Origin of the sequence: Sphingomonas citri (assembly GCF_019429485.1) — a bacterium.
Lineage (GTDB): Bacteria > Pseudomonadota > Alphaproteobacteria > Sphingomonadales > Sphingomonadaceae > Sphingomonas > Sphingomonas citri.
Genome location: NZ_JAHXZN010000010.1, coordinates 1 through 112,404 on the forward strand (window position 1 = coordinate 1; position 112,404 = coordinate 112,404).

The following is a 112,404-nucleotide window of genomic DNA, read 5'->3' on the forward strand; positions in this document are numbered from 1 at the left end:
TAGCTCGTCAGGCTCATAACCTGAAGGTCACAGGTTCAAATCCTGTCCCCGCAACCAACCTTCCCCATACCAACACTCCCCCGCAGCTCAAACGCCGGCGGCGGCGCTCGTGTGAGCGCCGCGCCGGCAAGGCGGCGCTGCGAACTGCGCTATGATCCAGAGCTATGACAGGGCCATTGACCCACCCACGCGCTTGGGACGACATCGCTCGACCCGCGGCCTGTCCCGTGGGACCGATCCTTGGCAGCGACGAGCGGGTGTGACGTGAGGGAATGGCGGGTGCCGGAGGCGCTGAGTGGGGCCGGTCGCTTCGAGCGATTGGTCAACTCGGTGCGGGATTATGCGATCTATCTGCTCGACCGCGACGGCCATGTCGCGAGCTGGAACGCGGGCGCCGAGCGCTTCAAGGGCTATGCCGCGGCCGAGATCATCGGCCAGCATTTCTCGCGCTTCTACACGCCCGAGGACCAGGCAGCGGAGCTCCCGCGCCGCGCGCTCGAGGCGGCCGCGACGCAGGGCACGTACGAGGCCGAGGGCTGGCGCGTGCGCAAGGACGGCACGCGCTTCTGGACCAGTGCGGTGATCGACCCGGTGCTCGACGAGAGCGGCGCGCTGATCGGCTTCGCCAAGGTGACCCGCGACATCACGGAACGCCGCGCCGCCGAGCGCGCGCTGCTGGAGAGCGAGCAACGCTTCCGCCTGCTCGTCCAGGGCGTACGGGACTATGCCATCTACCTGCTCGACCCCGCGGGACACGTCACCAACTGGAACCGCGGCGCACAGGCGATCAAGGGCTATAACGCCGAGGAGATCGTCGGGCAGCATTTCTCCACCTTCTACACCGCGGAGGATCGCGCGCGCGGCGAGCCCGCGCGCGCGCTGCGCACCGCGCTGGAGACGGGAAAATATGAGGTCGAGGCGTGGCGCGTGCGCAAGAGCGGCGAGCGGTTCCGCGCCGGCGTGCTGATCGACCCGATCCGCGACGAGAGCGGCACGCTGATCGGCTTCGCCAAGATCACGCGCGATCTCACCGAACGCTGGCAGGTGCAGCAGGAGCTGGAGCGCGCCCGCGAGGCGATGGCGCAGGCGCAGAAGATGGAGGCGGTCGGCCGGCTCACCGGCGGCGTCGCGCACGATTTCAACAACCTGCTCACGATCATCCGCTCCTCCGCCGACCTGCTCAAGCTGCCGACACTCGCCCCGGAGAAGCGCGAGCGGTACGTCGAGGCGATCGCGCAGACGGCCGAGCGTGCCGCCGCGCTCACCTCGCAGCTGCTCGCTTTCTCGCGCCGACAGCCGCTCAAGCCCGAACTCTTCGACGTCAGCGAGCGGCTCGCCGAGATGCGGCAACTGATGCAGACCAGCGTCGGCGGAACCGTTACCCTCAGCGTCGCCAGCCTCGCGGGCGCGATCGTAAACGCTGACCGTAACCAATTCGAGAGCGCCGTGCTCAACCTCGTCATCAACGCGCGCGACGCCATGCCCGCGGGTGGGACGCTCTCGCTGGTGCCGACGATCGTCGACGGCCTACCCGCGGTGCGCGGCCACGGAGGTGCCGCCGGCCGCTTCCTCGCATTGCGCGTCAGCGACACCGGCAGCGGCATCGCGCCCGAGGTGCTCGAGAACATCTTCGAGCCCTTTTTCACGACCAAGGCCGCGAACCAAGGGACCGGACTGGGGCTCAGCCAGGTTCACGGTTTCGCCAAGCAGAGCGGGGGCGAGATCGACGTCCGCAGCGAGCCTGGGATCGGGACCGCCTTCACGCTCTATCTGCCGCTGGTCCGGGGTGCCGGGCCGGTCGTCGCACCACCGCGGCGCGCCCCGACCCGCCCGCTACCGTCGCGTCGGGTCTTGCTGGTGGAGGACAATGAGGCAGTCGGGCAGTTCGCGCGCGGGCTGCTCGAGGAGCTCGGCCAGACCGTCACCTGGGTCTCGAACGGGGAGGCGGCACTCGAGCTGCTCGAGCGCGCCCACGACGAGTTCGACCTCGTGTTCAGCGACGTGATCATGCCGGGCATCGACGGGCTCGAGCTGGCGCGCGCGATCCGCTCGCACTGGCCCGCGCTGCCGGTGGTGCTGACCACCGGCTACAGCCACGCTCTGGTCGCCGAGCAGGACCACGGCTTCGCCCTGTTGCGCAAGCCCTATTCGCTCGGCGGGCTCGCCGACATCCTCGCCTGACGCGTTCGCGCGTTCCGAAGGATTAATCGCTCGTAGCCGTTGACGCTCGCCGACGTGCGGCGCAGCCTTCGCCTTCGTCTCACCACATCGCGACGGGACATGCGCGCGCCACGCTTTCAACGACAGACCGAGCCGCGTCTACAGGCGCGACCGCTTCCCGCTGCGGCACGGCGGAACGCCGCCCTCTGCGCCAGGCCCGACGCAGGGCGCGGCGGGTGATCATCCGCTTCGATCCGTCTCGCGGCGTTGCCCCGGGCGCACCCCGGACGATGATCGTCCGCGCCGGCGAGTGGACGATCGCGATCGTGCGACGCGAGTCGCTGCCCGATCGGCGCGCGGCGCGATGGGTGATCGCCGAGGCCTTCGGCTATCTCGCCGGCGACGAGGGACTCGCCTTCGCCACCTTATTCCACGCGAGATGCTGGTTCATCTGTCGACTCGCGCAATCCGGTCGATCGCTGCTGAGGGGGCAGGCCACCCCATCCTCCAGCTCGACCGGCAATGGAGTGCGCGCGCTGCATTAGCGCGCTCGCGCTGGCGGTCTACCACTTCCGGAGTACCACCCTTAACCAAAGTAGTGGGCCAGATCATCTAGGAAGAGACTTGTCACGCCGAAGAACTAACGTGCGTCGGTAACAAACGCTTATCCATATCGGATGCGTCACGATCTCGGGATTACTCCGCCTGTCCTGAAACGGGTCAATTGTAACTTTGCCGTCGTTCACTTGGCTGCGATCAAATTATATTACGTCGACCAGGGCGCGGCATTACATACAACGATCGTGGGGGCGGTGCGGCAGACACCGGACGATCGGCTCGTGGGGGGAGCAGATGAGCGGACGGATCGGCCTGTTGATTGTATCGCCGAATGAGATCGAGGGCGAAGGACTGCGTCGGTTGCTCGGGGGAGAGCGGTTCGACGTGATCGGTGTGGCACGCAGCTGCGCGGCAGCATGCGATGCCGCCGTACCCGATCTGGTGCTTCTGCGCGCACCGCCGGGCGAGGCCACGGGGATGTGCCGCGACGCGCGCGCGCGCTGGCCGCAGGTCCGCCTCGCGGTGATGGCGCGGGCCTGCGAGAGCGCCGCGGTGGCGGAGGCGATCCAGGCGGGAGCGGACGGCTATCTCAGCATCGAGACCTCGGTCGCGGGGTTGACTGAGATGCTCAAGCTGATCGTGCTGGGCGAGAAGCTGGTGCCCTCGCAGGTGGTCAACGAGCTCGCCTCGCTGCGCCTCGAAGCCGCTACGGTGGAGCCGGAGATCGACCTGGGCGACGTCAACGTGTCCGAGCGCGAGCTCGAGATCCTGCAGGGGCTCATCCAGGGCGAGCCCAACAAGGTGATCTCGCGGCGGCTCTCGATCACCGAGGCGACCGTCAAGGTCCATGTCAAATCGATCCTGCGCAAGCTGCACGTGCTCAATCGCACCCAGGCTGCGGTCTGGGCGCTCAGCCGCGGGCTGGCGCAGCCGAGCGACGGCGCTGTGTCGCCGCGCGTCGCCGCGGCGGCGGAACCGCGCACGCGCGATCGGGCGCCGACACACGAGATGCAGCTCTAAATAGCCGAAGGGGGCTCCGATGCGCGAACTCAGCACGCCCGGCGCGCCGCCGGCGGCGATGCGTCACGGCGAGATCGACTCTGGCGAGAGAAACGGGGGCGCGAGAAACGGCGGCGAGCCGCACTGGGGCGAGCGCGACTGGGCGGACCCCCGCTCGGCCCACCCAGGGACTCGATCGGGGTATCTCAATCTCGCCTCGGTGGTGCGCATACTCTATCGGCGCGCCGCGCTGATCGCGCTGGTGGTGCTGCTCGGCGTGGCGGCGGCGCTGTTCGTCGTTCTGCGGACCACGCCAGTGTACAGCGCGACCGCGACGATCATCGTCAAGCCCGATGACGCCAGCAGCAACGTCGCCGCGCTGCCGACCGCGATCGTGAGTCCCAGCCAGGAGACCGCGATCGAGACCAAGGTCGAACTGCTGCAGTCGCGCAACCTGGCGCGCGAGGTCGCCGCGACGCTGCGCCTGGCGGATGATCCCGAGTTCGCACCGCCGCGTGACGCCCGGCCGGGCCTGCTCGACCGGCTGCTCGGCTGGATCAATCCGCCGACGGTGACCGCCGCGGTTACGCCCAAGACGATCGAGCGCGCGCGCAATGAGGCGGTGGTCGATCGGCTGATCGAGCGGCTCGACGTCAGCCGCGTCGCACGGTCGAGCATGATCAACATCACCGCCTCCTCGGCCGACCCGCGCAAGGCAGCGCTGATCGCCAACCGGGTCGCGGACACCTACATCAAGTCGCAGATGGCCGAGTCGACCGACTCGCGCGTCGCCACGATCGACGATCTCAGCGCGCGACTGGCGCAGTCGCGCGACGCCGCGGTCGCGGCGGATCGCGCGGTCGCCGCCTTCCGCACGTCGCACGGCCTGCTCGTGTCGCAGCCCGAGATCGGCGCCGCGGCGAGCGCGTCGCAGCTCGCCGGGCTGGTCGGCCAAACGCGTGCGGACGGCATCGCGGAGGCGCGCCGCGCCCAGGCGGGCGGCTCCGCCACCTCGCCGCTGCTCGCCGGCCTGCGCGAGCAGGAGGCGACGCTGGCGCGGCGGCAGAGCGAGCTGACCGGCTTCTATGGCCCGGGCTATCCCGAGGTTGCCAAGGTCAACGCCGAGATCGCCGCTCTGCGCACCCGGATCGACCAGGAGAGCGCCAGGATCCGCACCGATCTCGCCGCGCAGGCGGGGGCGAGCCAGGCGCGCGCCGCGGCGATGGCGGCGAGCGCGTCCGGCATCCGCGGCGCCGCGCTGGCGCAGGGCGCCGCCGCGGTGCAGCTGCGCGAGCTGGAGCGCCGCGCGGAGACCGCCAATGCGCTGTACAGCTCGGTCGCGGCGCTGCTGAACGGCAAGCTCAGCCTCGACCCGCAGACTAAAGCGGACATCGCGGTGGTGTCGCGCGCGCCGATCCCCGACTCGCCGAGCTCGCCGCTGCCCAAGCAGGCGCTCGGCATCGCGCTGCTCGCCTCGGCGGCGCTCGGCGCGGTGCTCGCATTGGTGGTCGAGATGATGGACATCAAGCTGCGCACCGCCGAGCAGGTCGAGCGGCTGCTCGGCGTGCGGACACTGGCGATGGTGCCCGACACGCGGCTGGAGGATGGGTCGGGCGCTGCCAGCCACGATCTGGTCAACCAGCGGCCGCGCTCGCGCTTCGCCGAGGCGATGCGCAACCTGCTGATCGAGCTGGAGGGGCGCCGCACCAGCCAGTCGCACGTGGTGGTGATCACCTCGCCGCTGGAGGCGGAGGGCAAGAACACGATCGCCAAGAGCCTGGCTGCCACCGCCACGCGGGTCGACCAGCGCGTCGTGGTGGTCGACTTCGACCTGCGTCGTCCCGAGCTCGCGCTCGGCAGCGCCGCACCCGGCGAGGTGCCGCAGACCGGCGTGGTCGCGTATCTCGCGGGCGACGCCTCGTTCGACCAGCTCAGCGTGTCGCACGAGGGGCAGCCGTTCGCCTCGCTCGGGGCGGGGCAGGCGCCGCTCGACCCCGGCGCGCTGCTGAGCTCGCCGCGGCTGCCGCGCCTGATCGCGCAGCTGCGCGAGCATTACAGCCTCGTCATCCTGAACGCCCCGCCGATCCTGCCGGTGCGCGACGCCAAGATGCTCGCCGACGTGGCCGACTCGACGCTGCTGGTGCTGCGCTGGGGCAAGACCGATCCCGAGGCGGCGCGGGTCGCGGTTCAGGTGTTCGGCCGCTCGATCACCGGCGCGGTGATCAACATGGTCGACGTCGCGGCGCACGCGGGGCGGCGCTACGGCGACATGATCCACCACGTCGCCCGCTCGTCGAGCTACTACGACCGCGCGATGCCGCGGCGAGGCTGGCGTCGCGTCAGCGGCGGCGCGCGCCGGATCGCGGCCAGCGCGGCGACGACGCTGCATCTGAACTGATCGCGGCGCGAGGCGACGCAGCGTTGATTTCGCGTCGGATCGCGCTGGCTCAGAAGCCCTCGGGCAGGTCGATCGCGCCGACCACCTCGCGGTAGCGCGCGATCGCGTAGCGATCGGTCATGCCGGCGATGAAGTCCGCGACGTGGCGCGTGATCCCGGGCTCGTCCTCGGGAAGCCGCGCGCGCCACTCGTCGGGCAGCCGCGCCGGGTCGTCGCGATAGGCGGCGAACAGCCCCGCCACGACCTGCGCGGCGGCGCCCGCCGCGGCGAGCTGCCGCGGGTGATGGTAGAGATTGGCGTACATGAAGCGCTTCAGCTCGCGCTCGGCGCTCGCCATCGCCGGCGAGAAGGCGATCAGCGGCTGGCCCGCGGCGCGTACCTCCTCCACGTCCGTCACGCCGGCAGCGTCGATGCGGCGTCGCGACTCGGCGATCAGATCGTTGACCATCGCGCCGATCTGGCTGCGGATCAGCTCGCCGGCGAGGCGCGCGCGCGGGACATCGGCGAAGCGCCCGGCAACGCGGTTCCACCCCTCGGCGACCAGCGGCACCGCCATGATCTGCTCGAGCGTCAGCAGGCCGGCGCGCAGCCCGTCGTCGATGTCGTGATTGTCATAGGCGATGTCGTCCGCGAGCGCGGCGACCTGCGCCTCGAGCGAGGCATATGTGTCGAGCGCGAGCGCGGCCTCGGCGTCCGCCTCGGCCAGCGCCCAGCCGGGGCGGCGCACCGGGCCGTTGTGCTTGGCCAGTCCTTCGAGCGTCTCCCAGGTGAGATTGAGGCCGGGCCAGCGCGGATAGGGGCGCTCGATCCGCATCAGCGTCCGCAGCGTGTGGCCGTTATGGTCGAAGCCGCCGTGCGCGCGAGTGGCAGCGCGCAACGCGTCCTCGCCGGCGTGGCCGAAGGGCGGGTGGCCGATGTCGTGCGCGAGGCACAACGCCTCGGTGAGATCCTCGTTGAGCCCGAGTGTCCGCGCGATCGTGCGGCCGATCTGCGCCACTTCGAGGCTATGCGTCAGCCGCACGCGGAAATGGTCGCCGTCGGGCGCGAGAAAGACCTGGGTCTTGTGACGCAGTCGGCGAAAGCTGATCGAGTGGATGATGCGATCGCGGTCGCGCTGGAAGGCGTCGCGCGGACCGCGGTCGCCCGCGTCCTCGCGGTGCAGCCGACCGCGGCTGCGCGCCGGGTCCGACGCCCAGGGCGCACGGTGCTGGACTCCGCTCACTGGTCGTCGAGCCGGGATACTTTCTGGCCCGCCTCGCTGGTGAAGGTGAAGGCGGAGAGTCCTTGTTTGGCGAGCGTGTTGACCATCGCGCGCGCCTCGGCCTGGGTCTTGAACGGACCGGTGACGACGCGGTTGGTGGCGCGCAGCGGCGTCGTGTAGGCGCGCTTGCCCGCCAGCGCCGGCGCCTTGCCCTGCGCCGACTTCCACGCCTTGCCGAGATCGCCGGGGTTCGCGCCGCCGGCGACCTGCACCCAGATGCGCGCGGGCTCCTCGCGCTCTGCCTTGGCCCCCTTCGCCGAGACCTTGGAGCCGGTCTTGCGGGTCTTGCCGGCCGGCGCGTCCTCCGCGTCGCTGTCCTTCTTGGCGGCCACCTTCCTGTCGCCCGCCCCTTTCTTGGCGGCTACCTTGGCGGCGGTGCCCTTGGCGGGCGGCTCGTCGTCGGTCGCGGCACGCCCACGCGCGCCCTTCTTGCCGACGGGCGCATCTTCCTCCTCGGCGGCGCGCGACGTGCGCTTGTCCGCGGCGGCGAGCCGCCGGCCGCGCGCCCGCGTCGGCTCGACCGGTTCCTCGGCGGTCACGTCGCGCGTGGTGACGCGCTTCGCCGCGGCGAGCCGCTGGCGCTTCTGCTCGTCGGCGGCCGCGTTGCGCTCGGCCGCCGCCGCCGCCTCGTCGAGCGAGGCACCGGTCGGGGCGGGCGGCGCGGCGACCGCGACGACGCGCTGCGTGCCCGGCATGGGCGACACGCCGAGCTCGGCGCCGGGCACCGAGATGCCCGCGACGATGCGCGCGAGGATCGAGTCCTCGCCCAGACGCGGGGGCGTCGGTCGCGCGGCGGCGATCGCGGGCGCCGGGGTGACAGGGCGGGGCGTGACGGATGAGGGCGGCGGCGTCGGCGTCGGTCGCGGAGATGTCGCAGCCGCGACCTGCACGGCGGCGGTCGGGAGCGAAGTAGAAGTCGGGGCGCTCGGCGTCGGCGTCGCGGCGGCTGTGCCGCTCGGCGCGGGCGCGGCAGGCGTGCGCGTGGTCGGCGCCGCGCTGACACTGGTGAGCGACGCCACCGGCGCGGACGTGGTCGGTGCGCGCGCGACGCTGGCGGGCGCGGCGGAGGCCGGCGGCGTCGTGCGCGCGGCCGCGGTCGACGGTGTCGCGGGCAGGGACGCGGCGGCGACCTGCGGCGGTGGCGTCGGCGTCGGCGTCGCGGGTACCACAGGACGCGCGGCGAACTGCCGGCCGGCGGGCACGGCGCGTGCGGCGAGCTGGCGCTGGCGCTCGGCTTCTTTCAAGCGGCGACGTTGCTCGCCGCGCGACAGCGGCTTCTCCGCGACGGGTGTCGGCGTCACGGCGGCGACCTCGACCCGCCGCGGCGCGTACGGATCGGCGGCGAGCACGGGCAGCGCCGGCACCATGCGCGCGTCGGCGAGCCGCGCCGCCGTGGGCGCCACCTCGCCGAAATGCACCGCGAAGGCGCGATCGGCGGCGTTCAGCGTCGGCAGCCGCTGGAAGAAGGCGGCGAGCCCCTGCGCCATGCCGGGCGGCATCATCCCGGTGGCGATGCGGTTCGCGCCCGAGACGTCGCCGCCCATGGCGAGGATGAAGGCGCGCGCGCGCCACGCGCCGCGGTCGGAGCGGCGCAGCAGTGCGTCGATTTCCGCCAGTGCCTCCTGCTGCCGCCCCGAGATGCCGAGCGACAGCGCGTAGCGGCGGCGTATCTCGTCGAGCTCGTCGCCCTGTGCCCCACCCTGCACCAGCGCCAGCCGATAGTCGCGCTGTGCGCGCTCCTGCTCGCCGATCAGGTCATAGGCGAGCCCGCGATCGTCGGCGTAGCGCGCCATCACCGCGCCGTAGCGTTGCGCCTCGTCGAAATAGCGCAGCGCCTCGCCGGGGCGCTCGCCGTTGACCAGGATGCGGGCGATCCCGCCCTTCACGCGCGCGTTGCGCGGATCGATCGCCTCGGCGCGCTTGTACAGCGCGGCGGCGGCGGTGGCGTCACCGAGCTTGAACGAAAGCTCGCCCGCCTCGACCAGTGCGGAGAGGTCGCGCGGCGACGCTCCGATGCGCCGCACCAGCTCGGCGAGCCGGTCGGCCTCGGGGTTGGCGGCGGGCATGATCGCCTGCGCGCGCGCGTTCGTCGCGGGCACGGCGGTGAGCGCGGCGGCGAGCGCCAGCGGCGCGAGCGCGGCGGCGAGCGTGCGTCCCGGTCGCGGGCGAGGGACGTCGGTCATGCGAACTGTTCTCCCCGCCCGCGATGCGACGGGCGGAATGGCTAAGGCCCGTCGCCGGGCCGGGCCGCCGTCTAGACCGGGTGGCGGCTGAACCGGCAATGTCGCCGCCGGCGGTGCTGCGGTGAAGCGCGCCGACCCGGCGACGAGCCGAGCCGGGCGCGGCGCTTAGATCTTCTCGGCCGCGGCGAGATAGTCCCACATCTGCTTGCTGCCCTCGCTCGTCAGCCGCAGCAGCACGCGGCGGCGGTCGACCGGGTCGGCCTCGCGGCACACCAGCCCGCGTTCGACCAGCATGGTGATCTGGCGCAGCGCGGTGGTGAGGGGCGCCCCCGACGCGACCGCCGCGCTGGTGGTATAGGTCTGGCGGTTGGACAACTCCTGGACGAACAGGTCGAGCATCAGATCGAAGGCGGGCTCGCCGAACATCTCGCCCTGGAAAAAATGCGAGCGCAGCCGCCGCTTGGCGAGGATCCGCTCGGCCGCGACGCGGAGCAGCCGGCGCTGATCCTCGACCCGCGGCGTCTCCAGCACCTCGACCGTGGCGAGCTGGCGCCGCTTGGTACCGGTGTGGAACAGGCTGACGTGGTTGGTCACCCAGATAGCGCTACCGTCGGCGGCGATGTACCGCTTCGTGATCGAATAGGGGTCGCCGCCGGCGAGCAGCGCGTCCGAGCGCTGGCGGTTGACGGTCCGATCGTCCTGGTGCGTGAATTCCAGGACACTGCGACCGACCAGGAGGTCGCGCCCGTAACCGAGCATGGCGACATAATCGTCGTCGGCGTCGACGACTCGCATGTGCTCGTCGACCAGGCAACTCATCAGGCTCCGCGACGCCGCGCGATCCATCGCGTCCATCCCCGTGTTCGTGCCGCGATCGCGGTCTGATGCACATCGCTAACATGAATGATGCGGGAATGGAGCGAAGAAGATTTACTATGGATCAAATTCAGGAGCTTAGCTTATGTTAGCGGCGCTCCCGCGAGGGGCTCATAGCCGTCGCTGCCCGGGGTAGGCGAACAGCAGGTCGGCGTCGTTCGACGCGTGCAGCTGCTCGTGCCCCGTAACGGTGACGCACTCGCCCGCCTTCCATTCGACACCGGCGACCACGCCCTCGCCGCGGATGGGAACGAGCCAGCCGGTCGTGCCCTCGGGCAACGCGATCTCGCGCGCGCCGCCGGTCCAGCGCTCCAGCACGAACTTGGGCCCCTCGACGAGGATGGTGCGCCCTGGCGCGACCTCGCCCGGTGACGGATAATCGACATAAGGCTCGAGGTCGGCGACCGCGACGCCGTCGTCGAGGTGCAGTTCGCGCGGCCGCCCATAATCGAACAGGCGATAGGTGGTGTCGGAGTTCTGCTGCACTTCGATCAGCGTCAGGCCCGCGCCGATGGCGTGGATCACGCCCGAGTGCGAGTAGAAGAAGTCGCCCGCCTTGACCAGCTTCCAGTCGAGCTTGTGCTCGAGGCTGCCGTCCTCGGCGCTGGCGCGCAGTTCCTCGCGCGTGATCGGCTGGAGCGGGCCGAGCGCGATCGTCGAGTCGGGCTCGGCCGCCAGGATCGTCCAGCACTCGTCCTTGCCGCGCGGCAGGCCACGCTTCTGCGCCTCCTCGTCGGAAGGGTGATCCTGCACCGACAATTTCTCGCTGGTGAACAGGTATTTGATCAGCAGCTCCGACTGTTCCGGGTGGGGCGACTGGAACCAGATCTCGCCGATCGGCTCGGCGTCGGGGGCGGGATCGGGGAAGCCGGGGAACAGGTGATGCCGCCCCCAGGGCTTCTCGACGCGCTTGGTGGCGAGCAGGGTGGCGGGCATGCGGACTCCTTGGGTGCGAGCGGATCGAGCGGCGACAACGTGCCGTGCGCGCGGCGCGTTGCGTCCGCGTGAAAGCCGTTGTTCGTCGCGACCTCCTTAAGCTAAGAGCCGGGTCGATGCGTACCCCCCTTTTCCGCTCCCCCTCCGTCCGGCCGCTCGCGCTCGGGCTCGTCGCCGCGCTGGCGCTACCGGTCGCCGGCTGCGCGGGCAAATCCAACCGCGCCGATCTGCCCTATGTCGCGCGCGACGTCGGCACGCTCTACTCGGCCGCCAAGCAGCGGCTCGACCAGGGGCGATACAAGGAGGCGGCGGCGCTGTTCGACGAGGTCGAGCGCCAGCACCCCTATTCCGTCTGGGCGCGCCGCGCGCAGCTGATGGGCGCGTTCAGTTACTATCTCAACCGCGACTACACGCCGGCGATCCAGGGCGCGCAGCGCTTCCTCTCCGTGCACCCCGGCAACCGCGATGCTCCCTACGCTTATTACCTCGTCGCGATGAGCTATTACGAGCAGATCAACGACGTCACGCGTGATCAGAAGATCACCTCGCAGGCGCAGGACGCGCTCGGCGAGCTGACGCGGCGCTATCCCAACACGCGCTACGCCGCCGACGCGCGGCTGAAGATCGACCTGGTGCGTGACCATCTCGCCGGCAAGGAGATGGAGATCGGCCGCTTCTACGAGCGGCGCCGGCAGTGGCTCTCCGCCACGCTGCGCTTCCGCCGCGTCGTCGACGAATATCAGACCACGACGCACGCGCCCGAGGCGCTGATGCGGCTGACCGAGACCTATCTCGCGCTCGGCGTTCGCCCCGAGGCGGAGAAGGCCGCCGCGGTGCTCGGCGCCAATTACCCGGGCAGCGAATGGTATCAGCGCGCCTACAAGCTGATGCGCGAGTATCCTGCCAAGCCGCTGACGCCGCTCGCGCCGGGCGAACTGGTCGTGCCGGTAGCGACCCGGTCGGGCGTGCCGGGCGAGGCGACGGCCGCGCCGCCCAGCGCCGAGGCACCCGCGCCGACGACGCCGACCACCACCGGCGGCGACAATCCCTCCGGCAGCACCGCCCCCGGCGCGGTCACCGACACGCCCGCGACGACGCCGAGCGCGCCGCAATAAGCGGTAATTGCGGAACAGAAGGGGTAAACAGGCGCACGATTCGCCGCTAAGGAGCGCAGGCCGATGCTGACCGCGCTATCCATCCGTGATGTCGTGCTGATCGAGGCGCTCGAGCTGGAGTTCGGCGCCGGCCTCGGCGTGCTCACCGGCGAGACCGGCGCGGGCAAGTCGATCCTGCTCGACGCGCTGGGGCTGGCGCTCGGTCGCCGCGGCGAGAGCGGATTGGTGCGCAGCGGCGCGACTCAGGCAGTGGTGACCGCCAGCTTCGACGCGCCGCCCGCGGTGGCGGCGCTGCTCGCCGACAACGGGCTGGAGCTCGAATCGGGCGAGCCGCTGATCATCCGCCGCATCGTCAAGGCGGACGGCGGCAGTCGCGCCTTCGTCAACGACCAGCCCGCGTCGGCGGCGCTGCTGCGCGAGCTCGGCGCGCTGCTCGTCGAGATCCACGGGCAGCACGACGACCGCGGGCTGCTCGCCGCAGCGGGTCATCGCGCCCTGCTCGACGCCTACGCGCGGGGCAACACCCGTGCGGTGGCCGAGGCGCACGCGGCGTGGCGCGCCGCCGAGCGCGCCCTGGACGAGGCGCGCGACGGCATCGCCGCGGCCCAGCGCGACCGCGAGTGGCTCGAACATTCGGTCGCCGAGCTCGTCTCGCTCGCGCCCGAGCCGGGGGAGGAGGAGACGCTGGCCGAGCGCCGCCGCGCGATGCAGCGCGCCGAGAAGGTGGCGGACGACCTGGGCGCGGTGACCGACCATCTCGACGGCGGTGACGGCGCGCTGACGCATCTGCGCCAGGCCGCGCGCGTGCTGGAGCGGATCGCGGAGGACCATCCTGCGCTGGGCGACGCGCTGGCGGCGGTCGATCGCGCGCTGATCGAGGGCGGCGCGGCCGAGGAGCGGCTGCGCGAGGCCGCCGCAGCGCTTCTGTACGACCCGCGCCAGCTCGAGGACGACGAGGCGCGGCTGTTCGAGCTCCGCGCGATGGCGCGCAAGCATCGCGTCCAGCCCGACGAGCTCGCCGCGCTGGCGGGCGACCTGGCCGCGCAGCTCGAGCGGCTCAATGCCGGGGAGGAAGGACTGAGCGGTCTAGAGCGCGCGGTGGCGACAGCGCGAACGCGCTACGAGGCCGCCGCCGCCGAGCTGACCGCGATGCGTACCGCGGCGGCGACCCGGCTCGATGCCGCGGTGGCCGACGAATTGGCGCCATTGAAGCTCGACGCCGCGCGCTTCCGCACCGTGGTTGCGCCGCTCGCGGAGGCCGACTGGTCGGCGGCGGGACGCGATCGGGTCGAGTTCGAGATCGCGACGAACCCGGGCGCGCCCTTCGCCGCGCTCGCCAAGATCGCTTCCGGCGGCGAGCTGTCGCGCTTCATCCTCGCACTCAAGGTGGCGCTGGCGCAGGAGGGCGGCGCGACCACGATGATCTTCGACGAGATCGATCGCGGGGTCGGCGGCGCGGTGGCGAGCGCGATCGGCGAGCGGCTGGCGCGGCTGGCGCAGGCGACCCAGCTGCTCGTGGTGACGCATAGCCCGCAGGTGGCGGCACGCGGCGCGACGCACTGGCTCATCGCCAAGTCGAGCGACGGGGTGGTGACTCGCACCGGCGTGCGCCCGCTCGACGCTGCCGAGCGTCGCGAGGAGATCGCGCGCATGCTGTCGGGCGCGACGGTCACCGACGAGGCACGCGCCCAGGCGGAGCGGCTGCTCGAGGCGGGGTGAGAGGGGGCGTGCGAGGTAAGCTGATCCTCCCGGCGAGCGGGAAGGATCTGGTCGCTGAGCCACGTTCGGTAGTTCTGATCACGCCTCGCCCCCGAGCCTCACCGCGCCGCTGGCGTGCGCCGCCCACGTGATGGTAGACGCCTCGCATGGGCCACGGTCACCATCACGCGCACGCGCATCACCACCACGATCACGAGTCGCACGGCCACCATCACCACGCCCCGCCGGAGCGCTGGGACCGCGCCTTCGGGATCGGGATCGGGCTCAACTTGGCCTATGTCGTCGCCGAGGGAGCCGTCGGGCTGATCCTGGGGTCGATGGCGCTCCTCGCCGACGCGGGACACAATCTGTCCGACGTGCTCGGCCTCGCGGTGGCCTGGGGCGGCGCGACACTGGCCCGCGCCGCGCCCTCCAAGCGCTTCACCTACGGGCTGAAGGGGTCGACCATCCTCGCCGCGCTCGCCAACGCGCTGCTGCTGCTGGTGGCGATCGGCGCGATCGCGCTGGAGGCGGTGCATCGCTTCGGCGAACCGCAGCCGGTGCCGGGGCTCACCGTCTCAATCGTCGCCGGCGCTGGGATAGCGGTCAACGCGGTCACCGCCTGGCTGTTCGCGCGCGGACGCGAGGGCGACGTCAACATCCGCGGTGCCTATCTCCACATGCTCGCCGACGCGGTGGTGTCGGCGGGCGTGGTCGCGGCCGGCATCGCGCTCTACTTCACGGGCTTCGGCTGGATCGACCCGGCGGTGAGCCTCGTCATCGCCGCGGTGATCTTCTGGCAGACCTGGGGGCTGCTGCGCGAGACGGTGGAGATGGCGCTGGCCGCGGTGCCGCGCGGGATCGACTATGACGGCGTCAGCGCCGCTCTGGCCGGGCTGCCCGGCGTGGCCGCGATCCACGATCTGCATATCTGGCCGATGTCGACGACCGAGCCGAGCCTCACCGCGCATCTCTGCATGCCCGGCGGTCATCCGGGCGACGGCTTCCTCCAGTCCGCGCAGGAGATGCTGCACGCGCGGTTCGGGATCGGCCACGCGACGCTGCAGGTGGAGACCGGCGCGCCGTGCGGGCTGGCCGACGAACGGACCGTGTGAGCGGACCGTGTGAGCGGACGCGGCGCGCTCAGCGGAGAGCACGCCGCGCCGGTGTCGAGATCGACGGCTCGACGGCCGCTCAGCCCGGGAGGGCGAGCGGCGCCGTGGCTCAATTGGCGGCGCCGGCGACGTTGGTCGGCAGCGGCTGCGCGGCGCGGAACGAGACCGGCACGCCGTTCGCCTGGCCCGAGACACGATCGCCGTTCACGACGAGGCGGAAGCGACCGCCGCGGCCGACCTCGCGGCCCTCGATCACGGTGCGCTGCGAGTCGAGCGCGCTGGCCGTGTACACATAGGTGTGGCCGTCGCGGGTGAAGCTGCGCTCGACCGGCGCGGCGGTCGCGGCGGTAGCGGTCAGCGCGGCGGCAGCAGCGGCGAGGATCGTGGCAGTGCGCATGAACGTTGCTCCAGCATAGGGGGCGAGTGCCCGATTGATGCGTCGCAGCATGGATGGTGCACCGCAACATGCGCAATTGAGTGGTTCGCAAACGTGATTGCAGCTAATGCACCCGTCATTGCCGCATCGCCGCACGCGCTTTTGCGTCACCCACGCGCATCGGCTAAGGCGCCGCGCCTATGACGCTCTTCACTCGCTTCGCCGCTCACCTCGACGCTGCGCTCGACGCGCTCACCGCCACCGGCACGCTGCCGGCGGGGCTCGACCGCCGCAACGTCACCGTCGAGCCGCCGCGCGACCCCAGCCACGGCGACCTGGCCACCAACGCCGCGATGGTGCTCGCCAAGCCGGCCGCGACCAACCCGCGCGCGCTCGCCGAGGCCCTGGCGGGCGAGCTGCGCCAGCTGCCCGAGGTGGCCGAGGTGAGCGTCGCCGGCCCGGGCTTCATCAACCTGCGGCTGCACGACGACGTGTGGCGCGGCGAGATCGGTGCGATCCATGCGGCCGGGGCGGACTACGGTCGCTCCTCCGGCGGCGAGGGCGTCACGGTCAACATCGAATACGTTTCGGCCAACCCGACCGGTCCGATGCACATGGGGCATTGCCGCGGCGCCGTGGTGGGTGACGCGCTGGCCAGCCTGCTCGAGTTCGCCGGCAACAAGGTGGTGCGCGAGTACTATGTCAACGACGCGGGCGGGCAGGTCGACGTGCTCGCGCGCTCGGCGCACCTGCGCTACCGCGAGGCGCTGGGCGAGGACGTCGGCGCGGTGCCCGAGGGGCTGTATCCCGGCGACTATCTCATCCCGGTCGGGCGCGCGCTCGCCGAGGAGTTCGGCGACCGTTTCGCCGCCGCGCCCGAGGGCGAGTGGCTCGCGCTGTTTCGCACGCGCGCGGTGGCGGCGATGCTGGTGCTGATCCGCGACGACCTCGCGCTGCTCGGCATCCACCACGACCTGTTCTCGTCGGAGGCGGAGCTGCAGGCGGCGGGCAAGCCCGAGGCGGCCGAGGCGTGGCTGCGCGCGCGCGACCTCGTCTACGACGGCGTGCTCGAGGCGCCTAAGGGCGAGACGCCCGACGACTGGGAGCCGGTCGAGCTGCCGCTGTTCCGCTCGAGCCGGTTCGGGGACGACCAGGACCGGCCGATCAAGAAGTCGAACGGCAGCTGGACCTATTTTGGCGCGGACCTCGCCTATCATTTCCAGAAGGCGCAGGGCGCGGATCAGCTGATCGACATTTGGGGCGCCGACCATGCCGGCACGGTCAAGCGCATCCAGGCCGCGGTCGCGGCGCTGACCGAGGGGAAGACGCGCTTCGACGTCAAGCTGGTGCAGATGGTGCGGCTGCTACGCGGCGGCGAGCCGGTCAAGATGTCGAAGCGCGCGGGCAACTTCGTCACGCTCGCCGATGTGGTGCGCGAGGTCGGCAAGGACGTGGTGCGGTTCACCATGCTGACCCGCCGTTCCGACGCGCAGATGGACTTCGACTTCGCCAAGGTGGTCGAGGCGTCGAAGGAGAATCCCGTGTTCTACGTGCAATATGCGCACGCGCGGGTGCACTCGCTCCATCGCCGCGCGGCCGAGGCGGGGATCAGCGCGGAGGCGGCCGATCTGTCCCGGCTTGATACGGAGGAGCTGGCGCTGGTGAAGCGCGCGGCACAGTTCCCGCGCGTGGTCGAGACCGCGGCGACGGCGCGCGAGCCGCACCGCATCGCCTTTTATCTCTATGATCTGGCAGCGGAGTTCCACGCGCTGTGGAACGTCGGCAACGATCGGCCGGAGCGCCGCTTCCTCGTCCCGGAGGATGCTCAGGTCACCGCCGCGCGCTTGTCCTTGGCCGCCGCGATCGGCCAGATTATCCGCAACGGCCTCGCCATCATGGGCGTGGAGGCGGTCACGGAGATGCACTGATGTCGAGGTCTGGGTCGTTCGCGCCCGGCGACGAGGACCGGCTGCCCTGGCTCGAGACGGTCGAGCCGGACGAGCCCGAGGGCGCCCCGGTGGGCCGTGTGGTGCTGCTCGTGCTGCTCGGACTGGTGGTGCTCGGCGCGGTGCTGTTCGGCCTCTACCATTATCAGCGCGGCGCGGGCGGCGAGGGCGCGCTGATCGTCGCGCCCTCGGGCGACTATAAGGTCCGTCCCGACGAGCCCGGCGGGCTCAAGGTCGAGGGCGAGGGCGACTCGGCGATCGCGGCGAGTGCGGGCAGTAACAGCGCGGCCGCGATCGATCTCTCCGCGGTGCCCGAGGCGCCGATCGCCCGCCCGAGCCCGGCGCCCAGCGCGACGCCGACGCCGGCCGGTGGCGCACCCTCGGTCAGCGCGGCGGTGCCGCAGGCCGCGGCGCCGCTGCGCGCGGCCCGACCCGTCGCCGCGCCTGTGCCGCGCGTGCCGGGCGCGGGGACGGGTGGCGCGCTGGTCCAGCTCGGCGCCTTCCCGACCGAGGCAGCGGCGAACGTCGCCTGGAGCGCGATCGCCAAGCGCTTCGGCTATGTCGCCGCTCTGGGCAAGGTGGTGCAGCCGGCGACGGTGAACGGGCGCAACGTCTACCGATTGCGGGTCAACGCCGGTAGTGCGGGCAACGCGGCGAACCTTTGCGGCCGCCTCAAGGTCGCGGGCGAGGCCTGTTTCGTCACGGGGTGAAAAGCAGCGCTGCGGGGCCTGAGGTGGGGAAGGTCGGCCAGCCGATCTTCAGCAGGCTGTCGTGCGAGATGCGCGGACTGGCCCTCACCTTCTCCGTCATCGCGGACTTGGTCCGGAATCCCCCGGACCGCATATCGTGGAAGCGTTGCTCTCGCGGGAAAGTGTATCCTCGACCAAGTCCGGATGACGGAAGGTTTCTTGGTAGAACCTCGCGCTAAGTTTAGGTGACCATCCTGGCCGGCATCAGCCGGAGGACGTTCCGATCATCGCAGGCCGATCGAGGCAGGTTTCACCTCTTCCCGAACTTGCGCTGCGTCTTGCCGAAGCGTGTCTTGCGCGTCCCCGGCTTGCCCTCGTTCGATCGACCCATCAGCGGCGCCTTGTGCTGCTCCACCGGCAGGCCGAGCTCCTCCTGCTCCAGCTGGCGGATCTCGTCGCGCAGCCGGCCCGCTTCCTCGAACTCGAGGTCCGACGCGGCCTTGCGCATCTTCTTCTCGAGCTCCTCGATATACGCGCGCAGATTGTGGCCGACCATGTGCGGCCGCTCGTCGTCGATCTCGACCGTGACCTGATCCTTCGAGGCGACGTGCGCGATGATGTCGCCGATGTTGCGGCGGATCGTCGTCGGCGTGATGCCGTGCTCGCGGTTGTACGCCTCCTGCTTCTCGCGACGGCGCGCGGTCTCGTTCATCGCGCGCTCCATGCTGCCGGTGATCCGGTCGGCGTAGAGGATCACGCGCCCGTCGACGTTGCGCGCGGCGCGCCCGATCGTCTGGATCAGCGAGGTCTCGGAGCGCAGGAAGCCCTCCTTGTCGGCGTCGAGGATCGCGACCAGCCCGCACTCGGGGATGTCGAGCCCCTCGCGCAGCAGGTTGATGCCGATCAGCACGTCATACACGCCCAGCCGCAGGTCGCGGATCAGCTCGATGCGCTCCAGCGTCTCGACATCCGAGTGCATGTAGCGGACCTTGATTCCCGCCTCGTGCATGTACTCGGTGAGGTCTTCCGCCATCCGCTTGGTCAGCGTGGTGACGAGCGTGCGATAGCCCTTCTCGGTGGTGGCGCGGCACTCGACGATCAGGTCCTGCACCTGCTCCTCGACCGGCCTGATCTCGACCGGCGGGTCGATCAGCCCGGTCGGGCGGATCACCTGCTCGGCGAAGACGCCGCTGGACTGTTCCATCTCCCAGCTGCCCGGCGTCGCCGAGACGCACACCGTCTGCGGGCGCATCGCATCCCACTCGTTGAAGCGAAGCGGGCGGTTGTCGATCGCCGAGGGCAGGCGGAAGCCGTACTCGGCCAGCGTGATCTTGCGGCGATGGTCGCCGCGCGACATGCCGTTGATCTGGCCGATCGTCTGGTGGCTCTCGTCGACGAAGAGCAGGGCATTCTCGGGCAGATATTCGAACAACGTGGGGGGCGGCTCGCCGGGCAGGCGGCCGGTGAGGAAGCGGCTGTAATTCTCGATGCCGTTGCAGCTGCCCGTCGCCGCGATCATCTCAAGGTCGAAGTTGGTGCGCTGCTCCAGCCGCTGGCGCTCGAGCAGCTTGCCCTCGATCTCCAGCTCCTTGAGCCGCTCGCTCAGCTCATGCCGGATCGCCTCCGCCGCCTGCTTCATCGTCGGCCCGGGCGTGACATAGTGCGAGTTGGCGTAGATGCGCACCGTGTTGAGCGACGCGCTCTTCTTGCCGGTCAGCGGATCGAACTCGACGATCTCCTCGATCTCGTCGCCGAAGAAGGACACGCGCCAGGCGCTGTCCTCATAGTGCGACGGGAAGATCTCGAGCGTGTCACCCTTGACTCGGAAGTTGCCGCGCTGGAAGGCGGCGTCATTGCGCTTGTACTGCAGCGCGACCAGCTTGCGCACGATCTCGCGCTGGTCGACGCTCTGGCCCTTCTTGAGGTCGAAGATCATCGCGGAATACGTCTCGACCGAGCCGATGCCGTAGAGGCACGAGACCGAGGCCACGATGATCACGTCGTCGCGTTCGAGCAGCGATCGGGTCGCCGAGTGGCGCATCCGGTCTATCGACTCGTTCACCGAGCTCTCTTTCTCGATGTACGTGTCGGAGCGCGGGACGTACGCCTCGGGCTGGTAATAATCGTAATAGCTGACGAAATATTCGACCGCATTGTCGGGGAAGAAGCTCTTGAACTCGCCGTAGAGCTGCGCGGCGAGGATCTTGTTGGGGGCGAGGATCAGCGCGGGACGCTGCATCTCCTCGATCACCTTGGCCATGGTGAAGGTCTTGCCGGACCCGGTGACGCCGAGCAGCACCTGGTCGCGCTCGCCCGCCTTGGCGGCATCGACCAGCTCGCGGATCGCGGTCGGCTGGTCGCCGGAGGGCTGATACTCGCTGACGAGGGTGAAGCGGCGGCCGCCCTCGACCTTCTGCGGGCGGTTGGGACGGTGCGGGACGAAGTCGGTGCCGGTCTCCGGCTCGGCAAGGGACGTGCGGATCTGGATCGCCATGCCGCTGATATGGGCGCGGGAGGGGGCGGGGGGAAGGGCGGGAGTCTGGATCCTGCCCGCTGCACAGGGAGGAGTCTGCTACCTCTTGCTCACACGTCGGCGTCACGCTACTGCAAGTCAGTCGCAAATCAGAGAGGTGCCGATGTACCGCTTCCTCGACCGGCCGCTCGACCAGCTCGACGAGCATCTCCACTTCCTCGTCAGTGCGATGCGTCACTGGACGCTGGTCACGCGCGCGGGCCGATGCGCCTGCCGCGCGCTCGCCCCGGCGTTCGCCTGGCGCGGGGTCAATGCCGCGCTGCCGGATTTCGCCGCGGCGATGACCGCGTTCGATCGCGAGGGGAAGCGCTGGCTCCGCTTCGGCGCCGCGACCGCGCGCACGGTGAGCGACGACGAGGCGGTGCTGCTCGCGCTGATCGACGCGGCGATGCGCGGCGAGCGCGCCGCGGCGCGGCGGATCGCGGCGACGCTCGTGACCGAGCCCGCGCTGGCGCGTACCGTCACCGCGATGGAGTGGGTGGCGCTGCGATTTCTCCAGGCGCCGCTGGCGCAGCGGGACGGCGCGCCGCGACAAGCCTGAACGCGCGCGCCCCAAGCCGACCTATGGTTGACCCTGCGCGCCACGGGTCATAATGCGCCCCATTCGCACGACATTCCCCGTTCTCAGACCGGATCGCCGATGACCGACCTCCGCGCGCCAGTACTCATCCCCGACTCCACCGCTTTCCACAGCGTGGCGGTCACCTGGGTGCGTCACTGGAACGAGCATCTGTTCAGCTTCGCGGTCGAGCGTCCCGCCTCGTTCCGTTTCCGCTCGGGCGAGTTCGTGATGATCGGCCTGCCCGGCGTCGAGGGCGAGGACGGCAAAGCCGCCAAGCCGGTGATGCGCGCCTATTCGATCGCCAGCCCGGCCTGGGCCGAGGAACTGGAATTCCTCTCGATCAAGGTACCCGAGGGGCCGCTGACCGGGCGGCTGCAGCAGATCGAGACGGGCGACCAGGTCTATCTCGGCAAGAAGCCGACCGGGACGCTGGTGCTCGACGCGCTGCTCGGCGGGCGGCGGCTGTTCCTGCTGTCGACCGGCACCGGGCTGGCGCCGTTCCTCAGCGTGGCGCGCGACCCCGACGTGTACGAGCGCTTCGACGAGGTGGTGGTGGTCCACGGCGTCCGCCGCGTCGACGACCTCGCCTGGCGCGAGATGCTCGAGGCGAAGCTGGCGGAGGATCCGCTGGTGTCGGAGCAGGCGGCGACGCAGTTCCGCTACCTGCCGACCGTCACCCGCGAGGACTTCCCCGTGCAGGCGCGCATTCCCGCGCTGATCGAGGACGGGCGGCTCTTCGACGGGCTCGGCGGCGAGGCCAAGTTCGATCCGGAGAACGATCGCGTGATGCTGTGCGGCTCCACCGCGATGATCCGCGAGGTGGCGGGCATGCTCGAGCAGCGTGGGCTGGTCGAGGGCTCCAACGCCAACCCCGGCCAGTTCGTGATCGAGCGCGCCTTCGTCGACTGAGCGCGGGGCGGCCGGGTCTCAGGACGCGAACGTCCCCTCGTTCCGTCATCCCGGACTTGGTCCGGGATCCACCGTGCCGCGGATCGCCCGCCCATGGGGGCGCGGACGAGTGGACCCCGGCCTTCGCCGGGCTGACGGCAAGAGGAGGAAGGGCCGGCGTCTGGAGCGGCCGGCCAGCCGTCCGCCTGCCACCCCCCACCGCACGCTGGCGACTCCGCCGCGCATCCTCTAGGCTCGTCCGAAAATGGAGGAGAGAGGCGATGGCGACGCTCGCGTCGGTGGACACTTCGGCCTATGCGCCCGGCGAGTGGGAGGCTCGGGTCGATCTCGCCGCCGCCTACCGGCTGGTCGCGCTATACGGCTGGGACGATCTGATCTTCACCCATCTGTCCGCGCGCGTGCCCGGGCCGGATCATCATTTCCTCATCAACCCGTATGACATGATGTTCGAGGAGATCACCGCCTCGACGCTGGTCAAGATCGACGTCGACGGCCAGCCGGTCGGCCGCTCGGACCATCCGGTCAACCCGGCGGGCTTCACCATCCACTCGGCGATCCATATGGCGCGCGACGACGCGCACGCGGTGATGCACCTCCACACCCCGCACGGCCAGGCGGTGTCGGCGATGGCGTGCGGGCTGCTGCCGCACACCCAGACCGCGATGATCGCGAGCCACGACGTCGCCTATCACGACTATGAGGGCATCGCGACCGACCTCGACGAGCGCGAGCGGCTGGTCGCCGACCTCGGTGCCAAGAACGCGATGATCCTGCGCAACCACGGCACGCTGGCGGTGGGCAACTCGGTCGCGGCCTGTTTCCTGCGGCTCTATTTCCTCGAGCGCGCGTGCCAGGCGCAGGTGCATATGCTCGCCGCGGGGCGCGACGGGCTCAACCCGCCGCCCGACGGGGTCGAGGAGAAGGTCGCGCATCAGGCCAGCCCCGCGGGAATGGGGATGGTGGCGCAGGCGCTCGCCTGGCCCGCGCTGCTGCGCAAGCTCGATCGCCTGAGCCCGGGGTACCGTGAGTAGCCGCCTGAGCCGCAAGCGACCCCCCGGCGAAAGCCGGGGTCCAGGTGGGAAGACCATGGTGAGACCCACTCGCGTCTCCCAGCTGGACCCCGGCGTCCGCCGGGGTGGTTAGTGAGGAAGCGGCTTCCTCACACCTCTCCCTCGTCCACGTCGGGCGCCTCGTCCGCCGCCGCGCCGCCGCTCTCCAGCGCCGCCTCGTCGGCGGCGAGCGCGTCGGCGTCGGCCGCGGTGATGCCGAAGCGCGCCGCCACATCCGGAGCGTAGCGCAGCAGGTCGGGGCGCAGCTTGAGAAGGCTGACGTCCTTGGCCTTGCCCTCCATCATCACGTCGAACACCAGCCCCTCCGCGGTGCGCATGAAGGTGGCGAACTCGAACGGGTTGGTGAAGTCGGCGTGCCCGGTCCACACCGGTGGACGCAGCACCGTCTTGATGCGCGCGCCCGCCTTCACCGGTGCCTTGACCAGCTCGCCCTTGCGCACCGTCTTGCCGCTGGCGCGCTGCTTGGCGGTGATCTTCTGCTTCACCTCGCGCATCTCGGTACGCGGCGAGGAGAAGTGGATCTTGGGGCGCACGCCGGTCGGCCAGGTCCTCAGGAAGCGCTCCAGCGTCTCGCGCAGGTCGAGCCCCTCGGGGTTGAGACACCAGAAATGCTGATAGTCGAAGATCAGCCGCACGCCGCAGCGCTCGTGGATCCACAGAGCGTCGGCGGCGGAGAAGCGCAGGTCGTCGTTCTCGAGCACGAGGCGCTGGCGCACGTGCTCCGGGCAGCGTTCCCAGCCGCGCAGCCAGCGCTCGCGGCTGGCGTGATGGTCGTCGTAGACTCCGCCGACGTGCGTCACCATCACCGCCTCCTCGTCCAGCCCCATGCGGTCGAGCATCTCGGCCTGCGACGACAGGTCCCAGATCGACTTGGCGGTGAGGGCGTCGTCGGGGCTGTTGAGCAGCACATATTGTGACGGGTGGAACGACAGGCGGATGCCGAGCGCGCGCGCCTTGGCACCGAAGGCGGCGAGCTCGGCGTCGCTCTCGCGCACCATGTCGTGGAACTGCGGCATGTCCGGGTGCGTGGCGTAGGGGGCCAGATCGGAGGAGAGGCGGTACATGTCGAGCCGCTCGCTGGCGAGATAGTCGAGCACCTTGTCGACCTGTTCGAGCGAGCACTTCAGATGCGGGTTGGCCTGCCAGCGGCGGGTGTCGCCGCTCTTGAGGCCGGGCTTGCCCATCACCTTGACCGGAAAGCCGAGGCGGAGCGGGTGATCAGGAGGCGTGGGCATGGTGGGGTAACGCCGCGAGGCGCGCGGGGGTGCCAAGCCTTCTCCATCACTTGCCGCTCAGGACGGAGCGCCAGCGTCGGCGAGGTTGACGGCGCCGCCCGTTGCGACCAATCGGGCGGCGACCGGCGGACAGCAGGGCCCGAGGCGCGCGGCCGTCGGGTGCGCCGCCGCAACGCGAACGGGACGATGACGATGACGCCTCACCCCTGCCTCCTCGTGGCGGACGAGCGGGAGCGTCGCGCGTGACCGCGCTGCTGCCGGAAGGGCTGCGCGATCGCCTGCCGCCCGTCGCTGACGCGGCCGCTGCGTTGGAGGCGCGCGTGCTCGGTGCGATCCACGCGCACGGCTATGAGCGAGTCGACCCGCCGCTCGCCGAGTTCGCCGAGGGGCTGGGCTCGCGGCTCAAGGCCGGCGCGCTGCAGGACGCGGTGCGCTTCGTCGACCCGGTGTCGCAGCGCACCCTCGCGATCCGGCCGGACCTGACCGCGCAGGTGGCGCGAATCGCGGCAACGAGGATGGGGCATCACCCGCGCCCGGTGCGGCTGAGCTACGCCGGCGCGGTGCTCAAGCTGCGCGCCAGCCAGCTCGCCCCCGCGCGCGAGACGCGTCAGATCGGCGCCGAGCTGTTCGGGCTCGACACCGTGGCGGCGGCGCAGGAGGTGGTCACCGTCGCGATCGAGGCGGTCGCGGCCGCGGGCGTGGCGCGTCCTTCGCTCGACTTCACCTTGCCCGATCTGGTCGACACGCTCGCGGCGGGCGCGCTGCCGGTCGCGCCCGAGAAGCTCGATTCGCTGCGCCAGCGGCTCGACGCCAAGGACGCGGGCGCGGTCGCCGAGCTCGCACCCGATTACCTCCCGCTGGTCGCGGCGGCGGGGCCGTTCGATCAGGCGCTGGCGCGGCTGCGCGACTTCGATCGCGACGGCGCGCTCGCATCGCGGCTGGACGCACTCGCCGCGATCGCGCGCGCGCTGGACGGGCGCGCGGAGCTGACGCTCGACCCGACCGAGCGCCACGGCTTCGAATATCAGACCTGGCTCGGCTTCTCGCTGTTCGCGGGCAGCTCGTCCGCGGAGGTCGGCCGCGGCGGCACTTACACCGTCGTGCACGAGGGCGGTGCGGAGGAGGCGGCGACCGGCTTCTCCCTGTTCGCTGACCGGCTGATCGGCGACGAGCCCGCGGGCGAGCGCCGCCGGCTGTTCCTGCCGTTCGGCACGCCGGCGGCGGCCGCCGCCGCGATGCGCGCACAGGGCTGGGTCACCGTCGCGGCGCTGGAACCGGGCGACACGCCCGAGGCGCAGCTGTGCACGCACCTGTACGCCGAGGGCGAGCCGCGCCCGCTCGGTTGAGCGCGCCATCCGCCGCCGCGGCGGCTCACTCGGCCGCCATCGGTCCCTTGAACAGCAGGCCGAAATAATCACCCTTGTTCCAGCGCGGCCGGTCGGCCGCGCCGGCGATCTCGCGCGCGATGCGATAATTGGCGTCGACGAAGCGGACGCCCTGGTCCCACAGGATCGGCTGCGACAGATCGTCGCACGGCTTGTGGTAGCAATTGCCCATGAAGTCGGCGACCGCGGCCTTGCCCGGCCCCTTCTGCCCAGGCCACAGGAAGACCGAGGGCACGCCCTTCTGCACGAAGCGGAAATGGTCCGAGCGGACGAAAATCGCCTCCTCCGGCATCGGATCGGGCGAGAGGCCGACGCCGATCGCGCCGACCGCGCGCGCGATGATCGGCCCGAGCGACGAGCGGTCGCCGCCGAACGCCACCATGTCCTCGAACCTGTAGGTGAGGATCGGCATGTCGAGGTTCACGTCGGCGACGATGTCGGCGATCGGTACGGTCGGGTGGTTGGTGAAATAGTCGCTGCCGACGAGTCCCTTCTCCTCTGCGGTGACGGCCAGGAACAGCACCGACCGCTTCGGCGGCGGCGCCTGCTTGAAGCGCCTGGCCGCCTCGATCAGGCTGGCGATGCCGATCGCGTCGTCGAGCGCGCCGTTGTAGATCGTGTCACCCTTCACCGCCTTGCCGACGCCGACGTGATCGAGGTGCGCCGACAGCACCACGGTCTCGCGTCCGACGCTCGGGTCGGTGCCGGGGATCATGCCGATGACGTTGCTACTGGGCAGCGCGCGGTACGTGGTGGCGCTCTCCACGGTGAGCGTGCCGGCGGCCGTGACAGGGCGCGCGCGCAGCATCTTCTTCTTGGCCGTGCGCGCCATCGTCGCCCAGTCGCGCGCGAAAAGCTTCGCTGCGCCAGCAGTGGAGAGCGTGCCGAGCAGCGGTACCGAGGGGGTGGCCGTGCTGCCCGTACCGTCGGGCAGCGCCCAGGTCACCCGCTCCGAGTCATAGCCCTTCTTCACCGTGTCGAAGCCGGGCGTGCCGCGCCCCGGCGCGCGCAGGTCGGCGATCGCGACCGCTCCCACCGCGCCGTGCGCCGCGGCGGCGGCGAGCCGCGCGGGCGCGCCGCTCAGCGTCGCCGCGATCTCGCTGGGCAACCCGGTCGGCACACCGCCGACATAGGCGACGATCTTGCCGCGCACGTCCGCGCCGGCGTAATCGTCGATGCCATAGGCGCTCGCCGACAAACCGTAGCCGACATACACGACGGGCGCCGTGACGCGCGTCTGCTTCGCGGCGGGGTTCGCGGCGGGCACATAGTCGGTGCCGAAGGCCAGCTTCTGCGGCTCGCCGGCCGCCGGCGCCCAGCTGAACGCGCCTTGGTCGACGATCTTATAGCCGGTCAGCGGCACCTTCTGAAGATAGCCGCCGTCATCGCCCATGGGCTTGAGCCCGGCGGCGTAGAATTGCGAGGCGACATATTGCGCGGCGATGTCATATTCGCCGCTGCCCGCCTCGCGCCCGCGCATCGCGTCCGAGGCGAGGAACATAACGTGTCCCTTCATCGCCGCCTGATCAGCGGGCAGCGGCGCGGTGAGCGCGGCGTTGCGCGCGGCGATCGTCGGGGCGGGGGCGGGAACCTGCGCCGTGGCGATGGTGGCAGAGGCGAGCAGCAGCGGAGTGACGATACGACGGTACATCGGCGACCTTCGGCAATTGGAAGGAATCGCCGTAGCTTAGCTTTCCACGTCGTGCACCTGCCGAATGGCCCGGTGCGGCGAGGGTATCAGGCGCTTTCCAATGGAACCAGCGCGGCGCCCGATTATAGTCAAGGCCATGGACGCACGCCTCACCGCCGCCGCACCCGTCGTCACCTATCGCCGCGATCATCAGGCGCCCGCCTGGCTCGTGCCCGAGGTCGCGCTCGACTTCGCGCTCGACCCGACGCTCACGCGCGTCCGCACGCGGCTCAGCGTGGAGCGCAACGGCACGCACGACCTGCCGCTGCGGCTCGACGGCGCAGGGCAGGTGCCGCTCTCGGTCACGGTGGACGGCGCGCCGGCCGAGGGCTGGACGATCGAGGACGAGCAGCTCGTCGTACCGCTCACGGGTGACCGCCACGTGATCGAGACCGAGGTGGAGGTTGCGCCCGATCGCAACACCCAGCTGATGGGGCTCTACGCCTCGGGCGGGATCCTGTGCACGCAGTGCGAGGCCGAGGGCTTCCGCCGCATTACCTATTTTCCCGATCGGCCCGACGTGCTCGCCACCTATCGAGTGCGGATGAGCGCCGATCGGCGCCGCTTTCCCGTCTTGCTCGCCAACGGCGACCCCGTCGCGCAGGGGGAGAACGCCGACGGGACGCACTGGGCCGAGTGGCACGATCCTTATCCCAAGCCCTCCTATCTCTTCGCGCTGGTGGCGGGCGACCTGGCGGTGAACCGCGACACGTTCACCACGCGCTCGGGGCGCGAGGTGGCGCTGGGTATCTGGGTGCGTGCCGCGGATCTGCCCAAGACCGCGCACGCGCTCGACGCGCTCAAGCTCTCGATGGCGTGGGACGAGCGAGTGTACGGCCGCGAGTACGACCTCGACGTCTTCAACATCGTCGCAGTCGACGACTTCAACTTCGGCGCTATGGAGAACAAGGGGCTGAACATCTTCAACAGCCGCTATATCCTCGCGGACCCCGACACCGCGACCGATTACGATTATGACGCGATCGCCGCGGTGGTGGCGCACGAATATTTCCACAATTGGTCGGGCAATCGCGTAACCTGCCGCGACTGGTTTCAGCTGAGCCTCAAGGAAGGCTTCACCGTCTATCGCGACCAGTCGTTCAGCGCCGACCAGGGCTCCGCCGCGGTGAAGCGGATCGAGGACGTGCGCGGACTGCGCGCGGCGCAGTTTCCCGAGGACGCCGGCCCGCTCGCGCATCCGGTGCGCCCCGAGAGCTACATCGAGATCAGCAACTTCTACACCGCGACCATCTACAACAAGGGCGCCGAGCTGATCCGCATGATGGCGACGATGCTGGGCGACGCCGCCTTCCGCGCCGGCGCCGACCTCTACTTCGACCGCCACGACGGCACCGCCGCGACCTGTGAGGATTTCGTCCGCTGCATGGAGGAGGCGAGCGGCGTCGACCTCGCGCAGTTCCGCCTGTGGTACAGCCAGGCGGGCACGCCGCGCGTGTCGGCCAGCGTCGAGCACGAGCCCGGCAGCGGCCGCGCGCTGCTCCACCTAGCACAGAAAGTGCCCGATACGCCGGGGCAGAGCGGCAAGGCGCCGCAGGTCCTTCCGCTGCGGGTGCGGCTGTTCGGCAGCGCCACCGGCGCGCCGCTCGGTGTCGAGCGGCTGGTGGTGCTGCGCGACGCGGCGGAGAGCATCGCCTTCGAGGACGTCACCGAGCGGCCCGTGGTCTCGCTCAACCGCGGCTTCTCCGCGCCGGTGATCATCGAGAGCGATCGCACCGCCGCCGACCTCGCCTTCCTCGCGCGCCACGATGATGATCCCTTCGCGCGCTACGAGGCGATGCAGCAGCTGATGCTCGATACCTTGGTCGCGGCGACGGTCGAGGGCGAGGCCGATCATCGCGCCGTGGTCGAGGCGGTGGCGGACACGCTCGACGATCCGGCGCTCGACCGCGCTTTCGTCGCCGAGGCGGTGCTGCTGCCGTCGGAGAATTTCATCGGCGACCAGCTCGCTACGGTCGACCCCGAGGCGGTCTTCACCGCGCGTGAGGCGCTGCGGCGTGCGCTCGCGCGCGCGCTCGACCAGCGCTGGCGCGCCGCCTGCGACCTCGGCGAGCGCGTGCCTTACACTTATACCCCGGCGGCCAAGGGCGCGCGGCGCCTGCGCAACGTCGCGCTCCACTATCTCCAGGCGGGTGGCGCGGCCGACGCGCCGGCGCTGGCCTGGGCGCAGTTCGAGGCGGCGGACAACATGACCGATCGACAGGGCGCGCTCACCGCGCTGGCGAGCGGCCATTCCGACGAGCGCGACGCCGCGCTGGCGGCCTTCTACGCGCGCTATGCCGACAATCCGCTGGTGCTCGACAAATGGTTCCAGACGCAGGCGCTGGCGTCGCGCGATGACACGCCAGCGCTGGTCGCCGAGCTGGCGCGCCATCCCGATTTCTCGCTCGCCAACCCCAACCGCGCGCGCGCGCTGATCGGCGCCTTCGCGGTCAACCAGCGCGCCTTCCACGTGGCGGGAGGGGCAGGCTATCGCTGGCTCGCCGACCAGCTGCTCGCGCTCGATCCGCTCAACCCGCAGACATCGGCGCGGCTGCTGCCCCCGCTCGGCCGCTGGCGCCGCTTCGACCCGGCGCGCGCGGCGCTGATGCGCGCCGAACTGGAGCGGATCGTCGCGACGCCGGGGATCAGCAAGGACTTGTTCGAACAGGCGTCGAAGAGCCTGGAGGGATAGGAGCGGCGTCGACCGCTCGGAGCGCCGGCGCATGTACGATGTGAGCCGGATCACGCACCGACCTCTCGTCCACCACCGTCATCCCTGCGGAGGCAGGGGTTCAGACACGCAGGCCCTCGAAGGAGCCGCGACGACAGCGTGTATGAATCCCCGCCTACGCGGGGATGACGTAGGTGGGAGAAAACGACTCAGGCGAGGGACGAGACAGGAAGAACAGCTCGGACCCCTCAGCCTGAATTGCGCAGCGCCGTCGCGATCGCGTTGATCGACAGCAGGATGCCCTGGCGCACGCGCTCGTCGGCCTCACCCGCGCGATGGCGCTTCATCAGCTCGATCTGCAACAGATTAAGCGGCTCGATATAGGGCAGCCGCAGCCGGATCGAGGCGTCGAGCGCCGGATGCTTCTCGAGCAGGTGCAACTGCGCGGTGACGTCGAGCAGCCCGTCGTGGGTCTGCTGCCAGCCGTCGCGGATGCGCCCGAACACGCGGTCGCGCAGGGCCGCATCCTCGACCAGCCCGGCGTAGCGCTCGGCGATCCCCATGTCCGACTTGGCGAGCACCATCTCCATGTTGGCCAGCGTCGCGGCGAACAGCGGCCAGCCCTGCGCCATCTCGCGCAGCAGCGCGCGGTCCTCGAAGCCGGCGATCGCCTGGCCGACGCCGTACCACCCCGGCAGCATCACACGCGCCTGCGCCCAGCTGAACACCCAGGGGATGGCGCGCAGGTCCTCGATCGCGTCCGACTGCTTGCGGCTGGCGGGGCGGCTGCCGATCTTCAGGCCGGCGATCTCGGCGATGGGCGTCATCTGGCGGAAGAAGGTGCGGAAGCCCTCGGTCTCGTAGACCAGCCCGCGATAGGCGCGAAAGGCGGCGTCGGAGAGCCGGTCCATCGCCGCGGCGAAGCTGGCGTTGTCGCTGTTCGACAGCTGCTCGGGCTCGAGGCTGGCGAGAAGCGTCGCCGAGGCCATCGCCTCCAGGTTGGTCGTGGCGCTCTCGCGCGTCCCGTATTTGCCCGCGATCACCTCGCCCTGCTCAGTGATGCGGATGCGGCCCTGTACCGTGCCCGCGGGCTGCGCGCGGATCGCGGCGAAGCTGGAGCCGCCGCCGCGCCCGACCGCGCCGCCGCGGCCGTGGAAGAGCTGCATGCCGACGCCGGCGGCGTCGAACACCGGCTTCAGCGCGGTCGAGGCGCGCGATAGCTGCCAGGTCGAGGTGAGATAGCCGCCGTCCTTGTTGCTGTCCGAATAGCCGATCATCACTTCCTGGTGACCGCGCGCGCGCGCGATGTCGCGCACCTCGGGGATGGCGAACCACTCGGTCATGATCGAGGGCGCGGCCTCGAGATCCTCGATCGTCTCGAACAACGGCACCGCCATCACCGCGGCGCTGGCGGGCGCGTCGTCGCTGGCGGGGCGGTACAGCCCGACCTCCTTGAGCAGCAGGTGGACCTCGAGCAGGTCGGACACCGATTTGGTCATAGAGACGATATACTGGCGGATGCACGCCGCACCGTAGGTGGCGTGCGCGTCGGCGGCAGCCTGGACGATCGCCAGCTCGGACGCGGTCTCGTCCGAGAACGTCGTGAAGCGGCTGGTCAGCGGGCGCGGCGTGGCCAGCTCCTGGCGCAACAGCATCACGCGCGCGTCCTCGTCGAGCGCGGTGTAGTCGGCGCAGACCCCTGCGCCGCGCAGCATCTCGGCGACGACCTTCTCGTGCACCGCGCTGTTCTGGCGCAGGTCGAGCGTGGCGAGATGGAGGCCGAACACCTCGACTGCGCGGATCAGCCGCCCGATCGCGCCGCCGGTGCCGAGCAGCCCGGCGCCCTCGGCCGAGAGCGGGCGCGCGATCGTCTTGAGGTCGGCACGCAGCGCGGCGGGGTCGGGATAGGGCTCGCCGCGCAGCGTGCCGGGGCGCGGCGCCGGCTCGCCGGTGAGCTTCTGATAGGTGGCCGCCGTCCGCGCGTAGATGCCGCTGATGGCGCGGCGATAGGGTTCGTCGCTACGCGTCTCCGAGGTGTCGCCGCTCGCCTCGGCGAGCGCGAGCACGCCCTCGTCGACCGCGCCGTGGTCGGAGGAAATCGACAGCTCGGCACCCATCGCGTGGAGCTGGTCGAGATAATAGCCCAGTACTGCCCGCGACGCACGCGCGAGCGCGGCGCGCAGGCTGTCCGCGGTGACGAAGGGATTGCCGTCGCGGTCTCCGCCGATCCAGCTGCCCGGGCGCAGGAAGGCGGGCACGCGCGCACCCAGCGCGCGATCCCAGCGCTGATAGAGCGCGGGGATCACGGGGAGAAAGACGTCGCGCAGGTAGCTCAGCGCGGTCTCGACCTCGTCGGTGACGTACAGCCTTTCGCGCCGCAGCACGCGCGTCTGCCACAGCAGCGCGACCTGACGCACGATCGCCTCGTCGACCTGGTCCCCCTCGGGCGTGGTGTCGACCCCGCGGTCGCGCAGCGCCATCAGCTGCGCGATGCGGTTGCGGTGGTCGATCATGCTCTTGCGTCGCACCTCGGTGGGGTGCGCGGTGAGCACCGGCGCGATCAGCGCGCGATCGAGCAGGGCGAGCACCGCGTCGCGGTCGACGCCGGCCCCGGCGAGGCGCTGAAGCGCGGCGGCGACGTCGGCGCCCTCCTCGGCGGCGATCCCCTGGCGGTCCTCGGCGAGATTGGCGAGCATCGAAAACAGCATGAAGCCGCGCACGAAGTCGAGCGTCTCGTCGAGGTCGAGCGCGCCGAGCCCGACGTCGGGCGAGCCCTGGCCGTTGCCGCGGTGGCGCTCGACCGAGGCGGAGCGGATCGCCTCGGTGCGCTCGTAGAGCGTCTCGCCCCCATAAGCGCGGATGACGTCGCCCAGCACGCGGCCGAGATAGCGGACGTCGGGATTGTTGGTGATCGGAGGGAGTGTGGCCATCGCGCGATGCTGCGTCGCGGCAGGCGCGGGGTCAACCGGGTACGGCCATCGTGGAGCTTTGACTGCGATGGCCGCCCCGATCGAACGCCCCACAACAAGCCGATATATGGATTGTCAATTACGCAAGTAATATTAGCGGAGGAAGTGGCCAATTTGAGCCATTCTTGCGCTAGAAAACTTGATCCGTCCAAGTCAGCATGTATGTGCCGACTTCGAGTCGGAGTGGTGTAGGAGAACATTATGGTAGAGTCATTTCTTTTTAGTAAAAATGAGCCAGTTCTTCAGGAGCTAAGCGAAGAAGAAAAGGCTATGGTGGCGGGAGGGGATCCCGACGGTACGATCTACTCAACGCCGACCGGAAATACTGGGACTTGGTACACCCCCAGTGCCGGAGGACGTGGGATCCACAGCGACGACCCCTGATATCCCTTTGGCGGCTCGCTTGCGGGCCGCCCATAGTAATAGGGTACCTTATGGCACTGCTACCATCTGCCGCTATCCTTTTCATGCTCGTGACCAGCGGAGCAGCGCGACCGCTCGCACCTCCCATCGAACCCGCCGATAGCCCGCAGGTCTGTTCCTCTCTCCCCGGCACCGAGGCGCTGGCGGAGAGCGCGCCTCGATTTGTGATCGTCGGTGAGATCCATGGCACTGACCAAGTTCCACGCCTTTTCGGCGACATCGCCTGCGTCGTCGCGAGGCGGCGCTCCGTGATTGTGGCGCTCGAATTCGATGAACGGAGCGACGAGGACGTGGCGCATTTCCTCGCCTCGCCGGGCGACGATGCCGCTGTCTCTCGACTGCTGCGATCGGACATCTGGGCGCGCGACATGGCGGACGGGCGATCGAGCATCGCGATGTTGACGTTGCTGCGCCGCTTGCGCGATTGGCGCGCTGCTGGCCGGGTGGTCGAGGTCCATGGCACCCAGCCACGTGTCAGCGGCCGCCTCGACCAACATTATTATGAGCTGGCGATGGCCGATCGCTGGGCGTCGCTGGCAGACACTCACCCAAACAGTGTCGTGCTGATCCTCGTCGGAAGCCTACACGCGCGCCTCGTACGCCAGCCAGGCATGATGTTCGCCCCCGCCGCGAGTCATCTTCTACCAACAGACGTCGTGTCCCTCCAGTCAGAGCCGGCGACCGGTAGCGCCTGGAATTGTCAGCAAGACGGCTGCGCGCCTCATCCACTCGCAGGTAAAGGCACGCATAAGCCGGCGTATATTCGAGTCCTGCCGACGATCACCGATGGCTTCAACGGCGTCTTCTCCGTGGGGACCAGCCTGACAGCCTCTGCGCCGGCGATTGAGACGGTGGGCGCCCGATAGTGGGACGCCGCCCCCGGCTCCATATTCTAGGCTCGCCGCGTGATCCTCACATCGTACGGGTCGCTGCTGAGTTGCAACACCGAGGCGCGACGTGCCTGGTCTACTCACCGGTGTCGGACCAGGAGGGGGAGCGTCTGCCATCAGCCCGCCTAGTCGATAGACGTGGCTTGTCGGCCTCGGTTCAGCACGAGGACTGGTGGTGGCTCAGGAGCAAACATCGGACGATCCGCTACAGCTCAGCGGACGATCAGCGCCGCAGCTTCGAAGCCACGACGCGGCGCGATGTCGCATTGTCGTTGATCGCCGCCCGCGGTTGCCGCTGTTTCAACAATGAGCAGCGCGGGTTGCCTGACAAGCTGACCCAGCTCGATGTCGCGCGCTCGCTCGGTTGCGCAATCCCGGACACGCTCATATCGTGTGACAAGGCTGAGATCATCGCGTTCATCCAGGCTTTCGGTCGAACGATCGTGAAACCCTTGAGTATCAGCTTCGCCCCGGCTTATGGTAGCGACGACGCGACGCTCATCAGCATCATGGCCAATCTGGTGACGGTCGCGGAGATCTCCGCCGCCAGTGATGAACAAGTGGCAACCTTCCCGGCGATCTACCAAGCGTATGTCGAGAAATCGTACGAGCTGAGGGTCGTTGCGTTCGGCGACGCGTGCCTCGGCTTTCGGATTGACTCGCAAGCGTCGCCTCGGTCTGCGATCGACTGGCGGCGTGCCGAGAGGCTGCCCGGGATTGTCGGCCGTGAGCCTGTCCCGCTCCCGCCGGAGATGCAAGACTTCACCGGCGCCTTCCTGCGCAGGTCTCATCTGCACAGCGGAGTGTTCGATTTCGCGGTGACGCCTGACGGCAAGACGGTCTTCTTCGAGTGCAATCCATCAGGCCAGTGGGCCGATCTGGACGGAACGCATGGTTCGGTGACCCGCCTTTTCGCTGATGGGTTCGAAAGCCTTCTCTCGTCCTGATCTCGGGCCAAAGCCGCGAGGCGCACCGCGTCAATAGCCTAGCACAGCGCCGTCACAGACACGCCTCCAGATACGCCTGGTCGAAGCCGAACTGCTTGGCCTTGTCGAACGTGTAGGGCCGCAGCCCCATCGAGCGATACTCGCCGATGATCTTGCCGTCGGCGCTCTCGTCGAGATACTCGAACTTGAAGAGCTCCTGCGTCACTATCACCGGGCCCTCCATCCCGATCACCTCGGTGATGTTGGTGACGCGGCGCGAGCCGTCGCGCAGGCGCTTGACCTGGATGATCATGTCGACCGAGTCGGCGATCTGGCGGCTGATCGCCTCCTTGGGCACCTTGATGTCCGACATCATCACCATGTTCTCCATGCGCGCCAGCGCCTCGCGCGGGCTGTTGGAGTGGAGCGTGCACATCGACCCGTCGTGGCCGGTGTTCATCGCGGCGAGCATGTCGAAACACTCGCTGCCGCGGATCTCGCCCAGGATGATGCGGTCGGGGCGCATGCGCAGCGCGTTCTTGACGAGGTCGCGGATCGAGATCTCGCCCTGGCCCTCGAGGTTGGCGGGGCGCGTCTCGAGCGGCAGCCAGTGGGGCTGCTGGAGCCGCAGCTCGGCGGCGTCCTCGATCGTCAGCACGCGCTCGCCCGGGTCGATCATCTTCGACAAGGCATTGAGCATCGTCGTCTTGCCCGAGCCGGTGCCGCCCGAGATCACGACGTTGAAGCGGCACGCGCCGGCGATCTTGAGCGCGGTCGCCATCTTCTGCGACATGCTGCCGAAGCCAGCCATCATGTCGAGCGTGATCGGCTTGGCGGAGAACTTGCGGATCGAGATGGCGGTGCCGCGCAGCGAGAGCGGCGGCACGATCACGTTGACGCGGCTGCCGTCCTTGAGGCGCGCGTCGGCGAGCGGCGTGGTCTGGTCGACGCGGCGGCCCACCGAGTTGCAGATGCGCTGCGCGATCTGAAACAGATGCTCCTCGTCGCGGAACTGGATGTTGGCCAGCTCGAGCTTGCCCTTGCGCTCGACGAAGGTCTGGTCGGGACCGTTGACCATGATGTCGCTGATGTCGGCGTCGGCGAGCAGCTCCTCGAGCGGCCCGAGACCGAGCAGCTCGTCGACCAGCACCTTCTCCAGCGCGAACTGCTCGCGGCGGTTGAGCGTCAGCTTGAGCTCGGCGAGCACCTCGCCGATGATCGGCCGGAATTCCTCGGCCAGCTCGTCCTTGCCGAGCGTCGCGGCGGCCTCCGGGTCGACTCGCTCGAGCAGGCGCGGCAGCACCTGTTCCTTGATGCGGTGGATCGAGGCCTCGAAGCCCTCCATCCGGCTCGCGCCGGCGTCGCCGCTGGCGTTCTGCCGGTCGGCGAGTCGCTGCATCGCGTCGACGGTGCCCTGCGGTACCAGCGACGGATCGCCCTCGCCGGGCAGTGCCAGCGCCTCGGTGGCGGGGAACGGCTCGGGCTCGGGGCGCGCGAGCGGGTTGGCCTGCATCGGGCGCGCCACGCCGAAGCCGCCGCGTGCGCCTGTCGTTCCCATCCCGCCGTTGCGGCGTCCGAACGCGTTCATCGACCCGGTCATCCTCGAAAGTCCGGGGATCGAGCTAAGCGACAAGCCTTTATAATCGCCTAACCACGGCCACGACCGGCGCCGGCCGAGCGTGGCCGTATCCCGGCGCAGGCCGGGGCCCAGTCAGAAATACCATCCCGGCGCGTGACGGTCCGATATGGAAGCATGCGGCTCCTCACGTCGCGCTACTGCCAAGCGCGAGGCTCGTTCCGCGCTACTGAGCGTACCTGGCAGGCCGTGCCGCCGTTCACGCACGAGCCACTGCGTTCGCGTACCCATGGATCCCGGCTCGAGGCCGGGATGAGGAGGAGGGAGCGGCGCGGCAGACAACCTAGCTGGAGGTCCTGCTCGCAGGAGTACGAGGATGGGTCAGGCGTCCGCCCGCGCCGCCGCCCGCACCGCCGCGAGGAACAACGCCCGCCGCTGTGTCTCCGGCAGCGCGGCGTCGAGCGGCACCGCTGCTGCTCCGACCCAGCGCAGCATGCGCGACCGCTCGCCGGCGTCGGCCTCCACCAGCGTCGCCGCCGGCAGCAGCGCCGCGAGGGCCTCCACCCCCTCATCGAGCGAGACAAGACACAGCCCGCGCCCGGTCAGCGCCACCAGCAGCGCGCCGAGCGGCGTCGGCACCTCACACCAGGCGACTCGCTCGCCCGCACCCCCGCTCGCCCACGCGGCAGGCGTCATGCCGAGTGCGGCGGCGTCGGCGTAGAAGCGGCTCGGCGCGGCATAGCCAGCGGCGTAGATCGCGGCGGTGACGTTGCGCTCGGCGCGAAGCGCCGCGGCGGCGCGCGCCGCGCGACGGTCACGGGCGTAGGCGGCGGGGGAGAGGCCGGTAGCGCGCGTGAACAAGCGCTGAAAGTGATGCGGCGCGTAGCCGACCGACGCGGCGAGGGCCGCGAGCGACAGGGAACCTTCGTCATCGTCGAGCAACGTGAGCGCACGCCTCACCGCGGTCGCGTCGCGCGTGACGTCGTCGGGCAGGCAGCGGCGGCAGGCGCGATACCCTGCCGCGCGCGCGGCGGCACCGTCGGCCAGGAAGCCGACGTGCTCGCGTCGCGGCCGCCGCGCCGCGCAGCTCGGCCGGCAATAGATGCGGGTCGAGCTGACGGTGACGACGAAGCGGCCGTCATAGGCTCGGTCGCGGCTGACGAAGGCGGCCCAGGCGGCGTCGGGGTCGATGGGGGCGGAGGGGGCGAGTATGGTGCCTGAGATGGCAACGGGATCCGCGTGGTCGACGCCATGCGCCACCCATCCCCCGTCATACCGGACTTTGTCCGGGATCCACCGTGCCGCATACGCGTCGGCGGCGGGGTGCGCGGATGCGTGGATCCCGGACCCAGTCCGGGATGACGGAAGGGCGTGAGGGAGGGGCGCCGTGTCAGTCATCGGCCATCTCGCTTGCCTCGGCGTCGCGGCGGCCTCTGTACGTATCGGCTCGCGACCATCATCCATCGCCTATACGCCACCGCCTCCCTCACCGCATCCCACGGCTTGCGCCCGAACCTTCCCGCCGCCGCGCACACCGTTGATCACGTTCAACACCGCGCCCGAGCGCTCCGGTTGCATCCCCGGCAACCCTTTGCTACGCGCGCCGCTACCCAAGCGAAGGCGCCGCCGCGCGCCACCCGGTCGCATGGGTTCGACACCCTTGGGTTTATGCGAGGAAAGTGGATCGCGTGGAGAGTTCCAGCGGTAATCAGGGCAGCAGCATCCAGGCCAGCCTCGGCGGGCGCTACGCGAGCGCGCTGTTCGATCTGGCGGTGGAGGCCAAGGCGGTCGACCAGGTCGAGCGCAGCCTCGCCGCGGTGCGTGATGCGCTGGCCGAATCGGCCGAGTTCCGCGCGCTGATCGCCTCGCCCGTGGTGGCGCGGCGCGACGCGGTGCGCGCGGTGGTCGCCGCGGCCGACGCGATCGGCGTCGACGCCACCACGCGAAGTTTCCTCGGCGTGCTCGCGGAGAATCGCCGGCTGTCGCAGCTGCCGCAGATCATCCGCGCCTTCCGCACCTTCGCGGCGCGCCACCGCGGCGAGACCACCGCCGAGGTGACCAGCGCGCACCCGCTCACCCCCGAGCAGGTCGACGAGCTCAAGCAGCAGCTGCGCCGTCGCGTCGGCCGCGAGGTGTCGGTCGACCTCGAGGTCGATCCGGCGATCCTCGGCGGGCTCGTCGTCCGCATCGGCTCCCAGATGATCGATTCCTCGATCCGTACCCGTTTGAATGCGCTCGCCAGCGCGATGAAGGGCTAACCACATGGATATCCGCGCCGCAGAAATCTCGAAGGTCATCAAGGACCAGATCGCCAATTTCGGCACCGAGGCCCAGGTGTCCGAGACCGGCCAGGTGCTCAGCGTCGGTGACGGCATCGCGCGCATCTACGGGCTCGACAACGTCCAGGCCGGCGAGATGGTCGAGTTCTCGAACGGCGTGCAGGGCATGGCGCTCAACCTCGAGGCCGACAACGTCGGCGTCGTGATCTTCGGCTCGGACGCGGAGATCAAGGAGGGCGACGTCGTCCGCCGCACCGGCACCATCGTCGACGTGCCGGTGGGCAAGGGCCTGCTCGGCCGCGTGGTCGACGGTCTCGGCAACCCGATCGACGGCAAGGGCCCGATCGTCGCCGAGCAGCGCAGCCGCGTCGAGGTCAAGGCGCCCGGCATCATTCCGCGCAAGTCAGTGCACGAGCCGGTGCAGACCGGGCTCAAGGCGATCGACGCGCTGGTACCGGTCGGCCGCGGCCAGCGCGAGCTGATCATCGGCGACCGCCAGACCGGCAAGTCGGCGATCGCGATCGACACGTTCATCAACCAGAAGACCGCCAACGCGGGCACTGACGAGTCGAAGAAGCTGTACTGCGTCTACGTCGCGGTCGGCCAGAAGCGCTCGACGGTGGCGCAGCTTGTCCGCACGCTGGAGGAGAACGGCGCGATGGACTATTCCATCGTCGTCGCCGCGACCGCCTCGGACCCCGCGCCGCTGCAGTTCCTCGCGCCCTACACCGGCACCGCGATGGGCGAGTATTTCCGTGACAACGGGATGCACGCGGTGATCGTGTTCGACGACCTGTCGAAGCAGGCGGTGGCCTATCGCCAGATGTCGCTGCTGCTGCGCCGTCCGCCGGGCCGCGAGGCCTATCCGGGCGACGTCTTCTATCTCCACTCGCGCCTGCTCGAGCGCGCGGCGAAGATGAACGACGCCAACGGCAACGGCTCGCTCACCGCGCTGCCGATCATCGAGACCCAGGCGGGCGACGTGTCGGCGTACATCCCGACCAACGTGATCTCGATCACCGACGGCCAGATCTTCCTTGAGACCGACCTGTTCTTCGCGGGCATCCGCCCCGCGATCAACGTTGGCCTGTCGGTCAGCCGCGTCGGCGGCGCCGCGCAGACCAAGGCGATGAAGAAGGTGTCGGGCTCGATCAAGCTGGAGCTGGCGCAGTATCGCGAGATGGCCGCGTTCGCGCAGTTCGGCTCGGACCTCGACGCCTCGACGCAGAAGCTGCTCAACCGCGGCGCGCGGCTGACCGAGCTGCTCAAGCAGCCGCAATTCTCGCCGATGCCGTTCGAGGAGCAGACCGCGTCGATCTACGCCGGCACCAACGGCTATCTCGACCAGGTGCCGGTCGCCGACGTGACCCGCTACGAGGCGGCGATGCTGGCCTTCCTGCGCAACGATCACGCCGACGTGCTGAGCGCGATCCGCGACTCGCGCGAGCTGGGCAAGGATACCGAGGGCAAGCTCAAGGGCGCGCTCGACCAGTTCGCGAAGACCTTCGCCTGATCGCTGACACACGCATGACCGTCACCCCGGCGCAGGCCGGGGTCCAGTCCGACGGTGGAAACTGGATCCCGGCCTTCGCCGGGATGACGGCAAGAGGATAGAATGGCGTCACTCAAGGCCCTCAAGATCCGCATCGGCTCGGTCAAGTCGACGCAGAAGATCACCAAGGCGATGAAGATGGTCGCCGCCGCCAAGCTGCGCCGCGCGCAGGAGGCGGCGATCGCCGGCCGCCCCTATGCCGAGCGGCTCGAGGGCGTCGTCGCCAGCCTGGCGCGCAACGTCGGCGTCGGCGCCTCGCCGCTGCTGGCGGGGACGGGCAAGGACCAGGTGCATCTGCTGGTGGTCGCCACCTCCGAGCGTGGCCTCGCGGGCGCGTTCAACACCAACATCGTCCGCGCGGCGCGCCGCAAGGCCGAGGAGCTGGAGGCCGCGGGCAAGACCGTGATCTTCTATCTCGCCGGCAAGAAGGGGCGCGTGCTGCGCCGCTTCTACCCGCAGGCGATCAAGGTCGACCATGATCTCTCGACGGTGAAGACCGTGGCGTTCGACGACGCCAAGGCGATCGCTGACGACCTGATCGCGCGCTACATCGCGGGCGAGTTCGACGTCGCGCATCTGTTCTACGCCAAGTTCCAGTCGGCGCTGGTGCAGCTGCCGACCGGCCAGCAGATCATCCCGGTCGCCATCCCCGACCGCGGGGAGCCGAAGCTGGCCAACGCCGGCGACGCGACGGTGGAATATGAGCCGAGCGAGGAAGCGATCCTCGCCGACCTGCTACCGCGCAACGTCGCGATCCAGATCTTCCGCGCCATGCTGGAGAACGCCGCGTCCGAGCAGGGCAGCCGCATGACCGCGATGGACAATGCCACGCGCAACGCGGGCGACATGATCAAGCGGCTCAGCATCCAGTACAACCGCGCGCGGCAGGCGGCGATCACCACCGAGCTGGTGGAGATCATCTCGGGCGCGGAGGCGTTGTGACCCGGCGGGTGACCCGCAATACCACCTTCAAGGAGCGGCTGTTGGCCGTGACCTTCACCCGCTCCGCGCCTACATCGGGGCAGACGAACCAAGGAAAGATGTGATGGCAACCCTCGCCGAAGACATTCGCCCGACCAGCGGGAGCACCGGATCGGGCAGCAACAACGTCGGCCGCGTCAGCCAGGTGATCGGCGCGGTGGTCGACGTCCATTTCGACAACAACCTGCCCGCGATCCTGTCGGCGCTGGAGACGAGCAACAACGGCCAGCGGCTGGTGCTCGAGGTCGCGCAGCATCTCGGCGAGAACACCGTTCGCACGATCGCGATGGACTCGACCGAGGGGCTGACCCGCGGCCAGACTGTGACCGACACCGGCAGCCAGATCCAGGTGCCGGTCGGCCCGGCGACGCTCGGCCGCATCATGAACGTGGTCGGCGAGCCGATCGACGAGCGCGGCCCGGTGCAGACCGAGCTGCGCGCGCCGATCCACGCCAAGGCCCCCGAGTTCGTCGACCAGTCGACCGAGAGCGCGATCCTTGTCACCGGCATCAAGGTGATCGACCTGCTCGCGCCCTACGCCAAGGGCGGCAAGATTGGCCTGTTCGGCGGCGCCGGCGTCGGCAAGACCGTGCTGATCCAGGAGCTGATCAACAACATCGCCAAGGGCCATGGCGGCACCTCGGTGTTCGCGGGCGTCGGCGAGCGCACCCGCGAGGGCAACGACCTGTACCACGAATTCCTCGACGCGGGCGTGATCGCCAAGGACGCCGAGGGCAATGCGATCAGCGAGGGCTCGAAAGTCGCGCTGGTCTACGGCCAGATGAACGAGCCGCCGGGCGCGCGCGCGCGCGTCGCGCTGTCGGGGCTCGCCATCGCGGAATATTTCCGTGACCAGGAAGGGCAGGACGTGCTGTTCTTCGTCGACAACATCTTCCGCTTCACCCAGGCGGGCGCTGAAGTGTCGGCGTTGCTCGGCCGCATCCCCTCGGCGGTGGGCTATCAGCCGACGCTGTCGACCGATATGGGCGCGCTGCAGGAGCGCATAACCTCGACCAACAAGGGCTCGATCACCTCGGTGCAGGCGGTGTACGTCCCCGCGGACGACCTCACCGACCCGGCGCCGGCGACCTCGTTCGCGCACCTCGACGCCACCACCGTGCTGAGCCGCGCGATCTCGGAGCTGGGCATCTACCCGGCGGTGGACCCGCTCGACTCGACCAGCCGCGTGCTGGAGCCGCGTACCGTCGGCCAGGATCACTACGAGACCGCACGCGCGGTCCAGTCGATCCTGCAGAAGTACAAGTCGTTGCAGGACATCATCGCCATCCTCGGGATGGACGAGCTGTCCGAGGAGGACAAGCTGACGGTCAGCCGCGCGCGCAAGATCCAGCGCTTCCTGTCGCAGCCGTTCCACGTCGCCGAGGTGTTCACCAACATCCCGGGCAAGTTCGTCCAGCTGGACGACACGATCCGCTCGTTCAAGGCGGTCGTTAACGGCGAGTATGACCACTTGCCCGAGGCCGCCTTCTACATGGTGGGCGGCATCGACGAGGCGGTCGCCAAAGCGGAGAAGCTGGCGCAGGACGCCTGATCGACTCGGGGTCGGTGCCCGGCTACTCTAGGGTGGTATGGGCATCGACACGCTCTCGATCGCGAAGGATCTGCGCGCGGCGGCGCTGCCGCAGGACCAGGCCGAGGCCATCGCCGCCGCGATTGGCCGTGCGACGAGCGAGGGCGCGGCGACGAAGAGTGATCTGGATCGTCTGGGTGAGCGGATCGACGCGCGATTCGAGCAGGAGGCCGCCAGGATCGACGCCCGGTTCGATCGAAAGGCGGCCAGGGTCGACGCGCGGTTCGTTCAGGTCGATGCTCGCTTCGATCAGATCGAGGCGCGACTCGAAGAGGCAGACGTCAAGGTCGACGCCCGCTTCGCTCAGTTCGCCACCGATCTCCGTCTGGTCGAGGAGCGTATGTCTGCCCGGATCGAAGCGGCGAAGACGCAGCTGCTGACCTGGCTCGTCGGCGCGATCTTCACCGCCACCGGCGTGCTGATCGCGGTACTGAAGCTGTGATCGACTAGTCCCGCGTCGGCGCCCGTGCGATGTCGCGCGCACGCCTCGGCCTCAATCCTTCCACGCCGTTCAGGATATCGGACCCATGCTGCACTTCGAACTCGTCACTCCCGAACGCCTCGTCCGCTCCGACGAGGTGCATATGGTCACGGTGCCCGGCACCGACGGCGACTTCGCCGTGCTCGAGGGGCACGCGCCCTTCATGTCGACGATCCGCGACGGCGAGGTGCTGGTGCAGAAGGCGCCCGGCGCCGCGCCCGAGTCGATCGCGATCCGCGGCGGCTTCGCCGAGGTCAACGCCAAGGGGCTGACAGTGCTGGCCGAACACGCCGGCTGAGGCCGCTCGAGCTCGCGCATCAGAGGAAGCTGTACGGGTCGACATCGACCGCGACCCGCACCTTCACCGGCCAGTCGAGCGCGCCGAGCCAGTCGCGGATCACGTCCTGCACGTCGAGCGCGCGCCGCGCATGGACCAGCAGGCGGAAGCGGTGGCGCCCGCGCAGCATCGCCAGCGGCGCCGGGGCGGGGCCGTACACCGCCATCCCCTCCACCTCGGGCGCGTGCCGCCCGATCAGCCGCGCCACCTCATGCGCGGCGGCCTGTTCCTCGCTCGACACGATGATCGCGGCATAGCGGCCGTACGGCGGCGCCCCCGCGTCCTGCCGCGCCTCGGTCTCGGCGGCGTAGAAGGCGTCGGCGTCGCCCGTCACAAGTGCCTGCATCACCTGCGCCTTGGGGCTGTGCGTCTGGATGAACACCTGCCCCTTCTTGGCACCGCGACCGGCGCGTCCGGAGACCTGGCGGATCTGCTGGAAGGTGCGTTCGGCCGCGCGCAGGTCGCCGCCGTCGAGCCCGAGGTCGGCGTCGACCACCCCGACCAACGTCAGGTTGGGGAAATGATAGCCCTTGGTCACCAGCTGTGTGCCGACGACGATGTCGATCGCGCCTTCCTCCATCCGCGCGACGAACTCGGCGGCCTTGGCGGGTGACCAGATCGTGTCCGACGTCACCACCGCGGCGCGCGCCTCGGGGAACAGCGCCGCGACCTCGTCCGCGATCCGCTCTACCCCGGGGCCGCAGGCGACCAACGTGTCCTCGTTGCCGCACTCGGGGCAGAGCCGCGGCACCGGCTCGACATGACCGCAATGGTGACAGGCGAGCCGGCGCGTCAGCCGGTGCTCGACCATCCAGGCGGTGCAGTTCGGGCATTGGAAGCGGTGCCCGCAGGTGCGGCACAAGGTCAGCGGCGCGTAGCCGCGCCGGTTGAGGAACAGCAGCGACTGTTCGCCGCGTGCGAGCGTGTCTCGGAGCGCCTCCACCAGCCGCGGGCTGAGCCAGCGGCCGCGCTCGGGCGGCTCCTCGATCAGGTCGATCGCGTCGATCGCGGGCATCTCGGCGACGCCGTAGCGGCCCGGCAGCTTGACTTCGGCATAGGTGCCGAGCGCGACCTGATGGCGCGTCTCGATCGCGGGCGTGGCGGAGGCGAGGATCACCGGACAGCGTTCGAACAGCCCGCGCATCACCGCCACGTCGCGCGCGTGGTAATGGACGCCGTCCTCCTGCTTGAAGCTGGTCTCGTGCGCCTCGTCGACCACGATCAGCCCGAGCTCGGCATAGGGTAGGAACAGGGCCGAGCGCGCCCCCACCGTCACCTTGGCCTCGCCGCTCGCCACCGCGCGCCAGGCGCGCCGCCGCTGGGTCGCGCGCAGCCCCGAGTGCCACGCCACCGGCTCGCAGCCGAAGCGGTCGTGGAAGCGCTTGAGGAAGGGCTCGGTAAGGGCAATCTCGGGGAGCAGCACCAGCACTTGCCGGCCCACGCGCAGCGCCGCCGCGACCGCCTCGAAATAGACCTCGGTCTTGCCCGACCCGGTGACGCCGTCGAGCAGGATCGGCTGGAACGCGGCGGCCGCGACCGCGCCGACCAAGGTCCCCGCCGCCTCGCTCTGCTCCGGCGAGAGTGCGGGCGGTGCGTGGTCGGCGTCGGGGACAGGGTAGGGGCTGTCGATCCCGACCTCGATCGGCTCGATCGCGCCGCTCTTGACCAGCCCGCGGATCACCGCGTCGCTCACCTCGGCGATCGTCGCCAGCTCGCGGATCAATCCCTGGCGCTCGCCGATCCGCTCCAGCGCCTGTGCGCGCTGCGGGGTGAGCCGGTCGGGCACCGCGCCGGTGGCGCGATATTCGACCGCGGAGCGCGCGCCGTCCAGCGCCGCGCTCGACGACAGCGTCATCCGCGCCACCGCCGCCGGTGGCGCGAGATAATAGTCCGCGGTCCACTCGATCAGCCGGCGCAGCGGCGCGCGCAGCGGCGGCACGTCCGCCACCGCGAGCAGGTTGCGCAGGCGATTGTCGCCGACCTCGGCGTCGGACGGCATCCGCTCGGGCTCCCACACCACGCCGAGCAGCTGGCGCGGCCCGAGCGGCGCGACCACGATCGAGCCCGGCTCGACCGCCAGCTCGCGCGGCACGCGATAGTCGAGCGGACCGAGCGCGGAGTTGAGGACGAGGACGCGCGCGCGGGAGGACATGCGCGCCATATGGGGCAGGGCGGAGTCGGCGGGAAGAGCGGTGTGCGACGGGTGGAACCGCCGCCCGCGGGCGGAGCTTAGGCCAGCATGGCGCGCGACGATCACGAAGGGGGAGCGGAAACCGGTGTCGCGCTGATCGTCACGCGCGTGCTCGCCAAGGGAGCGGAGGACGATTTTCGCGCCTGGTCCGAGCGGGTCGATCGCAGCGCCGCGGCGGCACGGGGGCATCGTGGTGGACTGCGACTGGAGCAGACCGGCGGGCTCTTCCACACGCTCCAGCGGTTCACCTCGCATGAGTCGCTGGAGGCTTGGCGGCGCTCGAGTGACTATGCGCGGCTGATGCGCGAGGGTGACCGCTTCTCCACGCCGCGTATCCAGGAGGTGGCAGGCGCTCCCGCTGTGGCACGGCTGCCGAGCGACGGCGACGGGCCCAAGTGGAAGCTCTTCCTGATGAGCTGGCTCGGCGTGCTGCCGCTGGTTCTGCTGTTCAACGGCTTGATCCAGCTGCTGCCGCTGCAGCCGCCCTGGTACCTGCGCGCGCTGCTACAATCCTGCTTCCTCGTCGCGCTGATGACGTGGCTGGTCCGCCCCGCCCTGGCGCGGCGGCTCAAGCCCTGGGCGATGCGTGACAGCGACGGTGACGCGCGCGTCACGAGCGACGACTGAGGTGCCGTCGTGAGTCGCGTCGCGTTAGGAGGCGGGCCGGGACAGAGCGCGTGAGGCGACGGTCCTACCGCCCCTGGACCGTCCGAGCGATAGGACTATCTGCGCGAAGGGCATTCGTCGCGCTCGACCGCCATAGGAGATCGGAATGACAGGGAAGACCGCGATCGTGACGGGGGCTACCTCGGGTATCGGCGCCGCCACCGCGCGCGCACTGGTGGGCGCGGGCTGGCAGGTGATCGCGACCGGGCGCCGCGGCGACCGGCTCGACGCGCTTCGGGCCGAGCTCGGCGACGTGCTGCTCCCCACGGTGTTCGACGTGCGCGACGAGGGCGCGGTCGCTTCGGCGCTGGACGCGCTGCCCGAGCGCTTCCGCGGCATCGACCTGCTCGTCAACAATGCCGGGCTCGCACTGGGAACCGGCCCCGCGCAGCACGCCGATCTGGCGCAGTGGAAGACGATGATCGACACCAACGTCACCGCGCTGGTGGCAATCACGCACCGGCTGTTGCCGGGCCTGATCGAGCGCAAGGGCGCGATCATCAATCTCGGCTCCGTCGCAGGAAGCTACCCCTATCCGGGCGGCAACGTGTACGGCGGCACCAAGGCCTTCGTGCAGCAGCTCACACTGATGCTGCGGTCGGACCTGCACGGTACCGGCGTTCGGGTCAGCGCGATCGATCCCGGCATGGTCGAGACCGAGTTCACTCTCGTGCGCACCGGGGGTAACCAGGCCGCTTCCGACACGCTCTACGCCGGCGCCGAGCCGATGACCGCCGAGGACATCGCCGCGACGGTGCTGTGGATCGCGACGCTGCCGCCGCATCTCAACGTCAACCGGCTCGAGCTCATGCCGGTGAGCCAGTCCTTCGCCGGTTTCCAGGTGGCCCGCAGCGGCTGATCGCCGTCGCGAGCGCCGCTACGCCACCCGGCGCGGCGGCGCGAAGCGGCGCTGGCCGACCCGCGCGCGCTTGGCCTGGTACAGCAGCACGTCGGCGCGGCGGGCCAGGTCGCGCAGCGAGTGGCAGTCGTCGTCGAAGGCGGCGATGCCGACGGAACCCGCGCTCGTCATCGTCACGCCATTGACCTCGACCGCGACCCGCAGCGCCGCCTCGATCCCTTCGCGCAGCGAATCGAGGTCGGCGATCAGCGCCGGGTCCTCGACGATCAGCGCGAACTCGTCGCCGCCAATCCGCGCCGCGAGGGCGCCGCTCAGCCACGGCTCGGACAGCGCCGCGCCGGTCAGCCTCAGCACGTCGTCGCCGGCACCGTGGCCCAGCGTGTCGTTGATCGCCTTGAAGCCGTCGAGGTCGATCAGCACGAGGTGAAGGGGCGAGCGGTCGCGCCGCGCGCGCGCCATCGCATAGTCGAGCGCGCGGTCGAAAGCGGCGCGGTTGGCCAGGCCGGTGAGCACGTCGGTATCGGCCGCATGGCGCAACTGCACTTCGAGCGCGTGGCGCTCGGTGATGTCCTGGAACACGCCGACCATGCCGACGACCCGGCCGTCGACGATCTCGGGATCGCCCATCGAGCGCACCCGTAGCGTGCGGCCGTCGGCGGTGACGAAGTCGCTCTCGAAATCGAAGGGCCGGCCCTCACGGATCGCAGCCTCGATCGTGGCGGCGACGCCCTCACGCACGGCGGCAGGGTAGAAGGTGAGCGCGCGCGATAGATCGGGCTTCTCTCCCAGCGGCAGGCCGTGGATGCGGTAGACGTTGTCCGACCATTCCAGCGACTGGTCCGCGATCGACAGCCGCCACGAGCCGATCATCGCGATCTGCTCGGCCTGGCGGAAGATATGATCCTGTCGCGCGAGCCTCGTGACCAGCAGCTCGCCGGTGGTGGCGATATGGATCGCCTTCAGAGCGGTGCGGCGCGCCTCGAGCAGCGCCTCGGCGAGCGCGGCGAGATGGCGCAGCGCGGCGCGCGCCGCCCCGTCGAGCGTCCGCGGTGCGATGTCGACCGCGCAGATCGTCCCGACGGTGTGCCGCGCGCCGTCCTGGCCGAGCACGTTGACCGGCGCGCCGGCGTAGAAGCGCAGGCCGTTCTCCACCACCAGCGGGCTGGTGCCGAAGCGCGGATCGGCGGCGAGGTCCTCGATCACCACCATGTCGCGCTCGGAGACGGTGCGGTCGCAGAAGGCGATGTCGCGCTGGAGCTCGCGCGTCTCGGTCGGTCGGGCGCTGGCCTTGATCCACAGCCGGTCGCGGTCGACGAGGTTGAGCAGCGCGGTGGGGCAGCCGAGCAACTGTGCCGCGAGCGCCACCAGCGCGTCGAATTCCTTCTCGGGCTCGCTGTCGAGCAGCGCGAGTGCGTTCAGCGCGGCGAGCCGGCTCGACTCGACCGCGGGGGCCATGAGAGAAGAGGAGGGTGCCATCGCCGACCTTATGGTTGCCTCTCGTTAATTTACCTTTTCCACCCGCGCGTAAGCACGCAAAATGCGACGAAAGGAGAAGTTCGACCGCGATGCTGGACGTGCCGCTGACGCTCGCCGACCATTATGCGATCCATCTCGCGCGCGACCGCCGGCGCTCCGAGCACACCGTGCGCGCCTATCGCGCCACCGCGTCGCGACTACTGACCTTCCTGTCCGCGCACTGGGGCGAAGAGGCCGATCGCGCACGGCTGGCGCGGATCGACGCGGCCGACCTGCGCGCCTATCTCGCGCACCGGCGCGGCGCCGGATCAAGCGGCGGCGCCGGCCTGGCCAACGCCTCGGCGGCACGCGAGCTCTCGGCTATTCGCGGCTTCCTCGACTGGGCGGGCGGCACCGGCGCGGCGCCGCGGCTGCGCGGACCGCGCGTGCGCAAGGGCGTCCCGCGGCCGATCGCGCCGCACGAGGCGGTCGCGCTCGCCACCGACGTGGCGGAGGACAGCGACGAACCGTGGGTGGCCGCCCGCGACTGGGCGGTGTTGCTGCTGCTGTACGGCACCGGGCTGCGCATCGGGGAGGCGGTGACGCTGCCGGGCGCGGTACTGCCGCTCGGCGAGACGCTGCGCGTCACCGGTAAGCGCGCCAAGACGCGCGTCGTGCCGCTGCTCGCCGAGGTACGCGCCGCGATCGAGCGCTATGCCGCTTTATGCCCGTGGCCGCTCGCGTCGGGCGAACCGCTGTTTCGCGGGGTGAAAGGCGGCGCGCTCTCGCCCGGCGTGGTGCGGCTCAAGGTGCGCGGCGCGCGCGCGCGGCTGGGGCTGGGCGAGCGCACCACGCCGCACGCGCTGCGCCACAGCTTCGCGACCCATCTGCTCGGCCGCGGCGCCGACCTGCGCGCGCTGCAGGAACTGCTCGGCCATGCCAGCCTGAGCTCGACGCAGGTCTATACCGCGGTCGACGCGGCGCACCTGCTCGACGTCTATCGCGCAGCGCACCCGCGGGGGTAAGGCTAGTTCCTCCTCGTGCCGCGGAGAATATGTCCGCTACTCGGCGCGCGGTGACCAGGTGACGACGCGGTAGACGTAGTAGCCCAGCGCGACCACCGTCAGCACGATCCCGACCGGTCCGACGTAGCGATCGAGCTCGCTGAAGCGGCTGCCCAGATAATAGCCCGCACCCGCCAGCACCGCGTTCCAGATGATGCTGCCCAGGAAGGTCATTACCAGGAAGCGCCATAGCGGCATCGCCGCCATGCCGGCGGGCAGCGAGATCATCGTGCGGAAGGTGGGCATGAAGCGGAACACGAAGATGACCCAGCCGCCGTGGTGATGGAAGAAATGCTGCACGCGCTCGACGTCGCTCCACTCCATCGTCAGCCAGCGGCCGTGGCGCTCGACGAAGGGGCGGAAGCGGGCGTAGCCGACGCGGCGCCCGATGACGTACCAGAAGACGTTGCCCGCGGTGGTGCCGGCGGTGCCCCAGAGCAGCAGCGGCACCGGCTCCATCTGCCCGCGCGCCACCGCGATCCCGCCCAGACCCATGATCACCTCGGACGGGATGGGCGGGACGACATTCTCCAGCGCCATCAGCAGGAAGATCCCGAGATACCCGCCTTTGACGATCCAGCTGACGATGAACTCGGTCACGCCTACGCCAACGGTGCGGTCAGCGCCCGCGTTCCGCGTGGCGGCGCTCGATCGCGTCCCAGATGAGACCGGCGACATCGACGCCGTCGAAACGTTCGATTGCGACGATGCCGGTGGGCGAGGTGACGTTGATCTCGGTCAGCCACTCTCCGCCGATCACGTCGATGCCGACGAAGATCAGCCCGCGCCGCTTCAGCTCCGGCCCGAGCGCGGCGCAGATCTCGCGCTCGCGCGGGGTAAGCTCGGTCTTCTCGGCCGATCCGCCGACCGCGAGGTTGCTTCGGATCTCGCCCGCGCCGGGCAGACGGTTGATCGCGCCCGCCACCTCGCCGTCGACCAGCACGATGCGCTTGTCGCCCTTGGCGACGTCGGGGAGAAAAGCCTGGACCATGTGCGGCTCGCGCCAGGTCTGGTTGAAGACCTCGATCAGCGCGGAGAGGTTCTCGCCCTCCGGACCGACGCGGAAGATCGCCTTGCCGCCGTTGCCGTGGAGCGGCTTGACCACGATCGCGCCGTGCTGGCGGAGGAAGGCGCGCGTTTCCTCGAGCGAGCGGGTGACCAGCGTGGGCGGCATGAAGCGCGCATAATCGAGCACGAACACCTTCTCGGGTGCGTTGCGCACGCTGGCGGGATCGTTGACCACAAGAGTGCGATCGGCGACCCGCTCGAGCAGGTGGGTGGCGGTGATATAACCGAGATCGAACGGCGGGTCCTGGCGCATCAGCACCACGTCGGCCTGGTCGCCGAGGTCGAGCGCGACCGGCTCCCCGAAGCGGAAGTGTTCGCCCGCCACGCGCTGCACCGTCACCGGGTGCGCGCTGGTCCATAGCCTGCCGTCCGACCAGTTGAGCTGGTCGGCGGTGTAGTGGAACAGGCGATGCCCGCGCTGCTGCGCCGACAGCATCAGCGCGAAGGTCGAGTCACCGGCGATGTTGATCTGGTCAAGCGGGTCCATCTGGACCGCGACGGTGAGCGCCATGGACTGTCCCTTTCCGGCAGAGCGATGCGGCGGCAGGTAGGATGGCACAGAGCCAATGTCACGCACGGTCGCGCCGGCTCGGGCGGGCCGACGCCGAGGCTTAGCCGATCCAGGCGTTTTCGATATGGCGCGGGCGCGTACCGGGCGCGAGCAACAGCACGTCGACGCGGATGTCGTCGCCAGGCAGCGTGTAGCGGGGCATCAGCAGCTCGGCCGCGGCGGCCACGCGCGCGAGCCGGCGCTCGTCGATCGCGACGTCGAGCCCGGCGGCGGTCCGCCGCGCCTTCACCTCGACGAAGGCGACCAGCGCACCTCGCCGCACCACCAGATCGACCTCGCCCGCGGGGGTGCGCACACGCCGATCGAGGATCTGCCAGCCCTGCAGCCGCAGCCACCAGGCGGCGAGCCGCTCGCCGCGGCGCCCCGCCGCCTCGGCGTCGCGGCGATCGAGCAGGGAGCGGGGACGACGCATGACCGTGAGGTTGTCCGAGCCGCGATCATGCGGCAAGCACGCGCTGGCCCGGCTCAGCGAGCCGCGTCGCCCTGCCGGTGCAGATAGGCGATCAGGTCCGCGCGATCGAGCGGGTCGCGTACGCCGGGGAAGCGCATCGCGGTGCCGGGCGCGACCGCGGCCGGGTCGGCCAGCCAGGCGTCCATCGCCGCGTCGGTCCACCTGCCTCCGTGTCCGCGCAGGACGGCGGTGTAGCCGAAGCGTGGGCTCACCCCGGCGACGGGCGCGCCCATCACCCCGCGCAGGTTCGGCCCATTGCGGTCGCCCGCGCCCGCGCCGATCGTGTGGCAGGCGGCGCACTGGCCGAACAGCCGCGCGCCGCGGCCCGCGTCGGCGACGGCGAGCCGAGCCGCCAGCGTCGGGTTCGCGCCCAGCGCCCTGCGCCGGGCCGCCACGTCGCCGTCCCCGCACGCGGCGAGCAGCGTCAGCGTCGCGAGGGCGAGCGTGACGCGCCGTGCGCTCACTGGTCGAAGTCGCTCGCGCCGGAGGTCCCGTGCAGGTCGGACCAGAGACCGCGCGTGCCCGCCTCCTGCGCGCGGTTGACGTATTGCGACGCGACGAGCCAGCCCTTGATCGGCCGCAGCGGCAGCAGCGTGCCGAGCGCCATCACCGGCACCGAGGTGACGATATGGACCCAGGCAGGCGGGTCGAACGCGACCTGAAGCCACACGACGAAGGCGGTCAGCGGCAGCGCGATGATGCACAGCGAGAAGAAGGCGGGGCCGTCGTCGGGTGCGGCGAAGCGATAGTCGAGCCCGCAATGATCACAGCGCGACACCACCTTGAGCCAGGAGGCGAACATCTTGCCTTCGCCGCAGCGCGGACAGCGGCCGCGCCAGCCGGAGCGAATGATCCACCAGAAGCGGTCGCGGCCGCTCGGCGCGACGGTAGCAGGGGCGGGGGTGGGAGGCGTCGTTTCCATGCGCGGCGATGTAGGCGCGCCGGCGCGCGGGTTCGATGGGACAGATCGTCCCACCCGCCGCCCTGCGAACGTCACTCCTCGCTCGATCCGGATGAGAAAGGGCGTGGGCACAAGTAGTTGGTACGCCTAGACTGCAGGCGGTACGATGGGAGAGTAGGCGATGGTCGTCCCCAATCTGGCAGCGTTGGTCATCGCCGCGTCGCAGCTTCCCGGCCCGGTGCCGAGCGCGGCGACTGCCCAGTCGGCGCCGGAGGGCACGGCAGCGAGCGTCACCGAGTCCGCGCCCGTACCCGCCGCGGAACAGCGCGTCGGCGACAACGGCGACATCATCGTCGCTGCGCCCACCCGCAAGGTCATCGGGAATCAGGTGCGCGCGGCGACCGGCCCGGTCTCGCAGAACGTGCCGATCGCGCGTTTCCAGGATCCCGTCTGCGTCGCCGTCGGGGGGCTGTCGAGCAAGGTGGCGAGTGAGATCGCGCAGCGCATGCTCGATGACGCCGATCTGGCCGGCATCACGCTCGCCGGCGATCACTGTCGGCCCAACACGATGGTGCTGTTCGTCGACGACGCGCACGCCGAGGTGGCGAAGATGGCGAAGTCCAACCATCGCGCGCTGCTGGGCGTCGGCTTCAACGCGCGGCGCGCCCTGCTCAAGAGCGAGGGGCCAGCGTTCGCGTGGCGGCTCACGGAGGTACGCACGCGCGACGGCGAGACGAGCCTGCCCGGGGACGGGCCGCCGACCTTCCACGTCGCGGTCGCCTCGCGGGTCGTCCAGCCGGTGCGGCAGGACGTGGTCACCGCGGTGCTGATCGTCGAACGCAAGGCGGTTGTGGGCAAGACCTCGCGTCAGCTCGCCGACTACGCCGCGCTCCGCCTCTTTGCCGGCGCGCGCGAGCTGCCCGGCGGAGGGCTCGATACGATGCTGGCGCTGTTCGGCGGCAAGGCCGCCCCGCCCGCGCAGCTCACCGCGTTCGACCGAGGCTATCTGCGCGGCCTGTACACGGGCGGGGCCAACGCCTTCGCCTACACCCAGCGCGGTCGAATGGCCGGGGCGATCGCGCGCGAGAACGAGCCCAGCGCGCCCGCTACCCCTTGAGCGCCAGCGCGCGCGCGTACAGTTCGCGGCGGTCGAGCCCGAGCGCCTTAGCCACCTCGCCCGCCGCCTTCGACGCGGGCAGGCGGGTGAGCGCCTCGGTAAGCGCCGCGTCGGCGTCGTCGGCGCTCGCCGGGGCGGGCGGGGCGGGGGGCGCGACCACGACGACGATCTCGCCCTTCGGCGGCGCCTCGGCGTAGCGCGTCGCGAGCTCGCCGAGCGTGCCGGTCACCGCTTCCTCGAACTTCTTCGTGATCTCGCGGCACACCGCCGCCTCGCGCTCGCCCAGCATCTGCGCCAGCGCGGCGAGGCAGGCGCCCAGCCGCGGCCCCGACTCGTACAGCACCAGCGTGGCGCGCACCGCGGCGACCTCGCGGATCGCCTCGGCGCGCGCCTGCTCCTTGGGGGGCAGGAAGCCGAGGAAGAGGAAGCGGTCGGTCGGCAGCCCGGCCAGCGTCAACGCGGCGACGGCGGCGCAGGCACCCGGGACGGTGACGACGTGGCGCCCGGCCGCGCGCGCCTCGCGCACCAGCTTATAGCCCGGATCGGAGATCAGCGGCGTGCCCGCGTCGGAGACGAGTGCGACCACCTCGCTCGCCATCCGCTCGATCAGGCGCGGGCGCACCTCGGCGGCATTGTGGTCGTGGTAGGGGGTCATCGGCCGCTTGGTGCCGATGTGGCGGAGCAGCCCGGCGGTGACCCGCGAATCCTCCACCGCGATGACGTCGGCGGCGGCGAGCACCTCCGCCGCGCGCGGCGAGAGATCGCCGAGATTGCCGATCGGGGTGGCGACGATGTAGAGCCCAGGCGGTAGAGAGTTCACGGGAGTTGTCATGGCAGAGGCGATCGGGCGGCCGCAATGGTCCAACGCATGGGGCCGATTGGTCGCGGTCACCGGCGCGCTGCTGCTCGCGGCCTGCTCGACGGTGGTGCCGCGCGCTCCCGTCGAGGCGCCGCGCGCGCAGACCCAAGCGCCGCCGCCGCGCGATACCGCGCCCGAGGTGGTCAGCGGCCTGCCGCGTGACACCGAGCGGCACCGCGTCGCGCTGCTGGTGCCGCTGTCGGGCAGCAATGCCGGCGTCGGCCGCAGCCTTGCCAACGCCACCCAGCTCGCGCTGCTCGACACGCGTAACGCGCAGGTGCGAATCACCAGCTACGACACTGCCACCGGCGCGGCGCAGGCCGCCTCGCGCGCGATCGCCGACGGCGCGCAACTGATCCTCGGGCCGCTGCTGGCCGAGGACGTGCGCGCGGTGGCTCCGATCGCGCACGCCGCCAAGGTGCCGGTCCTGTCCTTCTCCAACGACACCGGCGTCGCCGGCAACGGCACATACGTGCTGGGTTATGCGCCGGCGCAGTCGATCGAGCGAGTCGTCGGCTTCGCGCGCGCGCGCGGCATGAACAACTTCGGCGGGCTGGTGCCGAACGCGCTGTACGGCAGCCGCGCCTCCACCGCCTTCCTGCGCGCGGTCGAGCAGGCCGGCGGGCGCGTGGTCTCGCTCCAGACCTATGATCGCGGCTCCGGCGCTCTGAGCTCGGCGGTGCAGCGCATGGCCAAGGACGCGCCGTTCGACGCGATCCTGATCGCGGACAGCGCCGGCTCGGCCACCGCGGCGGTGCCGCTGCTCCGCCGCAACAGCCCCTCGGCGCAGATCCTCGGCACCGAATTGTGGAACGCCGACAAGGGCGCGAGTGCGCCGGCGCTGAGCGGCTCATGGTTCGCCAGCGTGCCCGACGATCTGTATCGCCAATATGCGCGCAACTACCGCACCCGCTTCAACGCCGCGCCGTACCGCCTGTCGAGCCTCGGCTATGATTCGGTGCTGCTGGTGGTGCGGATCGCGCGCGACTGGAAGCCGGGAACGACCTTCCCGGAACCGCGGCTGCGCGACGCGGACGGCTTCGCCGGCATCGACGGCGCGTTCCGCTTCGGCCGCGACGGCGTCGCCGAGCGCGCGCTCGAGGTGAAGGAACTTCGCGCCGGCGGCGCGGTGGCGGTATCGCCCGCGCCGACGGGGTTCGCGGGCAAGTGAGCGCGGCGGGGTCTCGGCGACCCTGCCGCACTCCATAGATCAGCTGGCGAGCGCAGCGCTGAGCTGCGGTCGACGCCGTCGCAACGCGCCGCCCACGAGTCCGAAGCCGACGATCATCATCGCCCAGGTCGCCGGCTCGGGCACGGCGCCGACGCTGCTGACCGGATTGACCTGGTCGACGAAGCGGATGAGGTTGGCGGTCAGCGAATGTTCGTCATCGCTCGCCTCGTTCATCATGAAGTTGACGTCGAAGATCGTCGTCAGCGCACCGGCTCGTGCGTTGGCCAGCTTGCCCTTGCCCCAGGCGACGCCGCTGCCCGTGTCACCGCTGGCGCTGATCCACTGGCCAGTACCGAATCCGTTCAGAAAGCCCGGGGCCTGGTAGTTGATGCTCGTCACCTCGTTGGGTTTGTCGAACGGCGAATAGATGGTCTGCTGCGAGGAGCCCGAGGCACGGCTGAGCGTGCCGCCGCCAGCGTCGGACACGAGCGAGAGGATGCTGTCGTCGCGATCGCCGAAGCTGTCGTTCTCGCCCATGACGAACATGCCGCCGCCGCCCGCGAGAAAGCCGAGATAGCTTTTCCGCACATCATCCGTCAGCGCGCCGCTGTTGTCATAGCGAATGTCCCACACCTCGCTATAATCGGACAGACTGATCGGGATATCGTCGACGACGGTGACCTTGTTGCCGGCACGCTGATGAAGTCTGGAAAGGTGGTCGGTGATCGACGACGTTGTTTGCGCCTCGCTAGCTTTACCAGATCCGTTAATGATCAGTACCTTAGCGGCATAGCTCGGCTCGCTGATCAGCATAAGAGCGAGCGCAGAGATAATACGTTTGATCGACATCAATCGTCCCCATTGTTGAGGACATAGACTTGTCATGCGAGAGGTAACTAGCCAAATGCAGTGTAACTCATCATGGTGGCAAATCTTATGTGAATGTCTTAGGCTTTCTTGTTTAAGAGAAATTTTCGCACCGATCCGCCGTGGTTTGATTTGCCTGCGAGTCACTCAGTATGTTTAGATCGATGAAAGTTGGATGAGGCCAATGCTTCACTTGGAGCGCCCCCGCCGCAGCGTGCTGTTCATGCCAGCGTCGAACGGACGCGCGATCGCCAGAGCGCCTTCTTTGAATTGTGACTCGGTGATCCTCGATCTCGAGGACTCGGTCGCGTCCGAGGCAAAGCTGGCCGCACGCGGCGCGGCACTCGCCGTACTAGCGACCGGCGAGCTGAACGTCTTCGAACGCGTCGTGCGCGTCAACAGCGCCGACACGGCCTGGGGCGCCGACGATCTCGCCGCGCTGCGCGGTGCGCCGCTCGACGCGGTGCTGCTCCCGAAGGTCGACGGTCCCGACACACTCCGCGCCGCGCGCGATGTGCTGGGCGAGGGGCCGGCGCTCTGGGCGATGATCGAGACCTGCGCCGGGGTCGCGGCGCTGCGCTCGATCGCGGCGGCGGCGCGCGAGACCGGGCTCGCCGCGCTGGTACTCGGGCCGAACGACCTCGCGCGCGAGCTACGTTGCACCTCGGGGGAGGATCGCGCGCCGCTGTGGCCGATCCTCACCGAGGTGGTGCTCTCGGCGCGGCTCGCTGGCATCGTCGCGCTCGACGGCGTCACCAACGTGATCGACGATGCGGCCGCGATCGAGCGTGCCTGTGCGCAGGGCGCGCGCTGGGGGTTCGACGGCAAGACGCTGATCCACCCGGCCCAGATCGAGGCCGCCAACGGCGCCTTCGCGCCGTCGGCGGAGGCGGTCGCGCGCGCCGAGCGGATCGTCGCCGCCTTCGCCCTACCGGAGCATGAGGCGCGGGGGGCGATCCGGGTGGAGGGTGAGATGGTGGAGCGGCTTCACCTCGCCGAGGCGGAGCGGCTCATCGCGCTCGACCGCGCGGTTCAGTCGCGGCAGTAACCTTCGCCGGACTTGACGGTGAGGCAATCCCTCTTGCCGTCGAGGTACTTGAGCCCCGTCGCGGCGCCATCGGTCGGGCGCAGCAGTTCGCGTGCGCCCTCGCGCTGGAAGGCGATGCCGTCCGCGGTGACCTCGCCGTCGTACGTGCCCTTGTCATCGAGGCTCCACTGCATCGCCAGCGACACCGCGGTGTCGGCGCCCGCGCGCGGAGAGACGACGAGGTTGAGCCCTTCCACCCCGCGCCAGCGCCCGAGATAATGCGCGCGATCGGCCGAGGCAGCGGCGCTGGCCGTGGGGGAGGGGCTGGCACGGGAGGGGCTGGCCGTGTCAACAACCGGGGCGGCGGTTGCGTTGGCCGCAGCCCCGGTGGCGTCTCCACCTTCGGGCTCCCGCGTCCGGTCGCCGCAACCGGAAAGCAGCAGCAGAACGGCGGTGGTGAGCGCGACGGTCTTCATCCCCGCTCAACTCGCGCGACGCCGCACCGTTCCGGCGCGGCGCGGTTCAGCCTCTCGGCGCGGGCTCGTTGAGCAGCGGGATCAACTCGCGGTTGAGGTCTTCGAGATCCAGCGCGGCGGCCTTGGCATAGCGAACCACGCCGGCGCGATCGATGATGTAGTTGGTCGGCACGGCCGGCATCTCGGCGCTCATGCCCTTGATCCGACGCACCGCTGGGATCGCCATGGCGGCGAACAGCGGCTTGAGCTGGTGGAGCGGCGCGGACCCATCCGTCGCCACCGCGAAGACGCTGAGCCCGTGCTGCCTGGCGCGGCGGAAATAGCCGTCGAGCAGCGGAAGCTCGGCACGACAGGGCACGCACCAGGTCGCCCAGAAGTTGAGCAGCACCACCTCGCCGCGATGCTCGGCCAGCGTGGTCTTGCTGCCATCGACCAGCGTGAGCTCGATCGGCGGTGCCGGCTGCCCGACCTTGAGCTCGCGCGCCGCCGCGGGCGCCGCGATCAGCGCGCTCGCGAGTGCGTATGAGGCGAGGTGTCGCATTGCCGTTCTATTATCCCCTGAGCGAAGATTGATGCGGCGCCGCGGTGGCGGTCAAGCGGGAGACTGGCCCGTCGTGGCGCGATCGACGCCGCGGGGCTGTGCCGGTTGACCTGCCGCCCCCTCGCGGCTACCCGCGCCACCGACATCGCTGAACCACTCGCGCGCCGAGTCCTGTCGAAGGGCGCGCGGGTTCGCCCGGCAGGCGGAGACCTGTATCCATGGCCAACGTAGCAGTCATCGGCGCGCAATGGGGCGACGAGGGCAAGGGCAAGATCGTCGACTGGCTCGCCGAGCGCGCCGACGTCGTCGTGCGCTTCCAGGGCGGACACAACGCCGGGCACACGCTGGTGGTCGGTGAGTCGGTCTACAAGCTCTCGCTGCTGCCCTCGGGGATCGTGCGCGGCACGCCCTCGGTGATCGGCAACGGCGTGGTGCTCGATCCCTGGGCGCTCAAGGCCGAGATCGAGCGGCTAATGGGGCAGGGCGTGGTCGCCACCCCCGAGACGCTGCGGATCGCGGACAACTGCGCGCTGATCCTGCCCTTCCACCGCGACCTCGACGCCCTGCGCGAGGATGCCAGCGGCGCAGGCAAGATCGGCACGACGCGGCGCGGCATCGGCCCGGCCTATGAGGACAAGATCGGGCGCCGCGCGCTGCGCGTCTGCGACCTCGCGCACCTCGACGAACTCGGGCCGCAGCTCGACCGGCTCACCGCTCACCACGACGCGCTGCGCGCCGGCTTCGGCGAGGCGCCGATCGACCGCGACGCGCTCGTCGCCGAGCTGCGCGCCATCGCCGACTTCGTACTTCCCTTTGCCAAGCCGGTGTGGCGCGACCTCAACGCCGCGAAGGAGGCGGGCAAGCGCATCCTGTTCGAGGGCGCGCAGGGCGTGCTGCTCGACATCGACCACGGTACCTACCCGTTCGTCACCTCGTCGAACACGATCGCGGGCACCGCTGCGGGCGGCTCTGGGCTGGGGCCGGCGGCGGTGGGCTTCGTGCTGGGGATCGCCAAGGCCTATACCACGCGCGTCGGCTCCGGGCCGTTTCCGACAGAGCTGGACGACGCCACCGGCGAGCGGCTCGGCACGCGCGGGCACGAGTTCGGCACAGTGACGGGGCGCAAGCGGCGCTGCGGCTGGTTCGACGCGGTGCTGGTGCGCCAGTCGGCGGCGGTGGGCGGGATCACCGGCATCGCGCTGACCAAGATCGACGTGCTCGACGGCCTGGACGAGGTGCGAATCTGCACCGGCTACCGTCTGCGCGACGAGGTGATCGACTATTTCCCGGCGCACGCGGCGGACCAGGCGCTGGTCGAGCCGGTCTACGAGACGATCGAAGGCTGGCGAGAGTCAACCGCGGGCGCGCGGAGCTGGGCGGACCTGCCGGCGCAGGCGATCAAATACATTCGCCGCGTCGAGGAGCTGATCCGCTGCCCCGTTTCACTCGTGTCGACCAGCCCGGAGCGCGAGGACACCATCCTGGTGCGCGACCCGTTCGCCGACTGATCGCGACACGCCCCCGCGCCGTGGCGCGGGGGGGAAGATCGGCGAGGTTATTGCGGCGACTGGGGCGTCGTCGCCATCGGATCGGTGCCCGTCGTGCGCGGGTTGTTCTGTGACGTCGGGTTGACCGTCGGATCCGGGTTCATCGTCTGCGTCGTCGGATCCGGGGTGGCGCTGCCGCCCGGCCGATCCATCGTCGAGCGATTGCGCGACGAGCGGCGCGACTCGCGCGTGGAGCGCGGCGAGGTCGTCGACATCGTGTCCGACTGCGTGCTCTGGGTGGTGGTACCGGTCGAACCGGGCTGCTGCGTCGTGCCCATCGTGCCTTGGTCCATACCGGTGCCCGACTGGCCCATACCGGTGCCCGACTGGCCCATACCGGTGCCCATGCCGCCGCCGGTGCTGCCGCCCGTACCGCCGGTGGTCTGTGCCGAAGCGACGGCGGGCAAAGCGAGTGCGGCCGCGGCCGCGATCACGAGAATGCGCATGAGAACCTCTCCTTGTGTGTGCGGTCCGAACGAAGCGCACGAAGCAGGTGTTCCAGTCATTTCTCGCCTAAATTAACCAACTTATCCGCATTGGGCGCGGTGAAGCAAGGCCTGGTCGGCGAGCACCAGCGCGACCATTGCCTCCACCACGGGCACGCCGCGGATTCCGACACAGGGGTCGTGCCGGCCCTTGGTGGCGATCTCGGTCGCGTCGCCCTCGCGCGTGACGGTCGCGACCGGGGTGAGGATCGAGCTGGTCGGCTTGAAAGCGACGCGCACGCGGATCGGCTGGCCGGTGGCGATCCCGCCCGCGATCCCGCCGGCGTGATTGGCGAGGAAGGCGGGGCCGTCCGCGCCGGGGCGCATCGCGTCGGCATTCTGCTCGCCCGAGAGCGCCGCGGCGGCGAAGCCGTCACCGATCTCCACACCCTTCACCGCGTTGATCGACATGCACGCCGCGGCGAGCTCGCTGTCGAGCTTGGCGTAGAGCGGCGCGCCCCAGCCCGCGGGCACGCCGGTCGCCTCGCACACCACCACCGCGCCGAGCGAGGAACCGGCCTTGCGCGCGGCGTCGACCTTCTCTTCCCAGCGCGCGGCGGCGGCGGGATCGGGACAGAAGAAGGGATTGGCGCCGATCGCAGCGCCGTCGAACGTCGCCGGATCGATCGCGTCGCCGCCGATCGCCTCGACCCAGGCGCGCACGCGCACCTGCGGCACCACCAGCCGCGCCACCGCGCCGGCGGCGACGCGCGCGGCGGTCTCGCGCGCGGACGATCGACCGCCGCCGCGATAGTCGCGGAAGCCGTATTTGGCGTCATAGGCGTAATCGGCGTGGCCGGGTCGATAGGCGAGCGCGACGTCGGAATAATCCTTGGAGCGCTGGTCGACGTTCTCGATCATCAGGCTGATCGGCGTCCCGGTAGTGCGTCCCTCGAACACGCCCGAGAGGATGCGGACCTGGTCGGGCTCGCGCCGCTGCGTGGTGAAGCGCGACTGGCCGGGGCGGCGGCGGTCGAGCCAAGGCTGGATGTCGGCCTCGGCCAGCGCGATCCCCGGCGGGCAGCCGTCCACCACCGCGCCCAGCGCCGGACCGTGGCTCTCGCCCCAGGTGGTGAAGCGGAACACGCGGCCGAAGGTGTTGTAGCTCATGCGGGAGGGTCCGAATGTTGCGAATGTTGAGTCGCTGGCGCGTCCGGACTCAACGTTCGCGGGCGACCAGGATAGGGTACGGTGCGCGCTGTGCCAGAAGCACGCGGTTTAGGACAGGGGGCGGCTCTCGGCGGCTCACCCTCTTTTCGCACCCACCCCGGCGAACGCCGGGATCCAGTTGGGGAGCGTTGGTAAGTCTCACGTCAGCCTTCCCACCGGGACCCGGGCATTCGCCGGGGCGGTGGCGATAGAAGAGAGCGCACTCCCAGCCTACGGCCGCTCACTCTCCGCCGAGCACCGCGAAGGCGTCGGCGTGACGCGCGTCGCCGCGGACGCCGCAGGGCATCAGCCCACCCTGCAGCGGCAGCGCCAGCAGATGCTCGCCGGCATAGGGCGAGACGAAGTTGGCCGCATAATCCTCGTGGAAGCCGAAGCGCCGATAGTAAGCGGCGTCGCCCAGCACGAAGCACAGCACCACGCGCTCGGCCTCGAGCCGCTCGAGCCCGGCCTGGACCAGCGCCTCGCCGACGCCGCGGCGGCGATAGGCGGGCGCCACCGCGAGCGGCGCCAGCGCCACCGCGGGCACAGCGCGATCGTTCACCGTCACCGCCATGCGGCTGAACGCCACCGCGCCGACGATCGCGCCGGTAGCGCCATCGACCGCCGCCATCATCAGCACCATGGCGCCGTCGACGCACAGCCGCCGCACCAGATCGGCCTCGTCGGGGCGCGCGAAACAGGTGCGCAGCAGCGAGTCGATCCCCGCCACGTCCTCGCCGCGCGCGGGGCGGACGATCAGCTCGGCCGGGGCGCCCGTCTCAGGCAAGCGCGATGTCCGGCGCGTCCTCCGCCTTCATGCCGATGACGTTGTAGCCGGCGTCGACATGGTGGATCTCACCGGTGACGCCGCTGGCGAGCGAGCTCAGCAGGTACAGGCCCGCGCCCCCGACCTCGTCGATCGAGACGGTGCGGCGCAGCGGTGCGTTGAGCTCGTTCCACTTGAGGATGTAGTTGAAGTCGCCGATGCCGCGCGCGGCCAGCGTCTGGATCGGCCCCGCCGAGATGGCGTTGATGCGGATGTTCTCGGGCCCGAGATCGACCGCGAGATATTTGACGCTCGTCTCCAGCGCGGCCTTGGCGACACCCATCACGTTATAATGAGGGATCACCTTCTCGGCGCCGTAATAGGTCAGCGTTAGGATCGCGCCGCCGCTGGGCATCATTCGGCGCGCACGCTGCGCCACCGCGACCAGCGAATAGGCCGAGACGTTCATCGTCATCAGGAAATTGTCGAGCGTGGTATCGTAATAGCGCCCGCGCAGCTGCGACTTGTCGGAGAAGCCGATGGCGTGGACGACGAAGTCGATCGTCGGCCATTCCTGCGCCAGCGCGGCGAAGGTGTCGTCCAGCGCGGCCATGTCGGAGACGTCGCAGTCGAACAGCCGCGCGACGCCGAGCTGCTCGGCGAGCGGGCGCACGCGCTTCTCCATCGCCGCGCCCTGGTAGGAGAAGGCCAGCTCGGCGCCGGCCTCACTCAGCTGCTTGGCGATCCCCCAGGCCAGCGACTTGTCGTTGGCGAGCCCCATGATCAGCCCGCGCTTGCCCCCCATCAGTCCGTTCACGAAGCCACCATCATTGTTCATCATTATCGTCGGCCCCCTCTACAACCGCTGCGGGCGGCTCCGCCAGTGCCGCGTTCAGGTGAGCGCCGAACACTAGGCCAAGGCCGATCAGATAGAAGAACAGCAGCATCACCACCACCCCGGCGAGGCTGCCATAGGTGAGATCATAGCCGCCGAGCTGCGACAGCACCCAGGGCAGGCCGGCGGTCATGCTCACCCACCACAATGTCGTGAACAGCGCGCCGGGCCATTTCTTGCTCTCGCTGCGGCGATAGCGGCCGGGGGTGACCGAGTAGAACAGCATGTACAGCGCGCCGAACATCACCGCCGCGGGCACCAGCCGCGCGAGGTTAAGCCACTCGGCGACATGCTGCGCGACCGGCAGCAGTCGGTAGATGAACTGCTCGGCCGCGATCAGCAGACCCTGCACCAAGAAGGAGAAGAGCGCGATCACGATCGAGCCGACGATCGCGAGGCTCAGCCCCAGCCGCGCGCGCCACAGCGACTGCGACGAGCGCGTGCCATAGGCGCGGCGGAAGATGTCGCGGATCGTCTCGGCGAAGCTGCCGACCGTCCACAATCCTACCAACGCGCCGAACCACAGCAGCGAGCCGGTCCGCGCCTGGAGCACGTTGCGGATCGGCTCGCGCAGGATCGCGCCGACGTCGCGCGGCAGCACCGACAGGAAGCTGGCGACCCCGCGCTGCACCTCGTCGGTCTGGCCGAACAGCGAGGCGACCGCAGCGGCGACGATGAAGAAGGGGAATACCGTCATCAGCGCCAGGTAGGCGAGGTTGCCGGCGTGGATGAAGCCGTCGGTGTAGACGCCGACGGCGGCGCGCTTCACCACCGCCCAGCTGTAGCTGCCGGGCCGGACGTGCGCGAGCTGGCGGTCGAGGCGCCGCCGCGCGGCACCGTGATGGCGCGCGCGATCCTCAGGCGTGAGCGTGGGAGGGGCGTCCTTCACCCACATCAGACTCCCATGTTCGCGCGCGGGTTCCCCCCGCCGGTCCAGCCCGCCACGAACGACTTCAGCGCGGCGTCGTCCGCGGGCACGTCGATCACGAGGCGAACGAGCTGGTCGCCCCGACCGCCGGCCTTGCGGTGAAAGCCCTTTCCCTTCAGGCGTAGCGTCTTGCCCGAAGTCGAGCCGGGCGGCACCGTGAGCATCACCGGCTTGTCGACAGTCGGCACCTTGACCGCGCCGCCCTCCACCGCCTCCTTGAGCGAGACGGGCAGGTCGAGCCGGACGTCATCGCCCTCGCGCGTGAAGAAGCGGTGCGGCTGGATCTCGATCGTGACGATCGCGTCGCCGGGGCCGCCGGCACCGGGATCGCCCTTGCCGGAGAGACGCATCTGCGTGCCGGTCTCGACCCCGGCGGGCAGCTTGAGGTCGATCGTCCTGCCGTCGGCCAGGGTGACGCGCTGCGGCGCGAGCGCGGCGGCGTCGGCGAAGGGCACCTGGAGGCGATAGGCGACGTTGCCGCCCTTGGGGGGCGGACCGGCGCTGCGCCGGCCAAAGCCGCTGGCGAAGCCGCCGCCGCCGCCGCCCCGCCCGCCGAACAGACCCTCGAAGATATCGGACATGTCGGGCGCGTCGCCGCCGCCCATGTCGAACTGCTGCGAGCGGAAGCCGCCCGCGCCGCCGGGCCGCGTGCCGCCGGCGCCATAGCCGAAGGGAGCGGTGGGGTTGCCGTCGCCGTCGATCTCGCCGCGGTCGTAGCGCGCGCGCTCGTCCTTGTCGGTCAGCAGGTCATAGGCCGAGGTCACCTGGCCGAACCGCTCCGCCGCCTTGGGATTGCCCTGGTTGCGGTCGGGATGCAGCTCCTTGGCGAGCTTGCGATAGGCTTTCTTGATGTCCGCCTCGCTGGCGCCGCGCGCCACGCCCAGCGTCGCATATGGATCGGCCATGGATTCCCCAAATGGTGTGTTACTCCCCTATGTGGGATAGTCGCGGCACGAGCGCAATCGCCGCGTCGGCGCAAGCGCCCTCGCGCGCGGTGTTGACCCGCCGCGGCGGGCCACCGTAGAAGACGGGCCGGGGCGGTCCGGTCGGGCCGCCCTTGTTCTTTCCGAGGAGAAGGCCCCGTGTCGTCCACCCCTGCGCTGATGCCCGTCTACCCGCGGTGCGGCGTGCGCCCGGTGCGAGGCGAGGGCGTCTATCTCTACGGCGAGGACGGGGAGCAGTATCTCGACTTCGCCAGCGGCATCGCGGTCAACGCGCTCGGCCACGGCCATCCCAAGCTGGTCAAGGCGATCGCGGATCAGGCCGCGACGCTGATGCACACCAGCAACCTCTACGGCAGCCCGCAGGGCGAGCATCTCGCGCAGCGGCTGGTCGACCACACCTTCGCCGACACGGTGTTCTTCACCAACTCGGGCGCCGAGGCGGTGGAGTGCGCGATCAAGACCGCGCGGCGCTATCACTATGCCAACGGCAACCCGCAGCGGCACGACCTGATCACCTTCGACACCGCCTTCCACGGCCGCACGCTCGGCGCGATCTCGGCGACCAACCAGGCCAAGATGCGCGACGGCTTCGAGCCGCTGCTGCCCGGCTTCAAATACGCGACGTTCAACGACCTGGCGGGCGCGCTCGCGCTGATCGACGAGCATACCGCGGGTTTCCTAGTCGAGCCGATCCAGGGCGAGGGCGGCATCCGCCCGGCGTCGGAGGAGTTTCTGCGCGGTCTGCGCGCGGCGTGCGACGAGCACGGGCTGCTGCTGGTGCTCGACGAGGTGCAGGCGGGTTATGGCCGCACCGGCAAGTTCTTCGCGCACGAGCTGTACGGCATCACGCCCGACATCATGGCGGTGGCCAAGGGGATCGGCGGCGGCTTCCCACTCGGCGCCTGTCTCGCCACCGCCGAGGCGGCCAAGGGCATGGTGTTCGGCACGCACGGATCGACCTATGGCGGGAACCCGCTGGCGATGGCGGCGGGCGAGGCGGTGCTCGACGTGATCCTGGAGGAAGGCTTCCTCGATCAGGTGGCGCGGATGGGCGAGCGGTTGCGTGCCTCGCTAGAGCAGCTGATCCCCAACCACGATCATCTGTTCGATCACGTCCGCGGCCACGGGCTGATGCTGGGTATCAAGCTGAAGAGTGACAGCCGCCGCTTCGTCGCGCACTGCCGCGACCATCATGGGCTGCTGCTGGTCGCAGCGGGCGAGAACGTCGTCCGCGTGCTGCCGCCGCTGGTGATCGACGAGAGCCATATCGCCGAGTGCGTCGAGAAGCTGAGCGAGGCCGCGCGGGTCTACGTGCCCGTGGCCGACGAGTGATGTAAGCTCCTCCCCGCTCGCGGGGAGGGGGACCGCCACGCGCCAGCGTGGTGGTGGAGGGGGGTTCCGCGAACGAAAGCGCTGGTGGAGGTTCCTCCATCTGTCGCCGATCGAGCGGCCTCTCCCATACCGCGGAGAAGTGACATGCGCCATTTCCTGAGCCTCAGCGACGCCGGTGGCGACGCGATCGCCGCCATGCTCGCCGACGCGCTCGAGCGCAAACAGGCGCGCGCGGGCTGGCCCAAGGGCCGCGCCGACGCCGACGCGCCGCTCGCCGGCCGCGTGCTGGCCATGATTTTCGAGAAGAACTCGACGCGTACCCGCGTCAGCTTCGACATGGCGATCCGCCAGCTCGGCGGCCAGTCGATCGTGATGGAGGCGGGGCAGATGCAGCTCGGCCGCGGCGAGACGGTGGCGGACACCGCGCGCGTGCTGTCGGGCTATGTCGACGCGATCATGATCCGTACCGACGATCACGCCAAGCTCGAGGAGATGGCGGCACACGCCAGCGTGCCCGTGATCAACGGCCTCACCGATGAGTCGCACCCCTGCCAGATCATGGCCGACCTGCTCACCATCGTGGAGAGCGGGCGCCAGCTGCCGGGGCTCAAGGTCGCGTGGCTGGGCGACGGCAACAACGTGCTCGCCTCGATCGTCGAGGCGGCGGCGCTGCTCCACTTCGACGTGGTTGCGGCGTGCCCGCAGGGGTTCCAGCCCGAGGAGGAGGCGATCGTCCGCGCCTCGGGCCGCGCGCGCGTCGTCGCCGATCCGCGCGAGGCGGTGGCCGACGCCGACGTGGTCGTCACCGACACCTGGATCTCGATGGGCCAGGCGCAGGCCGAGACCAAGCTGCGCGCGATGATGCCCTATCAGGTCGACGCCGCGCTGATGGCGGCGGCCAAGCCGGGCGCCGCCTTCCTCCACTGCCTCCCCGCGCATCGCGGCGAGGAGGTCACGCCCGAGGTGATCGACGGGCCGCAGTCGCTGATCTGGCAGGAGGCGGAGAACCGCCTCCACGCGCAGAAGTCGGTGCTGCGCTGGTGCTTCGGCCAGATCGGTTGATCGGGGCGGCACGGCTTCCCAGATAGAGCAAGATCCACCAACTGCTTGTCCTTCCTCGTCATGCCGGGCTCGACCCGGCATCCATGGTGACGCGCACGCTACCAGCCGGAGCGTTCGCGGAACGATGGACCCCGGAACAGGTCCGGGGTGACAGAGAGGGCAGCTGGTGGCTCTTTGACCCCGCCAGCACGAGGCAGCCTTGACCGATCCGCACGCCCCCGACCTCGACCGCGCACTCGGCTTCACCATTCCCGCGCAGCACGCGCGCGGGCGCGTGGTGCGGCTGGGGCCGACGCTCGACGCGATCCTCGCCGCGCACGCTTATCCACCCGCGATCGAGAAGCTGCTCGCAGAGGCGCTGACGCTCACCGCGCTGATCGGCAGCACGCTTAAGGACCCGCAGGGCCAGCTCACCATGCAGACGCAGACCGAGGCGGGCGTCGTCACCTTGCTGGTGTGCGACTATCGCGGCGGCGAGGTGCGCGGCTACATCCAGTATGACGCCGAACGGCTCACCGACGCGCCCGCCGAGCCGTCGCTGTTCGCGCTCTTCGGCAAGGGGTATCTCGCGATCACCTTCGATCTCGCCACCACCGGCGAGCGCTATCAGGGGATCGTCCCGCTCGACGGCGACACGCTGAGCGAGGCGGCGCAGAGCTATTTCTACCAGTCCGAGCAGATCCCGACGCTGGTGCGCGTCGGCCTGCGCAAGGGCGCCGACGGGCGGTGCGTCGCGGGCGGTCTGCTGCTCCAGCACCTTCCCGAGGGCGAGGAAGGCCGCGAGCGGCTCCACACCAAGCTCGACCATCCCGAGTGGGAGCATGTCGAGGCGCTCGGCCAGACCATGGAGGGCGACGAGCTCGCCGACCCGACCGTGCCGCTCGAGACCTTGGTGTGGCGGCTGTTCAACGAGGAGGCCGAGGTGCGCGTGCTCGCGGGACAGGCGCTGGTGAAGGGCTGCCGCTGCGACGTGGAATATATCCGCTCGGTGCTGGCGCGCTTCCCGCTGGAGGAGCGGCTGGCGATGGCGGACGAGCGCGGCGTGATCGCGGTCGACTGCGCCTTCTGCTCGACCAGCTTCCCGGTGCGCGCGGACGAACTGGTGGGGTGAGGGGGGCGGTGTGCGTGAGCCTCGTGGCGCGGCGCATGCTTCGAGACGGCCTTTCGACAAGCTCAGTGCCTCCTCAGCACGAACGGGGCTGGTGTCCCACTTCGTCCGTGCTCAGGAAGCGCCGAGTTCAGCACGAACGCGGCTTCCTTCTTTATTTCGTTCGCGCTGAGCAGAGGCTGAGCTTGTCGAAGCGTCGCTGCCACGAGAATGACCATCGTTCGAGACCGAGCTTGGGCGTGGCGCCGCACGGACGGTCGGTGGCGCGACATCGATGCACTTCGGCTCCCATTACCGTTAGTCCGATTTTAACCTTCTTCCCCCATAAGCGACCTCGTGCCGTTCATGCGGCACGCTCTCTCCCTAGCTTGACCGCTCAAGCTCCTCACGGGCCGCCCTCGGGCGGCCCTTTTTCTTGCGCTCGCGCGCGCGAGGGCCTAGCTGGCGCCGCATCATGACCCAATTGACCCCCGCCGTCGCGCTCGTCTCGGGCGGGCTCGACTCGCTGGTGTCCGCCGCGCTCGCGCGCGAGGCGGGGCACCCGCTGCTCGCGCTCTCGATCGACTATAACCAACGCCATCAGGTCGAGCTCGCCGCGGCGCGGCGCATCGCTCACGCGCTCGGCGCGGCACGCCACGTCGTGCTGCCGATCGACCTCTCGGCCTTCGGCGGCTCGGCGCTGACCGATCGCGACATCGACGTGCCCAAGGACGGTGTCGACGGCACCATCCCGGTCACCTACGTGCCCGCGCGCAACACGATCTTCCTCAGCCTGGCGCTCGGCTGGGCCGAGGCGGCGGGCGCGCGCGACATCTATCTCGGCGTCAACGCGCTCGATTATTCGGGCTATCCCGACTGCCGCCCCGAGTTCATCGCGGCGTACGAGCGGCTCGCCGAGCTCGCCACCAAGGCGGGCGTCGAAGGCCAGCCGTTCCGCTTCCAGGCGCCGCTCCAGCACATGACCAAGGCCGATATCGTGCGCGAGGGCGCGCGGCTTGGGCTCGACATGGGGATGAGCTGGTCGTGCTACGATCCCGCGCCGGGCGGGCTGCACTGCGGACGCTGCGACAGCTGCCGGCTGCGCCACAAGGGCTTCGTCGAGGCCGGCGTGCCCGACCCGACCGGCTATGCGGTGACCCCGCCGGTCGATTGAGATGAGCTACGCGGTCAAGGAGATGTTCCTGACGCTCCAGGGTGAGGGCGTGCAGGCGGGCCGGCGCGCGGTGTTCGTGCGCTTCGCCGGCTGCAACCTGTGGAGCGGGCGCGAGCAGGACCGCGCTACCGCGGTGTGCCGCTTCTGCGACACCGATTTCGTCGGCGTCGACGGCGCGGGCGGCGGGCGGTTCGCCGACGCCGCGGCGCTGGTAGCGGCGGCGGAGGGCTTCTGGGGTCCGGAGCGCGAGCGGCGCTTCGTGGTGCTGACCGGGGGCGAGCCGATGCTCCAGGTCGACGACGACCTCGTCGACGCGCTCCACGGAGCCGGGTTCGAGATCGCGATCGAGAGCAACGGCACGCTGCCGGTCCATCCCGGAATCGACTGGGTGTGCATCAGCCCCAAGGCCGGCAGCGAGACCGTGCAGCGCTCGGGCGACGAACTCAAGCTGGTGTGGCCGCAGGCCGGGACGGACCTCGACACGGTGGAGGGCTGGGACTTCCGCCACTTCCTGCTCCAGCCGCTCGACGATGCCGCGGGGGAGGCGAACGTCGCGGCGGCGATGGCGCTGGTGATGGAGCGGCCGCGCTGGCGCCTGTCGCTTCAGACGCACAAATTGCTGGGGCTGCGGTAGAGCCTGATCGATCGGTGCTCCTGCGGGCGCTGCTAGGTCGTCACCGAAGTGCCACGCTGGCGATAGCGCGCGTGCGTGCGAGCCGCCGGTGTCGCCGACGACCCGCGCGCCACTAACCGTGGATCAGACCAGGGCCGCCGGCATGTCGCGCCGGCGCGAGCGCATCGCGACGCCGATCATCGCGAAGCCGATCAGCATCATCGCCCAGGTGCCGGGCTCGGGCACCGCACTGAGCACGCCGAACACGTCGGCGGTCGCGCTCTGGCCCTCGCGGACGTGGAACTCGCTCGCCGAGGAGTTGAGGTAGCCGTCGCCGCGAACATTGTCGAAACCGCGCAGCTCGAACTGATAGGCCTGCCCGTCGACCACGAAGTTGTTGATGCTCTGCAGCGAGGGCAGATAGACGTAATCCGCGTTGGCGTCCGCGCTGCCAGTGTTGGGGGTGCTGTACAGGCCGAGCGCGAAGCTCTTCGCCAGCAGCCCGATCGCGGGATTGGTGAAGTTGAGCCCGAGGTTGAGCGTCAGTCCGGTCAGCTCGGTGCCGTCGAGGATCGTGCCGTTATAGTAAGAGATCGAGCCGACCTTGAACTGCTCGCCGAGCAGCGCGGAGAAGGGCGTGTTCGACTGGAAGCTCAGCTCATTCGCCTTGTAGCCGGTCAGGGGCGTGCCCCAGGTAACATGGTCGCTGCCGATGCCGGTGGAGACGCCCGTTCCCGGCTGCGGATCGCTGAAGCTCGCATTGACCGTGCCGGACACCGGATCGGCGGCGGCGAGCGCCGGCGCGGCGGTGGCGGTCGACGTCACCGTGAGCGCGATAGCAAGTACAAGATTTCGCATGCCTTTTCCTCCTGAACCCAAGGGTTGCGCGACGATCCGGTGAGTGTTGAGCGGAGCGTCGAGGACGAAATAACTATAATGCTTCGTTAACGGTAAGGCTCAAGCGAGTCCTGGACCGAGACAGGACGAGGAAAACGAGTATCTTGCTGGTTAAATAGGCGTTTGAATCTCGGCACTTGGAAAGGGGCCGTAATTGATGTGCTCGATTCCTTGATCGCATCCTTTTCGGATGTGAACGTCACCAGCATGTGAGGGTGTTTGGAAAAGCCTTGAAGCGGCAAGATGTTGCGGCGAGACATGTGAGCAGTGGCGGCCAGCCGCCGTGTCGCCGCGCGGCAGCATCTTCGGAATAGCTTTTCTTGTTAGCCGGCGAGCACGTCTTTTTGAAGGCTGCTGACATCACGATGGAGGTACGGCAAGACCCGGTAAGCTGCCGGATGTCGGCCGATGGAAGCCGCTCCGTCAACAGAGATGGCGCGGATGGCAGTCCAGCCTCGATGCGGCGCGCGCTGTCAACGTTTGATCCGTCGACGTCGAAGCATGCGCCGGCATCCGCAGAAGCGCGCTAGCGCTTCGACCGCAGTCGATCATCCGCTCGTCGAGAGGCTGAGCCTGGCCCAGCCTCTCGAGATAAGCTCCGGGCAGAGGAGGGCGCCGGAGCGGCGCCGTCGCGGATCAGCGCGCGGCGTAGACCACCGGGGTCAGCGGCGCGCCGCATTTCTGCTCGACGAACAATCCCTTCTTCCAGCATGCCTCGTCGAAGCGCGGCAGCGTCGCGGGCAGCACCTGGAGCGAGGGGAATTGCTGCTCGCCGTACGGCTTGAGGCTGCTGCGCAACTCGCGCATGCGCGCCATCGCGACGTCGCCGAAGCCGCCGCGCGGCGCGTAGAGTGCGTCGCGGCCGATGCTGGCCGCGGTGGCGCAGAAGTTGAACTGCGCCGCGACCGTGGCGAAGCCGGAATAGGTGCGCGTGCCGAACTGGTCGAGCGCGGTCTGGCCGTCCTTCTTGGTCTTGGCGACGCGGGTGAAGTACTTACCCAGCGTGTCGAACGAATTCTGCAGCTCGACGCGATGGTCGGCCAGGATGGCGTTATAATTCTGGACCGTCAGCAGTGTCGGCTCGAACTGGCATTGCAGCGCGGCGACGTTGAGCGCGGCGCGCATGTTCCACACCACGCCGGCGCGCAACTCGGCGGGCGTGGCACCGGGCAGCGGATGCCCCATGCCGTCCTCATTCCCGATGATCGGTTCGCCACGCAAATCCTTCGATTTGAAGAAGAACTGCGCAGAAGCCGGCGTCGTCGCCAGCACCCCAGCCGCCAGCGCCACCCAGGCTCCGACGATCCCCACCTTCAGCATTCCCCAACACTCCTCGTCACGGCTACGGCCGCGCCGTCCTTTTACGTCAAACCGGGTAAATGGCCCAAGAACATTCTGTCGCGCAAATGATTCATTCCGGCGCGTGGCGTCGCTGCCACGGTGTTGCTTGTTGGCGTCGCGTAACGACAGGCGCCTTCGCAAGACAAAAGAAGAGGCCGCCCGGTTTCCCGCGCGGCCCCGTCAACACAATCGCCGTTGTGCGGCAGATTACATCGCGTTCGACATGTTCGACATCATCATGTCGTTGCCCATGGTGTCGTTCGCCATCATGCCGCCGTTCATCGCGCCGTCGACGGCGGTCATGTTGTCGGTCATGGTGTCCATGCCCTCGGTGGCGTTCATGTCGGTGATCATGGTGTTCTCGCTGGTCTCGGTCTTCGAACCGCACGCCGAGACGGCGAGAGCGGCTGCCGCGAGCGCCGAACCGCCGAGGATCTTGGTGATGACTGCACGCATGAATTTGCTCCCTAGACTGTGGATTTGGCGACCACCCGGCCGTTTTTTATCCCAAACCGGCGTAGACATTAATCGCAGATGACCGCCCTCTCAAGCCTCGTTTTCACCGACGCAAGTCAGGCTTTGCAGAAAGGCGTCGGCGGTTAACGTCAACGCGGCGTCGAAAGTTGCAAATTCGTGCGGTGAACCGAGCGCGGCGGCGCTGGTGACCGGATAGTCGGCGAGACCGCACGGCACGATGCCGCCGAAATGCGCCAGGTCGGGCGCGAGATTGATCGAGAAGCCGTGCAGCGTCACCCAGCGGCGCACGCGGATGCCGATCGCGCCGATCTTGGCCTCGGCGCCGGCGCGATCGCGCGTCCAGATGCCGATCCGGCCGGGCGCGCGAAAGGCGGCGATGCCCAGTTCGGCCAGCGCCGCGATCAGCCAGCCCTCCAGCGCGTGGACGAAGCACCGTACGTCGCGGCCGCGGCGGTTGAGGTCGAGCATGAGGTAGCCGACGCGTTGCCCCGGGCCGTGATAGGTATAGCGCCCGCCGCGCCCCGCCGGCACGACCGGGAAGCGCGGGTCGACCAGCTCGCGCGGGTCGGCGCTGGTGCCGGCGGTGTAGACCGGCGGGTGCTCGAGCAGCCACACCAGCTCGCGCGCCTCGCCGGCGGCGATCGCGGCGGCGCGCGCTTCCATCGCCTGCAGCGCGGCGGCATAGTCGGTGAGCCCCGGCGACACGCGCCACTCCACGTCCTCGATCATCGTCGTGCGCTGCTGCATCCCGGCCAGATGTGCTCCCTCGGCGCGGTTGGCAAGCCGCCGGCGGAGCGCTAGGGTCTGTACTCAATCGCAGCAAGGATCGTGATTGCCGGTGGAAGGCCGCCCACGAGGAGCGCAGCGCAGCCGGGTAGCTGCGCTACCCGCAAGCAAACGACGATGCTGGGCGGCCTTCCACCGGCAACCGCTTCACGGCGGGCGGATTTTGGCGCCATGCGGCGTCGTGCGTCGGTCACGATGCATGAGCAAAGCTCCCTCCTTGCTCCTAGCCTGGCGGCAAAATCCGCTCCGTCACGACCTTGCTGCGATCGAGTACAGACCCTAGGCCGGCGCGGGAAGGGGACGACGCGATGATCAGGATGGCCACGGTGTGGGAGCGCACGGTCGACGTGCTGCGCGGGCGCGCCGCGATCCTCGCCGGCATCGCCTTCGTCACGCTGTTCCTGCCGACGGTGTCGAGCGCGGCGGTGACGAGCTTCGTCGGTGACGTCCAGGCGGCGCGACTGCTGGCGAGCCTGGTCTCGGCGGTGCTGATGCTGTTCGGCATGCTCGCGATCACCGCCGTGGCGAGCGACCCGCGCGTCGATCGCGGCGCGGCCTATCGGCTTGCCGCGAACCGGCTTCCCGCCGCCATCGGCGTCACGCTGGTGCTGGTCATCGCGCTGTCGCTCACCTTCGTGCCGGGCACGCTCGCGCTGATCGCGGCGGGCGCGACCGTCACCGCGACGGGCATGGTCGAGATGCAGCGCGCCGCGGCCGGTCCGCTCGCGCTCTCGGCCGGGCTGATCCTCGTCGCCGCCGCGCTGCTGCTGTGGCTGGGCGCGCGGCTGGCACCGCTGTTCGCGGTGGTGGTCAACGAGCGCCTCGGGCTCGGCGCGATCCGCCGTGCCTTCGCGCTGACGCGCGGTGCCGCGGCGCGGCTGATCGGGGTGCTGATCCTCTACGCCGTGCTGGTGATGGTACTCAGCGTCGCGGTGCGCTCGGTCGTCGGAGTCGTGCTGCGGCTGCTGCTCGACAGCGACGCTGCCGTGCTGTTCGGCACCTCGGTGGCGCTGGCGATCGTCAGCGCGGGCGCCACGGTGGTGCAGAACGCCTTCTACGCGCAATATTACGCCGCTGCGCGCGAGCGCGAAGAGGCGGCGCCGTCCGCATGAGCCTGACCTTCGCCGGACTGCTCTCGGTCGCGTGGCGGCTGTTCCGGCGCGACCGCGCCCTGGTGCTGCGGCTCGCCGCGCTGTTCGTCTTCCTGCCCGCCTTCGCCGCGCTGCTGCTGTGCGACCCGCTGCCACCGCTGCCGCCGGCGCCGCGCGACGAGCTGATGATGCGCGCCTGGCTCGCCGCGGTGGGCGAGTGGGGGCAAGGCAACGCCTTGTTCTACCTGCTCGCGGACCTGCTCGCCTCCTACGGCGTGGCCGCGATCGCGCTGCTGCTGCTCGATCCCGACCGGCTGACGGTGGGGCAGGCGCTCGGCCAAGCACTGGCGCGGCTGTGGTCGTTCGTGCTGGTCAGCGTCGCGGTGGCGGTGCCGGTCGGGCTCGGCCTGTGGCTGCTCGTGCTGCCCGGGCTGTACGTCCAGGCGCGGCTGATCGCGGCGGTGCCCGCCCTGGCGCGGCACCCGGCGCTGCGCGCGGGGCCGGCGCTGCGGCTGAGCTGGAGGCTGACCAAGGGGCAGGATTGGGCGATCACCGGCGCGCTCGTCACGCTGTTCCTGGCGCAATGGGTCGTCGTGTCGCCGCTGCTGAGCGCGGACGAGGCGCTGCGCGCGCCCGGCAGCGGCGACCCGGTGCTGCTCGGGCTGGTGGATGCGCTGCTCGCCGCGGTACCCGCGGCCTATGCGATCGCGGTGCTGCTGATGGGCGTAGTGGTCTATCGCGTCGGGGCGAGCAGGGGCAGCTGAGGTGCGACGTCGGCGGGCAGGGCGCCGGTCACGCGCGGGTCGGTGAAGGTCTCGATCGTGCGACGCACCGGGGTGAAGCCCTGCGCGCGGTAGAAGTTGAGCGCCGAGGGATGGTCGAGCGTGCAGGTGTGGAGCCACACGCGGTTGACGCCCGCGACCCAGGCGCGCGCGAGCGTCTCCGCCATCAGCCAGCGACCGTGACCCTGGCCGGTCAGCTCGGGCACCAGAGCGAAATAGCCGATCTCGCAGGTGCCGGCGGAGCGGAAGTCGAGCTCGACCATGCCGACCTCGACGCCGGCGCGGTCGACCGCGGCGAACACCTGCACCTGCGTGTCGTGAACGATCGCGGTGAGCGCGGCATCGTCCATGACGAGCCGCGAGAACCACAGCCAGCCCGCGCCGACGCGGCGGAATAGCGCGCGATATTTCTCCGGCTCGGGCCGTGCCCAGCGCACCAGCCGCAGCGGCGAGTCGGGCACGGGGCGCAGCGGCGGGCGGCGGCGCATCTCCAGCGAGGTGACCACCGCGGCGATCTGGTCGGCGGGGAGGTGGGTCAGCCCCATGTCGCCACCGGCGGCAGGCTCATCAGGATCGCGTCGACGTTGCCGCCGGTCTTCAGCCCGAACAGCGTGCCGCGATCGTAGACGAGGTTGAACTCGGCGTAGCGCCCGCGCCATTCGCGCTGCTGCGCGACGTCCGCCTCGGCGAAGGGCAGGTGCATCCGCCGCCGCACGATCCGCGGGTACACGTCGAGGAAGGCGCGGCCGACGTCCTGGGTGAACGCGAGGTCGGCGGCGAAGTCCCCCTCCAGATGGTCGTAGAAGATGCCGCCGACGCCGCGGTGGACGCCGCGGTGCGGGATGTAGAAATAGTCGTCCGCCCATTGCTTGAAGCGCGGGTAATGCGCCGGATCGTGGCGGTCGCAGGCATCGCGCAGCGTGGCGTGAAAGTCTTCGGTATCCTCCGCGATGGGCAGCGGCGGGTTGAGATCGGCGCCGCCGCCGAACCAGCGCTTCGTGGTGGCGAGGAACCGCGTGTTCATGTGCACCGCGGGAACGTGCGGGTTGGCCATGTGCGCGACCAGGCTGATGCCCGTGGCGAAGAAGCGCGGGTCCTCGCCCGCGCCGTGGATCGTGCGCGCGAAATCACCCTCGAACGTGCCCCCGACGGTGGAGACGTTGACCCCGACCTTCTCGAACACGCGGCCCTTCATCACGCCGCGCACGCCGCCGCCGCCGGGTTCACCGCTCGGGTCGGCGCGGTCCCAGGCGAGATAGTCGAAGCGCGCGTCGGAGCCGGCCTCGCGCTCGATCGCCTCGAACTCGGCGCAGATCAGGTCGCGCAGCTGCTCGAACCAGGTCCGGGCGGCGGTCTGCTGTTCGTCCAATATCATGGGGATGCTCTCGCCCGGCGAAGCGCGTGCGGTCAATCGGTCAATCTGTCCCACCCGCCGGTCTGGCGCAGCGCCTCGCCGAGGATCAGCGCGCCCGCCATCGCCACGTTGAGCGAGCGCAGCCCGGCGCGCATCGGCACGCGGACGCGCAGGTCGGCGCGGTCATGGACGTGCGCCGGCACCCCGACGCTCTCGCTGCCGAGCAGCAGCGCGTCCTCCGCTTCGAAGCGCGCCTGCGGCAGCGGCACCGCGCCCGCCGTGGTGGCGAGCACGACGCGGCCCTCGACCGTGGCGAGGAAAGCGTCCCAGTCGGCATGACGCCGGACCTGCACGTGCGCGGCATAGTCCATCGCGGCGCGCGCCATCGCGCGCTCGCCCCAGGGAAAGCCCATCGGCTCGATCAGGTCGACCGCGAGGTCGAGGCAGGCGCCGAGCCGCAGCAGCGTGCCGACATTGCCGGCGATATCGGGTTGGAACAGCGCGATCCGCATCGCCGCCGCTCTACGCAGGTTGTTGCGCGACCGCAAAATGGGATTGGCAAAGCGCGGGGCCCGCGGCTATCACCCCGCCAGACCGCCTCGGGGACAGGCAGGTCGCGCGGGGAGGCGGCATGTCGCGACGGCATCGGATCGACCCGGCGGGAGAATGAACGGGTAGAGGTTTGACGCGAATGGCGACGGTCGAGAACAATATCCCGCCGGGCGAGGACCCCGCACCCTATCACGAGCCTGCCCACGATCCGCGTCGCCGCGACTTCATCAACATCGCCGCCGTGTCCTTCGCGGGCGTCGGCGCGGTCGCGATCGTGCTGCCGCTGATCAACCAGATGAACCCCTCGGCCGACGTGCTCGCGCTGTCGACCACCGAGATCGACATCTCCAAGATCGCGCCCGGTCAGGCGATCAAGTCGTCGTTCCGCAAGCAGCCTTTGTTCGTGCGCAATCTCACGCCCAAGGAGATCGGCGAGGCCAACGACGTCGACGTCGGCTCGCTGCGCGACCCGCAGACGCTCGCCGAGCGCACCAAGCCGGGCAAGGAGAACTGGCTGATCACGCTGGGCGTCTGCACCCACCTAGGCTGCGTGCCGCTGGGCGCGGGCGAGGGCGAGAACAAGGGCCCGTTCGGCGGCTATTTCTGCCCCTGCCACGGCTCGGCCTATGATACCGCCGGGCGGATCCGCCAGGGGCCGGCACCGCAGAACCTGCACGTGCCCGATTACACTTTCACGTCCGACACCGTCGTGACGGTCGGCTGAGGGAGAACGAGAGATGAGCTTTCCCTGGGCCAAGCATTACGAGCCGAAGCAGCCGCTGATGCGCTGGCTGGACGAGAAGCTGCCGCTGCCGCGCCTCGTCTACAACGCCATCGGCGCGGGCTATCCGGTGCCGCGCAACCTCAACTACTTTTGGAACTTCGGCGTGCTCGCCGGGGCGGCGCTGGTGATCCAGATCGTCACCGGCGTGGTGCTGGCGATGCATTATGCCGCCAACGGGACGGTCGCGTTCGGCTCGGTCGAGAGCATCATGCGCGACGTCAACGCGGGCTGGTTCCTTCGCTACGCGCACGCGAACGGCGCCTCGATGTTCCTCGCCGTGGTGTACATCCACATCGGCCGCGGGCTGTATTACGGCTCGTACAAGGCGCCGCGCGAGATGGTGTGGCTGCTCGGCGTGGTCATCTTCCTGCTGATGATGGCCACCGCCTTCATGGGCTATGTGCTTCCCTGGGGGCAGATGAGCTTCTGGGGCGCGCAGGTGATCACCGGCTTCTTCTCGGCGATCCCGCTGGTGGGCGACACCATCCGCATCTGGCTGCTGGGCGGCTTCGCGCCCGACAACGCCGCGCTGAACCGCTTCTTCTCGCTCCACTATCTGCTGCCGTTCGTGATCGCGGGCGTGATCATCCTGCACATCTGGGCGCTGCACATCCCGGGGTCGAACAACCCCACCGGCGTGGACGTGAAGGGCGAGCAGGACACGGTGCCGTTCCACCCCTATTACACCGCCAAGGACGGCGTGGGCGTGGCGGTCTTCTTCCTGATCTTCGCCACCTTCGTGTTCTTCTCGCCCAACCTGCTGGGGCATCCGGACAATTACATCGAGGCCAACCCGCTCTCGACGCCGGCGCACATCGTGCCCGAATGGTACTTCCTGCCGTTCTACGCGATCCTGAAGAGCTTCACCGCGGACTTCATCCTGCCGGCGAAGCTGTGGGGCGTGCTGGCGATGTTCGGATCGATCCTGCTGCTGTTCTTCCTGCCCTGGCTGGACAGCTCGCCGGTGCGCTCGGCCAATTATCGGCCGACCTACCGCTGGTTCCTGATCGTGCTGGTGTTCGACGTGCTGGTGCTCGGTTATGTCGGCGGCGCGGAGGCGACCGCACGCAACGTGATGATGGGGCAGATCGCCGCGGCTTATTATTTCGCGCACTTCCTGATCATCCTGCCGCTGGTGTCGGCGGCGGAGCGGCCGCGGCCGCTGCCCAACTCGATCACCGAGGCGGTGCTGGCGAAGCACGGCGGCACCGCGCCCACCAAGACCGCGCTGGCGGGTTGAGAACGAGACGAAGAGGGGATCTGACAGGCAATGGTTCGTCTCATATCACTGGTGATCGGTGCGGGGTTCGTCTTCGTGCTCGCACTGGCGCTGTTCTTCACCGCCAAGGACGCGATCCAGAATCCGGCGCCGCACACCGCCGAGCATGAGTTCCACCTGCATCCGGAGGACATCCACCTGTCCTCCGCGGGCTGGTTCGGCAAGTTCGACCGCCAGCAGGTGCAGCGCGGCTTCCAGGTGTACAAGGAGGTCTGCGCCGCCTGCCACTCGCTGAAGTATGTCGCGTTCCGCGACCTGCAGAAGATCGGCTATTCCGAGGCCGAGGTGAAGGCGATCGCCAACCAGTGGGTGATCGAGCAGCCCAGCGTGAACCCGGAGACGGGCGAGGCGGCGACGCGCAAGAACCTGCCGTCGGATCATTTCCCGTCGCCCTTCGCCAACGAGGTCGCGGCGCGTGCCGCCAACGCCAACGCGCTGCCGCCCGATCTGTCGCTGATGGCCAAGGCCCGCGAGGACGGCAGCAATTACATTCACGCGCTGATCACCGGCTATCGCGACCAGCCGGCCGAGCTGCTCAAGAAGTTCCCCGACGCCAAGACGCCCGAGGGTCTGCACTACAACCCCTATTTCGCGAACCTCAACATCGCGATGCCGCCGCCGCTGACGTCGGACGGGCAGGTGACCTATTCGGACGGCACCAAGGCGACCCGCGACCAGATGGCGCGCGACGTGGCGGCCTTCCTGACCTGGACGGCCGAGCCCAACCTTGAGGCGCGTCACGCCGCCGGGCTGGCGGTGGTGATCTTCCTGATGATCTTCATCTACCTGACCTGGGGCGCGTACCAGAACGTCTGGCGCGAGGTGAAGCACTGAGCCTCACGGGGGCGGGCGCCGCGCCCGTCCCCGTCCGCGCACGCCGTAATCTCCATCGGCCTGGAGGATCTTCGGTAGAAATGCTTGGCCGTTCACAACGCAGATTTGAGCCGCGGCGCGCTGAACCGGCGTAAAGCGATCCCAACGAACGCGCCGCGCGCCAGCGTGCGGACGCGGGTAGAACAGGGATCCTCGCCATGCATCGTCTCGCCGCCAGCCTTCTCGTCACCAGCGCGCTGACCATGGTCGCGCCCGCCGCGCGCGCGCAGGAGCCGCAGCCGCAGGGCGAACTGCCGCAGGCGCAGCCGGCGACCGAGGCGCAGGCCGCGCCGACGCAGGACAGCGCAGCGCCGCCCGCGGAGAGCGACGACATCGTCGTCACCGGCACGCGCGCCGCCGGGCGCACGCGGCTCGACAGCCCTTCTCCCGTCGACGTGCTGAGCGGCGCCAGCCTCCAGCGCCAGGGCACCACCGAGGTGGCGGCGGCGCTTGCCAATGTCGCGCCCTCGGTCAACTTCCCGCGTGCCGCCGCGACCGACGCCACCGACGCGGTGCGCCCCGCGACGCTGCGCGGCCTCTCGCCCGATCAGACTTTGGTGCTGATCAACGGCGTGCGTGGCCACGCCTCGGCGCAGCTCAACACCAACGGCTCGGTCGGACGCGGCTCGTCGGCGGTCGATCTCAACACCATCCCGGTAGCGGCGCTCGACCGCGTCGAGGTGCTGCGTGACGGTGCCGCCGCACAATATGGTTCCGACGCGATCGCGGGCGTGGTCAACCTGCGGCTGCGCGAGGCCCGCTCCGGCGGCGGCGCGACCGTGACCTACGGCTTCTACGACACCCAGGTCGACACCGCACGCGGCAGCCGCCACGTCACCGGCGAGAACAACGTCACCGCCTCCGCGTGGCAGGGGATCGGCTTCGGCAGCGACGGCTTCCTGACGCTCTCGGGCGAGTATAACCGCCGCGAGCCAACCAATCGCGCCGACTTTGACCCGCGCGTCTCGCCCAGCCGGGTCACCGGGCGCTTCGGCGATCCGGCGCTGGAGCAATATACGGTGTTCGCCAACGCGGGCACGTCGCTCACCGACAATTGGAGCCTGTACGGCTGGGTTGGCTATCAGGACCGCGACGTGCGCGGCGCCGCTTTCCCGCGTCTGCCGGGTGTGACCAGCGGCTACAACGTCAACGAGCTGTATCCGAACGGCTTCCTGCCGATCATCAACACCAAGTCGACCGACCTCAACTCGGCGCTGGGCGTGCGTGGCCAGGTAGCGGGATGGAACGTCGATCTGAACGTCAGCTATGGTCGCAACCGGCTGTCGTTCCGTACGCTGGACACCGCCAATTTCGCCGCGGGCAACGCCTCGCCGACGGCGTTCTACGACGGGCGGCTGATCTACGACCAGTGGGTCGCTGGGCTCGACGTCACGCGCAAGTTCGACGTCTTCCAGTCGCTCAACGTCGCCTTCGGGCTCGAGGGCCGGCGCGAGGGTTACAAGATCGAGGCGGGCGAGGCGGCGGGCCAGCCGGTGTCGGGCGTGTCCGCGGGCGCGCAGGGCTTCCCGGCGCTGACCCAGGCCAACGCGCTCGAGCGCTCGCGCCGCAACGGCAGCGCCTATCTCGACGTCGAGGCGCAGCTGACCGACGCGCTGCTGCTCGGTCTCGCCGGGCGCTTCGAGGATTATTCGGACTTCGGCTCGACCGCCAACGGCAAGGCTTCGCTGCGCTACGACATCGCCGAGTGGCTGGCGCTGCGTGGCACGGTCTCGACCGGCTTCCGCGCGCCGTCGCTGCAGCAGCAATATTTCACCTCGACCGCCTCGGTGGTGCAGAACGGGGTGCCCTTCCTCACCGCGACGACGCCCTCGACCAGTGGGCTCGGCACCGCGCTCGGCGGCGTCCCGCTCGACCCGGAGAAGTCGACCAACTTCTCGGCGGGCACGGTGGTCCGCTTCGGCGGCTTCGACCTCTCGGTCGACGGCTATTACATCAAGCTGCGCGACCAGCTGGCCTTGTCCGAGAACATCAACGCCTCGTTCAGTCCCGCGGTCGCTTCGCTGCTGTCGCCCTATGGCGTGACCGCGGCGCGCTTCTTCATCAACGGCGTGCGCTCGACCACCAAGGGGATCGACGCGGTCGCGCATTATCGCCTGCGCACCGAGCGCGCGGGCGCGTTCGACCTCACCGTGGCGGGCAACGTCAACAAGGTGGAGGTGACCGACGTGCCGACCTCGACCGCGGTGCTCGACCCGGCGCCGACCTTGTTCGCGCGCAGCCGCGTGCTGACGGTGGAGCAGGGCACGCCCGGCGAGAAGGTGACGGGCACGATCGACTGGTCGCTCGACCAGGTCGGCGCGCTCGCCCGCGTGACCTATTACGGCGACGTCAACGAGCCAGGGACTACCCCCGCCGCCGACGTGCGCACGGGCCGGCACGCCGTGACCGACCTCGAGCTGCGCTACCAGGCGCTGCCCGGCGGCCAGGTCGCGCTCGGCGTGAGCAACCTGTTCGACGTCTATCCCGATCGCACCATCCCGGCGAACAACGCGACCGGGGTGATCGGCTTCCCTTATTACTCGCCGTTCGGCTTCAACGGGCGCTACCTCTACGTCCGTGCCGGGCTGAGCTGGTGAGCGATTGACCCTCTCCGCGCGAGAACCTACGGGGGCGAATGGCGCCCCCGTAGCTCAGCAGGATAGAGCGACGGTTTCCTAAACCGCAGGTCGTGAGTTCGAATCTCGCCGGGGGCACCAGCGCGTCCGGCGCGCTTGCGCGGTGGCGCCTGCGCTCGCATCATCCTAAAAAAGGGGAGGAAAGCGATGCGCGTGTGGAGACAGGGCCTGGTGATCGTGGCACTGGCCGGCGCCGCGCCCGCCGGGGCGGCGCCCCACGACGCGCCCTTCGCGGTCACGATCGACGTCGATGTCGGGCACGACGAGGGGCCGGTGGCGCAGGAATGGCGCTTCTTCGGCGCCGACGAGCCCAACTATGCGACGATGAAGGACGGTCGCACCACGCTGGCGACACTCGGCGCGCTCGCGCCGGACCGGGTCTATTTTCGCGCGCACAACCTGCTCACCTCGGGCGATGGCACACCGGCGCTCAAATGGGGCTCGACCGGCGTCTATCGCGAGGATGCGCAGGGCCGACCGGTCTATGACTGGACGATCGTCGACCGCATCTTCGACACCTATCGGGCGCGCGGGGTGAAGCCCTACGTCGAGCTCGGCTTCATGCCCGAGGCAATGTCGACCAAGCCACGACCCTACCAGCATGACTGGCGACCGGGCAGCGGCGAGCTGCGCACCGGCTGGGCCTATCCGCCGCGCGACTATGCGCGCTGGGAGGAGCTGATCCACCAGTGGGTGCGTCACTGCGTGGAGCGCTACGGCCGATCCGAGGTGGCGAGCTGGTATTTCGAGACGTGGAACGAGGCCAACCTGCCGCAATATTACTGGGGCGGCACGCGCGAGGAGTTCTTCCGCCTCCACGACGCTGCGGTGCGCGGGGTGCGACGCGCTTTACCAGAGGCACGCGTCGGCGGGCCGGACAGCGCGGGCGCGGGCGACGATTTCCTCGCCGCCTTCATGGCGCACGCGCGTGCCGCGGGCACGCCGACCGACTTCCTGTCGTTTCACGCCAAGGGCCAGCCCAAGGTGATCGAGGGTGCGGGTGGCAGTCACGTCCGCATGGGGCTCAACACGCACCTGAAAGCCGCCGATGACGAGTTCGCCGCGATCGCTGCCGACCCCGTCTTCCGCACCAAGCCGATCGTGATCGGCGAGTCGGATCCGGAGGGCTGCGCCGCCTGTCAGGGGCCGGCGAACGCTTACCGCAACGGCACGATGTATTCGAGCTACACCGCCGCCTCTTTCCCGCGGCTGCGCGCACTGGCGCAGCGGCGCGGGCTCACGTTGGAAGGCGTGCTGACCTGGGCGTTCGAGTTCGAGGATCAGGCGCCGTTCGCCGGCTTCCGCCAGCTCACCTCGGGCGGGATCGACCTGCCGGTGATCAACACCTTCAAGCTCTTCGCCAAGATGGGCGGGCGCTACGTGAGCGCCCGGTCGGATCATCAGGTGCCGCTGGACTCCGCGCTGAACGACGGGGTGCGCGGTGGCGCGGACGTCGGTACCGTCGCGACCCGCGACGGCACCCGCGTGGCGGTGATGGTATGGCATTATCACGACGACGACGTCGCCGGTCCCGCGGCGGCGGTGCGCCTCCGGCTGCGCGACCTGCCGCGCGCTTATGCCGGCGGCGCGACGCTGACGCAGTATCGGATCGACGAGGGTCACGCCAACAGCTTCGCCGCGTGGCAGAAGATGGGCTCGCCGCTGGCGCCGAGCGACGCGCAGCGCAGCGCGCTGAAGCGAGCGGCGGCGCTCGACCCGATCGCGCCGGCGGAGCGCCTGGCTGTGCGGCGGGGTGCGGGCGAGATCGCCTTCACGCTGCCGCGGCAGGGGGTGTCGCTGCTGGTGCTGACGCCCGCCCGGGCGAGTGACGACGCGCGCTGAGGTCGGCCGCGCCACATTGGCGTCTGGTCCCGGCGTGGCTCAGCCCCCCCATGCCGCTTCGCGACACTCCGGACTTGATCCGGAACCGCCGCGAGCGGTGATGTCGGCCCGATCGGCGCGGAGACCCTCGCCCTGAGAAGGATCGTGGCGACGTCCCCGTCATCCCGGACTTGATCCGAATGCATCGCGCCGCGCACGACGATGTCGTTGCTCCTGCGGATCATGGATCACGGCCCAAGGCCGGGATGAGAGGGTTGGGGGGCGCAAACACGATGACGCGACGGTCCCATGAAGGGGAGGGATACGACGCGCTTCCACCCCCGAGACCGCGCGGCCTCAACCCCGCTCAGGCAACTCGCGCACCCAGATGTTGCGGAAGCTGATCGGCTGGCTGGGATCGCCGTGGTCCTGCAGCTTGATCGGCGCCTTGCCGTGCGGCTTGTAGCTGGGCTTGCCGATATAGACCGTGCCGCCGCGCACCTCGGTATGATCCTGCACCAGCACGCCGTTGACGTAGCCGGTGACGAAGGCGGGGCGGGTCACCGCGCCGTCGGCGCCGAAGCGTGGCGCCTCCCAGGTGATGTCGATCGTCTGCCACTCGCCCGGCCGGCGCGCCGGATTGGCGAGCGGAGGGGTCTGCTTGTAGATCGCGCCGAGCTGCCCGTTGACGTAGGTCGGGTTGTTGTAGCTGTCCATGATCTGGAACTCGTAGCCGTCGTCGCCCGGCCCGGTGGAGGCCAGGAACAGCCCGCTGTTGCCGCGCGCCTGTCCCTCGCCGGTGATGTTGGCGGGGATGCGGTATTCGAGGTGCAGCTGGTAGCTTCCGAACGACTGCTTGGTCTGGATGTTGCCGGTGCCCTTCTTCACCGTCACGGCGCCGTCCGCGACGGTCCAGCCGGCGGCGCCGCCCGTCTTCACCGAGGCCCAGCGGTCCAGCCCCTTGCCGTCGAACAGCACCACCGCGTCGGCGGGCGCGGTCCAGCCGGCGAAGGCACCCGGTGCCACTACCGGCACCGCAGGTGACCATTGCTCGGTCGCCTTGGGATCACCCTGCTGGCCCTGCGCCATCACCGCGGACGAGGCGAGCGACAGCCCGACGCCCAGCACGATACCCTTCATAGCTCGCATCCTCTTCGATACTCCCGGTCACAATGCGGTTCGCATCCGCGCCGTTGGTAACGCGTCCGGGCGCAACCTCCTAGTCTCGCCTCGTCGCATCGGCTCGCGCGTGCCGACTGACCGAGATCAGGTTGATTCGGCGCGGCGGAAATCGAGCCTGGTTCGTTCTACCTCTGCCGAGGAGTGTCACCATGATCAATCGCGAAGCTGCCGAGCAGAAGGTGAGGGCGCTACACGCCGAGGAGGAGCGAGAGAAAGCGCTCGCGCGCGGCCTGCCGCCCGGCGACGACCAGGACCGCCACTGGATGCGTGGCGAGCGCCTCTCCGACGAGGCCTGGTCGATCGAGGAGCGCTTTGATCTCGAGCCCTGGCCGAGTGGGCTCTGGCCCGCCTGACCGAGCGCCTCGCCGCTCACCGCACCCTCGCTCGCGCGAGAATGCGGTGAGCAGGCATGTCAGGGGTTGGCCTGACTGGTCTTGATCGTGCCGTTCAGTCCGGCGGGGAAGAAGCCCCCCGACGAGACCGCCGCCTTGTTCTGGTAGACGACGTTCAGCACCTGTGCGGCGTTGCGGCCGAGCACCAGCCCTCCATCGTTGGTCGGCACGAGGTTGGCGGTGGTGGCGTCACCGATGTCCTGGTCGTTCTCGGTGGAGCCGTCGAGGCCGTCGCGCGTGTTCGAGATCTGCGTGATACGGGTATAGATGCTCGGCACCGTCAGGCCGCGGCGCCACAGTTCCGAGCGGATCATGCCGTCGTGATAGCATTCGGTGGCGAGAATCCCCGCCGATGCTTCCAGGAAGGTCTTGTTGCTGATCAGCCGCGCTGCGCCGCGATAGGCCGTCACGCCGACGTCGGTGAGCAGGTAGGAGCCGATCAGGAAGTTCTCGTCGTTGAGGAAGGGATCGAAGATGTCGGTCGCGCCGATCGCCCCGGCGGCTCGCGCGGCGGCAGTGAAGGCGCCGACCGCGGTCGCGCCCGCGATCGTCACGCTCGCGCTGCCCGACAGGTTGATCGCCGGCTGCGCCACCGCGGCGCTGCCGAGATTGGTCCGCAGGAAGCCGATATGGCCGAGCTCGTCGAACGCGATCTCGCGCGCATATTGCTGCACCACCGGATCGGTGAAGGTCACCGCGCGCGCGGCGCCGTCGCCGCTGCCCGTCACCACCGCGCCCTGCGCGCCGGCGCCGGTCTGCAGACTCGCCGCGATGCCCTGGCCCGAGACCGCGTACGAATAGTAATTGCCCTCGAGATATTCCAGCTGAAGCGCGAAATTGAGCACATCGGCGTCGCTCACGGTCGGCGCCGGGGTGGGTGAGGCGGTCGGCGCGGGCTCGTTGTCATCGTCGTCGTCGCAGCCGGACAGCAGGGCAAGGCCGCCGGTCATCGCCGCCGCGCCGCCGCACAGCCGGATGAAGTTGCGACGCGCACGGCGCTGATGCTCGGCGCGCTCCATGAGGTCGAGAAACTCGGTCTGGTCGCTCATCGCCGCCTCCTCAGTTCGCGCCGGAGCGCCGCAGCGCCGCGTTGGGGTTGTTGGTGCCGTTGGGGAAGAAACCGCCCGCCGTGGCGGCCTGGCGGGTGAGATAGGCGATGTTGTGGACCTGCTCGGAAGTGCGGCTGAACACGATGCCGTTCTCGTCCGTCGGCACGATGTTGGCGGCGAGGCCGAACTGGTTCTGCACCGGCGTGACGCCCTGGTCGTCGTCGGCGACGCGTTGCGGCGGACCGGCCGAGACGGCGGTGCCGTCGAGCAGGTCGCGCGCGCCCGAGATCTGCTCGGTGATGGTCCAGACGGCCGGCACGTCGACGCCGCGGCGATAGAGTGCGCCGCGGATGATGCCGGCGTGGAACGCCTCGGCGGCGAGGATGCCGGCGGCGGCGTCGACGATATCGGGATTGCTGAGCAATGGCGACCCGCCCTTGTAGGCGGTGACGCCGACGTCCTCGAAGATATAGGCGGCGATCAGGAAGTTGTCGTCATTGGCGTAAGGGTCGAAGACGCCGCCGCTGGCGCTGAGATCGACCCCGGCGGCGACCGCCGCGGCGGTGAAGACCGTCGCCGACAGGTCGATCGCCGGCTGGGCGACCGCCGCCGATGTCAGCGCCTGGCGCAGCGAGGCGACGTGCGCCACCTCGTCGGCGGCGATCTCGCGCGCGTATTGGATCACGGCGCGGTCGGTCAGGTTGGCCTTGCGCGCGCCGGTCACCGCGCCCTGCGTCTGCGTGCCGGTGAGCTGCGCCGCGGGCAGGCCTTGGCCGCTGTACGCGTAGCTGTAGAACTGCGCCTCGAGATATTCGAGATTGAGCGCGAAGTTGAGGATATCGGTGTCGCTCGGCGCGGTCTGCGCCTCCGCCCGGCCGGCGAGCGCGAGCCCGGCGGTGCCCATCGCGACGCCAGCGATCGCGGTCTTGAAGAAGTCGCGCCGCTGGTGACGACGCTCGACGCGCGCATCCAGGGCATCGATGAGATGCTCACTCCCGGGCATAGATCTCTCTCCTGCCCCGATGATCAGCGAGGCGCCGGGCGCCCGTCGTTCCGACCGCCGACCTCAGATACGAAGCAGGTTAGAAAAGGATGCCCGGCCGCTTGAATGAAAGATCTTGATAACGCTCAAGAATAAGCGCTCAGCCGTCCCCGCGCAGGCGATAGCCGACGCCGAGCTCGTTGGCGATCACGCTGCCCACCTCGCCGGGCGCCTCCAGCTTCTGTCGCAGGTTGCGGATGACGATGCGAAGGTACTCGATCCGCGCGTCCTCATCGCCGCCCCAGGCAGCGGCGAGCACGCGCTGGTGGGTGACGACCTTGCCCAGATGACGCGCCAGCTCCGCCAGCACGTCATATTCCTTGCGGGTGAGATGCACCTCCGCGTCGCCGCGCCGTACCTCGCGACGGTCGAGATCGATGGCGAGGTCGCCGCGGCGGATCTCGCGCGGTGCCGCCGCTCCGGCAGCGCGATGGCGCAGCGCGACTCGAAGACGGGCGAGCAGCTCCTCGCTGTCGAACGGCTTGGTGACATAATCGTCCGCGCCGAGATCGAGCGCGCTGACCTTCTCCTCCACCGCGTCGCGCGCCGAGACGACCAGTACTACCGCGTCGCTGCGATCGCGCAGCAGCGGGATCAGGCTCAGCCCATCGCGGTCGGGCAGGCCCAGGTCGAGCAGCATCGCGTCGGGGTGCGTCGTCGCGCGCTGCTGCAGGGCGTCGCGCGCGTTGCCCGCCTCGACCACGTCATAGCCCGCGCGGGTCAGCGTGTTGCGTAACAGCCGCCGGATCGCGGGCTCGTCGTCGATCACCAGCACGCGCGCCATCACGCCGCCTCGCCGGTCGGCTGGCGCACGATCAGTGCGGGCGGGAAAATCAACGCGAAGGCGGCGCCACGCACGTCCTCGCGGTTGGCGGCGGTGACGGTCATCCCCATCGCCTCGGCGAATGCCTTGACGATCGCCAGCCCGAGGCCGGTGCCCCCGGCGGCGCGGTCGGAGCCCTCGAGCCGGCGGAACGTCTCGAACACCTCGGCCTCGCGCCCGGCAGGCAGCCCGGGTCCCTCGTCCAGCACGGCGAGGCGCAGCTCGCCGAACCGATGTCTTCCCTCGATCACCACCGCGCTGCCCGGGTCACCGTAGCGGCCGGCGTTGTCGAGCAGGTTGAGCAGGCAGTGATGGAGCAGCTGCGGGTCGGCGCGCACCAAGGGCAGATCGGGTGGCACGTCGAGCCGGACGGCATGCCCCTCCAGCGCGCGGCGCGCGTCGTGCGCCGCGCTGGTCACCGCGTCGCTGAGGTCGACCGCGTCGACTCGCAGCCGCAGCGCGCCCGCCTCGACCCGCGCCATGTCGAGCAGATTGGCGACGAAGCGGTTGAGCCGCTCGGCCTCGCTCTCGATCGTGCCGATCAGCTCGGGCGTCGCGCCGTGATGCAGCTGCGCGGCGGCGGCCATCACCGCGGTGAGCGGGGTGCGCAGGTCGTGGCTGACCGAGGAGAGCAGCGCCGCGCGCAGCCGGTCGCGCGTGCGCACCTCCTCGACGTCGCGCATCTCGGTGGCGAGCCGCAGCCGCTCGAGCACCAGCGCGGCCTGGTCGACCAGGCTGGCGAGCAGCGGCAGCTGGTCGGCGCGGACCGGGTCACCGCCGGCGACGCGCGCGACCCCGAGCACCGCCAGCACGCGCTCGCCCGCCTTGAGCGGCACGAAGAGCCATTCCGACGCCGCCAGCGTACCCGAGCCCTTGCCGGCGGTGGCGCCGGTGTCGAACGCCCAGCCCGCGGCGGCGCTGTCCATCGTCTCCAGCCGGTAGCCGGGATCGCTCGCGGCGAGGATGTCGAGCCCCGCCGCGGGCGAGCGGGTGAGCAGCACCACCTGGACGTCGAGCAGCCGGCGTACGTCGTCGCAGATCATCTGCGCGGCGCGGTCACGGTCGGTCACGCCGCTGATCTCGCGCAGGAAGCCGGCAAGCGTGGCGTTGGTGCGCGCGCTCGCCGCGGCGAGATCGGCCTGCGCGCGCACGCGCGCAGCGAGATGGCTGGTCGCCACCGCGACGCCGAGCAGCACGATCGCCGAGATCACGTTCTCGGGGTTGCTGATGCTCAGCGTGCCGACCGGCGGCAGGAAGAAGAAGTTATAGGCCAACGTCGAGGCCACGCCGGCGAAAAGTCCGCAGCGCAGGCCGAAGAGGCTCGCCGCGGCCATCACCGGCAGAAGGTAGAGCAGCGCGATGTTGCCGAAATCGATGACATGCACCAGCGCGCTGCCCGCCGCGGTGACGCCCGCGACCATCGCCGCCGCGCTCGCGTAGCCCGCGGTGGTTCCCGGGGTCGGTACGGCGCGCGCCCGCGGCTCTCGCCCGGCGGCGGCGGGCACGGGGAGGACGTGGACCGTAACGCCGGGCGTGTCGCGGATGAGCCGATCGACCACCGAGCCGTGACGCAGCTCGAACCAGCGCGAGCGCTGCGACTTGCCCATCACCAGCTGGGTCGCGCGCGCGTCGGCGAGGAAGCGCTGGATACCGTCGACCACGTCGGGCGCGGGTACCGTGGCTACCGCCGCGCCCAGCTGCGTCGCGAGCGTCATGGTCGCGGCGAGCCGCTGGTGCTGCGCCGGGGTGAAGCCGGCGGCGCGCGGCGTCTCGATGAACAGCGCGGTCCACGGCCCGCGCAGCCCGTCGGCGACCCGCTTGGCGGCGCGCACCAGCCCGTCGGCGCCGGGCAGCTCGTTGATGGCCACGACGATCCGCTCGCCGCCCGCCCAGGTACCGCCGAGCCCCAGCGCGCGCACGTCGTCGAGCATCTGCGCGTCGACCGCCTGCGCGGCGCGGCGCAGCGCCAGCTCGCGCAGCGCCGACAGGTTCGACTTGGAGAAGAAATGCGACAGCGCGCGCGTCGCCTCCTGTGGCAGGTAGACCTTGCCCGCCTTGAGCCGCTCGATCAGCTCGTCGGGCGGGATATCGACCACCTCGATCTCGGCCGCCTCCAGGATGCGGTCTGGCACGGTCTCGCGCACCCGCACGCGGGTGAAGCTGGCCACGACGTCGTTGAGGCTCTCGACGTGCTGGATGTTGACGGTGCTGTACACGTCGATCGCGGCGGCGAGCAGCTCCTCGACGTCCTGATAGCGTTTGGGATGGCGGCTGCCGGGTGCGTTGCTGTGCGCGAGCTCATCGACCAGCGCGAGGCGCGGCGCGCGCGCGAGCACCGCGTCCAGGTCCATCTCGTGCAGCGTGCGCCCCTCATAGGCGGTGGCGCGGCGCGGCACGACCTCCTGCCCGCGCACCAACGCCTCGGTCTCGACGCGCCCGTGGGTCTCGACCACCGCGACGACGACGTCGACGCCGTCGCGCCGCCGCGCCGCGCCTTCGGACAGCATCTCATAGGTCTTGCCGACCCCGGGTGCGGCGCCGAGGAAGATCTTGAGCCGCCCACGGCCCTCCTGCGCAGCGCGGCGCAGCAGCGCGTCGGGGTCGGGGCGATCGCTGCCCGGCGCCATCAGCCGCGCCTCGCGGACGTGCCAGCGCGGCGCGCCGGGAAGGATGACGACGGCGCGACCTCGTTCATCGCGTTGGAATAGACCAGAATGCGCGGGAGAGGGAGCAGGATCGTCGCGGCGCGATCGTCGAGGGGCAGGGGAGACCTTGCCGCCCGACGCGGTTGCTTCGGAGGCCTGCGCACCGGCACGATCTGGCCAAGACCGCATAGTATTGCCAGGGCGAAAGCGGCCTATTGCATAGCGCCGACATATAGGAACGAGAGTGGCCTTGCCGCCGCGACCGCGACGCGCCACCTCGTGTCGGCGAGCGGCTTGCCAGCCGCCCGCGGGGGACTACACCGTCAACGACAAGAACCGCGGCGCGACCGCGGCCACACAGGGATCGTACATCTTGGCCAGACCTTTTCGCCTGCTGCTCGCCACCCTGCTCTTCGGCACCAGCGGCCTCACCCACGCCCAGTCGGACAAGACCGACAAGACCGTCACCAAGGTCGAGAGCAAGAAGGAGGACGACGCGGTCAAGCTGCCGCCGCTCCCGGCCGACAAGACGATCACGCAGAGCGCGCGGATCAACGGCCGTTCGATCAGCTACAAGGCGACCGTCGGCACGATCGCGGTGCGCGACGACAGCGGCAAGGAGATCGGGCAGGTCGTCTACACCGCCTACGTCGTGCCGGGGCGCGACCCGTCGCGGCCGGTGACCTTCGCCTTCAACGGCGGCCCGGGCGCGGCCTCGGTGTACCTCAACATGGGCGCGGTCGGGCCCAAACGGGTCCAGTTCGGCGCGCAGGGCGATTCACCGTCCGACGCGCCGCTCGCGCGCGACAATCCCAACAGCTGGCTCGATTTCACCGACCTGGTCTTCATCGATCCCATCGGCACCGGTTTCAGCCGCAGCCTGGTCGACGCCGACGCCACCAAGAAGGCCTTCTACGCGAACGATCCCGACATCCGCTATCTGTCCAAGGTCGTCTACGACTGGCTGGTCAAGGAGGAGCGGCTGCGCTCGCCCAAATATGTCATGGGCGAGAGCTACGGCGGCTATCGCGCGCCGCGCATCGCCTATGAACTCCAGTCGCAGATCGGCGTCGGGGTCAACGGGCTGATCATGGTCTCGCCTTATCTCGATCCCGCCTCGGGCGACGACGCCACCGCGCTGTCACCGCTGCCCTGGATGATCGACCTACCCTCGATGGCGGCGGCGAACCTCGAGCGCCAGGGCAAGCTGACCCCCGCCGCCATGGCCGAGGTCGAGGCCTATACCCGCGGCGACTTCGCGCGCGACCTGCTGCGCGGCCGCTCCGACCCGGAGGCGACGGGGCGTATCGTCGGCCGAGTCACCCAGCTAACTGGGCTGGACCCGGCGCTGGTGCAGAAGCTCGGCGGGCGGGTCGACAGCCGCACCTATCTGCGCGAGGTCCACCGCGCCGAGGGGACGATCGGCAGCGTCTACGATTCCAACGTCACCGCCTTCGATCCCTTCCCCTGGTCGGCGCAGCAGCAGTCGAATGATCCGATCCTCGACGCGCTGATCGCGCCGACCACCAGCGCGATGGTCGATTTCGTCACGCGCGAGGTCGGCTGGAAGACCGACGCGCGCTACAACGCCCTTTCGTACAAGGTGAATGAGGCGTGGGACCGGGGCAAGCCGGCGGACACGCCGGTGACCGACCTGCGCAAGGCGATCGCCAACGATCCCAAGATGAAGGTGATGATCGTGCACGGTTGGGACGATCTGTCCTGCCCGTTCTTCGCGTCGCGGCTGATCGTCGACCAGATGCCCGCCTTCGGCGCGGCCGAGCGCGTGCAGCTGCGCGTCTACCCGGGCGGGCACATGTTCTACTCGCGCAACGACAGCGGCGCCTCGTTCAAGGCCGACGCGCTGCGGCTGTACGGGGCGGGGTGAGGAACGGGGCCGAATGAGAGAATTCTGCCGGCGAGCGTATCGTTGCAATGCTGCCGGCGGCCCTCACTCACATCCGTCGTCCCGGACCAAGTCCGGCATGGCGTAGCGGCGGCGCGTTATTCCGGGCGCGGCGCACCAGGCGCTCCGCGCCTCATCGCGATCCTCAGCCGCGCAGCGCCTCGACCCGCCCCATCTCCTCGGGCGGGATCAGCCCCTCGAGCACCGCCCAGAAGCCCGTCACCGCGCCCTGGCCGGCGCGCGAATAGGCCGCCGACAGTTTCTCGCGCAGCGAGTCGTACAGCTCGCTCTCCAGCGCGACGCCCTCCGCGGTGAGCCGCAGCAGCCGCTGGCGGCGGTCGCGCTCGCCCGGGCGGGTCTCGACCATGTTGCGCTCGATCAGCTCGTTGAGCACGCGCCCGAGCGACTGTTTGGTGATCGCGAGCAGCGCCAGCAGCTCGCTCACCGGCATGTCGGGCTTGCGCGCGATGAAATAAAGCGCGCGGTGATGCGCGCGGCCGAGGCCCTGTTTGGCGAGCCCGCGATCGATCGAGCGCGTGATGTGGCTGTTGCCGAAATAGAGCAGCTCGATCCCGCGGCGGATCTCGGTCTCGCGCAGGAAAAGCGGCGAGGCGGATTGGGTTGAGGCAGCCATGTTGACCGGCTTTGCCATCGGCCCTAGGCCACCGCAACCCGGCAATGCGATCTCTTGTCGCGGCGCCCGGCCATCGCCGACCCTGGTCCCTGGGAGCTGATTTCCGTGAACTTCGCGTTCGAGCCGCATCCGTCGCCCGTCCCCGCCAACGAGCGCGCCGCGCGGCTGGTAGACCCGGGCTTCGGCCGCGTGTTCACCGATCACATGGCGATCCTGCATTATTCGGAAGGACGCGGCTGGCACGACGGGCGCATCGGCGAGCGCGTGCCGCTGACGATGGACCCGGCCTCGTCGGTGCTCCACTATGCGCAGGAGATCTTCGAGGGGCTCAAGGCCTATCGGCTTGAGGACGGTGGGCTGGCGCTTTTCCGCCCCGAGGCCAACGCGCGCCGCTTCAATGCCTCGGCGCGGCGCATGGCGATGCCCGAGCTGCCCGAGGCGTTGTTCCTCGAATCGTGCGAGCGGCTGGTGCAGACCGAGCGCGACTGGATGCCCTCGGTCGAGGGCGGCTCGCTGTACCTGCGCCCGTTCATGATCGCCTCGGAAGCGTTCCTCGGCGTCAAGCCGTCGGCCGAGTATCTCTACATGGTGTTGGCCTCGTCGGTCGGCGCCTATTGGAAGGGCGGCGCGCGCGCGGTGTCGCTGTGGGTCAGCCACGAGTACACGCGCGCCGCGCCCGGCGGCACCGGCGCTGCCAAGTGCGGCGGCAACTACGCCACCAGCCTGGTCGCGCAGCAGGAGGCGATCCGCCGCGGCTTCGACCAGGTGGTGTTCCTCGACGCCGCCGAGCGGCGCTGGATCGAGGAACTGGGCGGGATGAACATTTTCTTCGTGTTCGAGGACGGCTCGCTGCAGACGCCGCCGCTGACCGGCACGATCCTGCCCGGGATCACGCGCGACTCGATCCTCCAGCTCGCGCGCGACGAGGGTCTGGTGGTGCGCGAGGAACCCTATGCGATCGAGCAGTGGCGCGCCGATGCGGCGAGCGGGCGGCTGGTGGAGAGCTTCGCCTGCGGCACCGCCGCGGTGGTGACTCCGATCGGCCGCGCCGCCGGGCCGGACTATGAGTTCACCATTGGCAGCGGCGCCACCGGCCAGCTGACCGCGCGCTTCCTCGACCGGCTGAGCGCGGTGCAGCGCGGGCGCGCGCCCGACCCGCACGGCTGGCTGCGACGTATCGGTTGAGTTGTGCGCCGCGCGCGGCTAAGCGCGCGGGCCTGTTGGGGCGTCGCCAAGCGGTAAGGCACCGGTTTTTGGTACCGGCATTCGCAGGTTCGAATCCTGCCGCCCCAGCCAGTCGACCCTTCGTCGCCGCGAGATCCGGCGCCTTCGTGGCGCAGCGTGGTCGGAGACGCGGGACGGCGGCTCCCTCGGGTCAGCATCACCGCGGCGACCCCGGACGGACAGGTCGCGAGACCCCGGATCGCTCCGAGGTCTCGCCATCTCGCGCAGCCGCTCAGCGCGGTGTCGTCGCGGAACCCGTGGGCGGCACGGGCATCGCCGCGTCTGCGGTGGGCGCCGGCACGCTGACCGCGGTCGGCGGTGGAGGCGGCGGCGCGCCCGCACCCGGCGGCGGCGGGGGAGCACCGGCACCCGGCGGCGGCGGCGGGGGAGCACCCGCACCCGGCTGGGGAGGCGGCGGCGCTCCTGCACCCGGCACGGGAGGCGGCGGCGCGCCAGCACCCGGTGGCGGCGGTGCCTTCGCGCCGGGCGGCGGCGGCGGCGGTCCGACCTCGCGCGCACCAGCGCTGTCGACCAGGAAGCGCGCGCGCAGTTGCCCCTCGTCGTAGCGGCCCTGCACCAGCACGGGTGCGCCCGCGCGTGGCGCCGAGTCGCGCCCGGCGTCGACCAGAGCGCGCCCGGTCGAGTCCTCGACGACGAAGCGGTCGCCGTACACCGCGGCGACGCGGCCGCGCACCGTGACGGTGCCGCTCGACTGCGGCAGCTTGGCGACCGCGGTGGGCACCGTCGGCGCCATCTCGACCGCGGGGCGGCTCAGCGCCATCGCGCCGGCGCCACCCGCGGCGCCGAGCGCCAGCAGCGCCCCGCCCGCCAGGGCGATGCGGCGTTGGGCAGTGACATGGGGTAGAAGGGTCATCGATCAGCTCCTCTGCTTGCGATGCATCGTTCTACCGCCGCCGCCCGTCACCCGCGCTGAACCGCGCGGTTCAGTTTCGGTTTAAGCCGGGTGTATAGCGCCGGGTCATGCGTATCCTGCTCGTCGAGGACGACCGTGACCTGGGTCCCCGTATCGCGCGCGCGCTGCGCGAGGAGCGCTGCGCGGTCGACCTCGTCGTCGACGGAGTCGACGCCGCACATCTCGGCGAGACCGAACAATATGACGCAGCGGTGCTCGATCTCGGTCTGCCCGGCATGGACGGCGTCGCGGTGCTGCGCGCCTGGCGTGCGGCCGGGCGCGACCTGCCGGTGCTGGTGCTCACCGCGCGCGACGGCTGGTCCGACAAGGTGGCGGGGTTCAAGGCCGGCGCCGACGACTATCTCGTCAAGCCGTTCCGCGTCGAGGAACTGGTGATGCGGCTGCGCGCGCTGGTGCGCCGTGCCGCCGGGCATGCGCAGCCGCTGCTGCGCGCCGGCCCGCTCTCGTTCGACGCGCCGACCGGCACCTTCGAGCTCGACGGGCTGCCGCTCAAGCTCACCGCGCTGGAATGGCGCGTGCTGTCGCAGCTGATGCTGCGCAAGGGGGCGGTGATCGAGCGGCTCGACCTGCTCGAGAAGGTCTATGAGGGTGACGCCGACACCGACTCGAACAGCCTGGAAGTGATCGTCGGCCGCCTGCGCAAGAAGATCGGCGCCGCGCTGATCGAGACGGTGCGCGGGCGCGGCTATCGGCTGGTGGGCGCGTGAGCGCGCGCGCGCCGCGCTCGATCCAGGCACGCATGCTGATCGTGTCCGCGCTCGCCACGGCGCTCGCGCTCGCGCTCGCCGGGGCGGCGATGGCGGGGCTGCTCGGGCGCTTCGTGGTGGAGGGGCTCGACCGCCGGCTCGACGCCGAGCTGACGCTGCTCGCCAGCGCGATCGACGGTGACGGGCGCGTCGATCGCGCGCGGCTCGAGCGGGTGCGCGGCGCGCTCGACGCCGGTCCCGAATGGCGGTGGCGCATCGCTGGTCCCGACGGCGTGCTCGGCTCGGCCGACTTCCCGCCGCTCGACCCGGCACCACCGGCGGGGCCGATCGCGCCGCAGGGACCGCGCCCGCGCGAGGGCGTAGCCGGAAACGAGGCGGCGGTTCACGCGCGCGAGCTGGTGATCGCGACCAGCCGCGGTGACGTCACGCTCAGCGCGGCCGCGCCGCGCTCGGTGGTGCGGCGCCCGATCGAGGGGGCATTGTGGCCGCTGCTCGGGGCGCTGGCCGTGGTGGCGGCGGTGCTCACCGCGGCGCTGCTGGTGCAGCTGCGCGTCGGGCTGGCGCCGTTGCGCCGGCTGCGCGACCAGGTCGCGGCGATCCGCGGCGGCGCGCGCGCGCGGGTCGAGGAGGACCAGCCCTCCGAGTTGCGCCCGCTCGCGGCCGAGCTGAACGCGCTCGCCGCCGACAATGCCGCCGCGCTCGCCGCGGCGCGCGGTGCCGCGGCCAACCTCGCGCACGCGCTCAAGACACCGGTGGCGGCGCTGGCGCTCGACCTGCGCGACCGGCCCGAGCAGGCGGCGCAGGTCGAGCGGATCGACCGCACCATCCGCCACCATCTCGCGCGCGCGCGCGCCGCCGCGATCGATCGTCGCGCCGCCACGTCGTTGCGCTCTGCGGCCGTGGGGCTCGTCGCCGCGGTCGGCGCGCTGCACCGGGAGGCGCGGATCACGCTCGACGTGCCCGCCGATCTGGTGGTCGCGATCGACCCGCAGGACCTCGACGAGCTGCTCGGCAATCTGCTCGACAATGCCGCGCGTCATGCCGAAGGCCACGTCGTGCTGCGCGCCGCGCGCGACGGGCGCTGGGTCGCGGTGGAGGTGAGCGACGATGGCCCGGGCATCCCCGCGGCCGAGCGCGACCGTGTCGCCCGCCCGGGCACGCGGCTCGACGAGCGCGGCGATGGGCACGGCTTCGGGCTGGCGATCGCGTCTGAACTGGTCACGCTGTATGGCGGCGCGCTGGCGCTGGGGGAGGCGAGCGGCGGTGGGCTGGCGGCGCGGCTGACGCTGCCCTCGGCGTAGACCAGGCTTGCCGCTCGGTGCGCGCGAGCTAAGCTGCTCTGCAAACGAGGTAAAAGGGGAACGCGGGATGGGATGCCGACGGATCGGCCTGGGTGCGCTGGCGCTGCTGGCGAGCGGTACGATGGCGGCGAGCGCGCCGGTGCCCGGCTCCAATCCCCTCTTCCACGACAGGTTCACGGCCGATCCGGCGCCGCTGGTGGTCGGCGACCGACTGTACCTCTACGTCGGGCACGACGAGGCGCAGCGCGACGAGATGTTCAACATGAAGGAGTGGCTGGTCTATTCCACTACCGACATGCGCCACTGGACCGCGCACGGTCCGATCATGAACGTGAAGGATTTTAAATGGGCCAAGCAGGACGCCTGGGCCTCGCAGGCGATCCGCAAGAACGGTCGATACTGGTTCTACGCCGCGGTCGAGCATGACTCGACCCACCCCGGCAAGGCGATCGCGGTGGCGGTGTCGGACAAGCCCACCGGCCCGTTCGTCGACGCCAAGGGCTCAGCGCTGATCACCAACGAGATGACGCCCAAGGGCACGCACAGCTGGGAAGACATCGACCCGACCGTGCTGACCGACGACGACGGCACCACCTGGATCGCCTGGGGCAATCGGCAGTGCTATATCGCTAAGCTGAAGCCCAACATGATCGAGCTCGACGGACCGATCACCGAGATCACGCCGCCGCATTTCGAGGAGGGGCCGTGGCTGCACAAGCGCGGCAAGCTCTATTATCTCACCTACGCCTCACTCGACCGCAGCAAGCACCGTGACGAGAAGGTGTCCTATGCCACCGCGCCGACGATCCGCGGGCCATGGACCTATCGCGGGGAGCTGACCGGTTCGGGCAAGTACAGCTTCACGATCCACCCGGGGATCGTCGAATTCAAGAAGCGCTGGTACCTGTTCCTCCACAACGCGACGCTCGCCATCGGCGACCTCAACGGCGCGATCGGGCGCCGCGCGGTGACCGTGGAATATCTGCGCTACAATCCGGATGGGACCATGCGCCCCGTGGTGCAGACCGAGGCGGGGGTGACCGCGCCGGCGCCGAAGTAAGCGAGCCTCTGCCTTCCGCTCACAGCATCTCGAGCGACACGGCTGTTCTCGGGCGCGGGAAGGCGCGGTCGAGTTCGGTCAGCTCCTCCGGCGTGAGGATCAGGTCCGCCGCCGCGCTATTCTCACGGACGTGCTCGGCGCGCCCGGCCTTGGGGATGACGATCACGCCCTCGCGCGCGAGCAGCCACGCCAGCGCCACCTGCGCGGCGGTGGCCCCGCGTGCCGCGGCGACGCGGGCGAGCGCGGGATGGCCGAGCAGGCGGCCCTGCTCGACCGGACTGTACGCCATCACGAGCATGTCCTGTGCGGCCAGCCACGGCAGCAGGTCGTGCTCGGGCCCGCGCCGGGTCAGATTGTAGAGGATCTGATCGGTCGCGCAGTCGGTGCCACCCGCGGCGACGAGTTCCTCCATGTCGTCGCGGTCGAGGTTGCTGACGCCCCAGCGGAGGATCTTGCCCGCCGCGACCAGCGCGGCCATCGCCTCGATCGTCTCGCCGAGCGGCACGCTGCCGCGCCAGTGCAGCAGGTAAAGGTCGAGCCGGTCGGTGCCGAGCCGCTCGAGGCTCGCCTCGCAGGCGCGGGTCAGTCGCGTGCGGGAGGCGTTCTGCGGATAGGCCTTGCTGACGAGGAAGACGTCGTCGCGCCGCCCCGCGATCGCGGTCCCGACCACCCGTTCGGACTCGCCGTCGGCGTACATCTCGGCGGTGTCGATCAGCGTCATGCCGAGGTCGAGCCCGGTACGCAGCGCGGCGATCTCCTCGCCGCGACTCTCGGCGCGCTCGCCCATCATCCAGCTGCCCTGACCGAGCGCGGGGACTGAGGCGCCGTCGCGCAGCCGGACCGTCCTCACTTGGTGCGTCCGCGCCACAGCGCGACACCCGCCATCGCAGCGAGCGCGATCGCACCGGCGGCAGCGGCCTTGCGCCCGCGATGCGGGTCCCGGCGGTGGCCGTCGGGGCCGCTCGCGCCCGCGGTCGGTTCGTGGATCGCGCCCGGCGTATTCTCGCCGCGCGGCGCACGCGTCGACCAGCTGTCCATGAAGCCGTTCATCACTGCGGCGATCAGATTGGGCGCGGCGAACTGGCCTAGCTTCAGCAACAGTGCGGGCGCGCCTACGACGGTCGTGTCGCGCGGGTGGCGGGCGAGCCGCACCACTGCCTTCGCCACGGTATCGGGGGCGAGCGCGCCGGGCGGCAGCGTCAGTCGCGCGCCCGAGTAGTTGCCGGCATGGTCGATCCCCGGCGTATCGACGAAGGTGGGATAGACGTCGCAGACGTGCACGTCGGGGTGCCGCGACAACTCCCCGCGCAGCGCCTCGCTGAAGCCGCGCAGGCCGAACTTGCTCGCGGCGTAGGCGGCGGCATAGGGCGTCGCTACGAACCCGCCGACCGAGATCATGTTGACCCAGGTGCCGCGATCCTGCGCGAGGAAGATCGGCACCACCGCGTGTGCCTCGTTCATGTGCGAAAGCAGGTTGGCCTGGATCACGCGCGCGTGGTCGGCCAGCGGCACCTCATGGTAGCGGCCGACGACGCCGACGCCGACACAGCTGAACCAAAGGTCGATCGCGCCGAGCAAGGTGTGCGCCTCCTCGGCCAGTGCCTGCACCGCGACGGCATCGGTGACGTCGACCACGCGGGTGTCGGCTCGGCCGCCGGCCGCACGGCAGCGTTCGGCGATGTCGGCGAGCCCGGCCTCGCCACGCGCCGCGAGCACCAGCCGCGCGCCGCGGCGGGCGAAGGCGATCGCGGTGGCGGCACCGATCCCACTCGACGCCCCGGTGATGACCACCCGTGTCGGCTCGCGCTTGCCCACCTGCTGTCTCCCGTCACTCCGCTGGTGGACGAACGGGGGGCGGCGGTGTTCCGGAGGTTGGGAGCGGGGCCGGTGGGGCGGAACGTCGCGGGCCGAGCCGACGACGTGCACACCAGGGCGAGATCGGCGTCATGCTGAACTCGGTTCAGGATGACGCCGCTACGTCAAGATTGGGAGCCGCTCAGAACTCCGACCAGTCGTCCTGCGCCACCGCGACCGCGGCGCTGCCGCGGTTCGCGCGGGCGCCGGCGGCGATGCGGGCGCCCGCGCTCGCGGCGCGAGACTGGAGCTGGTGCACCGGCGAGGTGGCCACCTCCCGCCGCACGGCGGTCGCCTGAGCGGGCCGGTCGCCCAGCCGGAAGCGGCTGACTTGGCGCGCCATGTTCTCCGTCTCCTCGGCCAGGCTGCGCGCTGCGGCAGTCGCCTCCTCGACCATCGCGGCGTTCTGCTGGGTCACGCCATCCATCTCGCTGACCGCGGTGTTGACCTGCTGGAGCCCGGTCGCCTGCTGCTCGGCGGCCGACGCGATGTCCGAGACCAGCGCGCTGATGTCGCCGATGCGCCCGGTGATGCGGCTGAGCGCCTCGCCCGCCTGCGCCACCAGCGTCACGCCGGCATCGACCTGCTCGGTCGAGGCGGTGATCTTGCTCTTCACGTCCTTGGCAGCGTCGGCCGAGCGCTGTGCCAGCGCGCGCACCTCGGAGGCGACCACCGCGAAGCCCTTGCCTGCGTCGCCCGCGCGTGCCGCCTCGACGCCGGCATTGAGCGCGAGCAGGTTGGTCTGGAACGCGATCCCGTCGATCACCGCGATGATCTCGCTGATCTCGTTGGACGAGCGCTCGATCCCGTTCATCGCCTCGACCGCGCGGCGCACCACGTCGCCCGACTGTTCGGCGTCGCGACGCGTTTCGGTCACCACGCCGTTGACCTTGGTGGCGTTGGCGGCGGTGTCGCGCACCGTGGTGGTGATCTCGTGCATCGCCGCCGCGGTCTCTTCCAGGCTGGCGGCCTGCTGCTCGGTACGGCGCGACAGATCGTCCGATGCCTGGCGGATGTCGCTGGCGCCGTTAGTGATTCCCTCGGCGCTGGCGTTGACCGCGGTGAGCGTGCCCGCGACCGACTGCATCGCGTTGTTGAAATCGTCCTTCAGCTTGGCGAACGGACCGGTCAGCTCGGCCTCGATCCGGGCGGTGAGGTCGCCGCGCGCGAGCGAGTCGAGCCCGCTGCCGACGCTGTCGACGATCAGACACGTCTGCTCCTGCTTCGCGCGCTCGGCGGCGACAAGCTGGTCGCGGAACGCCACCATCGAGCCGGCGAGCTCACCCACCTCGTCGCGGCGCGGATCGACCGCGACCTCGGCGTTGAGGTCGCCCGCGCCGAGGCGGCGCATCGTCGCCGTCATCGCGGTCAGCGGCGTGGCGATGCCGCGGATCAGCGAGATCAGCATGAAGACGGTGAGCGCGAGCACCGCGACGGCGATGGCGATCGAGGCATTGCGTGACCAGACATACGTCGCACTCGCGTCGGCCATGTCCTGATCCATCAGCTTGGTCTGGATCGTCTGCATCTGCGCCGCATCGTCGTTACCGCGGTCGAACACCGGCTTGCTGCGGCGGTAGCTCTCGAGCGCCTCTTTGTTGAGGTTCTGGTGCGACAGCTGCATCGTGACGCGCGATTGCGTCATGAAGTCGGCCCAATCCTTGCGGAAGGTGCGGAACGCCGCGATCGCGCTCGGTGCTTGGAGGGTGCGGTCCAGGAAAGCCGCGTTCTTGTCGAGCAGGGCGACCTGTTCCGCGGCCTCCCGCTCGGCCTCCTGGATCTGGCTCGGCTCGTCCGACAGGATGCTGGTCGCCTCGGCGACCCGATAGTCCGAGGTGGCGGTGTTGATCGTCGCGATCGCGATGAGCTTGGCGCGGCGGCTGCCACCCAGCGTCTCGGCGGCATCGTTCAACTTGCTCTGCGCGCTGATCGACATCGCTGCCATGGCGATCAACGCGGCAGCCAGGATGCCGAAAGCGGTGAGCAGCTTGGCGCTGATCTTCATGTTCTTCATGGAACGGACCTCACGATAGTGAGGCCGGTTTAGGGCCGATGCGTTTCTAATCTCTTAGCGTGGATCGCTGTTTAAACCTGGTATTTACGACTAGGTGCGCAGGATGGTTAGCCGATGGTGAAGCGCGCCTCTCGACCTGAACCGACCCGCCCCCGTCAGGGCGGCGGCGCACTCGCGTCGCGAGGCTGAGCGGCGATGACGCGCCTGCGGCACGTGATCGAGCGCCGATCGGCGGCGATGGTTTGGCTGCTGCTGCTCGCCCTCGCGCTGCGGCTGATCGTGCCCGCCGGCTTCATGCCGGCCGCATCGGCGCACGGGATCACGCTAGTCGCCTGTCCCGAGTGGGGCGCGGCGCCGGCCCTGGCGGCGCATCACGCGGCGCACCAGCGCACCGATCACGGTGAGCCCCATCGCCATGCCGAACCGCCCTGCGCCTTCGCCGGCCTGGGCTTGCCCACGCTCGCCGGGGGCGAGCTACCGCCGCTGTCGCCTCCCACCGACGCCGTCTCTCTCGTCGCGACGACGCTCGGCCGCGCGCTGCAACTCGCTGCGACCGATCGCCTCCGCCCGCCGGCTCACGCGCCGCCCGCGCTCGCCTGATCGTCACACCATCATGCCCGGCGCCACGTGACGCGCTGGCCTGTCAGCGGCGGCGTGCCTCGGGCGCGCGAGCGATCGGAATCCATATGTCTCGTCATCTTCTCTCCGCGAGCGCGGTCGCGCTCGCCTGTCTTCCCGCCGTGGCGCGCGCGCAGGACGCGCCCGACCCGGCCGCTACGACCGGTGTCACCATCGGCGAGGTGGTCGTCACCGCGCGATCGATGACGCGCGCCACCAGTGAGGTGCTCACCTCGGTCGACGTACTCGGCGGCGACGTCGCGCAGCGGCAGACCGTCGACAACGCCTGGGAGCTGTTCGCGCGGCTGCCCGGCGTCGTGCTGACCGACTTCGGCCAGGGCACCACTTCGGGCCGCTTCTCGATCCGCGGCTTCAACGGCGAGGGCGAGATCAACGCGGTCAAGCTGCTGATCGACGGCATCCCCTCGAACGACAATGCGGGGCGGATGGACTTCATCGACCTGGTCTCGCCGCTCGCGATCGGCTCGGTCGAGCTGGTGCGCGGCACCTCCGACCCGCGCTGGGGGCTGCACGCCATCGCGGGCAGCGCCAACATCGTCACGCGCAGCGGCGGCACCTATCTCGACACGCGGGTCAGCGCGGGCGGGTTCGGCACGGCCGAGGCGCAGCTCGCCGCCGGCGCCGAGACCGGGCGGCTGACCCAGAATCTCGCGCTCGGCTACCGCCGCTCGGACGGCTATCGCGACCATGCCGGGTTCGACCGGCTGACGCTCTCGGGCAAGTGGCGGCTCGATCTCGGCGACGCGCAGCTCGGTGTGATCGCGCGCCACAGCCGCGCCGCCGCCGACGAGCCGGGCTATCTCACCAACGCCGATGCCTATACCGACCGCCGGCGCTCCTATCCGGTGTCGGCGAGCGACGGCGGCACGCGCGAGCTCGGCCAATATGCGGTGACGCTCGACGCCGCGCCCAGCGAGCACGTCGCGGTGTCGCTGAGCGGTTATGCCAACACGATCGACGACAATCGCTACGTTCGCTTCTCGGCGGGCGTGCCGCAGCAGCAGCGGCTCACCGAGGAACAGCAATATGGCGTCATCAGCGCGCTCCATTGGCACGTCGCGTCGTGGCTGATGGCGGAGGCGGGCGGCGACGTGCAGTGGCAGCACAATGTCAGCCAGCGCTGGACGACGGACAATCGTCGCATCGTCGCCGCGACGCGCGACCAGGACATCGACCTGACCGTCGGCGGCGGTTACATCCAGGCGGTGCTGACGCCGCTGCGCTGGCTACGTGTGACGCCGGCGTGGCGGCTCGACCGGGTGGGCGGCGACTATGTCAACCGGCTCAACGGCCGCGCTTATCCGGTCAACGGTTATGGCACGATCAGCCAGCCCAAGCTGTCGGTCGCGATCGAGCCGGTCGCGGGAGTGACCGCTTATGGCAATTACGGGCGTACCTTCCAGATCGGCGCCGGCACCGGCGCGTTCATCGTGCCGCCGCGCGTGCGCGACGTCGCACCCTCGATCAACGAGGGCTATGAAGCGGGCGTGCGGCTGTCGCGCGGTCGCTGGCTCACCGCGCGCGCGGCGCTGTGGCAGCAGACCGCGAGCGGCGAGCTTCGGCGCCGGCTCAACGATCCCGCGGGCGAGTTCGATAATCTCGGCGCGACGCGGCGGCGCGGCTTCGACCTCGAGGCGAGCGTCCTGCCTGGCGGTGGCTGGTCGGCCTGGGCGAGCTGGTCGCACCAGCGAGCCGTGATCCGCCTGCCTGACCCGGCGACGCCGTCGCAGGCGGGCAACGAGATCGACCATGTCCCGCGCGACGTCTACACCGCCGGGCTGGAATGGGCGCCGCGCGGTGGCCGCTGGCGGGGGTCGCTGTGGGGCAATGGGCAGTCCTCCTACGAGCTCACCCCCGCCAACACGCAGGGGCGCTACGGCCGCTATGTCCAGCTCACCGCGGAGGCGGCCTATCAGCTCACCCGCGCGGTGGAGCTGTCAGTGCAGCTGCGCAACCTCGCGAACGACCGACACGAATATGTCTGGTACGACGGCACGCAGCGGCTCCACGCGCCGGCCGACCCGCGCACGCTCGCTGGGGCAGTGCGGGCGCGGTTCTAGCAGGCGTCTGCGAGCGGTAAGGACGCCGTATGCTGCTCAGGCGTCGGGCAGCGGCGCACCGAGCTGGCGGGCGACGCGCGCCACCTCCTCGTCGCTGGGCGGCTCGGGCAGATCTTCGCTCGGCAGCAGCGCGTCGTCTGGGACGCCGGGCGCGCCGCTCGCGAGCGGCTCGTCGACGGCGCGGTCGTTGGCGCCGGTGGTGATCTTCTCGCTCTCGCTCATCGTTCTCTCCTCGGAACCGCGTCCTCCAACCCGCGAGCGAGGAAATCGCCGCATCCTCAAGGCGATGGAACAAGCGTGCGGCTGATCCACTTGAGTCCGCCGAGCCACAGGAGAGCTGCCATGACCAAGACCCTCAAGGCCGGCGACAAGGTGAAGTGGGACACGCCGCAGGGCCAGACCAGCGGCAAGGTGGTCAAGAAGGAGACCAAGACCACCAAGGCCGGCGGCCACACCGCCAAGGCGAGCAAGGACGACCCGCAATATCGCGTCAAGAGCGACAAGTCGGGCAAGGAAGCGGTGCACAAGCCGGAGGAGTTGAAGAAGGCGTGACAGAGGGGGGGTGGTGAGGTGGCGACTCGGCTGGTGTCGCGCGCCGTTCTCAAATCCTTCTCCGTCATCCCGGCGAAGGCCGGGATCCACCGTCCCGCATACTCACCGGCCCGGGGTGACGGAGAGAGGGAGGATGATGGGACGGGAAGCTGGCGGATCGGGGAGGCTGACGGAGCGCGGCGGATGGAGGGTCGGGGCGACTGATGGAACGGGAAGGATGACGATAAGAGCCGCCGTAACGGGAGGGGTCGGCGGCTCAATCCTCCCTCAATCCTCGGACGTCTCCGCCAGCGCCTTCCGCACCACCGGCGTCACGCGATCGGCGATCCGCGCCACGCCGCGCGCGTTGGGGTGAACGCCGTCGGGCAGCATCAGCGTCCGGTTGCCGAGCACGCCGTCGAGGATGAACGGGTACAGCGGCGCATGGTGCTGCCTCGCCAGTTCCGGATAGATGGCGTTGAACGTTCCCGCATAGTCCGGCCCCAGATTGGGCGGCGCGAGCATGCCCGTCAGCACCACCGGGATGCCCCGCTTCTGCAACTCGTCCAGCATCGCGGCGAGATTGTCGCGCGTTACCTTGGGATCGAGCTGGCGCAGCACGTCGTTGCCGCCGAGCCCCAGTAGCACCAAATCGGGTTTCTTGCCCAGCCGGTCGAGCGTGTAGCCGAGCCGGCGGCGCCCGTCGCCGCTGGTGTCGCCCGAGACGCCCGCGTTGACCAGCCGCGCGTTGATCCCCGCGGCGCGCAGCCGCGCCTGAATCGCGTCGGGCAGGCTCTGCCCGCGGCTCAGCCCGTAGCCGGCGTAGAGACTGTCGCCGAGGGCGAGCACCGTCCGCTCGGGCCCGCTCACCGGCACGGTCGCGACCGGCGCGGGCGCGGCGGCCTCGCCGTCATTGCCGCTGACGCGCGGCCCGTCGGGAGCGCTCTCGTCGCGCGGGGAGCAGCTCGACACCATCAGCGCGGCTTGGAGAAGCGCCGCCGGCGCCGCATATGTCAGGTATGATCGCGTCACTTTCGCCCCGGCTCCGCTGAATGTCGCCGCCGCATATGGTCATCGCCGCGCGCGATGTAAGGCTCACGCTCGGCGGCGCCGAGCCGGTCGAGATCCTGCGCGGGGTCGATCTCGCGGTCGCCGCGGGTGAGAGCGTGGCGCTGCTCGGCGCGTCGGGGTCGGGCAAGTCGTCGCTGATGGCGGTACTCGCCGGACTGGAGCGCGCGACCTCGGGCAGCGTCGAGGTGACCGGGCTCGACTTCGCCGCGCTCGACGAGGACGCATTGGCGGTGGCGCGGCGCGGCCGGATCGGCATCGTGCTCCAGGCCTTCCACCTGTTGCCGACGATGACCGCGCGCGAGAACGTGATGGTGCCACTCGAGCTGCAGGGCGCCGACGACGCGCGCGTCCGCGCCGAGGCCGAGCTGACCGCGGTCGGGCTGGGGCACCGGCTCGACCATTATCCCGCGCAGCTCTCGGGCGGCGAGCAGCAGCGCGTCGCGATCGCGCGCGCGCTGGCGCCGCGTCCCTCGCTCGTCTTCGCCGACGAACCGACCGGCAACCTCGACGCCGCGACCGGCGCGCGCGTCGTCGACCTGCTGTTCGAGCGGCGTCGCGCCACCGATGCCAGCCTCGTCATCATCACGCACGACCCAGCACTCGCAAGGCGCTGCGACCGGATCGTCGAGCTCGCCGACGGGCGGCTGCGATGAGCGGCTGGGCGCTGGCCTGGCGGCTCGCCCGGCGCGAGCTGTCGCTGCGATTCAAGGGCCTGCGTCTGCTGCTGCTGTGCCTCTTCCTCGGCGTCGGCGCGCTCGCCGCGATCGGAAGCCTGACCCAGGCGATCACCGGCGAGCTGGCCGCGCGAGGCCGCGTGCTGCTCGGCGGCGACGTCGAGGTCGCGATCTCGCAGCGGGCGGCCGATCCCGACGAGCGCGCCGCGATCGCGCGGCTCGGGCGCGTGTCCGAGACGGTGCGGATGCAGTCGATGGCGGTCGCGCGCGGCGGGGCCACCGCGCCGGTGCAGCTCAAGGCGGTCGACGCGGCCTATCCGCTCTACGGTCGCCTGACGGTCGTGGGCGGAGGGGCGGTGCGACTCACCGGCGCCGACAACGCCTATGTCGCGCCCGCGCTGGTCGAGCGGCTCGGCCTGCGCGTCGGCGACCCGCTGCGGCTCGGCGCCGCGACGTTCCGCGTCGGCGGCGTGATCGCGGACGAGCCCGACCGGCTCAGCGAAGGCTTCAGCTTCGGTCCGGTCGTGCTGGTGTCGAGCGCCGGGCTGGCGCGCACCGGGCTGGTGCAGCCGGGCAGCCTGTACGAGACCAAATATCGCATCGCGATCGGCGCACGCGATCCCGCGGCGACGGTCGCGGGCTTCGGCAAGCGCTTCGCCGCGGCGGGATGGGAGACGCGCACGCGGGACCGAGCCTCGCCCGGTGCCAGCCGCTTCATCGCGCGCATGGGCGAGTTCCTCACGCTGGTCGGGCTCGCCGCGCTGGTGATCGCGGGGATCGGCGTCGGCAACGGCGTCTCCTCCTATCTCGAGCAGCGGCGTGCCAGCGTGGCGATGCTCAAGGTGCTCGGCGCGACCTCGGCGACGGTGACTCGCGTCTACCTGATCCAGGTGCTCGCGGTGGCGGGGGTGGGAATCGCATCGGGGCTCGTCGCCGGTCTGGTCGCGGTACCGTTGGTGGGCGCGCTCGCCGGCGCGGTGCTGCCGGTCGCGCCGGGCTTCGTGGTGGCGCCGCTGCCGCTCGCGCTGGCGGCGCTGTACGGGCTGCTGATCGCTCTCGCCTTCTGCGCGCCCGCGCTGGTCGCGGCAGGACGCGTGCCCGCCGCGGCGCTGCTGCGCGGCGTCCACGACCGGCGCGTGCGCGGCGGGCGCGTCGCCGCCGCCTGGATGGTCGCGGCGGGCGCCGCGCTTGTCGCGCTGGTGCTGGCGACGAGCGAGCGGCCGCTGTTCGCCGCCGGCTTCCTCGGCGCTGCCGCGGCGACGCTGCTGCTGCTCGTCGCGCTCGGTCACGCGGTGCGCTGGCTCGCGGCGCGCGTGCCGCCGCCGCGCCGCCCGCTGCCGCGGCTGGCGCTCGCCGCGCTTCACCGCCCGGGGGCGAGGACGGTCGCGCTGGTCGTGGCGCTGGGGCTCGGTCTGACGCTGTTCGTGCTGCTCGCGACGATCCGCACCAGCCTTGACGGTAATATCACCCGCAGCGTGCCCGAGCGCGCGCCCGCCCTGTTCGTGCTCGACGTGCCGCCCGAACGCGAGCGCGACTTTAGCGCGACCGTCGTCGCGGCCGAGCCCGGCGCGGTGATCGCGACGGTGCCGCTGATGCGCGGCACGATCACCGGCTATGCCAAGACGCGTGTCGCCGATCTCGCCGAGATCCCCGAGGGCGCCTGGGCGCTGCGCGGCGAGCGCGGGCTGACCTTCGCCGCGGCGCTGCCCGCGGGGAGCACGCTCAGCGCCGGCCGTTGGTGGAGCGCGGCCGAAGCGCGGCGACCGTTGGTCTCGGTGGACGAGCGGCTGGCGCAGTCGCTCGGGCTCAAGCTCGGCGACCCGCTGACGATCTCGGTGCTGGGGCTGGAGCGCACCGCCACGATCGCCTCGTTCCGCCGCATCGCTTGGGACACGCTGGGCTTCAACTTCGTGCTGGTGTTCTCGCCCGGCGCGCTCGCCGACGTGCCGCACAATCTCGCCGCCACGATCGACATGCCCGCGGTGCGCACCGGCGCGGTGACTCGCGCGCTGCTGCCGCGCTTCCCGTCGCTGTCGGTGATCGAGGTGGGCGGCGTGCTCGCGCAAGTGCAGACCGTGGTGCGCCAGATGGCCACCGCGATCGCCGCCGCGGCGGGTGTGGCGGTGCTCGCCGGTGTCGCGGTGCTGGTCGGCGCGATCGCCGCGGCGCGCGCGACGCGGACCTATGACGCGGTGGTGCTCAAGGTGCTCGGCGCGACGCGGCGGCAGGTGCTGGTGATGCAGCTGCTCGAATATGCGCTGCTGGCGCTGGTGGCGGCGGTGGTGGCGCTGCTGCTCGGCGTGGCGGGCGGCTGGTATGTCGTGACCCAGCTGTTCGGCTTCGAGTGGCTGCC

At 70.2% G+C, this 112,404-nt stretch carries 99 protein-coding genes and 2 tRNA genes (1 of these 101 only partly in view); 54 read left to right on the top strand and 47 right to left on the bottom strand.

The features are described from left to right. The first annotated feature begins 264 nt into the window (after nt 1–264). The 4 genes from KZ820_RS18700 (at nt 265) to KZ820_RS18715 (ending at nt 6,115) form a co-directional block, all read left to right on the top strand. Nucleotides 265–2,181, top strand: a complete 1,917-nt coding sequence (locus KZ820_RS18700; RefSeq protein WP_308462282.1) for a hybrid sensor histidine kinase/response regulator — start codon at nt 265–267, stop codon at nt 2,179–2,181. A 215-nt stretch (nt 2,182–2,396) separates the two neighbouring features. Then, entirely contained in the window at nt 2,397–2,705 is a 309-nt protein-coding gene (locus KZ820_RS18705) for a hypothetical protein (protein WP_219750379.1), read from the top strand. 307 nt (nt 2,706–3,012) lie between these two features. Further along, complete coding sequence (locus KZ820_RS18710; RefSeq protein WP_219750380.1) at nt 3,013–3,738, top strand: LuxR C-terminal-related transcriptional regulator; 726 nt, start codon at nt 3,013–3,015, stop codon at nt 3,736–3,738. A 19-nt stretch (nt 3,739–3,757) separates the two neighbouring features. Next, nucleotides 3,758–6,115 carry a GumC family protein gene (locus KZ820_RS18715; protein ID WP_219750381.1) on the top strand — a complete coding sequence of 786 codons (2,358 nt, stop codon included), beginning with the start codon at nt 3,758–3,760 and terminating at the stop codon, nt 6,113–6,115. Between the two features lie 49 nt (nt 6,116–6,164). Here KZ820_RS18715 and KZ820_RS18720 read toward each other — a convergent pair whose 3' ends face one another. The 4 genes from KZ820_RS18720 to KZ820_RS18735 all read right to left on the bottom strand — a co-directional run bounded on the left by KZ820_RS18720 (nt 6,165) and on the right by KZ820_RS18735 (nt 11,371). Next, complete coding sequence (locus KZ820_RS18720; RefSeq protein ID WP_219750382.1) at nt 6,165–7,337, bottom strand: deoxyguanosinetriphosphate triphosphohydrolase; 1,173 nt, start codon at nt 7,335–7,337, stop codon at nt 6,165–6,167. Further along, nucleotides 7,334–9,559 (bottom strand): SPOR domain-containing protein, encoded by a 2,226-nt coding sequence (locus KZ820_RS18725; protein WP_219750383.1) that lies wholly within the window; start codon nt 9,557–9,559, stop codon nt 7,334–7,336. The genes KZ820_RS18720 and KZ820_RS18725 overlap by 4 nt, the downstream gene beginning before the upstream one ends. A 165-nt stretch (nt 9,560–9,724) precedes the next feature. Then, complete coding sequence (locus tag KZ820_RS18730; RefSeq protein ID WP_219750384.1) at nt 9,725–10,414, bottom strand: PAS domain S-box protein; 690 nt, start codon at nt 10,412–10,414, stop codon at nt 9,725–9,727. Between the two features lie 132 nt (nt 10,415–10,546). Next, nucleotides 10,547–11,371 carry a class I mannose-6-phosphate isomerase gene (locus KZ820_RS18735; RefSeq protein WP_219750385.1) on the bottom strand — a complete coding sequence of 275 codons (825 nt, stop codon included), beginning with the start codon at nt 11,369–11,371 and terminating at the stop codon, nt 10,547–10,549. A 116-nt stretch (nt 11,372–11,487) separates the two neighbouring features. Between KZ820_RS18735 and KZ820_RS18740 the strand changes: the two genes are divergently transcribed. The 3 genes from KZ820_RS18740 (at nt 11,488) to KZ820_RS18750 (ending at nt 15,299) form a co-directional block, all read left to right on the top strand. Continuing rightward, nucleotides 11,488–12,486: an outer membrane protein assembly factor BamD gene (locus KZ820_RS18740; protein WP_219750386.1), complete on the top strand. Its 999-nt coding sequence runs from the start codon at nt 11,488–11,490 to the stop codon at nt 12,484–12,486. A gap of 63 nt (nt 12,487–12,549) precedes the next feature. Further along, complete coding sequence (recN, locus tag KZ820_RS18745; protein ID WP_219750387.1) at nt 12,550–14,205, top strand: DNA repair protein RecN; 1,656 nt, start codon at nt 12,550–12,552, stop codon at nt 14,203–14,205. A 146-nt stretch (nt 14,206–14,351) separates the two neighbouring features. Continuing rightward, complete coding sequence (locus KZ820_RS18750; protein WP_219750388.1) at nt 14,352–15,299, top strand: cation diffusion facilitator family transporter; 948 nt, start codon at nt 14,352–14,354, stop codon at nt 15,297–15,299. 109 nt (nt 15,300–15,408) lie between these two features. On the opposite strand, the gene KZ820_RS18755 is transcribed toward KZ820_RS18750, so the two are convergent. Continuing rightward, nucleotides 15,409–15,696 carry a hypothetical protein gene (locus tag KZ820_RS18755; RefSeq protein WP_219750389.1) on the bottom strand — a complete coding sequence of 96 codons (288 nt, stop codon included), beginning with the start codon at nt 15,694–15,696 and terminating at the stop codon, nt 15,409–15,411. Between the two features lie 179 nt (nt 15,697–15,875). On the opposite strand from KZ820_RS18755, the gene argS reads away from it, so the two are divergent. Both argS and KZ820_RS18765 read left to right on the top strand, forming a co-directional pair. Further along, a complete protein-coding gene (argS, locus tag KZ820_RS18760) occupies nt 15,876–17,603 on the top strand; it encodes an arginine--tRNA ligase (RefSeq protein WP_219750390.1) in 1,728 nt (575 codons plus the stop codon). Continuing rightward, nucleotides 17,603–18,331: an SPOR domain-containing protein gene (locus KZ820_RS18765; RefSeq protein WP_219750391.1), complete on the top strand. Its 729-nt coding sequence runs from the start codon at nt 17,603–17,605 to the stop codon at nt 18,329–18,331. The genes argS and KZ820_RS18765 overlap by 1 nt, the downstream gene beginning before the upstream one ends. Before the next feature lie 289 nt (nt 18,332–18,620). Here the strand turns inward: KZ820_RS18765 and uvrB are convergent, their stop codons facing one another. Continuing rightward, nucleotides 18,621–20,804 carry an excinuclease ABC subunit UvrB gene (gene uvrB / locus KZ820_RS18770; RefSeq protein WP_219750392.1) on the bottom strand — a complete coding sequence of 728 codons (2,184 nt, stop codon included), beginning with the start codon at nt 20,802–20,804 and terminating at the stop codon, nt 18,621–18,623. 142 nt (nt 20,805–20,946) lie between these two features. Here uvrB and KZ820_RS18775 point away from each other — a divergent pair, with 142 nt between their 5' ends. The 3 genes from KZ820_RS18775 to KZ820_RS18785 all read left to right on the top strand — a co-directional run bounded on the left by KZ820_RS18775 (nt 20,947) and on the right by KZ820_RS18785 (nt 23,345). After that, nucleotides 20,947–21,384 carry a hypothetical protein gene (locus tag KZ820_RS18775; RefSeq protein ID WP_219750393.1) on the top strand — a complete coding sequence of 146 codons (438 nt, stop codon included), beginning with the start codon at nt 20,947–20,949 and terminating at the stop codon, nt 21,382–21,384. Nucleotides 21,385–21,483: 99 nt separating this feature from the next. After that, complete coding sequence (locus KZ820_RS18780) at nt 21,484–22,314, top strand: ferredoxin--NADP reductase (RefSeq protein WP_219750394.1); 831 nt, start codon at nt 21,484–21,486, stop codon at nt 22,312–22,314. Nucleotides 22,315–22,574: 260 nt separating this feature from the next. Further along, entirely contained in the window at nt 22,575–23,345 is a 771-nt protein-coding gene (locus KZ820_RS18785) for a class II aldolase/adducin family protein (RefSeq protein WP_219750395.1), read from the top strand. Nucleotides 23,346–23,473: 128 nt separating this feature from the next. Here the strand turns inward: KZ820_RS18785 and uvsE are convergent, their stop codons facing one another. Next, nucleotides 23,474–24,619, bottom strand: a complete 1,146-nt coding sequence (gene uvsE, locus KZ820_RS18790; protein WP_219750396.1) for a UV DNA damage repair endonuclease UvsE — start codon at nt 24,617–24,619, stop codon at nt 23,474–23,476. A gap of 242 nt (nt 24,620–24,861) precedes the next feature. Here uvsE and KZ820_RS18795 point away from each other — a divergent pair, with 242 nt between their 5' ends. Continuing rightward, on the top strand, nt 24,862–25,965 hold the full coding sequence (locus KZ820_RS18795; protein WP_219750397.1) for an ATP phosphoribosyltransferase regulatory subunit: 1,104 nt from the start codon (nt 24,862–24,864) through the stop codon (nt 25,963–25,965). A gap of 25 nt (nt 25,966–25,990) precedes the next feature. On the opposite strand, the gene KZ820_RS18800 is transcribed toward KZ820_RS18795, so the two are convergent. Then, nucleotides 25,991–27,655 (bottom strand): M28 family peptidase, encoded by a 1,665-nt coding sequence (locus tag KZ820_RS18800; protein WP_219750398.1) that lies wholly within the window; start codon nt 27,653–27,655, stop codon nt 25,991–25,993. Nucleotides 27,656–27,791: 136 nt separating this feature from the next. Here KZ820_RS18800 and pepN point away from each other — a divergent pair, with 136 nt between their 5' ends. Next, complete coding sequence (pepN, locus tag KZ820_RS18805) at nt 27,792–30,386, top strand: aminopeptidase N (protein ID WP_219750399.1); 2,595 nt, start codon at nt 27,792–27,794, stop codon at nt 30,384–30,386. A gap of 227 nt (nt 30,387–30,613) precedes the next feature. Here pepN and ppc read toward each other — a convergent pair whose 3' ends face one another. Beyond that, the gene (ppc, locus tag KZ820_RS18810) at nt 30,614–33,295 is read right to left on the bottom strand and encodes a phosphoenolpyruvate carboxylase (RefSeq protein WP_219750400.1); all 2,682 of its coding nucleotides are present in this window, start codon (nt 33,293–33,295) and stop codon (nt 30,614–30,616) included. Between the two features lie 473 nt (nt 33,296–33,768). Here ppc and KZ820_RS18815 point away from each other — a divergent pair, with 473 nt between their 5' ends. Together KZ820_RS18815 and KZ820_RS18820 are read left to right on the top strand one after the other, a co-directional pair. Then, the gene (locus KZ820_RS18815; RefSeq protein WP_219750401.1) at nt 33,769–34,623 is read left to right on the top strand and encodes a hypothetical protein; all 855 of its coding nucleotides are present in this window, start codon (nt 33,769–33,771) and stop codon (nt 34,621–34,623) included. A 167-nt stretch (nt 34,624–34,790) separates the two neighbouring features. Next, entirely contained in the window at nt 34,791–35,594 is an 804-nt protein-coding gene (locus tag KZ820_RS18820; RefSeq protein ID WP_219750402.1) for an MvdC/MvdD family ATP grasp protein, read from the top strand. Between the two features lie 52 nt (nt 35,595–35,646). Here the strand turns inward: KZ820_RS18820 and KZ820_RS18825 are convergent, their stop codons facing one another. Both KZ820_RS18825 and KZ820_RS22050 read right to left on the bottom strand, forming a co-directional pair. Continuing rightward, on the bottom strand, nt 35,647–37,161 hold the full coding sequence (locus tag KZ820_RS18825) for a TadA family conjugal transfer-associated ATPase (RefSeq protein WP_219750403.1): 1,515 nt from the start codon (nt 37,159–37,161) through the stop codon (nt 35,647–35,649). Between the two features lie 369 nt (nt 37,162–37,530). Beyond that, nucleotides 37,531–38,409: an Ada metal-binding domain-containing protein gene (locus KZ820_RS22050; protein ID WP_308462283.1), complete on the bottom strand. Its 879-nt coding sequence runs from the start codon at nt 38,407–38,409 to the stop codon at nt 37,531–37,533. A 428-nt stretch (nt 38,410–38,837) separates the two neighbouring features. On the opposite strand from KZ820_RS22050, the gene KZ820_RS18835 reads away from it, so the two are divergent. The 6 genes from KZ820_RS18835 to KZ820_RS18860 all read left to right on the top strand — a co-directional run bounded on the left by KZ820_RS18835 (nt 38,838) and on the right by KZ820_RS18860 (nt 44,331). Beyond that, nucleotides 38,838–39,407 carry a F0F1 ATP synthase subunit delta gene (locus tag KZ820_RS18835; protein ID WP_219750405.1) on the top strand — a complete coding sequence of 190 codons (570 nt, stop codon included), beginning with the start codon at nt 38,838–38,840 and terminating at the stop codon, nt 39,405–39,407. A gap of 4 nt (nt 39,408–39,411) precedes the next feature. Continuing rightward, nucleotides 39,412–40,941: a F0F1 ATP synthase subunit alpha gene (gene atpA / locus KZ820_RS18840; protein ID WP_219750406.1), complete on the top strand. Its 1,530-nt coding sequence runs from the start codon at nt 39,412–39,414 to the stop codon at nt 40,939–40,941. Nucleotides 40,942–41,043: 102 nt separating this feature from the next. Further along, entirely contained in the window at nt 41,044–41,922 is an 879-nt protein-coding gene (locus tag KZ820_RS18845) for a F0F1 ATP synthase subunit gamma (protein ID WP_219750407.1), read from the top strand. 103 nt (nt 41,923–42,025) lie between these two features. Then, entirely contained in the window at nt 42,026–43,513 is a 1,488-nt protein-coding gene (gene atpD, locus KZ820_RS18850) for a F0F1 ATP synthase subunit beta (RefSeq protein ID WP_132911055.1), read from the top strand. A gap of 37 nt (nt 43,514–43,550) precedes the next feature. Next, nucleotides 43,551–43,994: a CCDC90 family protein gene (locus tag KZ820_RS18855; protein ID WP_219750408.1), complete on the top strand. Its 444-nt coding sequence runs from the start codon at nt 43,551–43,553 to the stop codon at nt 43,992–43,994. 85 nt (nt 43,995–44,079) lie between these two features. Further along, on the top strand, nt 44,080–44,331 hold the full coding sequence (locus tag KZ820_RS18860; RefSeq protein ID WP_219750409.1) for an ATP synthase F1 subunit epsilon: 252 nt from the start codon (nt 44,080–44,082) through the stop codon (nt 44,329–44,331). 19 nt (nt 44,332–44,350) lie between these two features. Here KZ820_RS18860 and KZ820_RS18865 read toward each other — a convergent pair whose 3' ends face one another. Next, the gene (locus KZ820_RS18865) at nt 44,351–46,522 is read right to left on the bottom strand and encodes a primosomal protein N' (RefSeq protein ID WP_219750410.1); all 2,172 of its coding nucleotides are present in this window, start codon (nt 46,520–46,522) and stop codon (nt 44,351–44,353) included. Nucleotides 46,523–46,609: 87 nt separating this feature from the next. On the opposite strand from KZ820_RS18865, the gene KZ820_RS18870 reads away from it, so the two are divergent. Beyond that, nucleotides 46,610–47,188 (top strand): putative antibiotic biosynthesis monooxygenase, encoded by a 579-nt coding sequence (locus tag KZ820_RS18870; RefSeq protein WP_219750411.1) that lies wholly within the window; start codon nt 46,610–46,612, stop codon nt 47,186–47,188. A 145-nt stretch (nt 47,189–47,333) separates the two neighbouring features. Continuing rightward, complete coding sequence (locus KZ820_RS18875; protein ID WP_219750412.1) at nt 47,334–48,086, top strand: SDR family NAD(P)-dependent oxidoreductase; 753 nt, start codon at nt 47,334–47,336, stop codon at nt 48,084–48,086. An 18-nt stretch (nt 48,087–48,104) separates the two neighbouring features. Here KZ820_RS18875 and KZ820_RS18880 read toward each other — a convergent pair whose 3' ends face one another. After that, on the bottom strand, nt 48,105–49,541 hold the full coding sequence (locus KZ820_RS18880; protein WP_258048349.1) for a diguanylate cyclase domain-containing protein: 1,437 nt from the start codon (nt 49,539–49,541) through the stop codon (nt 48,105–48,107). A 110-nt stretch (nt 49,542–49,651) separates the two neighbouring features. On the opposite strand from KZ820_RS18880, the gene KZ820_RS18885 reads away from it, so the two are divergent. Further along, the gene (locus tag KZ820_RS18885; RefSeq protein ID WP_219750414.1) at nt 49,652–50,566 is read left to right on the top strand and encodes a tyrosine recombinase XerC; all 915 of its coding nucleotides are present in this window, start codon (nt 49,652–49,654) and stop codon (nt 50,564–50,566) included. A 36-nt stretch (nt 50,567–50,602) separates the two neighbouring features. On the opposite strand, the gene KZ820_RS18890 is transcribed toward KZ820_RS18885, so the two are convergent. The 5 genes from KZ820_RS18890 to KZ820_RS18910 form a co-directional block, all read right to left on the bottom strand. Then, complete coding sequence (locus KZ820_RS18890) at nt 50,603–51,205, bottom strand: DedA family protein (RefSeq protein WP_219750415.1); 603 nt, start codon at nt 51,203–51,205, stop codon at nt 50,603–50,605. Between the two features lie 19 nt (nt 51,206–51,224). Then, nucleotides 51,225–52,184, bottom strand: coding sequence for a glutathione synthase (gshB, locus tag KZ820_RS18895; protein WP_219750416.1), 960 nt, complete (start codon nt 52,182–52,184; stop codon nt 51,225–51,227). Nucleotides 52,185–52,284: 100 nt separating this feature from the next. Next, the gene (locus KZ820_RS18900; protein WP_219750417.1) at nt 52,285–52,656 is read right to left on the bottom strand and encodes a YraN family protein; all 372 of its coding nucleotides are present in this window, start codon (nt 52,654–52,656) and stop codon (nt 52,285–52,287) included. Between the two features lie 53 nt (nt 52,657–52,709). Then, entirely contained in the window at nt 52,710–53,159 is a 450-nt protein-coding gene (locus tag KZ820_RS18905; RefSeq protein WP_219750418.1) for a c-type cytochrome, read from the bottom strand. Further along, entirely contained in the window at nt 53,156–53,617 is a 462-nt protein-coding gene (locus KZ820_RS18910) for a DUF983 domain-containing protein (RefSeq protein WP_219750419.1), read from the bottom strand. Before KZ820_RS18910 ends, KZ820_RS18905 begins: the two co-directional genes overlap by 4 nt. Before the next feature lie 160 nt (nt 53,618–53,777). On the opposite strand from KZ820_RS18910, the gene KZ820_RS18915 reads away from it, so the two are divergent. After that, entirely contained in the window at nt 53,778–54,713 is a 936-nt protein-coding gene (locus tag KZ820_RS18915) for a hypothetical protein (RefSeq protein WP_219750420.1), read from the top strand. Here KZ820_RS18915 and rsmI read toward each other — a convergent pair. Further along, entirely contained in the window at nt 54,703–55,545 is an 843-nt protein-coding gene (rsmI, locus tag KZ820_RS18920) for a 16S rRNA (cytidine(1402)-2'-O)-methyltransferase (RefSeq protein WP_219750421.1), read from the bottom strand. The genes KZ820_RS18915 and rsmI overlap by 11 nt on opposite strands. Here rsmI and KZ820_RS18925 point away from each other — a divergent pair. After that, the gene (locus tag KZ820_RS18925) at nt 55,544–56,743 is read left to right on the top strand and encodes a penicillin-binding protein activator (protein ID WP_219750422.1); all 1,200 of its coding nucleotides are present in this window, start codon (nt 55,544–55,546) and stop codon (nt 56,741–56,743) included. The two genes, rsmI and KZ820_RS18925, sit on opposite strands and share 2 nt — an antisense overlap. Before the next feature lie 39 nt (nt 56,744–56,782). On the opposite strand, the gene KZ820_RS22055 is transcribed toward KZ820_RS18925, so the two are convergent. Continuing rightward, nucleotides 56,783–57,592 (bottom strand): PEPxxWA-CTERM sorting domain-containing protein, encoded by an 810-nt coding sequence (locus KZ820_RS22055; protein WP_258048350.1) that lies wholly within the window; start codon nt 57,590–57,592, stop codon nt 56,783–56,785. 202 nt (nt 57,593–57,794) lie between these two features. Here KZ820_RS22055 and KZ820_RS18935 point away from each other — a divergent pair, with 202 nt between their 5' ends. Continuing rightward, nucleotides 57,795–58,658, top strand: coding sequence for an HpcH/HpaI aldolase/citrate lyase family protein (locus KZ820_RS18935; RefSeq protein ID WP_219750423.1), 864 nt, complete (start codon nt 57,795–57,797; stop codon nt 58,656–58,658). Here the strand turns inward: KZ820_RS18935 and KZ820_RS18940 are convergent. Both KZ820_RS18940 and KZ820_RS18945 read right to left on the bottom strand, forming a co-directional pair. Next, complete coding sequence (locus KZ820_RS18940) at nt 58,643–59,113, bottom strand: hypothetical protein (protein ID WP_219750424.1); 471 nt, start codon at nt 59,111–59,113, stop codon at nt 58,643–58,645. The two genes, KZ820_RS18935 and KZ820_RS18940, sit on opposite strands and share 16 nt — an antisense overlap. 46 nt (nt 59,114–59,159) lie before the next feature. After that, complete coding sequence (locus tag KZ820_RS18945; protein ID WP_219750425.1) at nt 59,160–59,654, bottom strand: TlpA family protein disulfide reductase; 495 nt, start codon at nt 59,652–59,654, stop codon at nt 59,160–59,162. Between the two features lie 218 nt (nt 59,655–59,872). Here KZ820_RS18945 and KZ820_RS18950 point away from each other — a divergent pair, with 218 nt between their 5' ends. Next, on the top strand, nt 59,873–61,162 hold the full coding sequence (locus KZ820_RS18950) for an adenylosuccinate synthase (RefSeq protein ID WP_219750426.1): 1,290 nt from the start codon (nt 59,873–59,875) through the stop codon (nt 61,160–61,162). 47 nt (nt 61,163–61,209) lie between these two features. Here KZ820_RS18950 and KZ820_RS18955 read toward each other — a convergent pair whose 3' ends face one another. From KZ820_RS18955 to KZ820_RS18980, 6 genes are all read right to left on the bottom strand, one after another. Continuing rightward, nucleotides 61,210–61,647, bottom strand: coding sequence for a hypothetical protein (locus KZ820_RS18955; RefSeq protein ID WP_219750427.1), 438 nt, complete (start codon nt 61,645–61,647; stop codon nt 61,210–61,212). A gap of 81 nt (nt 61,648–61,728) precedes the next feature. Further along, the gene (aroC, locus tag KZ820_RS18960) at nt 61,729–62,796 is read right to left on the bottom strand and encodes a chorismate synthase (protein ID WP_219750428.1); all 1,068 of its coding nucleotides are present in this window, start codon (nt 62,794–62,796) and stop codon (nt 61,729–61,731) included. A gap of 280 nt (nt 62,797–63,076) precedes the next feature. Next, entirely contained in the window at nt 63,077–63,622 is a 546-nt protein-coding gene (locus tag KZ820_RS18965) for a GNAT family N-acetyltransferase (protein WP_219750429.1), read from the bottom strand. Further along, nucleotides 63,615–64,406: an enoyl-ACP reductase FabI gene (fabI, locus tag KZ820_RS18970; RefSeq protein WP_219750466.1), complete on the bottom strand. Its 792-nt coding sequence runs from the start codon at nt 64,404–64,406 to the stop codon at nt 63,615–63,617. Before fabI ends, KZ820_RS18965 begins: the two co-directional genes overlap by 8 nt. A 22-nt stretch (nt 64,407–64,428) precedes the next feature. Then, complete coding sequence (locus KZ820_RS18975; protein WP_219750430.1) at nt 64,429–65,391, bottom strand: YihY/virulence factor BrkB family protein; 963 nt, start codon at nt 65,389–65,391, stop codon at nt 64,429–64,431. Continuing rightward, nucleotides 65,391–66,329 carry a DnaJ C-terminal domain-containing protein gene (locus tag KZ820_RS18980; protein WP_219750431.1) on the bottom strand — a complete coding sequence of 313 codons (939 nt, stop codon included), beginning with the start codon at nt 66,327–66,329 and terminating at the stop codon, nt 65,391–65,393. Before KZ820_RS18980 ends, KZ820_RS18975 begins: the two co-directional genes overlap by 1 nt. Nucleotides 66,330–66,506: 177 nt before the next feature. On the opposite strand from KZ820_RS18980, the gene KZ820_RS18985 reads away from it, so the two are divergent. The 5 genes from KZ820_RS18985 (at nt 66,507) to queE (ending at nt 71,657) form a co-directional block, all read left to right on the top strand. Next, a complete protein-coding gene (locus tag KZ820_RS18985) occupies nt 66,507–67,700 on the top strand; it encodes an aspartate aminotransferase family protein (protein WP_219750432.1) in 1,194 nt (397 codons plus the stop codon). 144 nt (nt 67,701–67,844) lie between these two features. Next, nucleotides 67,845–68,762, top strand: a complete 918-nt coding sequence (gene argF / locus KZ820_RS18990; RefSeq protein WP_183919433.1) for an ornithine carbamoyltransferase — start codon at nt 67,845–67,847, stop codon at nt 68,760–68,762. A 199-nt stretch (nt 68,763–68,961) separates the two neighbouring features. Then, a complete protein-coding gene (gene hslO, locus KZ820_RS18995) occupies nt 68,962–69,873 on the top strand; it encodes an Hsp33 family molecular chaperone HslO (RefSeq protein ID WP_219750433.1) in 912 nt (303 codons plus the stop codon). A 451-nt stretch (nt 69,874–70,324) separates the two neighbouring features. Further along, on the top strand, nt 70,325–71,023 hold the full coding sequence (queC, locus tag KZ820_RS19000; RefSeq protein ID WP_219750434.1) for a 7-cyano-7-deazaguanine synthase QueC: 699 nt from the start codon (nt 70,325–70,327) through the stop codon (nt 71,021–71,023). A gap of 1 nt (nt 71,024) precedes the next feature. Further along, complete coding sequence (gene queE / locus KZ820_RS19005) at nt 71,025–71,657, top strand: 7-carboxy-7-deazaguanine synthase (protein ID WP_219750435.1); 633 nt, start codon at nt 71,025–71,027, stop codon at nt 71,655–71,657. Nucleotides 71,658–71,780: 123 nt separating this feature from the next. Here queE and KZ820_RS19010 read toward each other — a convergent pair whose 3' ends face one another. The 4 genes from KZ820_RS19010 to lipB all read right to left on the bottom strand — a co-directional run bounded on the left by KZ820_RS19010 (nt 71,781) and on the right by lipB (nt 75,098). After that, nucleotides 71,781–72,494 carry a choice-of-anchor K domain-containing protein gene (locus tag KZ820_RS19010; protein ID WP_219750436.1) on the bottom strand — a complete coding sequence of 238 codons (714 nt, stop codon included), beginning with the start codon at nt 72,492–72,494 and terminating at the stop codon, nt 71,781–71,783. A gap of 675 nt (nt 72,495–73,169) precedes the next feature. Next, entirely contained in the window at nt 73,170–73,853 is a 684-nt protein-coding gene (locus tag KZ820_RS19015) for a hypothetical protein (protein WP_219750437.1), read from the bottom strand. Between the two features lie 228 nt (nt 73,854–74,081). Continuing rightward, nucleotides 74,082–74,330 (bottom strand): hypothetical protein, encoded by a 249-nt coding sequence (locus KZ820_RS19020; RefSeq protein ID WP_132909422.1) that lies wholly within the window; start codon nt 74,328–74,330, stop codon nt 74,082–74,084. A 90-nt stretch (nt 74,331–74,420) separates the two neighbouring features. After that, the gene (gene lipB / locus KZ820_RS19025; protein WP_258048351.1) at nt 74,421–75,098 is read right to left on the bottom strand and encodes a lipoyl(octanoyl) transferase LipB; all 678 of its coding nucleotides are present in this window, start codon (nt 75,096–75,098) and stop codon (nt 74,421–74,423) included. Between the two features lie 347 nt (nt 75,099–75,445). Here lipB and KZ820_RS19030 point away from each other — a divergent pair, with 347 nt between their 5' ends. Together KZ820_RS19030 and KZ820_RS19035 are read left to right on the top strand one after the other, a co-directional pair. Next, nucleotides 75,446–76,249, top strand: a complete 804-nt coding sequence (locus tag KZ820_RS19030) for a hypothetical protein (RefSeq protein WP_219750438.1) — start codon at nt 75,446–75,448, stop codon at nt 76,247–76,249. After that, the gene (locus KZ820_RS19035) at nt 76,246–76,992 is read left to right on the top strand and encodes a hypothetical protein (RefSeq protein ID WP_219750439.1); all 747 of its coding nucleotides are present in this window, start codon (nt 76,246–76,248) and stop codon (nt 76,990–76,992) included. The genes KZ820_RS19030 and KZ820_RS19035 overlap by 4 nt, the downstream gene beginning before the upstream one ends. Here the strand turns inward: KZ820_RS19035 and KZ820_RS19040 are convergent. From KZ820_RS19040 to KZ820_RS19050, 3 genes are read right to left on the bottom strand one after another with little or no spacing between them, the layout of a single operon-like run. Then, nucleotides 76,962–77,555 carry a GNAT family N-acetyltransferase gene (locus tag KZ820_RS19040; protein ID WP_219750440.1) on the bottom strand — a complete coding sequence of 198 codons (594 nt, stop codon included), beginning with the start codon at nt 77,553–77,555 and terminating at the stop codon, nt 76,962–76,964. The two genes, KZ820_RS19035 and KZ820_RS19040, sit on opposite strands and share 31 nt — an antisense overlap. Next, nucleotides 77,546–78,385, bottom strand: a complete 840-nt coding sequence (gene hemF, locus KZ820_RS19045) for an oxygen-dependent coproporphyrinogen oxidase (RefSeq protein ID WP_219750441.1) — start codon at nt 78,383–78,385, stop codon at nt 77,546–77,548. The genes KZ820_RS19040 and hemF overlap by 10 nt, the downstream gene beginning before the upstream one ends. A gap of 32 nt (nt 78,386–78,417) precedes the next feature. Continuing rightward, entirely contained in the window at nt 78,418–78,876 is a 459-nt protein-coding gene (locus tag KZ820_RS19050) for a tRNA (cytidine(34)-2'-O)-methyltransferase (RefSeq protein WP_219750442.1), read from the bottom strand. 179 nt (nt 78,877–79,055) lie between these two features. Between KZ820_RS19050 and petA the strand changes: the two genes are divergently transcribed. The 6 genes from petA to KZ820_RS19080 all read left to right on the top strand — a co-directional run bounded on the left by petA (nt 79,056) and on the right by KZ820_RS19080 (nt 86,330). Beyond that, nucleotides 79,056–79,640, top strand: a complete 585-nt coding sequence (petA, locus tag KZ820_RS19055; protein WP_219750443.1) for a ubiquinol-cytochrome c reductase iron-sulfur subunit — start codon at nt 79,056–79,058, stop codon at nt 79,638–79,640. Between the two features lie 13 nt (nt 79,641–79,653). Continuing rightward, nucleotides 79,654–80,940: a cytochrome b gene (locus tag KZ820_RS19060; protein WP_183946249.1), complete on the top strand. Its 1,287-nt coding sequence runs from the start codon at nt 79,654–79,656 to the stop codon at nt 80,938–80,940. Nucleotides 80,941–80,970: 30 nt separating this feature from the next. Continuing rightward, entirely contained in the window at nt 80,971–81,813 is an 843-nt protein-coding gene (locus KZ820_RS19065) for a cytochrome c1 (RefSeq protein ID WP_219750444.1), read from the top strand. Between the two features lie 197 nt (nt 81,814–82,010). After that, the gene (locus KZ820_RS19070) at nt 82,011–84,449 is read left to right on the top strand and encodes a TonB-dependent receptor plug domain-containing protein (RefSeq protein WP_219750445.1); all 2,439 of its coding nucleotides are present in this window, start codon (nt 82,011–82,013) and stop codon (nt 84,447–84,449) included. Nucleotides 84,450–84,492: 43 nt separating this feature from the next. Continuing rightward, a tRNA-Arg gene (locus KZ820_RS19075) sits at nt 84,493–84,569 on the top strand. Between the two features lie 66 nt (nt 84,570–84,635). Then, a complete protein-coding gene (locus KZ820_RS19080) occupies nt 84,636–86,330 on the top strand; it encodes a GH39 family glycosyl hydrolase (protein WP_219750446.1) in 1,695 nt (564 codons plus the stop codon). A gap of 336 nt (nt 86,331–86,666) precedes the next feature. Here the strand turns inward: KZ820_RS19080 and KZ820_RS19085 are convergent, their stop codons facing one another. Continuing rightward, nucleotides 86,667–87,449 carry a 3-keto-disaccharide hydrolase gene (locus tag KZ820_RS19085; protein WP_219750447.1) on the bottom strand — a complete coding sequence of 261 codons (783 nt, stop codon included), beginning with the start codon at nt 87,447–87,449 and terminating at the stop codon, nt 86,667–86,669. A 191-nt stretch (nt 87,450–87,640) separates the two neighbouring features. Here KZ820_RS19085 and KZ820_RS19090 point away from each other — a divergent pair, with 191 nt between their 5' ends. After that, on the top strand, nt 87,641–87,844 hold the full coding sequence (locus tag KZ820_RS19090; RefSeq protein ID WP_219750448.1) for a hypothetical protein: 204 nt from the start codon (nt 87,641–87,643) through the stop codon (nt 87,842–87,844). 59 nt (nt 87,845–87,903) lie between these two features. Here KZ820_RS19090 and KZ820_RS19095 read toward each other — a convergent pair whose 3' ends face one another. The 4 genes from KZ820_RS19095 to KZ820_RS19110 all read right to left on the bottom strand — a co-directional run bounded on the left by KZ820_RS19095 (nt 87,904) and on the right by KZ820_RS19110 (nt 93,424). After that, nucleotides 87,904–88,932 (bottom strand): ferritin-like domain-containing protein, encoded by a 1,029-nt coding sequence (locus KZ820_RS19095; RefSeq protein ID WP_219750449.1) that lies wholly within the window; start codon nt 88,930–88,932, stop codon nt 87,904–87,906. A gap of 10 nt (nt 88,933–88,942) precedes the next feature. Continuing rightward, the gene (locus tag KZ820_RS19100) at nt 88,943–89,935 is read right to left on the bottom strand and encodes a ferritin-like domain-containing protein (RefSeq protein WP_219750450.1); all 993 of its coding nucleotides are present in this window, start codon (nt 89,933–89,935) and stop codon (nt 88,943–88,945) included. A gap of 139 nt (nt 89,936–90,074) precedes the next feature. Then, on the bottom strand, nt 90,075–90,758 hold the full coding sequence (locus KZ820_RS19105) for a response regulator transcription factor (protein WP_219750451.1): 684 nt from the start codon (nt 90,756–90,758) through the stop codon (nt 90,075–90,077). After that, nucleotides 90,758–93,424, bottom strand: coding sequence for a DUF4118 domain-containing protein (locus KZ820_RS19110; RefSeq protein WP_219750452.1), 2,667 nt, complete (start codon nt 93,422–93,424; stop codon nt 90,758–90,760). Before KZ820_RS19110 ends, KZ820_RS19105 begins: the two co-directional genes overlap by 1 nt. A gap of 388 nt (nt 93,425–93,812) precedes the next feature. Here KZ820_RS19110 and KZ820_RS19115 point away from each other — a divergent pair, with 388 nt between their 5' ends. Continuing rightward, nucleotides 93,813–95,330: a S10 family peptidase gene (locus tag KZ820_RS19115; RefSeq protein ID WP_373369040.1), complete on the top strand. Its 1,518-nt coding sequence runs from the start codon at nt 93,813–93,815 to the stop codon at nt 95,328–95,330. Nucleotides 95,331–95,493: 163 nt separating this feature from the next. Here the strand turns inward: KZ820_RS19115 and KZ820_RS19120 are convergent, their stop codons facing one another. Further along, nucleotides 95,494–95,982: a MarR family transcriptional regulator gene (locus tag KZ820_RS19120; RefSeq protein ID WP_219750453.1), complete on the bottom strand. Its 489-nt coding sequence runs from the start codon at nt 95,980–95,982 to the stop codon at nt 95,494–95,496. A gap of 99 nt (nt 95,983–96,081) precedes the next feature. Between KZ820_RS19120 and KZ820_RS19125 the strand changes: the two genes are divergently transcribed. Together KZ820_RS19125 and KZ820_RS19130 are read left to right on the top strand one after the other, a co-directional pair. Beyond that, the gene (locus tag KZ820_RS19125) at nt 96,082–97,167 is read left to right on the top strand and encodes a branched-chain amino acid aminotransferase (protein ID WP_373369041.1); all 1,086 of its coding nucleotides are present in this window, start codon (nt 96,082–96,084) and stop codon (nt 97,165–97,167) included. A 36-nt stretch (nt 97,168–97,203) separates the two neighbouring features. Then, nucleotides 97,204–97,278 (top strand) — tRNA-Gln (locus tag KZ820_RS19130). A gap of 160 nt (nt 97,279–97,438) precedes the next feature. Here the strand turns inward: KZ820_RS19130 and KZ820_RS19135 are convergent. Beyond that, nucleotides 97,439–98,080, bottom strand: coding sequence for a hypothetical protein (locus KZ820_RS19135; RefSeq protein WP_219750454.1), 642 nt, complete (start codon nt 98,078–98,080; stop codon nt 97,439–97,441). A gap of 107 nt (nt 98,081–98,187) precedes the next feature. Between KZ820_RS19135 and KZ820_RS19140 the strand changes: the two genes are divergently transcribed. From KZ820_RS19140 to KZ820_RS19150, 3 genes are all read left to right on the top strand, one after another. Beyond that, the gene (locus KZ820_RS19140) at nt 98,188–98,847 is read left to right on the top strand and encodes a response regulator (protein WP_219750455.1); all 660 of its coding nucleotides are present in this window, start codon (nt 98,188–98,190) and stop codon (nt 98,845–98,847) included. Further along, complete coding sequence (locus KZ820_RS19145) at nt 98,844–100,148, top strand: ATP-binding protein (protein WP_308462284.1); 1,305 nt, start codon at nt 98,844–98,846, stop codon at nt 100,146–100,148. The genes KZ820_RS19140 and KZ820_RS19145 overlap by 4 nt, the downstream gene beginning before the upstream one ends. A 67-nt stretch (nt 100,149–100,215) precedes the next feature. Next, nucleotides 100,216–101,208, top strand: coding sequence for a glycoside hydrolase family 43 protein (locus tag KZ820_RS19150; protein ID WP_219750456.1), 993 nt, complete (start codon nt 100,216–100,218; stop codon nt 101,206–101,208). A gap of 19 nt (nt 101,209–101,227) precedes the next feature. Here the strand turns inward: KZ820_RS19150 and KZ820_RS19155 are convergent, their stop codons facing one another. The 3 genes from KZ820_RS19155 to KZ820_RS19165 all read right to left on the bottom strand — a co-directional run bounded on the left by KZ820_RS19155 (nt 101,228) and on the right by KZ820_RS19165 (nt 105,076). Next, complete coding sequence (locus KZ820_RS19155; RefSeq protein WP_219750457.1) at nt 101,228–102,058, bottom strand: aldo/keto reductase; 831 nt, start codon at nt 102,056–102,058, stop codon at nt 101,228–101,230. Beyond that, nucleotides 102,055–103,023 (bottom strand): SDR family oxidoreductase, encoded by a 969-nt coding sequence (locus tag KZ820_RS19160; RefSeq protein WP_219750458.1) that lies wholly within the window; start codon nt 103,021–103,023, stop codon nt 102,055–102,057. Before KZ820_RS19160 ends, KZ820_RS19155 begins: the two co-directional genes overlap by 4 nt. 181 nt (nt 103,024–103,204) lie before the next feature. Next, nucleotides 103,205–105,076 carry a methyl-accepting chemotaxis protein gene (locus KZ820_RS19165; protein WP_219750459.1) on the bottom strand — a complete coding sequence of 624 codons (1,872 nt, stop codon included), beginning with the start codon at nt 105,074–105,076 and terminating at the stop codon, nt 103,205–103,207. 195 nt (nt 105,077–105,271) lie between these two features. Here KZ820_RS19165 and KZ820_RS19170 point away from each other — a divergent pair, with 195 nt between their 5' ends. After that, on the top strand, nt 105,272–105,676 hold the full coding sequence (locus KZ820_RS19170) for a hypothetical protein (protein ID WP_219750460.1): 405 nt from the start codon (nt 105,272–105,274) through the stop codon (nt 105,674–105,676). A gap of 86 nt (nt 105,677–105,762) precedes the next feature. Next, nucleotides 105,763–107,775 carry a TonB-dependent receptor gene (locus KZ820_RS19175; RefSeq protein ID WP_219750461.1) on the top strand — a complete coding sequence of 671 codons (2,013 nt, stop codon included), beginning with the start codon at nt 105,763–105,765 and terminating at the stop codon, nt 107,773–107,775. Nucleotides 107,776–107,811: 36 nt separating this feature from the next. On the opposite strand, the gene KZ820_RS19180 is transcribed toward KZ820_RS19175, so the two are convergent. Continuing rightward, nucleotides 107,812–107,997 (bottom strand): hypothetical protein, encoded by a 186-nt coding sequence (locus KZ820_RS19180; protein WP_219750462.1) that lies wholly within the window; start codon nt 107,995–107,997, stop codon nt 107,812–107,814. 120 nt (nt 107,998–108,117) lie between these two features. On the opposite strand from KZ820_RS19180, the gene KZ820_RS19185 reads away from it, so the two are divergent. Continuing rightward, nucleotides 108,118–108,327, top strand: a complete 210-nt coding sequence (locus KZ820_RS19185) for a hypervirulence associated TUDOR domain-containing protein (RefSeq protein ID WP_132909312.1) — start codon at nt 108,118–108,120, stop codon at nt 108,325–108,327. Between the two features lie 267 nt (nt 108,328–108,594). Here the strand turns inward: KZ820_RS19185 and KZ820_RS19190 are convergent, their stop codons facing one another. Further along, entirely contained in the window at nt 108,595–109,338 is a 744-nt protein-coding gene (locus KZ820_RS19190; protein ID WP_308462285.1) for an arylesterase, read from the bottom strand. Between the two features lie 20 nt (nt 109,339–109,358). Here KZ820_RS19190 and KZ820_RS19195 point away from each other — a divergent pair, with 20 nt between their 5' ends. Together KZ820_RS19195 and KZ820_RS19200 are read left to right on the top strand one after the other, a co-directional pair. Beyond that, nucleotides 109,359–110,030 (top strand): ABC transporter ATP-binding protein, encoded by a 672-nt coding sequence (locus KZ820_RS19195; RefSeq protein WP_258048353.1) that lies wholly within the window; start codon nt 109,359–109,361, stop codon nt 110,028–110,030. After that, nucleotides 110,027–112,404, top strand: the 5' portion of a protein-coding gene (locus KZ820_RS19200; protein ID WP_219750463.1) for an ABC transporter permease. Its footprint extends 121 nt past the window's final position; the window shows 2,378 of its 2,499 coding nt (coding positions 1–2,378); it begins with the start codon at nt 110,027–110,029; its stop codon lies beyond the right edge, outside the window. The genes KZ820_RS19195 and KZ820_RS19200 overlap by 4 nt, the downstream gene beginning before the upstream one ends.

What these genes read in the sequence shown, in the direction of transcription:
- fabI (WP_219750466.1), bottom strand. Translation starts at nt 64,406, where the DNA reads ATGGGGGGCAAGCGCGGGCTGATCATGGGGCTCGCCAACGACAAGTCG.
- KZ820_RS18800 (WP_219750398.1), bottom strand. Translation starts at nt 27,655, where the DNA reads ATGTACCGTCGTATCGTCACTCCGCTGCTGCTCGCCTCTGCCACCATC.
- KZ820_RS18885 (WP_219750414.1), top strand. Translation starts at nt 49,652, where the DNA reads ATGCTGGACGTGCCGCTGACGCTCGCCGACCATTATGCGATCCATCTC.
- KZ820_RS19020 (WP_132909422.1), bottom strand. Translation starts at nt 74,330, where the DNA reads ATGCGTGCAGTCATCACCAAGATCCTCGGCGGTTCGGCGCTCGCGGCA.
- KZ820_RS18740 (WP_219750386.1), top strand. Translation starts at nt 11,488, where the DNA reads ATGCGTACCCCCCTTTTCCGCTCCCCCTCCGTCCGGCCGCTCGCGCTC.
- KZ820_RS18725 (WP_219750383.1), bottom strand. Translation starts at nt 9,559, where the DNA reads ATGACCGACGTCCCTCGCCCGCGACCGGGACGCACGCTCGCCGCCGCG.
- KZ820_RS19035 (WP_219750439.1), top strand. Translation starts at nt 76,246, where the DNA reads ATGAGCCTGACCTTCGCCGGACTGCTCTCGGTCGCGTGGCGGCTGTTC.
- KZ820_RS18950 (WP_219750426.1), top strand. Translation starts at nt 59,873, where the DNA reads ATGGCCAACGTAGCAGTCATCGGCGCGCAATGGGGCGACGAGGGCAAG.
- KZ820_RS19015 (WP_219750437.1), bottom strand. Translation starts at nt 73,853, where the DNA reads ATGCTGAAGGTGGGGATCGTCGGAGCCTGGGTGGCGCTGGCGGCTGGG.
- pepN (WP_219750399.1), top strand. Translation starts at nt 27,792, where the DNA reads ATGGACGCACGCCTCACCGCCGCCGCACCCGTCGTCACCTATCGCCGC.
- ppc (WP_219750400.1), bottom strand. Translation starts at nt 33,295, where the DNA reads ATGGCCACACTCCCTCCGATCACCAACAATCCCGACGTCCGCTATCTC.
- KZ820_RS19090 (WP_219750448.1), top strand. Translation starts at nt 87,641, where the DNA reads ATGATCAATCGCGAAGCTGCCGAGCAGAAGGTGAGGGCGCTACACGCC.
- KZ820_RS19140 (WP_219750455.1), top strand. Translation starts at nt 98,188, where the DNA reads ATGCGTATCCTGCTCGTCGAGGACGACCGTGACCTGGGTCCCCGTATC.
- KZ820_RS18860 (WP_219750409.1), top strand. Translation starts at nt 44,080, where the DNA reads ATGCTGCACTTCGAACTCGTCACTCCCGAACGCCTCGTCCGCTCCGAC.
- gshB (WP_219750416.1), bottom strand. Translation starts at nt 52,184, where the DNA reads ATGGCGCTCACCGTCGCGGTCCAGATGGACCCGCTTGACCAGATCAAC.
- KZ820_RS18915 (WP_219750420.1), top strand. Translation starts at nt 53,778, where the DNA reads ATGGTCGTCCCCAATCTGGCAGCGTTGGTCATCGCCGCGTCGCAGCTT.
- KZ820_RS18750 (WP_219750388.1), top strand. Translation starts at nt 14,352, where the DNA reads ATGGGCCACGGTCACCATCACGCGCACGCGCATCACCACCACGATCAC.
- KZ820_RS18945 (WP_219750425.1), bottom strand. Translation starts at nt 59,654, where the DNA reads ATGCGACACCTCGCCTCATACGCACTCGCGAGCGCGCTGATCGCGGCG.
- lipB (WP_258048351.1), bottom strand. Translation starts at nt 75,098, where the DNA reads ATGCAGCAGCGCACGACGATGATCGAGGACGTGGAGTGGCGCGTGTCG.
- KZ820_RS19050 (WP_219750442.1), bottom strand. Translation starts at nt 78,876, where the DNA reads ATGCGGATCGCGCTGTTCCAACCCGATATCGCCGGCAATGTCGGCACG.
- argS (WP_219750390.1), top strand. Translation starts at nt 15,876, where the DNA reads ATGACGCTCTTCACTCGCTTCGCCGCTCACCTCGACGCTGCGCTCGAC.
- KZ820_RS18870 (WP_219750411.1), top strand. Translation starts at nt 46,610, where the DNA reads ATGGCGCGCGACGATCACGAAGGGGGAGCGGAAACCGGTGTCGCGCTG.
- KZ820_RS18730 (WP_219750384.1), bottom strand. Translation starts at nt 10,414, where the DNA reads ATGGACGCGATGGATCGCGCGGCGTCGCGGAGCCTGATGAGTTGCCTG.
- KZ820_RS19100 (WP_219750450.1), bottom strand. Translation starts at nt 89,935, where the DNA reads ATGCCCGGGAGTGAGCATCTCATCGATGCCCTGGATGCGCGCGTCGAG.
- KZ820_RS19195 (WP_258048353.1), top strand. Translation starts at nt 109,359, where the DNA reads ATGTCGCCGCCGCATATGGTCATCGCCGCGCGCGATGTAAGGCTCACG.
- KZ820_RS18825 (WP_219750403.1), bottom strand. Translation starts at nt 37,161, where the DNA reads ATGAACGCGTTCGGACGCCGCAACGGCGGGATGGGAACGACAGGCGCA.
- KZ820_RS19170 (WP_219750460.1), top strand. Translation starts at nt 105,272, where the DNA reads ATGACGCGCCTGCGGCACGTGATCGAGCGCCGATCGGCGGCGATGGTT.
- KZ820_RS19070 (WP_219750445.1), top strand. Translation starts at nt 82,011, where the DNA reads ATGCATCGTCTCGCCGCCAGCCTTCTCGTCACCAGCGCGCTGACCATG.
- KZ820_RS18865 (WP_219750410.1), bottom strand. Translation starts at nt 46,522, where the DNA reads ATGTCCTCCCGCGCGCGCGTCCTCGTCCTCAACTCCGCGCTCGGTCCG.
- KZ820_RS18775 (WP_219750393.1), top strand. Translation starts at nt 20,947, where the DNA reads ATGTACCGCTTCCTCGACCGGCCGCTCGACCAGCTCGACGAGCATCTC.
- KZ820_RS18855 (WP_219750408.1), top strand. Translation starts at nt 43,551, where the DNA reads ATGGGCATCGACACGCTCTCGATCGCGAAGGATCTGCGCGCGGCGGCG.
- KZ820_RS18710 (WP_219750380.1), top strand. Translation starts at nt 3,013, where the DNA reads ATGAGCGGACGGATCGGCCTGTTGATTGTATCGCCGAATGAGATCGAG.
- KZ820_RS19120 (WP_219750453.1), bottom strand. Translation starts at nt 95,982, where the DNA reads ATGGCTGCCTCAACCCAATCCGCCTCGCCGCTTTTCCTGCGCGAGACC.
- KZ820_RS18845 (WP_219750407.1), top strand. Translation starts at nt 41,044, where the DNA reads ATGGCGTCACTCAAGGCCCTCAAGATCCGCATCGGCTCGGTCAAGTCG.
- atpD (WP_132911055.1), top strand. Translation starts at nt 42,026, where the DNA reads ATGGCAACCCTCGCCGAAGACATTCGCCCGACCAGCGGGAGCACCGGA.
- KZ820_RS18765 (WP_219750391.1), top strand. Translation starts at nt 17,603, where the DNA reads ATGTCGAGGTCTGGGTCGTTCGCGCCCGGCGACGAGGACCGGCTGCCC.
- rsmI (WP_219750421.1), bottom strand. Translation starts at nt 55,545, where the DNA reads ATGACAACTCCCGTGAACTCTCTACCGCCTGGGCTCTACATCGTCGCC.
- KZ820_RS19010 (WP_219750436.1), bottom strand. Translation starts at nt 72,494, where the DNA reads ATGCGAAATCTTGTACTTGCTATCGCGCTCACGGTGACGTCGACCGCC.
- KZ820_RS19150 (WP_219750456.1), top strand. Translation starts at nt 100,216, where the DNA reads ATGGGATGCCGACGGATCGGCCTGGGTGCGCTGGCGCTGCTGGCGAGC.
- KZ820_RS19060 (WP_183946249.1), top strand. Translation starts at nt 79,654, where the DNA reads ATGAGCTTTCCCTGGGCCAAGCATTACGAGCCGAAGCAGCCGCTGATG.
- KZ820_RS19175 (WP_219750461.1), top strand. Translation starts at nt 105,763, where the DNA reads ATGTCTCGTCATCTTCTCTCCGCGAGCGCGGTCGCGCTCGCCTGTCTT.
- atpA (WP_219750406.1), top strand. Translation starts at nt 39,412, where the DNA reads ATGGATATCCGCGCCGCAGAAATCTCGAAGGTCATCAAGGACCAGATC.
- KZ820_RS18715 (WP_219750381.1), top strand. Translation starts at nt 3,758, where the DNA reads ATGCGCGAACTCAGCACGCCCGGCGCGCCGCCGGCGGCGATGCGTCAC.
- uvrB (WP_219750392.1), bottom strand. Translation starts at nt 20,804, where the DNA reads ATGGCGATCCAGATCCGCACGTCCCTTGCCGAGCCGGAGACCGGCACC.
- KZ820_RS19110 (WP_219750452.1), bottom strand. Translation starts at nt 93,424, where the DNA reads ATGGCGCCGGGCAGCGATCGCCCCGACCCCGACGCGCTGCTGCGCCGC.
- KZ820_RS19180 (WP_219750462.1), bottom strand. Translation starts at nt 107,997, where the DNA reads ATGAGCGAGAGCGAGAAGATCACCACCGGCGCCAACGACCGCGCCGTC.
- KZ820_RS18780 (WP_219750394.1), top strand. Translation starts at nt 21,484, where the DNA reads ATGACCGACCTCCGCGCGCCAGTACTCATCCCCGACTCCACCGCTTTC.
- KZ820_RS19030 (WP_219750438.1), top strand. Translation starts at nt 75,446, where the DNA reads ATGATCAGGATGGCCACGGTGTGGGAGCGCACGGTCGACGTGCTGCGC.
- hemF (WP_219750441.1), bottom strand. Translation starts at nt 78,385, where the DNA reads ATGATATTGGACGAACAGCAGACCGCCGCCCGGACCTGGTTCGAGCAG.
- KZ820_RS19185 (WP_132909312.1), top strand. Translation starts at nt 108,118, where the DNA reads ATGACCAAGACCCTCAAGGCCGGCGACAAGGTGAAGTGGGACACGCCG.
- KZ820_RS18955 (WP_219750427.1), bottom strand. Translation starts at nt 61,647, where the DNA reads ATGCGCATTCTCGTGATCGCGGCCGCGGCCGCACTCGCTTTGCCCGCC.
- KZ820_RS19080 (WP_219750446.1), top strand. Translation starts at nt 84,636, where the DNA reads ATGCGCGTGTGGAGACAGGGCCTGGTGATCGTGGCACTGGCCGGCGCC.
- KZ820_RS18900 (WP_219750417.1), bottom strand. Translation starts at nt 52,656, where the DNA reads ATGCGTCGTCCCCGCTCCCTGCTCGATCGCCGCGACGCCGAGGCGGCG.
- KZ820_RS19065 (WP_219750444.1), top strand. Translation starts at nt 80,971, where the DNA reads ATGGTTCGTCTCATATCACTGGTGATCGGTGCGGGGTTCGTCTTCGTG.
- KZ820_RS19095 (WP_219750449.1), bottom strand. Translation starts at nt 88,932, where the DNA reads ATGAGCGACCAGACCGAGTTTCTCGACCTCATGGAGCGCGCCGAGCAT.
- KZ820_RS18935 (WP_219750423.1), top strand. Translation starts at nt 57,795, where the DNA reads ATGCTTCACTTGGAGCGCCCCCGCCGCAGCGTGCTGTTCATGCCAGCG.
- KZ820_RS22055 (WP_258048350.1), bottom strand. Translation starts at nt 57,592, where the DNA reads ATGTCGATCAAACGTATTATCTCTGCGCTCGCTCTTATGCTGATCAGC.
- recN (WP_219750387.1), top strand. Translation starts at nt 12,550, where the DNA reads ATGCTGACCGCGCTATCCATCCGTGATGTCGTGCTGATCGAGGCGCTC.
- petA (WP_219750443.1), top strand. Translation starts at nt 79,056, where the DNA reads ATGGCGACGGTCGAGAACAATATCCCGCCGGGCGAGGACCCCGCACCC.
- KZ820_RS19135 (WP_219750454.1), bottom strand. Translation starts at nt 98,080, where the DNA reads ATGACCCTTCTACCCCATGTCACTGCCCAACGCCGCATCGCCCTGGCG.
- argF (WP_183919433.1), top strand. Translation starts at nt 67,845, where the DNA reads ATGCGCCATTTCCTGAGCCTCAGCGACGCCGGTGGCGACGCGATCGCC.
- KZ820_RS18735 (WP_219750385.1), bottom strand. Translation starts at nt 11,371, where the DNA reads ATGCCCGCCACCCTGCTCGCCACCAAGCGCGTCGAGAAGCCCTGGGGG.
- KZ820_RS18910 (WP_219750419.1), bottom strand. Translation starts at nt 53,617, where the DNA reads ATGGAAACGACGCCTCCCACCCCCGCCCCTGCTACCGTCGCGCCGAGC.
- KZ820_RS18940 (WP_219750424.1), bottom strand. Translation starts at nt 59,113, where the DNA reads ATGAAGACCGTCGCGCTCACCACCGCCGTTCTGCTGCTGCTTTCCGGT.
- KZ820_RS19085 (WP_219750447.1), bottom strand. Translation starts at nt 87,449, where the DNA reads ATGAAGGGTATCGTGCTGGGCGTCGGGCTGTCGCTCGCCTCGTCCGCG.
- KZ820_RS18980 (WP_219750431.1), bottom strand. Translation starts at nt 66,329, where the DNA reads ATGGCCGATCCATATGCGACGCTGGGCGTGGCGCGCGGCGCCAGCGAG.
- KZ820_RS18880 (WP_258048349.1), bottom strand. Translation starts at nt 49,541, where the DNA reads ATGGCCCCCGCGGTCGAGTCGAGCCGGCTCGCCGCGCTGAACGCACTC.
- KZ820_RS18785 (WP_219750395.1), top strand. Translation starts at nt 22,575, where the DNA reads ATGGCGACGCTCGCGTCGGTGGACACTTCGGCCTATGCGCCCGGCGAG.
- queC (WP_219750434.1), top strand. Translation starts at nt 70,325, where the DNA reads ATGACCCAATTGACCCCCGCCGTCGCGCTCGTCTCGGGCGGGCTCGAC.
- KZ820_RS18975 (WP_219750430.1), bottom strand. Translation starts at nt 65,391, where the DNA reads ATGTGGGTGAAGGACGCCCCTCCCACGCTCACGCCTGAGGATCGCGCG.
- KZ820_RS18875 (WP_219750412.1), top strand. Translation starts at nt 47,334, where the DNA reads ATGACAGGGAAGACCGCGATCGTGACGGGGGCTACCTCGGGTATCGGC.
- KZ820_RS18755 (WP_219750389.1), bottom strand. Translation starts at nt 15,696, where the DNA reads ATGCGCACTGCCACGATCCTCGCCGCTGCTGCCGCCGCGCTGACCGCT.
- aroC (WP_219750428.1), bottom strand. Translation starts at nt 62,796, where the DNA reads ATGAGCTACAACACCTTCGGCCGCGTGTTCCGCTTCACCACCTGGGGC.
- queE (WP_219750435.1), top strand. Translation starts at nt 71,025, where the DNA reads ATGAGCTACGCGGTCAAGGAGATGTTCCTGACGCTCCAGGGTGAGGGC.
- KZ820_RS18815 (WP_219750401.1), top strand. Translation starts at nt 33,769, where the DNA reads ATGGCACTGCTACCATCTGCCGCTATCCTTTTCATGCTCGTGACCAGC.
- KZ820_RS19105 (WP_219750451.1), bottom strand. Translation starts at nt 90,758, where the DNA reads ATGGCGCGCGTGCTGGTGATCGACGACGAGCCCGCGATCCGGCGGCTG.
- KZ820_RS19040 (WP_219750440.1), bottom strand. Translation starts at nt 77,555, where the DNA reads ATGGGGCTGACCCACCTCCCCGCCGACCAGATCGCCGCGGTGGTCACC.
- uvsE (WP_219750396.1), bottom strand. Translation starts at nt 24,619, where the DNA reads ATGCCCACGCCTCCTGATCACCCGCTCCGCCTCGGCTTTCCGGTCAAG.
- KZ820_RS18925 (WP_219750422.1), top strand. Translation starts at nt 55,544, where the DNA reads ATGGCAGAGGCGATCGGGCGGCCGCAATGGTCCAACGCATGGGGCCGA.
- KZ820_RS19165 (WP_219750459.1), bottom strand. Translation starts at nt 105,076, where the DNA reads ATGAAGAACATGAAGATCAGCGCCAAGCTGCTCACCGCTTTCGGCATC.